This window comes from Nocardia sp. CC213A (assembly GCF_030766805.1).
GTDB classification, from domain to species: Bacteria; Actinomycetota; Actinomycetes; order Mycobacteriales; family Mycobacteriaceae; genus Nocardia; species Nocardia otitidiscaviarum.
On record NZ_JASFXA010000023.1, the window covers coordinates 1 to 115343 of the forward strand.

Here is a 115343-nt window from a genome sequence, read left to right on the forward strand (position 1 = left end):
GGTGCGCGGCGAGCGGCGGGTGGGCGCGGCGACGCGCATCGAGGTGGTCACCTCCGGGCTGCTGGTACGCCGGTTGCAGGGGGATCCCGAGCTGTCCGGGGTGGACGCGGTGGTTCTCGACGAATGCCACGAACGCCATCTCGACGCCGATCTGCTGCTGGCGCTGCTGCTCGACGCGCGGGCCGGACTGCGCCCGGACCTGCGGGTGCTGGCCACCTCCGCCACGGTGGCCGCGGACCGGCTGGCCGCGCTGCTAGGCGAGGACGAGACCGCGGCCCCGGTGCTGGAGGTGCGCGGGCGGACCTATCCGGTGGATGTCGCTTATGTCCCGCCGCTGCCCCGCGAGCGCACCGAGGCGCAGGTCGCCCGGGTCACCCGGACGGCGCTGGCCGCCGCCGACGGCGATGTGCTGGTCTTCCTGCCGGGCGCGGCGGAGATTCGCCGCACCGCCGACCTGCTGTCCGGTGTGGACGCCGATATCGTCCCGCTGCACGGCCGTCTCGCCGCCGCCGCACAGGACACGGCCCTGCGCCCCGGCACCCGGCGGCGGATCGTCCTGTCCACCGCGGTGGCCGAATCCAGTCTCACCGTGCCCGGGGTGCGCGCGGTCGTCGATTCCGGGCTGGCGCGCGTCCCCCGCGTCGACCACCGGCGCGGACTGTCCGGCCTGGCCACCGTCCGGGTCTCGGCGGCGGTGGCCGATCAGCGCGCGGGCCGCGCCGGCCGCGAAGCACCCGGGTGGGCCTGGCGCTGCTGGCCGGAATTCGAGCACACCACCCTGCCCGCCTTTCCGGAGCCGGAGATCCGCACCGCCGATCTGACCCGGCTCGCCCTGGAACTGGCGTCCTGGGGGATTCCGGACGGCCACGGCCTGGCCTGGTGGGACGCCCCGCCGCCGGGCGGCCTGTCCGCCGGACGGGAGGTGCTGCGCGCTCTCGGCGCGGTGGACGCCGACGGTGCCATCACCGCGCGCGGCCGCCGCATGGCCACCGTGGGCCTGCACCCCCGCCTGGCCCGCGCCCTCCTCGACGGCGCCGCCCTCGTCGGCCCCCGCCACGCCGCCGAGGTGGTGGCCCTGCTCGACGACGACACCCTCGCCACCGCCACCGATCTCGCCGCCGCCCTGCGCACCCTGCGCCGCGACCGCCCCACCCGCTGGCAGCGCGAAGTGCACCGCCTCACCCGCCTGCTCGACCACCCCGGCACCCCGACCGACGAGCCCACCTCCCATTCGTCCACCATCGGGACCTCCACCGAACCACCCTCTCCCACAGCGATATCCGACCACGCGAAGGAAGAAACATCGCCCTCGACCGCGCACGAGCCCGCGGCGGACCCGCAAGCACACATGACCCCCGACCTCGCGAGGACAACGGACCAGCGAGAGGACCGGGCGGGCGACCGCGCGAAGACGGTGGCCGATCGCGCGAAGACCGGTGACACACGAGCGTCAAGGCCGCACGGCCACGTGACAACAGCAGATACGCAAGCGCATACGGCAGGCGGTCCCACGAAATCAGCCGACCGGCAGGCTCGAACGGTGGCCGATCGCACGAAAACGGCTGACACACATGCTCGCACGGCGGGCGATCGCGCCAGAGCAGCGGACAGACACGCCGATACGGCGAGCGATCCCGCGAAAGCAGCGGACAGACACGCCGATACGGCGGGAGATCCCGCGAAGACGCCGGATACGCGAGCGCGTGCGGTGGACGATCCGGCGGTGGTGGTGGCGCTCGCGCATCCGGAGCGGCTGGCGCGGCGGCGGAGTGCCGGGTCGGCGACCTATCTGACCGCGGGCGGCACCGCCATGGTGCTGCCGCCAGGGTCGGGGCTGGGGGACGGCGAGTGGCTGGCCGTGGCGGTGGCGACGCGCGATCCGGGCCGGGCGGAGGGGCGAATTCGGTTGGCCGCCACGGCCGATGCCGAACTCGCGGGGCAGGCCGCGCCCGCGCTGCTGGCTACCGCGGACGAGGTGGACTGGGTCGACGGGGAGGTGGTGGCGCGGCGGGTCGAGCGGCTCGGCGCGATCACGCTGTCGGCGCGACCGCTGCGCGATCCCGATCCGGCGCTGCTGGCGGCGGCGCTGCGGCGCGGGTTGCGGGAGCACGGGGTGGGGCTGCTGCGCTGGGATGCGGACGCGCGCACTCTGCGGGCGCGGCTGGATTTCCTGCACCGCACCCTCGGCGCGCCGTGGCCCGCCGTCGACGACGACAGCCTGCTCGACGATATGGATCGCTGGCTGGGTCCCGAACTCGACACCGCGCGCCGCCGCGCCGATCTGGAACGCGTCGACGCCGGGCAGGCACTGCGCCGGCTACTGCCCTGGCCGGAGGCGGGCCGCTTCGACGAGTTGGCCCCCGAACGGCTGGAGGTGCCGTCCGGCAGCGCGATTCGCCTCGACTATTCCGCCGATCCCCCGGTACTGGCGGTGAAGGTCCAGGAGATCTTCGGCTGGACCGAACCACCCCGGCTGGCCGACGGCCGGGTGCCGATCCTGCTGCACCTGCTCTCCCCCGCTCAGCGCCCGGTCGCCGTCACCGCCGACCTGCCGTCCTTCTGGCGCACCGGCTGGCCCCAGGTCCGCGCCGACCTGCGCGGCCGCTACCCCAAACACGCCTGGCCGGAGGACCCCACCACGATGCCCGCGCACCGCGGCACCGCCCGCCGCGCGGCCCGGAGCTGATCACCCCGCGCCGATCCCGAGCAAACGCCACAGTCCGACCGACACCCGGCGACGATGCACGGCAGGGCGGCCGCACTGTACGGCCGGCATCCGGCGGCGGGCCAACGGCGTCCCTCGGCACATCCGCCGAGCACCAGCCCCGGCGACCACCACAGGTCGGCAGCCGCCTGCGGTGGCGCGATCCCGTTCTGCCGCACCGGTGTTCGCGGCCGCACCGGAACCGGGCTGGACCGGCTCGTCCGGAGAGCGCGGCACGCTCAGACCCCGTAGCCGCCGTCCACGTCCAGCTTCTGGCCGCTGATGAAATCGGCGCGGTCGGAGGCGAGGAAGCAGACGGCCTCGGCGATGTCCTCGGCGTCGCCGAAGGTGCGCAGCGGGATGTTGTTCCGGGCCGCGTCCAGGGCGCGGGCATCCAGGTCGCCGCTGTTGATGAGCCGGTCGGCCATGCCGTCGGTGGTCATGCCCGGGCCGACGCAGTTGGCGCGGATGCCGTAGCGCCCCTCTTCGGCGGCGATGGCGCGGATCGCGGCCTCGACCGCGGCCTTGGGTACCGAGGAGAGGGCGTCGCGGATGGGGAAGCGGGCCGTGGCGGCGGTGGTGATGGCGACGATGGTGCCGCGGCTGCTGCGCAGGGCGGGCAGGGCGGCGTGCACCGCGTTGAAGAATCCGGCGACGTCGGCGTCCACCTGGTGTCGAAGGTCCGCGGGCGCGATACCGCTGAGGTGACGCATGGGCACGTGCGGCCCGGCCGCGTAGACGAGGGTGTGCAGACCACCGCATTCCCGCACCACCTCGCCGACCACCGCGGCCACCCGGTCCGCGTCACCGAGGTCGAGTTGCCATGCCCGGGCTGTCCGGCCGCGCTCGGCCGCCTCCCGCAGCACGGGGTCGAGCCGCTCCGGCGATCGGTGGTAGGTCAGCGCGACCGCGCTGCCGCGCTCGAGCAGCATGCGCGCCGTGGCCCGCCCCAATCCGCCGCTGGCGCCCAGTACCAGCGCCACACCATCGCGGTGGCCGAAATCGTCCATGGGTCATTGATAGCCCACCGAACCCAACCAAGCAACTGCTTGGTTCACGAGCGGGCCGCCCGCTGCCGTCGATACGGTTCACGCCCGGGCGGCACCGCGGGCCGCGGCACCCGCGCACCCTTCGGAATCGGAAAGCTGCGCGGCTCGTCGGCCAGCTGGAATCCGGTGCCGTGATGCGTCAACCGCAGCGGGTCCCCCGCCAGCAGGGTGTAGGTGGCGACATGGTCGTGGATCTCCACCGACAGCCGCCGCCCACGCCACACCAGCCGGAACGCGATGCGCTGGAGTTCGTCGGGAAGCGCCGGGGCGAAGGAGATCTCGCCGTCGTGGTCGCGCAGCCCGCCGAAGCCGCCCACGCAGCCCAGCCAGGTGCCCGCCAGCGAGGCGATGTGCAGCCCGCTGCCCACATTGCCGTGCAGATCGTGCAGATCGGTCAGCGCCGCCTCCACGCAGTAGTCGTAGGCCAGCGACAGGTGCCCCACCTCGGCCGCGAGCACCGCCTGCGCGGCGGCCGACAGGGACGAATCCCGGACGGTGAGCGCCTCGTAGTAGTCGAAGTTGCGCCGCTTCTGCTCGGCGGTGAACTCGTCCGGGCACAGATACATGGCGAGCGTCAGATCCGCCTGCTTGATCACCTGTTTGCGGTACAGCGCGAAGTACGGGTAGTTCAGCAGCAGCGGATAGTGCTCCGGCGGCGTGGCGGCGAAATCCCACCGGGCGTAGTGGGTGAAGCCCGCCGACTGCTCGTGCACGCCCAGTTCGTCGTTGTGCGGCACCAGCATTCGCGCGGCGCGGTCGCGCCAGCGCGCGGTCTCGTCGGCGTCGACGCCGAGCGCGCGGGCGATACCGGGGTGACGTGCGCAGGCCGCCGCGGCCGCGTCCAGGTTTCGCCGCGCCATCAGGTTGGTGTACAGGTTGTCGTCGGCCAGGGCGGAGTACTCGTCGGGGCCGGTCACTCCGGCGATGCGGAATCGGCCCGCGCCGTCCTCGTGACCGAGTCCGTCCCACAGACGCGCGGTTTCGACCAGCAGTTCGACACCGAGGTCCCGTTCGAACCGCTCATCGCCGGTGGCCGCGACATAGCGCACCACCGCATGTGCGATATCGGCGTTCACGTGCACGGCGGCGGTTCCCGTCGGCCAGTAGCCCGACCCCTCGGCCCCGTCGATGGTGCGCCACGGGAACATGGCTCCAGGCTGCCCGAGCCGCCGCGCGTGCTCGCGAGCGTGTTCCAGGGTGGAGTGCCGCCAGCGCAGCGCATCGCGAGCCACCACGGGCATGGTGTAGGTGAACACCGGCAGCACGAAGGTCTCGGTGTCCCAGAACGCGTGGCCGTCGTAGCCGGTGCCGGTGAGCCCCTTGGCGGGGATGGCCCGGCTCTCGCCGCGCGCGCCCGCCTGGAGTACGTGGAACAGCGCGAAGCGCACCGCCTGCTGCAATTCCGGATCGCCGTCGATCTCGATGTCGGCGTCGGCCCAGAAGGCGTCGAGGAAGTCGCGCTGGCGCTCGCGCAGCGTCTCCCATCCGGTTTCCATTCCGGCGGCCAGCGCAGCCTCCACCTGGGCGCGCAGGGCCGGGGTGGAGCGGCGGCTGGACCAGCCGTAGGCGAGGTACTTGGTGAGGCGCACCCGGTCACCCCGGGCGAGGTCCACCGCGATGGTCAGCCGCGCCAGATCGTCCTCGGCGTAGATCTCGCAGCGCGGTGTGACCCCCACGGCCAGTTCGTGATTCATGGCGGCCGCCATGCGCAGCCCGGAGCGCCGGGTGTGATGGCAGAGCGTGGCCGAGTAGTCCCGGGCGGTGGCGAAGTCCGCGGCCAGGGGCCGGTCCAGGGCCGCCGCCAGCCGCGGATCGTCGCGCGGGACGCTGATCGGCTCGTTGACCAGCAGGTCCGACTGCACCACCAGTTCGAGGTCCGCGTCCAGCGGTTCGACCTCGTAGTGGACGACCGCCAGGGCCCGCTCGGTGAAGGAGACGAGCCGTTCGGAGTGGATGCGCACCCGCCGCCCGGTGGGCGACTCCCAGTCGGTGGCACGGCGCAGCGTCCCCGAGCGGAAGTCCAGGATCCGTTCGTGCGCAATGGTCTTGCCGTAGCGCAGATCCATGGGCTCATCGTCGACGAGCAGCCGGACGATCTTCCCGTCGGTCACGTTGACCACCGTCTGCCCCTCCTCCGGATAGCCGTATCCGGCCTCGGCGTAGGGCAGGGTGCGTTTCTCGTGGAAGCCGTTGAGGTAGGTGCCCGGGGTGCCCACCGGTTCCCCCTCCTCCAGCGTGCCGCGCAGGCCGATGTGGCCGTTGGAGAGCGCGAAGATGGATTCGGTGCGGTGCAACGCGTCCAGATCGAGTCCTTGCCAGCGCAGGTGCCAGGGCGCGATCTCGAATCCGGGCTGCGGTGCCGTCATACCCCGTCCCCGAGCCGGTCCAGATCCGGCACCACCACATCCGCGCCCGCGTCGCGCAGCGCCTGTTCGTGGCGGCCGTCGCGCATCCGGTCCACGCCGACCACGTACCCGAAGCCGCCGGCACGCCCGGCACGCACGCCCGAGACGGCGTCCTCGAAGACGGCCGCGTGCTCGGGCGCGACGCCCAACGCCGCGGCGGCGGCGAGGAAGGAGTCGGGCGCGGGTTTCCCGCGCAGCGCACGCTGCTTGATGACGGTGCCGTCGACGCGGGCCTGGAACGCCTCGCCCAATCCGGCGGCGGCCAGCACGACCCCGGCATTGGCGGAGGAGGTCACCACCGCCACCGCGAGTCCGGCGGCCCGCACCGCCGCGAGATAGTCGACCGACCCCGGGTACACCCGCACCCCTTCCCGCTCCAGCAGATCCAGCAGCAGGCGGTTCTTGGCCTCCCCGAGCGCCGTGACCGTCCACGCCTCGGGCGGGTCGTCGGGCGCGCCGTCGGGCAGTTCGATATCCCGGGATCGCAGGAACTCACGCACCCCGTCCAGCCGGGGCCGACCGTCGACGTAATCCAGATAGTCGGTGTCGCTGAAGGGCCGAAACCCTTCCCCCACATACTGTTCGAGGAATCCGTCGAAGGTCTGCCGCCAGGCCCGGCGGTGTACCGCGGCGGTATCGGTGAGCACCCCGTCGAGATCGAACAATCCGGCGGCGATGGATTCCGGCAGCCCTTGCACCTCTCGCGTCACCCGCCAGCGATACCCAACGGTCTGTCAGCCAAACGCGAACGTTCTAGCCATTTCCTAACCAAGTGTTAGCCGTACTCGAAATCCGTCCCCGTACCGTCACTCGGGTGTTCGCCCAAGTATCGTGCCCACTGCTCTCCACCGCCCCTCGCGCCGAGCGATAGCTGCGCGTTCGCGGGTTTAGTCTGAGGGCTGTGGTGAGCAATCGCGTGCTGGTGGTCGACGACGACGCCCGGGTGTTGGCGTCGGTGACGCGCGGGCTCCGGCTCTCCGGATTCACCGTCGATACCGCCACCGACGGTGCGGCCGCGCTGCGGCGGATCGCCGCCGTGGCCCCCGACGCGGTGGTGCTGGATCTGAACATGCCCACGCTGGACGGCGTCGGTGTGGTCACCGCGCTGCGCTCACTCGGCAACGAGGTGCCGATCTGCGTACTCAGCGCACGCTCGGCCATCACCGACCGCATCGGCGCGCTGGAGGCCGGGGCCGACGACTACCTCACCAAACCGTTCGACCTGGGCGAGTTGGTGGCCCGGCTGCGCGCGCTGCTGCGCCGGGTCCCCGCCCCGGCCACCCGGACCGCGGACCCGTCACCCATCGTGGTCGGCCCGCTGGTGATCCACCCGGGCAGTCGCCGCGTCTACGCCCACGACATTCCGCTCGACCTGACCAAGCGCGAATTCGACCTGCTCGCCGCCCTGGCCACCGCGCCCGGGCAGGTGTTCAGCCGCGCGCAGCTGCTGCGGCTGGTGTGGCAGTACGACTTCGAGACCCAGACCAAGGTGGTGGACGTCTTCATCTCGTATCTGCGCCGCAAGATCGAGGCCACCGGTTGCCCACGCGTGATACACACCGTGCGCGGGGTCGGATTCAGCCTGCGGGAGGAGCCGTGAGGCGGCCCGTCTCCCTGCGCACGCGCGTCGCACTCGCCAGCGCGCTGTCCGCCGCCCTGGCCATTGTCGCCATGAGCGTGGTGTTCCTGCTCATCGTGCAGACCCGAACCGATGACGAACTCGATGCCGCGCTGCGCTCACTCGAGGTCGTGCGGGTGGACGGGACGGCGTCGGCCGCGGCCTGTGACGGCCGGGTGGTCCGCCTCGAACCGAACGGCGACGGCTGCTGGGAGCTGCCCGCCGACCTGCGCGAGGGCGACCGGGTGGATCTGGGACTCGCGGTACCGCGGGACGTGGTGGCGACGGCGGTGGAGCGCAGGCGATTCCACATCGTCGCCATCGCGCTCTCGGCCATCGCGCTGGCCGCCGCGCTCGGCTGGTTCTTCGCTCACCGCAGTGTGCTGCCGCTGCGCCGGCTCACCGCGGCCACCAAGGATGTGGGCACCCGGCTGTCCCTGGACTTCCCGCGCCGCACGGCCACCACCGAGACCGCCGAGCTGGCCACCGCCATGGACCAGATGCTCGGCCGCATCGAGGAGCAGCGCCGCCACACCGCCGACGCGCTGGCCACCGCCCGCGATTTCGCGGCCACCGCCGCCCATGAGCTGCGTACCCCGCTGACCTCCATGCGCACCGATCTTCAGGTGCTGTCCGGCATGGAGCTGCCCGCGGCGACACGCGCCGAGATCCTCGCCGACGTGCTGGCCGCCCAGGGCTCCCTGGAATCGACCCTGTCCGCCCTGGAACGGCTCGCCCTCGGGGAGCTCACCACCGACGCCGACCGGGAGGAGGTGGATCTCGACGAACTCGTCGACGAGGTGGTCGACGACGCGCGCCGCCGTCACCCCGACGTCACCCTGATATCCACTGTCCCGCAGCCGATCCGGCTGGCGGGCCTGGCCGCGGGCCTGCGCTCGGTGGTGGACAACGCCATCACCAACGCCATCCGCCACGGCGGCGCGGCCCGCGTCGAGGTGGCGGCCCACCGCGATCCGACCGGAACGGTCATCCTCACCGTCGACGACGACGGCACCGGCGTCCCGGCCGCGGAACGCGACCGGATCTTCGACCGCTTCTATCGCGGCGTGGACACCGAAACCCCCGGCAGCGGACTCGGACTCGCCCTCGTCGCCCAGCAGGCGCGACTGCACGGCGGCACCGCGGCGCTGACCGACAGCCCGCTCGGCGGTGCGCGCCTGCGGGTGACGCTGGCCACCGGCGCGCACCGCGATCTTCCCGATTCCTCACCGAACTCCGGCCGCCGCTGAACTTCCGACGCATAACGTGAAAGTCGCCGGTGCGGCCGACAATCACGACAACCGGGCCGCGTCACCCGGGCCGCGACAACCGTTGTGGCGACGGTCACGGCCGCGAAGACCACTGGCCGACCACCTCTCCGGCCAGTGCGCCCGGTCCGCGGCTGCGGACACACGCGGACCGGGCCGACCGCGGTTCGGATCAGCGCACGGTACGCAACGCCTCCGGGGTCAGATCCTTCAGCGTCGGATAGCCGTCCACCGCCATGATCAGATCCGCCTCCGCGAGCAGGGTGCGCAGCACGTGCGCGATGCCGTCGGCCCCGCCCAGCGCCAGACCGTAGGCGTAGGGGCGGCCGATGCCGACGGCCGACGCCCCCAGCGCGAGCGCCTTGACGATATCGGCCCCGGAGCGGACCCCGGAGTCGAACAGCACCGGCACCCCGTCCGCCGCCGCGACCACCTCGGGCAGCACGTCCAGCGCGGGCAATCCCCCATTCGCCTGCCGCCCACCGTGATTGGAGCAGTAGATGCCGTCGACCCCGCCGTCCACCGCGCGGCGGGCGTCGTCAGGGTGGCAGATGCCTTTGACGATGAGCGGCAGCTCGGTGAGCGACCGCAGCCACGGCAGATCGTCCCAGGTGAGCGGATTGCCGAAGAGCTGGATCCAGCGCAGGATGGCGGCCTGCGGGTCCTCCTCGGGGGTGCGGTCCAGTCCGGCGCGGAACACCGGATCGGTGAAGTAGTTGGCTAGGCAGTGCCCGCGCAGTTGCGGGAAGTTGCCGGTGGACAGATCACGCGGCCGCCAGCCGGTGACCCAGGTGTCCAGGGTGACCACGATGCCCCGGAAGCCCGCCTGCTCGGCCCGGCGCACCAGGCTGGCGGCCAGTTCGCGGTCGGTGGGCGTGTACAGCTGGAAGAAGCCGGGCGTGGCGCCGAATTCGGCGGCGACCTGCTCCATCGGGTCGACGGTCAGGGTGGAGGCCACCATCGGAACGCCGGTGCGGGCCGCCGCGCGGGCGGTGGCCAGATCGCCGTGCCCGTCCTGCGCGCACAGTCCGATCACGCCGATCGGAGCCAGGAAAACCGGTGCGGGCCAGGTGGATCCGAACAGCTCGACGGACAGGTCGCGCTCCTTGGCCCCCACGAACATGCGCGGCACGAGCCCCCAGTGATCGAAGGCGGAGACATTGGCGTCCTGGGTGCGCTCATCGCCCGCGCCGCCCGCCACATACGACCACACCGAAGGCGGCATGGCCGCGCGCGCCCGATCCCGCAGCTCCGCGAAACTCACCGGCAGCGGCGGCACCACACCGCGCAACCCGTTGAAGTAGATCTCGTTCTGGTAGTCCCCGAACGCCATGGCCGACTGCCCGCCTTTCCGATGCGAACTCTCTCTGTGCTCGACGAGAGTGCAATACTGGGCTCCCACAGCGGTCCACGTGCAGGAAATCCACGCGAGAACGGTAGTGAATGCAGGATCATTGCGAACCGATCGGTGAGGATGAGCTCGCGCTCATCCACGCCCTGCAATTGCGCCCCCGCGCCTCCTGGACCGAGCTCGGCGCGGTCCTGGGCGTCGACCCGGTCACCGCCGCCCGCCGCTGGAGTCGGCTGCGGGCGCGCGGGGCGGCCTGGGTGACGGTGTCCCCCGGACCGCGCCTGCTGGACCGGATCACCGTTGCCTATGTCGAGATCGATTGCGCCGCAGGCGAAGCCGCCACGGTGGCGGCGCGGTTGGCGACGCATCCGCATATGGTGACCATCGAGCGCACGGCCAGCGCCCAGCGGCTGTTCACCACCGTGGCCGCCGCCGATCTGGCCGCCATGTCGCGCTACACGCTGGACATCCTGCCGACGCTGCCCCACATCAGTGCGGTGCACGCCAGCCTGGTCACCCACATGTTCGCCGAGGGCGGCGACTGGCGCATCGACGCCCTGGATCCCGCGCAGCGCACCCGGCTCACCGCACCGCCCGCCCGGTCACCGGCCGATCGCGACCGCTCCCGGCTCACCGAGGTCGATCGCGCCCTGCTGGGCCTGCTGGCCCGCGACGGCCGCACGCCCTACGCCGAACTGGCCGCCGCCCTCGCGGTCAGCACGTCCACGGTCAAACGCCGGGTCGACGACCTCACCGGACTCGGCCTGTTCCGCTTCCGCTGCGATTTCGCCCGCCCGCTCGGCGGCTGGCCGGTCGCGGTCACCTTCCGCGCCACCGTTCCCGCCGCGGACCTCCCCCGTATCGGTCACGCCGTGGTGGCACTCCCCCAAACCCGCAACTGCGCCGCCACCACCGGCACCCACAACCTGCTCGTCCAGGCGGGCCTGCACACCATGAGCGATGTGCTGCGCTTCGAGAACACGCTCACCGCACTGCATCCCGCCATGACCATCGCCGAACGCGTCATCACCCTGCGCCACGACAAACTCCTGGGCCACCTGCTGGACCGCCACGGCCGCACCGAATCCGTGGTGGCGGCCGACATCTGGTCCGAACCCGGTGCCTGAATCGACGGTCAGCGCGGACGCCGGGCGACGACGGCGAAGTTCAATGGAACGCGCGGCGCGCCCGCGGGCAGCGTCCAGCCTTCCGGGCAGGCGACGAGTTCCGGGAAGGCGTGCCAGTCCATGTACGGCAGTTCGCGCAGCGACTCCAGCACGAGCCCGGCGTCCAGCAGGGCCGTGACGATCTCCTGGAGGTCGTGCCGCCACTCGTGGTTGGTCGCGTGCGCGATCCGCCCCGCCGAACCCGGTGTGTAGCTGCCCGAATCGGTGTAGGTCTGTACGCCGCCGCCGGACAGATAGTCCTCGCTGATCTCCCAGGGTTCGAAGCCGAGCGCCCCGAGCAGCGGATGGTCGTCGCGGATGAGGAACACCCCGCCCGGTTCCAGCAGATCGTGGACGGATTGCGCCCACGCGTCGAGCTCCGGCAGCCACACGATGGTTCCGGCGCTGGTCACGATGGTGCTGAAGCGCCGGTCGAGCAGTGCGGAGGCGAATCGCGCGTCGCCCTCCACCCAGGTGATCTCGCGCCCGTCCGCCGCCGCGATGCGGGCGGCGTGGCGCAGCGAGTTCGGCGACAGATCCAGACCGTGGACGTCGACCGCCCCGAGCCGCGCCCAGGAGACGGTATCTGTGCCGATATGGCATTGCAGGTGCAGCAGCGACCGATCCCGGATGCCGGTCTCCGGGAGGTGCGGGGCCAGGACGGACAGATCGTTGCGCACCACCGTCGAGATGCGGGTCGGATCGTTCAGGAAGCCGTCCACGTCGTACATGCCCGAGCGCGCGTGCACGTCGGCGCGGTCGTCCCAGTTCGCCCGATTGTCGGCTATCGCGGTGTCATCGGCTATGGCGGTGTCATCGGCTGCCGCGGCGGCATCATGCATGCCGTCCGGTCTACTACCGCGGGTGGCCGTCGCACCACTGAATTTCGGCGACCTGGGCGCGCACCTCGTCGACGTGTTCGCCGCAGCCGGCCCACGTCGTCTTGCCACACGTCTCGCACGGCACCGGGTAGCACATGGATTCATCTCCTCACGTCGGCCGAGTCGAGCATACCGGCGGCATACCGGCGGTTCGCCGGCCGCACCTCCGGCTACGAGCGCGGATGCCCGGTTCGCGCACTCTGCTACATTCGCCGGGCCGTGGTGTTCGGGAAACCGGTGTGGAACCGGTGCGGCCCTCGCCACTGTGATCGGGAGCGACGAATCGTTCCGGGCGACACGGTCGTCCGGAGCCACTGGGGCCCGGCCCTGGGAAGGTGGATTCGCCGCGCGACACCCGTCAGCCAGGAGACCGGCCACGGCGCTGCAGTACCCGTTCCACGAGGACCTGGAAGGCGGTCGTCTTGACCACGTTTGTTTCCGCGCGCCTGCGGATCGGCGCGTTGCTCGCCGGTGCCGTCGCGCTCGCCGGGTGTGCGCCCGCGGCCGACACCGCTGTCGGCGACGCCGCTGTCACGCGCGTCAACTGCGGTATCGATATCGGCGTCGATGCGCCGCCGCAGCGCATCTATGCCGCCTATCAGCCGTCCATCGAGATCGCGCACGCCCTCGGGGTCACCGACCGCCTGGTCGGGACGGCCTTCCTGGACGCGGCGGTGCTGCCCGAATACCGGGACGCGCAGGCGAGCGTCCCGTACGTCGAGAAGCTGCCGAGCCGGGACGAATTGCTGTCCCAGCAGCCCGATTTCGTGCTCTCCGGCTACAACGGGGTGTTCGCGAAATCCGCCCAGGCCAGCGTCGGCACCCGCGCCAGCCTGCACGAACTCGGGGTGCGCACCTGGGTGCTGAGTCCGCTGTGTCCGAGCGCCGACGGACTGGCGGACGAGGCCATCGACCCCGCGACGGTGCGATTCGACAACGTGTACGCGGATCTGCGCGATCTCGGCGCGCTGTGGGGTGTGCCCGAACGCGCCGAGCGGGTGGCGACCGATCTGCGCGACCGGATCGAGGCGGTGCGCGCGACGGTCGCGGGAGCCGAACGCCCCCGGGTCGCGGTGGTGACGCCCAAGGACGACGGTTCCTATACCGTCGCGGGCGGCATCGACTTCGTCACCCGGATCATCGAGGCCGCAGGCGGGGTGAACGCCTTCGCCGACCTGACCGCCCGCCGCAATGTGCCGATCGGCGCGGAGGAGATCATCGCCCGCGATCCCGACATCATTCTGACCAGTCTGTGCTGCCGGGCCGACTACACGCGCGCCGACGGGCAGGCGCAGGCCGACACCCTCACCGGCAATCCGGCCTTCGCCAATCTGACCGCGGTGCGCGCGGGTGCGGTGCACCCCTTCCTGTTCGCCGATCGGGCGGCGGGGGTGCGGATCGCCCACGCGACCGAACTGGTCGCCGAGTTGATCCACCCCGATCTGTTCGGGCGGTGAGTCGCGGTCTGCGCGGCGTCGGCATGCCGGTGGCCCTCGCCGCGCTCGCCCTGGTCTGCCTCGCCTCGCTGCGGGTCGGGACGCATCCGCTCACCGTCGATCAGGTGGCGGCGGCGTTCACCGACTTCCGGGGCACCGACGCGGATCGGGTGGTGCGCTACATCCGATTGCCCCGCACGGTGGCCGGACTGCTGGCGGGTATCGCGCTCGCCCTGGCCGGGGCCGTCATGCAGGGGCTGACCCGCAATCCGCTCGCCGGACCCGGACTGCTGGGCATCAATTCGGGTGCGTCGCTGGCCATCGTGATCGCCATGGGCGTGCTCGGTCTGAGCGCGCCGGGCGGGGTCGTGTGGTTCGCCTTCCTCGGTGCGGCCGTCGCGGCGGTATTCGTCTATACGCTCGGGTCGCTCGGCTTCGGCGGTGCCACCCCGGTGAAGCTGGCCCTGGCCGGTGCCGCGTGCGCCGCGCTGTGCGGTTCCATCACCACCGCCGTCACGCTGCTGGACCGCACCACCTTCGACAACTTCCGGTTCTGGGTGGTGGGTTCGCTGACCCGCGCGGATCTCGAATCCGTCTGGGCCATAACGCCGTTCATCGCTGTCGGGACCGTGCTCGCGGTGGCGGTGGCGCGCTCGCTCAACGCGCTCGCCATGGGCGAGGATATGGCGCGCACGCTCGGCACGCGGCTGGTCACGGTGCGCGCCGTCGGCGCGGCGGCCGTGGTGCTGCTGGCGGGTGCCGCGGTGGCCATCGCCGGACCCGTCGCGTTCATCGGCCTGGTGATCCCGCACATCGCGCGGGCCCTGGCCGGACAGGACTACCGCTGGATCCTGGCCTGGTGCGCGGTGCTCGGCCCGACGCTGCTGCTGGCGGCGGATGTGCTCGGGCGCGTGGTCGCGCGCCCGCAGGAGATCCAGGTCGGCATCATCACCGCCTTCGCGGGATCGCCGTTCTTCCTCTATCTCGTCCGCAATCGGAAGGTCGCGACACTGTGACGCCCATCCGATCCGCGACACCGACCCGACCCGCGACACCGACTCGATCCGCGGTGCTGCCGCCGGGCACCGTGCTACTGCGCGCCCCCGGCGGACGAGTAGCCCTGCGCGTACATCGCCGTTCGGCCCTGCTCACCGCGCTGTGCACGGCGGCCGCGCTGGCCGTGGCGGCGTGGTCGCTCACCGTCGGCCACTTTCCGCTCACGGTCGGCGATGTGCTGCGGGTGCTCGGCGGCGGCGGCACCCTCACCGAATACGACGTGGTGGTGCGGGATCGGCTGCCCCGCGTGCTCACCGGGCTCTGTGTCGGGGCCGCCTTCGCGGTCTCCGGCGCGATCCTGCAACGCATCGCGACCAACCCGCTGGTCAGCCCGGAGATCATCGGCATCAACACGGGTGCGTCGCTGGGCGCGCTGGTGGTGAGCGTGGTGCTGGGCGGCTCGGGCGCGGTGCTGGTCGGCGGCGCGCTGGCGGGATCGCTGCTCGCCATGGCGCTCATCGTGGCGGTGGCGACCACCAACGGGCTCGACGGCTATCGGCTCGTCCTGGTCGGCATCGGCGTGACGGCCATGCTGTCGGCCGCCATCTCCTTCGTGCTCACCCGGGCGAACATCTACGAGGCGCACACCGCGGCCCGCTGGCTCACGGGCAGCCTCGCCAATCGCGACTGGAGTCATGTCGTGCTCGGGGTCGCCGCGCTGGCGGTGGTGACACCGCCGCTGCTGGTGCTGGCCCGCAGCCTGCGGCTGCTCGAACTCGGCGACGAGTTGGCGGCCACCCTGTCCGGGCGTCGCGGACCGCATCGCACCACCCTGATCGTCCTCGCCGCGGTGGCGGCGGCGCTGGCCACGGCGGCGGCCGGACCCGTCGCCTTCGTCGCGCTGGTCGCTCCGCAGATCGTGCGGCGGCTGCTCGCCGAGCGCGATGCCGGGCTGGTCCCGGCCGCCGCGGCGGGCGCGCTGCTGGTGGTCGCCGCCGATCTGGCCGCCCGGCGGCTGTTTCCCGCCGAACTCCCGGTCGGGGTGGTGACCGCCGTGCTCGGCGCGCCCGTACTCGTCTATCTCCTGGCCCGCGCAACCCGAATCGGACACGCTGGATGACCGCTCATCTCACCACCTCGGCGCTCACCCTCGCCTACGGCGATACACCGGCCGTCACCGACGCCACCGTGGACTTCCCCGCCGGGGCGCTGACCGTCATCGTCGGCCGCAACGGCTGCGGCAAATCGACCCTGCTGCGCGGATTGGCCCGCCTGATCCCGCCCGCGGCGGGTGCGGTGCTGCTGGACGGCGGCGATATCGGGCGGCTGCCCGCCCGCACCCTGGCCCGGCGTCTGGGGATGCTGCCGCAGCAGCCGACCGCCCCGGACGGCATCACGGTCGCCGACCTGGTGGGCCGCGGCCGCCATCCCCACCAGCGCTGGTTCCGCCAGTGGTCCGAGGCCGACGAGGCCGCGGTGCACCGGGCGATGGCGGCCACCGACACCCTCGAACTCGCCGACCGCAGCCTCGACGAACTCTCCGGCGGGCAGCGCCAGCGGGTGTGGGTCGCCCTGGCGGTGGCGCAGGATCCGGAGGTGCTGCTGCTCGACGAGCCGACCACCTTCCTGGATCTGACCCATCAGCTCGACGTGCTCGATCTGCTGCGAAATCTGTTGCCGCGCACCATCGTCGTGGTGCTGCACGACCTCAATCTGGCCGCCCGCTACGCCGATCACCTGGTCGCGATGCAGGACGGCCGCGTCGTGGCGCAGGGCGCACCGTCCGAGATCGTGCGCCCCGACCTGGTGGCCGAGGTGTTCGACCTCGACTGCACCGTGATCGACGACCCGGCCACCGGCACGCCGCTGGTGGTTCCCGCCGCGCGAAAGGTCCGCACCGCATGAGCCGCCGCCACATCCTGGTCGCCCGCCCCACCCCCGCCGGTGTCGATCTGCCCGCCGTCGCCGCCCTGGCCCGTGCCTGCGGTATGGGCTACGCCCTGCTGGACCAGGGCGAGCCGACCATCCACGAGGTGCTGGACGCGGCCGCCGCCGACGACGTGCCGGTCACCCTCATCCCGCTGGCCGTTCCGCGCGACCGCTATCTGGAGACCTGGATCGCCCGCGCGGTGGCCAACTGGAAGGAGACCCGCGACCTCGACCTCGATCTCCGCATGACCGAGAGTATCGACGGCACAGCGGATTTCGCGGCCCTGATCCGTGCCCGCGCACAGGACGCGGGCACACCGGTGACGGCGAGCCCGCGCGCCTTCCGCAGTCCCGCCTGGTCGGAGATCCCCGAGCACAGCACCCATATCCTGGTCTGCCGCGGCCCCCGCTGCACCGTCTACGGCGCGGCGGAACTCCACCGCATCCTGCGCGACACCCACCCGGATGCCCTCATCACCCCGACCGGCTGTCTGCATCCGTGCAATCTGGGTCCGCTGTACATCACCTACCCCGACGGGCGGTGGCATTCGGGGGCGGCGGTCGAGACCGCCGAGGCGGATCGGGTCGGCTAGCCGATCGTCAGCGGCACCGGCTGCGCTACGGGAAATCCAGCGCGGCTCGGCGGGCAGGCCCGATCAGGACGGCGGCAGCCCAATCAGCACGGCGGGCAGCCCAATCAGCACAGCGGGCAGCCCAATCAGCACAGCGGGCAGCCCAATCAGCACAGCCGCTATCCGAATTCCAGTGCGTCCCAGACCGGTCCGGCGAGCAGGCCGATCAGCACGGACAGCACGGCCGCCGCGTAGGCGGTGACGGCGGCCGCGGCCGGCGGGGACGGTTCGATATCGCCGCCGCCGCGCACGACCGGAACCACCCAGCGCAGGTAGTAGAAGACGCTGGCGACCGTATTGACCAGCGCCAGCACGGCCAACCAGCCCAGCCCGGCGTCGAAGGCCGCGCTGAAGACGGTCAGCTTGCCGACGAACACAGCGGTGGGCGGGGTGCCGATCAGGCCGAACAGGCACACCAGCAACGCCGTTGCGAGCCCGGGTCGACGCCGCAGCAGCCCGGTGTAGTCACCGAGGGCGCGCCGGTCGGGCAGCGCGCACACCACCGCGAAGGCACCGAGATTGGTGACCGCGTAGGCGGCCAGATACAGCAGGATCGCGGGCACGGCCAACTCCGACCCGCGCACGGCGGCGACGCCGACCAGCAGGTATCCGGCCTGGCTGACGGTGGAGTAGGCGAGCAGGCGGCGCACATCGGTCTGGAAGAAGGCGGCGAGGTTGCCCAGGGTCATGGTGGCGGCGGCGATGACCGCGATCAGCACCCCCCAGCGCAGCTCCCCGTCCGCCGACACCACCGTGCCGAATCGTGAGATCGCCACGATGGCACCGAGTTTCGGCACGGTGGTGACCACGGCGGCCACGGCGGGATGGGTGCCCTGGGTGACGTCGGGCACCCAGAAGTGCGCCGGTACCGCCCCGGCCTTGAACAGCAGCGCGCCCAGCAGTGCGACCGCGCCCACCGCCAGGGCGGCGCGCGGGGCCGTCGGCGCGGCCTCGGCCAGCGCAGTATAGGTGGTCGCTCCGCCCGCGCCGAGCACCAGGGCCGCGCCCAGCAGCATGGTGGTGCCGAACAACGCGCCGAGCAGGTAGTACTTGAGGGCGGCCTCCACCCCCGCGGAGTCCTTCTCGAAGGCCGTGAGCGCGTACAGCGGAATACTCGCCAGCAGGTACGCGGTGATCAGCACCAGCAGATCGGCGGCTCCGGCCAGCAACACCGCGCCGAGTCCGGCCAGGGTCAGCAGCACCACGAATTCGGATTCGCGGGCGGCGGCCCGGGTGCCGGGCCACGACAGGGCCAGGATCAGCAGTAGGGAAACGGCCACCGTCAGACGCACGGCGTTGGTGGCGGTGTCGATGTCGTAGGTGGCCTCGAAGATGGTGGCGGGCGGGTTGTTCCAGACCGCGACCGTCGTCACCAGTGTCGTGATCGCGGCGACAGCGGCGAGCAGCCGAACCGGCCACTGCCGGGTGCGCGGCAGGAACGAGCCGAGCAGCAGACCCAGCACCGCGGCGAGGGCCAGCGCCGCCTCCGGGGCGAGCGCCGCCAGATCCGCGCCCATGCCACCGCTCGCGGCGAGCACCGCGACACCTCCGTGGGCCGCGCTGTCGGTCCCCACGTCAGCCCTCCACCAGCAGCCCGAGCACCCGTGCCGACGGTTCGATCACATCCAGCAGGAAGCGTGGAGCCAGCCCGATGACGAGGGATCCGGCGAGCAGCGGGATGATCGACCAGGCCTCGGGCGCGGTGACATCGGTGAACTCGCCGATGCGCTTCGGCCCCAGGAAGATGCTCTGATACGCCCGCAGCAGCAGCGCCGCGGTGATCAGGATGCCGGTGAGCGCGATGGCGGTGAGTACCGGCGCGGGTGCGAAAGAGCCCAGGAATACCTGGAATTCGGCGATGAACCCGGAGAAGCCGGGCAGGCCGAGCGAGGCCATGGACGCGACCGCCGTGGCCGCCGCCAACACCGGGGCCGCGGCGGCGAGACCGCCGAAGGCGTCCAGGTCGTAGGTCTCGCGCCGGGCGTACAGCACGCCCGCGATGAGGAACAGCGCGCCGGTGATGAGCCCGTGGCTGACCATCTGCGTGACCGCGCCCGTAATCGCCAGTGCGCGAGCCTGTTCCGAGTTGCCCGCCAGCAGCCCGGCCGCGCCCAGGGCGAGCAGGATGTAGCCCATGTGATTGACCGAGGTGTAGGCGATCATGCGCTTGAAGTTCCGCTGCGCCAGCGCGACCAGCGCGCCGTAGAGCACGCTCACCACGCCCACGATCACCACGGCCAGGGCGTAGCGCCGCCACGCCTCCGGCAGCAGCGGCATGGCGATGCGCACGAAACCGTAGGTGCCCAGTTTCAGCAGGACACCGGCGAGCACCGCCGAACCGGCGGCCGGTGCCTCGGTGTGCGCGGGCGGCAACCAGGTGTGGAAGGGCACGGTCGGCGTTTTGACCGCCAGTCCGAGCACGATGGCCGCCAGCGCGATCGAGCCGCGCACCGCGTTGTCCGCCAGGGGGTTGGCGGCGGTCAGCTCGACGATGTCGAAGGTGTGCGGGTCGGCGGACAGGTACAGGACGATGAAGCCGAGCAGCAGCGCCAGCGATCCGATGAAGGTGTAGAGGAAGAACTGCAATGCCGCCCGGCGCGCCTGCCCGTGCCCCCACCCGTTGATCACGAAGTACATGCCCACGATCGACAGGTCGAAGAAGACGAAGAACAGCACCAGATCCAGGGAGACGAACACCCCCAGGCAGACGGTCTCCAGGAACAGGAACAGCGCCGCGAACCAGCGCACCCGGCGCGTCTCGCGCAGCGAGTAGACCGCGCAGGCCAGGAACAGCACCGTGGTCATGGCGACCAGCGGCAGGCCGAATCCGTCCAGCCCGACGTGATAGCTGGCGCGCAGGCTCGGAATCCAGGCGATCCGCTCCTCGAAGGCGAACTGGCCGGATGCGGGCGGGGTGCGCCGATACGACCACCACAGCACCGCCACCAGCACGACCTCGGCCGCGCTCACCGCCACCCACACCCAGCGGACGACACGATCGCCCAGCCGGGGTACCGCGGCCAGGATCAGCGCCGCCGCCAGCGGTAGGAACACCAGCACACTGATCATCTCGCACCTCCTCTCGTCTCGGTCACCCGTGCCCGCGTGGGGAACTCATCGCCACGACCGACCCCCGCCCGCCACGCCGCGTCGTCCGTTGTCCCCGCCTGTGGCTCTCGTCCTCACCACTCGTGCCGCCCGAACCCACGCCCCCACACACCGTCCCGAACCCACGCCGCGCCGACCGAACCCGTAAGCCCGGCCCACATCCGCTCATCTCCGCGTTCCGTCGTGCCCGCCTCCCGAACACTGCGATCCGCTGGTCGCACAGCCCGCGCCCCGTTCGCACGGAAGCCGCCGTCCCCCACCGCACAGGCGGCCGGGCACCACAGGCGCCCAACGCTCCCCCTCACGCCAACACCAGCAGCACGGCTGCCAACAGCACCATGAGCACTGTCGCCTGGGCGTAGTACTGATGCACCGCACCGGTTTCCGGACTTCGCGCCCACCTGCCCAACGCGCGTGCGGCCGCAGCGGCGGCCCCGACACCACGATCGATGGCTCGTTCCGGGCCGTGAGCGGTCGCACGGGCCGCCGCCAGCACCGCGGTGGCGACCGCGCGCACCGCTCCCGCCAGCACCCGGTCGTCGAAACCGCCGAGCCTCCTGGCGAATTCGACGGTACCTCGCGCGGCCGAACTGGTCCCGGCGGCGAGCACCCGATCGTCGAATCGGGCCAGTGCGTGGGCCGTGACCAGCACCGGGACCACCACACATCGCCGCACCGCCGATTCCAGGCCCAGCCATCCGGCGAGCGCGCCGGGGGCGGGCAGGTCGCCGCGCCACCGGATCACGGCGGCCACCCCGGCGACCGCGGCGGCCGCCACCGCACCCGACAGCAGCAGTTGCGGGCCGGTGATCGACGGTGCCGAGGTCCCCAACAGGTCGGCGAAACCGGCTCGGACCGCGGGCAGGGCCGCCGCACCGCCCAGCACGGTGGCGGCGGCCAGGAGCGGCAGCGGCAGCGCCTGCGCGGCGTTCACCCGGCGGGATCCGGATTCCTCCCCGTCCCAGTGCTTCTCGGTAGCGGCGACCGGCCGCGACCACACCAGCGTCAGTGCGCGCCCGGCGTACAGCGCACCGAGTACGGCGGCGGCGTACCCGGCGACGAACAACGGTGTCGATATCTCGTGCGCGGCCGCCAGCACTCCCTCCTTGGTCGGCCACAGCGCCAACGGCGGCGCTCCGGCCAGGCTGAGTGCACCGATCGTGAATGTCACGCCGACAACGGGATACGTGCGTGCGGCACCGCGCAGCCCGGTCAGGTTCCTCGTGCCGAGGGCAGTCAGCCACGCGCCCGCGCCGAGGAACAGCAAACTCTTGGTGGCCGCGTGCGCCACCAGATGACCGGCCCCCGCGACCACGCCGCCCATGCCCGCGGCCGCCACCATCAACCCCACCTGGGCGCAGGTCGACGCGGCGAGCAGCTGCTTGAGGTCACTCTGGCACACCGCCACCGCACCCAGCGCCACGGCCGTGGCCAGACCACCCCAGGCGGCGACCGATCCCGCCCAGGACGTGGCAGCCAGGAGTGGTTCCAGGCGCAGCAGCAGGTACGCGCCCGCCGCCACCATGGTGGCCGAATGCAGCAGCGCCGACACCGGGCTTGGGCCCGCCATGGCGCGCGACAGCCAGAAGCTGAACGGCAGCTGCGCCGATTTCCCGAACGCGGCTACCAGGATTCCGGCGGCCGCCGCGTCCCGCCAGCCGCCGCCGATGTCGGGGAGGGTGTCCAGCGCGAGTGTGGACGCGCCCCCGGCCAGCACCGCGCCCGCGGCGAGATACAACCCCAGATCTCCGGCGCGGGTGGTGAGGAAGGCGACCAGACCGGAGGCGGTCCGGTACGGATCGTGTCGGCGAAATCCGATGAGCGCGTACGATGCCGCACCCATGATCTCCCAGGCCAGCAGCAACGTGACCAGGTTCCGCGCGGTCACCGTGACCAGCATGGCGGCGGCGAACAGCAGCATGAGGCCGTGGAAGCGGGCCAGCGCCTCCCCGGGGCCGAGGTCTCCGGCGGCGAAGACCAGCACGGCGGTTACGATGGCCGCCACCGTCACCACCATGACGGCGGAGAGCCCGTCCACGCCCAGCGACAATGGGATACCGGCCAGCAGTGGTACCGAAACCTCGCCCCGCCCAACAGCATTCAACACCGCGAGCACCGTGGTGAGCGCTGCGGCGGCCAGCGCGGCGGCGGGGGCGAGACGGTCGGCGCGGCGGCCGCACAGCAGCAGCGCGGCCCCGGTCAGGGCGGGCAGCGCGATCAGCGACCACAGCACGGCCTCACCCCCTCAGATCCGTCGCATCGTCCACCGTGTCGATATCGCGCGCCCGGAAAACGACGGTGACCACCGCGAATCCGGCCGCCATCTCCACCGCCATGGCCGTCACCGCGACTACCACCAGCACCTGCGCGTCGGCGGTCGGCCAGGCGAAGTACCAGAACGCGGCGGCGGCGACGAGCACCGCGTTGATCATGAGTTCGAGCCCCATCATGATCATCACGATGGATTGCTGGGACAGCACGCCGTAGAGCCCGACGCTGAACAGCGCGGCGGCCAACACCAGGAATTCGGGCAGGTTCACGGCCGCACCCCGCCCTCGACCGGATCGTCGGGAATCCGGCGGTCGAGCCGATCCCCGTAACGGTCGTAGCGCCCCCGGTGCGTGGCCAGTACCACCGTGGCGACCATGGTGGTGAAGAGCACCAGCCCGACGATGATCATCACCAGCATCTTCGAGCCCATCAGCGCCTCGCCCAGCGCACGGGTGGGGTCGGCGGGCGGTGCGTGCTCACGGCGCGGCCAGTCGACGAGCAGTGCGACGGCGCTCAATGCGACGAACACCGTGGCGGAGCTGACGAGCGCACCGATTTTGTTGTGCACCATGCTCATCGGCATGAGTCCGGCCGGATTCATCATGTACATGACCATGAACAGCACCATGATCACCATTTCCATGATCATCATGAGCACCACCAGGACTCCGAGGTAGGCCAGTTCGACCAGGAATACGGTGCCCGCCGCGAACAGGAACGACAGCAGCAGCGCGAAGGTGGCCCGCGCCATCGAATCCACCCGGAACACCGCCACCCCGGCGGCCACGGCTCCCACCGCGCACACCCAGAACAGGATGTGGGACAGCATCTTCCGACCTCCCGTCGCTCAGCGCAGCACCAGGAACGAGACCACCAGGGCCTGCACCAGGGTGAGCGGCAACAACACCAGCCACGCCACCTCCATATAGCGCGACATGCGAATCGTGGGCCAGCGTCGAGCCAGCCAGACCAGCACCGCCAGCACCGCAATGGTTTTCACCAGCGTCCACAGCCAGCCCGGCAGCCACGGCCCCGCACCGCCGCCGAGGAACAGCGGCACCGCCATGGCCGCCGCGGCCACGAACAGCACCCGACGTGCCACCCGCAACAGCAGCCGGTCCGGCCCCGACACCTCAGCGAATACGCCCCCGGCGAGATCGGTGCCCGCCGGGGCATCGAACGGCCGGGTGAACGCCATGGCGGGTACCGACAGCAGATAGACCGCGAAGGCCACCGGCATGATCAATACGAACCACCGGTCCTGTTGTGCCGCGACGATATCCGCGATCCGCAACGAGCCCGCCCCGACAGCGGCGCAGGTCAGCGCGAACATGTGCGGCAGCTCGTAGGCCACCCCCTGCGCCACGAACCGATATCCGCCCACCAGCGCGAACACCCAGTTCGACCCCCACCCCGCCGACCACACCGCCACCCAGGCCACCACCTCGAGCGCATTGAACCAGACCAGACTCACCCCGCCGTCCAACACGACGGCCCCGCCGACCGGCACCAGGGCGGCGGCCAGTATCCCGGCCGTCAGCAGGACGAATCCGGCTGTACGCAACAGGAGTACATCCGCGCCCACGATCCGGCGACGCTGCTGAACCAGCCCCAACACCACCGCTCGCCAGGGTGCACCCACCGCCGCCGCGACGGGCGCGCCCGCCGCACGGGCGCGGAGTACGGCGTCGGCCGTGGCGGTGCCCCAGGCCATGGCCAGCACGCCGGCGGGCAGCAGCACGGTCAGCCACCACGGTGCGAGCTCAACCATGGACGACCTCCCGCGGTGCGTGACACAGTACGTCCGGATCCGGATCGAGACCGGCCACGATCAACCGCGCCTCCGCGAGCGTGACACCGGCGAGAAGCTCCGGCAGCGCCGCCAGGGTCCAGGTCGTGCGGGTGGTTTCCGTCGCGGGGAAATCCGCTGTGCGCCGGGCGATCGCCGCATTCCACTCGACGCTCGCGCGATTCGACAACAGCTGGCCGATCTCCGTGAGCCAGGCGTCGAGGCGATCCGCGGTGTCACCGGCCAGACCCGGCGGCATTCCGGGGCCGTCCGCGATCGTCCCCACCCCGCGCAGTGACCACCGCAGCGTCCGGGACCGCCGGACCCGGCGAATCCACCTGTGCCCCAACGCTTCCTCAGCACCCCCTGGACCGCCGGTCAGGACCCGGTCTCGCAGCAGACGCCCCGCCGCCGCGGCATCCTCCCACCCCGCGACGGACAGCAGGGTGGCCGCCGAATCCACCCGCCGCGCCGCATACCACCGCCGCGCACCGCCGCCCTGCACCGCACCGCCGCCCCCCATCCACGGCCCCAGCCAATACGCCTCGACTCCCTCCGGCCGCGCCAGCGTGGAAACCGTCGCACTGGAGACGATCCCGCCCTGCACACGCGCGGTGACCACCAACCCCGCGGGCCACGACGCCAGCACCGGCCCCAGCACCACGGTCACCTCGTCCAACGCCAACCCGTCTCGATCCGCCCCCCGCTCGGCCATCGCCAATCCCCCCGGCAGCTCCATCCTCCCGTGCTCGTGCCCACCGTGACCCGCATGCCCGCCATGGCCAGCATGCTCGCCGTCACCCACGCGCTCGTCGTCACCCACACGCCCACCAGCACCCGCATGCTCACCGTGGCCCGAATGCTCGCCGTGGCCACCGAGTTCGTGTGGCTCACCCGCCGGGCCCGGCTCGGCAGTACGACCGGGTGCTGCCGGTTCGTCGTCGTCAAGCGACGCGCCCTCCGCGCCGGGAGCGGACTGGTCGCCGCCGGTGGGATCGTCGGTGGGAGGGGCGAGATCACCCTGTGCTGCGGGGTCGGTGCCGGGAGCGATCGCGCGGTGGGCACGTTCGGGTTCCGGCGGGATCGCGCCCTCGGGGTCGGCGCTTGCCTGATCTCCCGGTCCGGAGGTGAGCTGCTCGCTCGCGGCGGCGAGTTCGGCAGCGGCTCGGTCGGGATCGGTGATGTCCACGCGAATCCTGGGTCGTGGCATGGCCGCGTAGACCCGCGCGACGCGGTCCTCGAACTCTCGGTCGCCGTATCCCGCCACGATCAGCAGGTCGGCGGCGGCGGGGCTGTCGGCGAAGCGCCATCCGTTCTCCCGCGCCGTACGTTCGACGGCGATCCGCACGCCCGTCCCGCCCGGCGCGACCGCCAGCAGCGGCACGATCGCCATCCGGCCACGTAGCCATCCGCTCAGGTCCAACGCAGCGCCCCCTCACGCCAGGCGTACAGGACGGCGACCATGAGCACGGCCAGGAATCCGAACATCTCGATCACCGCGCTCAATCCGAGGTCGGCGACCACCACGGCCCACGGATACATGTAGGCCATTTCCATATCGAAGGCCAGGAACAGCATGGTGACCGCATACCACCGCACGTGATACCGCGACACCGCGTGCTCGCGCGGGGCCGCCCCCGACAGGAACGGCATCTGCTCCGCCTGCGGCGCGGGCCGTACGGCGCGGGCTGCCGCGTACAGCACCACCGTGGACACCAGCACGATCCCCACCAGTACGAGCAGATGCGGCACCACCGGCGATCACCTCCCGTCCGTGTACGAGCCGCCGCGTGATCCCGCGACCGCGTACCACCAGCACCCCGGCCAGAGGGCATCTCCGGTGACGGTACCCCGCTGGCACCCGGCCAAACGGCGACCGCCACGCCGCAATATCACGCCAGCGCCCTGCGCACCGCCCGCCCCCGCGACCGATCCGGATTAGCTCCCCCGATGCCGGGTACCCGAGGCACACGACGCACAGCTATGCGTATCCCGACAGCCCCGCATCCGGGGACCGCAGTCGACCACGAGGAGTTGTCAGCAGTCGTGTCCATGGATCCCGCCCCCGAGCGCACCCCCGACCTCGAACCCGGCGGCGGAGTCGCCCCCGGCTCCACCCCGCCCGACACCCCGCAAACCTCCGGCCTCTCCGCCCCGGAGCCCCGCACGCGCCACCACTTCCCACCCACCGGAGTCCTCGCGATCGCCGCGATCCTCCTGATCGTGGCGGTATTCGTGGTGGTCGCCATCGCCATCGCCGTCAACTGAGCGCGGCCGCCGCCGCGACGTCGGGCGGCGCGGTGCCCACCGGGTCGGTACGGCCCGCCGCGACGGACCGGCCACCGTCGTGCGGTGGGCCGACCGCGCTCGCCGTCGGCCCGCGGCCCGACATCGGGATGACCCGGTCAGACGTTGCTGCGCACCTGGTCGTCGGCCGGGGCTACCGCGTCGCGGAACAGCGCGCCCGCCGCGTCCGCGGCCGCGTCGATCAGCCGGGGGTCGTCGTAGAAGTCGATCTGGCCGACCGAGTCCAGCCACAGTTCGGACTTCGGTGATGTCACCGCCGCGTAGCAGGCGCGCGCCCACGGCGGGACCAGCGCGTGCTCGGAGTGCACGAGCAGGAACGGTACGGCCAGTCGGGCGGCGGCTTCCTGTGCGTCGAAAACGGCTGAGTGTTCGAAGGATTCGACGGCGAAGGCATTCGTGTAGTTGGGCACGGCTCCGCGTTCGGTGCCGTAGTACTCGAATGCCTCGCGCAGCGGCATCGCGACATCACCGTTGTCGGCCGCGACCGCCGGAATGCTCTCGACCTCTCCGGTGGCCAGCCGCCGCTCCCGGGCCAGCCGTCCGCGCTCGACCACAGCGGGATCGGGCGGCGCGGCCGCGGTATCCGGGTACACCCCCGCCACCCCGGCGAAGGCGCGGATGCGCGGATCGTCGGCAACCGCCCGCGCCATATACCCGCCCCCGGCGCACACACCCAGCGCGACAATCGGCTTCCCCGCGCACCGCTCGTCCTGCTCCAGAGCCGATACCGCCGCTCCGATATCGGCGGCCTTGCCCAGCGGATCCTCCAATTGCCGCGGCGTCCCCTCGCTCTCCCCGAAGGTGCGGTGATCGAACGCCAGCGCCGCGAACCCCCGCCGCGCCAGCGCCGCCGCGTACACCCCCGCCGCCTGTTCCTTCACCGACGTCAACGGCCCGGTGGTGACCACCACCGCCGTCGGCTCCCCCTCCGGCAGATACAACGTGCCCACCAGCCGATCGCCATCGCGGGTGAACGTGAACGGAACTGTCGTGACTGTCATGTCGGCTCTCCCGATCCGTGTCGAAAACCTCTGTCTTCTCGTCGGATTCGACACTAGGCCCGCACCTGAGACATCGGTAGAAGGCACTTGTGGGTGCCCTTGGAACGCATCCGCGACTCCACCGGAGGCCGGCCTCGGCGGGTATTGCGATGGCCGCGGCTATTGCGATGGCATTGCGTGATTGGCACCATGGCAGCGGTATGTCATTGATTACCGATGCCGCTCGGGACAGTCTCGACGGCTTATCCGTAGGTGATGCGCTGGGCGCGCAATTCTTCGTTCCGGGGCGTTCGGTACCCGAGCTACTCGCCGGTCGTCCACCGGCCGGTCCGTGGCCGTGGACCGACGACACCGAAATGGCCTGCTCGATCTACGCGCAGCTCCGCTCCCGGGACCATATCGACCGCGACGCGTTGGCGGCGGCCTTCGCCGACCGCTGCGAGCCCTACCGCGGCTACAGCGGCGGCACCGTCGTCGTGCTGCACCAGATTCGCGACGGCCGCCCCTGGTCCGACGCCGCCGGCGCGCTGTTCGACGGACGCGGCTCCTGGGGGAACGGAGCGGCGATGCGGGTCGCTCCGCTGGGCGCGCGTTTCGCCGGGGATCCGGACCGTGCGGCGGCCCAGAGCGCACGCTCGGCCGAGGTTACCCACCGGCACCCGGAAGCGATCCTGGCCGCCATGCTCGTCGCCGTCGCGGCGAGCCACGCGGCGGCTACCCGCGGAAAACACTGTCCACCAAGCGAACTGCTGGAAGCGATGGAGCCGTACCTGATCGACGGCCGCACCTCGGACGGCCTTCGCCGCGCCCGACGTCTGCTCGGCCGATCGGTCGCCGAAGCGGCCTATGAGCTCGGCAACGGCGCTCAGGTCAGCGCGCAGGACACGGTGCCGTTCACGCTGTGGGCGGCGGCCACCTTCCTCGACGACTATCCGGCCGCCGTCACCGCGTGCGTCGAGGCCGGGGGCGATGTGGACACCACGGCCGCCATCGTCGGCGGCATCGTGGCGGCCCACACCGGAGTCGGAACCGGGGACGGCGTCCGCGGAGTGCCACCGTCCTGGCTGTCGGCGCGCGAGCCGCTGCCGACCTGGGCGACCGGCGCGGAGCGCTCACAACCCGCGCCCACGTGAAGGCGGGTGCGCCCGATCGAGCAAGATGGTCGGCGAGAATCCCGAGTACAAGGAGACAGCGACAGTGCAACGCATCGGAGTCATCGGTGGCGGAACCATGGGTGCCGGTATCGCGGAGGTGGCGGCACGCGCCGGCGGATCGGTCCTGGTTCTGGAGCGCGACACCGAGGCGGCCGACGCCGCTGTGGCCCGCATCGAGAAGTCCCTGGCGCGGGCGGTCAAGTCGGGCCGGCTCGAGCAGGCCGCCGCCGACGAGGCCCGCGCCCGCATCACCCTCACCACGGCCATCGACGATTTCGCCGACCGCGAGCTGGTCATCGAGGCGGCCCCGGAGATCGAGTCGCTGAAGACGGACTTCTTCACCAAGCTGGACGGCATCGTCTCCCCCGAGACCATCCTGGCCACCAACACCTCCTCGATCCCGGTGATCCGGCTGGCCAACGCCACTGCCAATCCGGACCGCGTGGTGGGCGTGCACTTCTTCAACCCGGTCCCGGTGCTGCCGCTGGTCGAGGTCGTGGTGACGCTCAAGACCGACCGCGAGGTCGCCGACAAGGTGACCGCCTACGCCCGCGACGTCCTGGGCAAGCGCACCATCGAATCCAAGGATCAGGCCGGGTTCATCGTCAACGCCCTGCTGATCCCCTACCTGTGCAGCGCGATCCGCATGTACGAGACCGGTTTCGCCAGCGCCGAGGATATCGACGAGGGCATGGTCAGCGGCTGCGCCCACCCCATGGGGCCGCTGCGCCTGACCGACACCGTCGGCCTCGACGTCACCCTCGCCGTCGCGGAATCCCTGTACGCGGAATTCGGCGAACCGCAGTACGCGCCGCCGGTGCTGCTGCGCCGCATGGTCGACGCTGGTTATCTCGGCCGCAAGACCGGCCGCGGGTTCTACACCTACTGATGGCCGACCGGGGCGGCGGCTCCGAGTTCGCCGCCCCCGCCCAACCGCCCACGGACTCGGCACGTGCCCGGCGGTACCCCGAGTGCTCAGCCTGTGCACCCTCGAGCGCGAGCGTGTCGAGCCGGTTGAGCCGTCCGGTCCGTCGATGTCGGTCGGTATGGGTAGCGTCAGCAGCTGTGGAGACTGGGGAACGCATACAAGAGCTCGCGGACCGCATCATGGTGCTGCGTGATGCCTACTATCAGGGCTCGCCGCTGGTCGCGGACGCCGAGTACGACGCGATCGAGGACGAACTCCGCGATCTGGTCGCGGCGCATCCGGAGCTGACGCCCGATCCGAATCCGCTGGAGCAGGTCGGCGCGCCCACTGTGCTGCACGCCCCGATCCGGCACGCGCGTCCCATGCTGTCGTTGGAGAAGGCGACCACGCCCGAGCAGGTGGAGGCGTTCTTCAACCGCTTCCCCGGCCAGCCGGTGGTGGTGATGCCGAAACTCGACGGCCTGTCGCTGTCGCTGGTGTACGAGGACGGACGGCTGACCCGAGCCGTGACCCGGGGCGACGGCACCACCGGCGACGATGTGACCGTGCTGGTCCGCGCTCTGGTCGACGGCGTGCCCGAGCGGATCGACGTGCCGGGTCGGGTGGAGGTGCGCGGCGAGGCGGTGATGCTGCGCTCGACCTTCGCCGCCTACAACACCGCGCATCCGGACAAACCGCTGATCAACCCGCGCAATGCCGCCGCCGGCACGCTGCGCGCCAAGGATCCGGCCACCGTGGCCGAACGGCGGCTGCGGTTCTTCGGGTTCGACCTGGACACCTCCGAGGGTGGGGCCGCGCTCGACCTGGAGGAGGGCCTGACGGCGCTGGGTATCGCGGGCGCGCGGATGAGCCACTGCACCGATGCCGAGCAGGCGCAGGCCGCCATCGCCGCCATCGAGCAGGGCCGCAACGCATTGGACTACGACCTGGACGGCGCGGTGCTGCGGCTGGCCGACCGCGACGCCTACGCCGCGGCCGGAACCCGTTCGAACTCCCCGCGCGGCGCGCTGGCGTTCAAGTTCGCCGCCGAGGAGAAGACGACGCTACTGGCCGACGTGGTCTGGGATGTGGGCAAGACCGGCAAGATCGTCCCGGTCGCCTGGCTGGAGCCGGTGTTCGTGGGCGGCACCACGGTCACCAAGGCCACCCTGGCCAATCAGGAGGTGATCCGAGCCCGCGATATCAAGATCGGTGACACGGTGCTGGTGCGTCGCGCGGGCGATGTGATCCCGTTCGTGGCGGGCGTGCTCGACGCCGCGAAACGCACGGGCTCCGAACGCGAGATCGTGCCGCCCACCGCCTGCCCCTCCTGCGAGCAGCCGGTGACCGAACAGGGCAACAGCCGAGAACTGTTCTGCACCAACGTGTCCTGTTCGGCGCAGACGGTGCGCAGGCTCATCCACTGGGCCTCGCGGGCGGCCGCCGACATCGACGCCATCGGACCGGTGTGGATCGAGCGGCTGGCCGAGGCGGGCATGCTGACCAACCCCTCGGACTTCTACACGCTCACCAAGGAGCGCCTGCTCGAATTCGACCGCATCGGCGAGGTCTCCGCGCAGCGCATGATCGATTCGATCGACGCCAGCCGCGCGGTCGGCCTGCGCCGCGCCCTGATCGGACTGGCGATCCCGATGGCCTCCGACGGCACCGCCGCCCGCCTGGCTCGCTCCGGATTCGGCTCCCTGGAGGAGGTGGCCGACGCGGGCGAGGAGCGCCTGGTGGCGGTGGAGGACATCGGCGCGAAGGTCGCCGCCTCCCTCGTCACCCACCTCACCCGGCTGCGCCCGGAACTGGAACGGCTGCGCGCGACGGGCGTCTCCCTCGACGTCCGCGAGGAGGACCTGCCTCCGGTCGTGGCGGCGGGCGCTCCCCTGGCGGGCAAGACCGTGGTCATCACCGGCGCGATCAGCGACCCCCGCTCCGGCGAGAAGGTCGCCCGCCCGACCTTCCAGCGCCTGTGCGAGAAGGCCGGGGCCACCGCCGCCTCCTCGGTCTCGGCGAACACCGACCTGCTCATCACCGGAGCGGGCGTCGGCGACGCCAAGCTGACCAAGGCGGAGAAGCTCGGCGTCGAGGTCGTCGACCAGGGCACGATCTGGACCATGCTGATCGAGGCGAACATCGTCTGATCGCCCTGGACCGGGCGGAGATCCGGTACTCCACTCGATCCGTGGCGGCGCGCGGCGCACAGTCACTGTCGTGTCGTACCGGCCTCCGGGCGGGTGAGTGACGTGTCGTCCCCCACCCGCCGGAGGGTGCCCAGCAAGGCGGCCGCGACAACCACCAGGCAGACCGCCCAGGCCGCCACACCGTGCGGAGCGACGCCGTGCCGCCACAGCAGGAAGATCCCGGCGGCGGCCGTCGCCGCACCGACCACGACCGGTACGGGCGCGGTGCGAGCGGCATAGCGTGCGCAGAACGACTCCCAGCGCATGGCCGCGCGAGCCACGCAGAACAGCACGGCCGCACCGGCGATGATCCACAGCGGACGCAACGCCCACCAGGTGCCGGGATCGCTCGGCAACAGGGCCGGGAGCGCGAGCGCCGGGGCGGTCAGCACCGCGATGACCGGGATGTGCCACAGGTAGAGCGGCATCAGCATTTCCGTGACAGCGCGGACTCCCCGACCGACCGGCCCCGCCGGTGTCCGCCCGCGCACGCGCCGGTCCACCAGTGCCAGCACGGCGAGCTGCACCGCCGCCAGCACCGCCATCGCCGCGGTGGGCGGCGACAGATTGGACACCGGCGCGTCCGCCATGCCGAGCGTGGTCGGCGGGTACGGCCCGAGCAACACCATGACCGCGAGCACGGCGGCACCGGCGACGGCGGTGAGAACGAGTCCTCCGCTCGCGATGCGCCGCAATGTCCCTCGGGCGTAGATGATTCCGAGCTGGTGGCAGAACAGCCAGACGAGCAGCAGGTTCCAGTCGGCCCAGCGCCCGTCACCGCCGAACCGTGCCGCGTCGACGGCCAGCGCGCCCAGCAGCAGCGTCACCGGCAGCACCCAGGCCGCCATGTCGTGCACCCAGACGGCGATCGGCGCCACCATCACCGCGACCAGGTAGATCGCGAGAAACCACAGGGGACTGGCCACGATGTCGGCCAGTACGGCGGCGGCCCGTTCGGACACCGAGCCGACTGCCGCACCGAGCGGAACGACGATCGCGAACAGCGCCAGCAACGGCGTCACCAACCGCCGCGCCCGCGCCCCGAGATACGCGCCGTAGCTCTGATGGCGATCCACGATGCGCGCATTGGCGAACCCGCCCGCGAGAAAGAACAGCGGCATCACCTGGATGAACCAACTCAGCACCCAGACCGGCCGCCCGGACAGCGCGGACTCCCCACGCACCGTCCCGTCCACCACGGTGACCCGGATCGAGATCCAGTGCACGACCACCACGACGCCGATCGCGAAGGCCCGCGCGAATTCGATGGTCCAATCCCGCTCGAGCCCGCGTGACATCGCCGCCCCGCGCACCACCCCGCGTCCTTCGACCATGCTTGTGGACTACCCGCACCGCCTGAACACGAGGCGACAACGCGTCGGGCAATGGATGTCGAATACATGATCCGCCCGCCCGCGCCGATCATCGGGGACCTGTCCATCACATCGACCGAGGCGCGATGGATTCAGGAGTCCTACGCGAGCCCACCTCGACAACCATCGCGCCGGAGCCGTGACAACGGACTCCGCCCCGGCGGTCGAGGTGGGCCGCCGCGGATCAGCGCCCGGCACGCACGAGAACGCATGTTCACCTGCCGCATGTCGGCGGGTGATCCGCTTCCGCTGTGGCGCAGCAATATTCGTGACGTCCAGTCCTTTTCGGGCAGAGCCTGGCGGCGTCTGGTAGAACGAGGTGATCGGCCGACCGACCTCGGCCGGGACAGGGAGAGGACGCGGGTGGGACCGATCGACGGTGCCGAAGTGCGCAGCCTGGCCCGTCACTGGCGAAAAGCGCTGTCGGACACCAGCTTCGTACCCAGGTCGGCCGACGAGGTGGAAGACACGCTATCGGAGTGGGTGCGGCAGCTCGCGGCGGCGCTCGACCGGGAGGGCTTCGCTCCCGACACCGGATCCAAGGTCGGAATCGGCCTGGTGGAGATGGGCTACAGCGCACCCGTCGTCGTCACCCGCTCCGCCGCCGTGCTGAACCGACTACCCACCCTGCTGCACCGGTTGCCGGAGTACACCTATCGCGCCCGCCTGACCGAACTCATCGGCGGCCTGGGCACCGGATACGCCGACGCCCTGCGCGAGCGCACCCTCGCCGAGCAGGAGGCGATCATGCGCGGCATCGCCGAGGCCCGGCATGCCACCGCGGAAGCCTTGCAGGCCAGCGAGAAACGCTTCCGCGTCATCTTCGACAACGCTCCCGCCGCCATCGCCGTCGGTGACGTCTTCGGCCGGATCATCGACGCCAACGCCGCACTGTGCGCCATGCTGCGACTGCCGGTGCAACGCCTGCTCGGCACGGCCGTCCTGGACTATCTGCACCCCGACGACCTGCCCGACGTACAGGAGATGATCTACCGGGACCTGGTCACCTCCGGTGCCGGAACCGTCCGCTTCGAGAAGCGATTCCGCACCGCCGACGGCGAATGGCTGTGGGGCGCACTGGCGGTGACCTTCGTGACCGGTATCGGCGACGGCCAGGACTATCTGCTCGCCATCGGCGAGGATGTCACCGAGCGGCGACGCGTGCAGTCGGCGCTGCATCACCAGGCGCGGCACGATCCGCTCACGGGGCTGCCCAACCGGCTGCTGCTGGCCGAGGAGTTCGCCGCCGTCCGAGAACGCACCGCGACCGAACTGGTCGGCCTGTGCCTGCTGGATCTGGACGGCTTCAAACAGGTCAACGACCGCAACGGGCACGGCGTCGGCGACCGGCTGCTGATCGCGGTGGCCGAGCGGCTGCGCGAGCGGGCGGGCTGCCCCGGCCGGTTGCTGGTCCGGCTCGGCGGTGACGAGTTCGTCGTCTTGATCACCCCGCCGACGACCACCCCGGATGTGATCGCCACCGCGCACGCGCTGATCACCGCGCTGGCCGAACCGATCCCGCTCGACGACGAGGCGATCGCTGTCTCCGGCAGCGTGGGAGTCACTGTGCGCCGTACCGACTCCGGTGACCTCGACACCTTGATCGCCGCCGCCGACCGCGGCCTCTACCGCGCCAAATCCCGCCGGCGCGGCACCTGGACCCTCGACACCGATCCGATCACGACGACCGAAAGACGCGTATCCCCATGACCACGCTTCCCGACTGGGCCCCGCCCACCGTCGACCCCACCGTCCCGTGCGCGGCGCGCATCTACGACTACTGCGTCGGCGGCATGCACAATTTCGAGGTCGACCGCGAATTCGTGCGCCGTGGCTCGGTGCTGTGGCCGGAGCTGCCCTCGATCATGCGCGCCAACCGCGCCTTCCTGCGCCGCGCGACCCTGGAGCTGAGCCGTGCCGGGGTGCGGCAGTTCCTCGACATCGGTTCCGGCATCCCCACTTCCGGCAATGTGCACGAGGTCGTCCAGGCGCTCGACCCGGCCGCACGGGTCGCCTATGTGGACATCGACCCGGTCGCGGTGTCGATGAGCCGGTCGCTGCTGACCGACGTGCCGAATACCGTTGCGGTGCACGGCGATTTCCGCAGTATCGACGATATTCTCGCCGACCCGGATATCCGTGGACTGATCGACTTCGACCAGCCCGTGGCCGTACTGCTGGTGGCCATCCTGCATTTCATCCCCGACTCCGCCGACCCCGCCGGTTTGATCGCCCGCATCCGCGACGCCCTGCCGAAGGGCAGCTACCTGGCCCTGTCGCACTTCAGCAGCGACGGACCACCCGAGGCGGTGCGGGGCGTCATCGATATGACCCGCGCCACGCCCACCCCACTCCAGCTGCGCCCCTACGATCGGGTGCGCGCGCTGTTCGACGGATTCGAACTCCTCGAACCCGGTCTGGTGACTCTCGAGCGCTGGCGACCCGACACCGAGGAGCCCGCCGAACCGGCCACCAACCGCTTCCACGACTACGCGGGCGTCGGCATGACCCGGTGACCACGCCGACGTCGATGCCCGCGCACCGAATCGGTCACTCGTAGGCGACCTTCCAGCTCTTGATCGCGTTCAGCCAGCCCGAACGCAGCCGCACGGGTGGGGAGATCTCCCGCAGGTCGGGCATCACGTCGGCAATGGTGTCGAACATCAGGTCGATCTCCAGGCGGGCCAGATTGGCACCGGCGCAGTGATGATTGCCGGAGCCGCCGAAGGCGACGTGCGGATTGCGCTCACGCAGGATGTCGAACCGGAACGGGTCGTCGAACGCGGACTCGTCGAAATTGGCCGAGGCGTAGAACAATCCGATCCGGTCCCCCTTCGCGATGGGCTGGCCGCCGATCTCGGTGTCGCGCAGGGCGGTGCGCTGGATCGCCACCACGGGGGTCGCCCAGCGCACGATCTCGTCGGGCGCGGTGCGTGGACGCCGCGACCGGTAGATCTCCCACTGCTCCGGATGGTCGACGAACGCCTTCATGCCGTGGGTGATGGCATTGCGGGTGGTTTCGTTGCCGCCGACGATGAGCAGCACCACGAACCACGCGAACTCCTCCGAGGTCAGGCCAGCGCCGTCGACATCGGCCCGCAGCAGTGCGGTGGCGATATCGTCGGCCGGGCAGCCGCGCTTGCGCTCGGCGAGGTTCCACGCGTACCCCATGACCCCGGCGGTGGCCATCCGGTGATCACCCTCGTAGTCCGGATCGTCGTATCCCATCATCTGATTGGTCCACTCGAACAGCTGCGCGCGATCGTCCTGCGGTACGCCCAACAGCTCCGCGATAGCCTGCACCGGCAGCTCACTGGCGACCTGCTCGACGAAGTCGCCGCCCCCGGATGCCCTGGCCTCCCGCACGATTCGCTCGGCACGTGCTCGCAGCGCACCCCGCAGCGACTCCACCGCGCGCGGGGTGAATCCCCTGGCGATGATGCGCCGGTACCGAGTGTGCTTGGGCGGGTCCATATTCAGCAGCATCGCGCGCTGGATCTCGATCTCCGCGCGGGTCGCATCGCTGGGCTGCCGGATGACCGCGGTGTTCTCCTCGGCGGAGAACACCTCCGGGTTCCGCGAAATCTCCTTGATGTCCTCGAGTCTGGTGACGACCCAGTAGCCGCCGGTGTCGAATCCGCTGCTGGCGTCGGACTGCGGATTCCAGTACACCGGTGCGGTGCGGCGCAATTCGGCGAACTCCTCGACGGGCAGCCGCTGGGCGAGCAGGTCCGGATCGGTGAAATCGAAACCGGGGGGCAGAGACGGCACGGAACCTCCTGTGACACATGATCATCAGAAGTGAACCACGTCCAGTCCATACTGGCGCGTCGTGGTGTTCCCCGCGCCCAGCCCATGCCCGACGGGCGCGAGGTGGGCGCGGCGCTCCGGAACGTCACACAGATTCGGTACTTCGTCTGTTCAGTACTTCGTGATGGGATCGCCGGTCCCGGTGGTGATCAACTGGGGCAGGCTCTTGGTGATGTAGAAGTTCCAGCCGCCGTAGCAGGCTTCGTAGCACTCCGACGCGGCGTCGAGCCCCACATGGGTGAAGTGGAGGGTGGTGCCCTCCGGGGTGGCGGTGAGGTCGAAGACGACGTCGGTGCCGGTCCATTCGTCCTGGTCGGCGATGAAGGTGAGCACCGAGTCCACGACGTGCCACACCATGCGCTCGCCGGGCACGGCCTCGGTGATGCGGAATCGGCAGTAGCGGATGCCGGTCTTGTCGCGGACGGTCTCACCCGCGTACGCACTGTCGTCGGTGAAGATGAATTCGTCGTGCGGTGCGGCGGTGTCGCCGATGATGTTCTCGTTCCACCAGCCGCGCACGTCGGTGATGGCCGCGTAGACCTCGGCGGGGGTCCGGTCGACGGACATGGTGGCGGTCAGGTGCTGATTGTTCGACATTGTCGTTCCTCTCCATCGGGTGGTTTCGCCCCACCGACGAAGCGCGATGCACGGAATCGACATCGCCGCGAGAATTTTCTCGAGAATCTTGTCGAGACGCCGACGCGCTGGTCAGAGCCCACGCAGGCGGTCGGTGAGGTAGCGGCGCTCGGCATCCGTCGGTGCCAATGTCAACGCTTCCTCGTACGCCGCGGCCGCCGCATCGGCCCGGCCGTGCCGGCGCAGCAGATCGGCTCGGGTCGCGGGCAGCAGGTAGTAGCCCGCCAGACGACCGGACGCGGCGAGGTCGTCGACCAGGGCGAGACCAGCCGGAATGCCCTCGGACATGGCCACCGCCACCGCGCGGTTGAGGTCGACCACGGGCGAGGGAGCCAGACGCGCCAACTCGCCGTAGAGCAGCGCGATCTGCGCCCAGTCCGTGGCCGCGGCATCGGGTGCGGTGGCATGGCAGGCGGCGATCGCGGCCTGCACCTGATACGGCCCCGGACGCCGCAGGGTCAGCGCCTCGTCCAGAATCGCCACGCCTTCCGCGATCAGCCCGCGGTCCCACTGGGACCGATCTTGATCCTCCAACGTGACCAGCATGCCCTCGGCGGTGCGCTGTTCCCGGCGTGCCTCGTGCAGCAGCATCAGCGCCAGCAGGCCGCGCGTCTCGGGCTCGGTGGGCAGCAGTCGAGCCAGCATCCGGGCGAGATGGATACCCTCGGCCGTGAGCCCGCGCCGTCCGTCCTCGTCGCCGTAGCCCTGGTTGAAGATCAGATAGAGCACCGCCAGCACCGCGGGCAGCCGGTGCGGCAGCAGCTCCGCGGGTGGCACCCGATACGGGATACCGGCCTCGACGATCTTGCGTTTGGCGCGCACCAGACGCTGCGCCATGGTGGTCTCGGCGGTCAGCAACGCCCGCGCGATCTCGGCCGTGCTCAGACCCGCCAGCGTCCGCAGGGTGAGTGCGACCCGGGCCGGAAACGGCAGCGCCGGATGACAACACGTGAAGATCAGCCGCAGCCGTTCGTCCGGAATGGCCGCCGTGGACGGCTCGACCGGGTCCCGGATCAGCACGGCGAGCTGGCGCAGCTTCCTGTTCGCGGCCGTATCGCGGCGCAGCCGGTCGGTCGCACGGTTGCGCGCCGTCGTGGTGAGCCAGGCACCCGGGCGCTGCGGCACGCCGTCCCGCTCCCACGCCACCAGCGCCGCCGCGAAAGCGTCCTGCGCGCAGTCCTCGGCCAGCTCCCAATCCCCCGTCGCCCCGATCAGGGTCGCGACCACCTGCCCCCACTCGTCCCGATACGCCGCCGACACGGCGTCCCGAATCTCCTGCGGCGCAGTCATTCCCACACTGGCCGGACTTCGACGCACCCCCGGCTCGCGTACGGGTGCCGCGCCGCGATCTCGATCGCCTCGTCCAGGTCCGCACACTCGATGATGTCGATACCGCCGATGAAGTCCTTGGTCTCCGCGAACGGCCCATCGGACACCAGCGTCTCCCCGCCTCGCACGCGCACCGTCGTAGCATCGGCCACCGGCCGCAACCGCGCACCGCCCAGATTGCCACCGCGCCGCTCGACCTCCGCCGAGTACTCCGCGAACGCCGGATCCGCCGCGATCTCCGCCATGCTCGGCACGATCGTCTCGTCGTCACAGATCAGCAGGACGTACTTCATGGTCCCCACTATGCCGGGTCGGCCGTTCGCGATCCACCGCCCGGCTGTCGGACATCCGCCGCGTTTCCGGGCCGGATGGCCGATCTCGCGCAGCCGGTAGCGGTTCCGTCAGTGCGTGGGCGATCCGACGCCCGATGTCCGTCAGCAGGGTGGCCGTCAGGTCGGGATCCGCGGCGGTATCAGCGGTCGTGTGCTCGGCGAGGGTGTGTACCGCCGCGAAACCGGCTGCGTCCCAGGCGGTTCGAGCCAGTGTGCTGCGCCCGGCCACGGCGACGACGGGAATCGGGCGTGCCCGACGCGCGATCACGGTCGGGAGCTTGCCGTGCGCGGATTGCCCGTCGAGGCTGCCCTCGCCGGTGATCACCAGGTCGCTGTCGGGTAACCGACGGTCGAAGCCGAGCAGGTCGAGAAAGAAGTCGGCGCCCGAGATCAGCTCCGCACCGAGGAGCGCAGCCGCGAATCCGATCCCACCGGCGCTGCCCGCACCGGGCGCGACGGCCGCGGATCGAACCGGCCCGGGCGAGCTGGCGGCGGCCAGCGCTTCGACCATATTTCGCAGTCCCGCGTCGAGGCGACCGATCTCGGTCGCAGTGGCCCCCTTTTGCGGTCCGTAGACCGCCGCCGCTCCGTTCGGACCGGTCAGTGGGTTGGTGACGTCGCAGGCAGCAAGCAATTCGACGCCACCGAGTTCGACCGCGCCACCGACCTCGGCGCGGGCGATGTCGCCCAGCGTGCGCCCGCACGGTCGCAGTGGATGCCCGGCGCGGTCGTACCAGCGCACGCCGAGCGCGGTGAGCAGTCCCATGCCACCGTCGATGCCCGCGCTGCCGCCGAGCGCGAGCACGATACGGCGAGGCCGGTGCCGCAGGGCCTGCCGCAGCGCCTGTCCGAAGCCGAGACTCGAGCTGTCCAGCGGGGCGAGGCGACGGCACGGGAGCGTCGCCAGCCCGCAGGTGCCCGCCACCTCGATGAGCGCCGTGTCACCGCGCAGCGCGATCCGCCCGCGCGTGGGTAACCCGGTGGCCCCGGCCACGGTGATCGGACGCGATCCGAAGCCGGCGGCGAGTGCGGCGTCGACGCTGCCGTCACCACCGTCGGCGAGCGGCAACTCGGTCGCCCGCAGGCCCGCGGCGCGCACCCCGGCCGCCAGGCATCGGCTCACCTCGGCAGCGGACAGGCTGCCCTTGAACTTGTCGGGCGCGACGAGAATATGCACGGCATCCTTTCCAGGGTCAGTGGATGACGCGGATCAGCCAGGCCGCCGAGATCACCGTGGACACCCCGCCGATGCGCGTGGAGATCTGCGCGAACGGCATCAGGTTCATGCGCTGCGAGGCGGACAGAATCGCCACGTCGCCGGTGCCGCCGAGTCCGCTGTGACACACGGTGACCAGTGACGCGTCGATCGGGTACATCGCGATCACGCGCCCGACCAGGAATCCGGTCGCGGCCATGGCCAGCACGACGGCCGCGCACGCGAGCACATAGCCCGGTGACAGCACACCCATGACACTGGCCAGCGGCAGGTACAGCATGCCGAGACCGACCATGGTCGGGTAGATGAAGTAGCGCGAGATGATGCCGTAGACGGCCCGCGCGTCGGTCTCCGCCACCGCGGGGAAGACACCGAACAGCTTGCACAGCACCGACAGGATGATCACCAGCACCGGCGCGGGCAGACGCACCACATGTTCCAGCAGTGTGGCGAAGACGAACAGGCCCGTGATGGTGAGTACGCCGAACGCGTAGTTCGGTTCGCGGTCGCTCACCTCCGGCGGTCGCGTCACCAATGCCGCGTCCGGAGACTTCACCAGCTGCCCACCGCCGTCCAGGGCCGGTCGGCGATCGCCGAGCCGCCGCAGCGCTCCCGCCGTGATGATGGCGACGATATTCCCGATGATCGCGGCCGGAACGAGTTCGGCCACATAGCTTCCCGGTTCACCGCCGAGCGCGGAGGCGTAGGCCGACGACAGCGGGATGACCCCTTCACCGATCCCGCCGCCGATGATCGGCACCACGATGTAGAACAGTGCGCGATGGAAGTCGTAGCCGAACGCCATCGCCGTCCCGAGCCCGGCCGCGACCGCGACCGCGGTACCGGCGATCAGCGGCGGGAAGATGCGCACCAGCCCACCGACCATCAGCTGTCGGCTCATTCCCAGGATGCTGCCGACCACCAGGGTGCTGATCACGAAGTACAGCCAGTTCGCCTGCTTCATCAGCACCGTCACCGCGTCGAGGGTGTTCTGTTCGAAAGCGCCCAGGTACACCAGGATCGACGGCCCCATCAGGCAGACGAGTGCTCCCCCGCCGATTCTGGAGATGATGGGCAGGCGATTGCCGAGCGGCCCGAGCAGGGTGCCGAGGCCCACGATCACCGCCAGTCCGCCGATCATGTTCTCCGGCACCGCGTCGAATACGCCCGCGACGAGTACGAGGGCGGTCAACGCCACCGGAACGAGCAGCGGCACTCCGTCCAGGCGCGGCAGACCGCGCCGCAAGGTCCGGCCGGTCCTTTCCGTCAGGCTCATGTCAACCCGCCGCGTGTTCGAGCTGTGCGCAGATCGCCTTGCCCAGCGATTCGGTGGTTCCGGTGCCACCCATATCCGGCGTCAGTGCGGTATGTCCCTGTGCCAGGACGGATTCCACCGCGGCCAGAACCGCGGCCGCGGCGGCGTGTTCGCCGAAGTGGTCGAGCATCATCGCGCCGCTCCAGATCTGGCCGACCGGGTTGGCGATGCCCAGCCCGGCGATATCGGGCGCGGAACCGTGCACCGGTTCGAACAGGCTGGGAAAACGGTTCTCCGGATTGATATTTCCACTCGGAGCGATACCGATGGTGCCCGTACAGGCCGGAGCCAGATCGGAGAGGATGTCACCGAACAGGTTGCTCGCCACCACCACGTCGAACCAGTCCGGATGCAGCACGAAGTTCGCGGTGAGGATATCGATGTGGAACTTGTCGACCGCGACCTCCGGGAATTCGGCGGCGACAGCGGTGACGCGTTCGTCCCAGTACGGCATCGAGATGGAGATGCCATTGCTCTTGGTCGCCGAGGTCAGGTGCCTTCCCGGTCTGCGCTGGGCGAGTTCGAAGGCATAGCGCAGGATGCGGTCGACTCCGACGCGAGTCATCACGGTCTCCTGGACGACGGTCTCACGATCGGTGCCCTCGAAGATCCGGCCGCCGATGCTGGAGTACTCGCCCTCGGTGTTCTCGCGCACCACGTAGAAGTCGATCTCTCCCGGCACGCGCCCGGCCAGCGGGCTGGTGACGCCCGGCAGCAGGCGCACCGGGCGCAGACTCACGTACTGGTCGAAGTGGCGGCGGAATTGCAGCAGACTGCCCCACAGCGAAATGTGGTCGGGTACCACGTCCGGCCATCCGACCGCACCGAAGAAGATGGCGTCGAACCGCCGAAGTTCGTCGAACCAGCCGTCGGGCAACATTTTCCCGGTGGCCGTGTAATAGTCCGCATTCGCATAGTCGAAGTGCTCGAACTCGAGTCGGAAATCGAACTGGTGCGCCGCGGCACGTAGTACCCGAATTCCCTCCGGAACGACTTCCTTTCCGATGCCGTCACCGGGAATCGCCGCGATACGATAAATGTCACCCATCGTGGTGAATCTCCTTCACGCTGCCCACTTCCTACTATCTGTGGGGTGGATCACAACGGTAGGCTTCGATCTCTCGGCAACGAAAGCGCTGAACGCGCAAAAGACTCTTTCCGAATCGGAAACAAGGGAGGCCCGGTGCGCGGCGGACTCAGTGACGACATCCTGTTCTTCGACATCCTCGCCCGCTGTCGCAGCCTCACCGAGGCCGCGCGCGAGTTCGGCGTCTCGGTGTCCGCGGTGAGCAAACGCCTGGCCCAGATCGAGGCTCGGCTCGGCGTCGCCCTCATCCAACGATCCACCCGCCGACTGACTCTCACCCCCGAGGGCCGCCGCTACGCCGCCGGGGCCGCGGCGATCGCGGCACAGTTGGAAGAACTCGAGGATTCACTCTCCGAACAGCACGACGAATTACACGGACGCGTGCACCTCCGCTCCACCATCGGGCTCGGCCGGGCGCACATCGCCGCGCTGGTCGCCGAATTCGTCGCCGCCCATCCCGGGGTCCAGATCGATCTGGAGCTTTCCTCGGTGCCACTGAATATCGCTGGCACCGGATTCGATATCGATATCCATGTGGGCGCACTACATGATTCCCGGCTCACCGCGACCCGCCTGTGCCGCAATCGCCGCATCGTGTGCGCCGCACCCGACTACATACATCGATACGGCGCACCTGCCGAACTGTCCGAACTCGAGCGCCACAATTGCATAGTCCTGAAGGAGAACGACAGCGACTATGCGCTCTGGCGATTCGAGCCGGACGGGAAGGAGACCGGGATCCGCGTCGCGGGCAATCTCGTCAGCAATGACGGCGATGTCATCACCCGCTGGTGCCTCGAGGGGCGCGGCCTGATCATGCGTTCGCTGTGGCATGTGGCCCCGCTGCTGCGCCAAGGCGTGCTGACCCAGGTCCTGGCCGATATCCCGACACCCAGTGCCGATATCTACGCCGTCTTCGCCGCACCGCCCGCCCTCCCCCGACGCACCCGAGCCGTTATCGACCATCTGAAAAGCGGTCTGCGAGAACGCATCACGCTTCCGTAGCCCGCGGTCGAGGAGCAGGGATCGCCCCACCGGTGCGCGCCGCGAACCGGCAGTCGTCCGGGTCGCAATCACGGTGCAGCGCAACCACCGTCGACTCCTCGTACGGCCGCACGGTCGACGGGTCCAGCCCGCAATCGGCCAGTTCGAGGTTGCGCGGTGCCTCGTAGGTGAAACCCATAGCGGCTCACCTGCGCTCATGCTTGCCGGTAACGCGATGCCTGCCGTGCTCGACCGGCATCAGCACCCGATTGCGCCGCAACCGCCCGCAGCGAACCAGGATGGCCCGCGCCGCCGCCTTCGCCGCGCAGACGGTCACCGGATGCTCCCGGTGCAACGCCCACACCAGCCCGGCCTCCCGTTCGGTCCACCGGTCTTTCCCCGGTGCGGCACAGTCCTCGAACGATCTGTCCTCGACAACCAACATGATCAGCCTTCGCGTCTGGATGGAGGTGGGACCCCCGATGACCGGTACTGCCCGAACCCGAATCCTCTTCCGAGAGGGGCACACTCAGCACGATCCGAGCCGTGTTCGAGGGTTCGGAAGCTGGTCGGCGGGGTTCCCGGCCACCGGGGGTGGCTCCTTCCTACGCCCTCCGAGCGGCGTTTGGAAGATTTCATACTGCCAGTCGCAAGAATTTGTTCCACGATTCCAAAGCGACGCGCAGACTTGTTCCAAACTGCGACCACTTGCATAGTGAGGCTCAGGAAATGACTGGATCAACGGTGCCGCGCAGGATGCTCGGCCGCCAACTGAAGCGGCTGCGAGAGCAGTCCGGCGTATCCCCTTCAGCAGCAGCGAAAGCGATCGAGGTGTCCACACAGACGCTATGGCGCATGGAATCCGGTCAGCCGGGGCCGAAGCTCAAGGAGTTGTACATCGGGGTCCTCTGCCGAATGTACGGAGCGAGCAGCGAAGAGACACAAGCCCTGACCGGGCTGGTAGCCGAGGCGAAGAAGCCCGGGTGGTGGCACTCGTACAGTGACGCCATTCCAGCGCACTTCGACCTGTTCATCGGCATGGAGGAAGCAGCCAAGCGGCTGACAACTTTTCAGCTCACACTCGTGCCCGGGCTGATCCAGACTCCCGCATACCGACGTGCTGTGGCATGGATCGAACTCCCGAATCATCCGACGCCCGAGGTCGACCGACTCGTGGAGGTTCACGAGCGACGGCAGGCGAGGCTCCGGGACGATCGCGACCGGTTCAGCCTGGATGTCCTGCTCGCCGAATCCGCCTTGCACCACGAGGTGGGTGGTGCCGCGGTGATGGCCGGACAGCTTCGGCACCTCGCGGAGATCGGCAAGCTGACCAACGTTTCGGTGCGCGTGATACCCCAATCGGTCGGGAGCCACATCGGACTGATCACCGGATCGTTTGTGTTGCTGGAGTTTCCGCCGCATCCGACATCCCGGCTGACCGAGCCGCCCGTTGCCTACGTCCAGGGTTACACCGGTGCGCTGTACCTGGATCAACAGGCCGAGGTCGGTAAGTATCGTGACGCCGTTGCGCGGCTGGGGCAGGTAGCGTTGGATCGAGACAAGTCCAGGAGCCTGTTACTGGAGATGGCAAGGGAGTACGAGCAGCGTGAACGTTGATCTGTCCGGCGCAGCGTGGTTCAAGAGCACACGATCCGCAACCCAGGACACCTGCGTCGAGGCTGCACACCTGAGCGCTGGGCATGTAGGCGTCCGCGACAGCAAGAATCCCACCGGTCCGGCGCTGATCTTCTCCCCCGACGCATGGGACGTCTTCGTATCCGGTGTGAGGAACGGGGAATTCGATCGGCCCTGAACGGCCGAGACAAGCATCGACTCGACCTACGACGCCCGCCCGAGCGGGTGTGGGACCACCCGCACCACGCCCGAGGGTCTCGGCCGCTGGTTCGGTTCCGAGCCGAGGTCGCGGAGCTGCACCCCGTCGGCCTCCGCCACATCGTCCGGCTCCCGGACGCCTGATCCACTCCACGGTGGCCGACAGTGACCCAATCCCCGGCCGGTAGGCGAGGGCCGCGGCCCACCCGTCCCGGTCACGGGGATCAGCAGCGCCACCATCCCGCCGCAAGCAGGCGGAGGTGGACCGTGCTGGGGTGAACGCCGCGGTATCCGACCGCTCGCCAGCCGAATGGTCGACACCCGCGGTGTAATGCGGGGCCATTGGCGAATCGGCCGCTATCGTCAGCTGCGGCGCCGGGCAGGGGCGCGGGGCAGCTGAGAAGTCGCGCACTCGCCCGGTCACGGTGGACGGCCTGGCCGGTGCCGACGCTCCCGCACAGGATGGAGGCCCGGTTGCCGATATCGACCCGAATTATGGCCGAACGCTCGGCAATGACGACGACGCTGCACCAGCGCCCGACGGTTCCGGCCGAGTGCGAACGGCCACGGCACGACATCCCCACCGCCCTGCTGGCGCTCGCACTCCTCGCGGCGGCGGCGGTGCTGGTGTGGCACGTCTACGCCATTCCGATCGGCAATCCGTACTACGGCCTGTTCAGCAATGACGTCGACCGGTACGTCTACACCGCCGGTGGTGAGGCCATCCGTTACGGCGTGAGTCTCTACGACACGCCGGTTTTCTTCGATATGGAGTTCACCTATACGCCCTTCGCCGCGCTGTTGTTCGTGGTGTTCACACTGACCGCCCCGGCGGTGGCACAGGTGTTGTGGTGGGCAGCCATCATGGTCGCGCTGATCGCACTCGTCGCGGTCTGCCTGCGCGCGCTCGGCTACCGCGACACCGTGCGCACCTGGATTCTCGCGCTCGCGCTGGCGGTGGTGTGCACCGCGTTCGAACCGGTGCGTTCCACCATCTGGCTCGGGCAGATCAATATCTTCCTGGTGCTGCTGATCGTCTGGGATCTGACCCGCCCCGGCGGTGCCCGGCTGCGCGGTGCGGCCGTCGGCGTCGCGGCGGGCATCAAGCTCACCCCCGCGTTCTTCCTGGTATATCTCGCCTGCACCCGGCAGTGGCGCACCTTCTGGACCGCGACGGCCGCCTTCGCCGCGACGATAGCCATCGGGTTCCTGGTCCGGCCCACCGATTCCACCACCTACTGGGGCAGGCAGTTCAACGCACCCGCCCGCGTCGGCCCGGTCGATTCACCGGCCAATCAGTCGGTCAACGGATTCCTCGCGCAACTGCTGCGCTTCTACGATGTCGATCGCTATGCCGTGCACGGCCCCACCTCGACGGTGTACGCCCCGCCGACCTGGATGTGGTTGACCGTGGCCGTTCCGCTGGTCCTGTTCGGACTCTACGCCGCGGTGCGCGCCTACCGATCGGGCCGAATCCTGCTGTCGGTCACCGTGGCCGGAATGACCGCGGCCTGCGCGTCACCGTTCTCCTGGGGACACCACTGGGTCTGGTTCGCCGTCCTGTTCGTGATCGTTCTGCACCATGCCCACACCGGTCGCACCCGCTACCGCTGGCTGCCGTGCGTGACTGTCCTTCTCGCCAGCTTCTGCTGGTGGTGGAACTACCCGGACCGTCCACCGCTCGAGGACGCACCCCACCCCATCGGCATCGGGCTGTTCATGCTGCCCCGCGACGACCTACCCGCCTGGTGGGCCCACATCGCCGTGCCCTTCTACTCGGGCTGCTACCTGCTGCTGTTCCTGGCGACGGCCGTATACGTCATCCGGCACGTTCCCACCCACGCGCGGCGACCGCGGAACTCGCCCGCGGGGGGTTTCGATCACCGACCGCTCCGACCCGAAGGCTCACACTCGCTCGGGTGAACCGGTCAGCATCCATCCCACCGACCGGTCACTCCGAACCCAACCCCCGAACGTCAATCCCGGCCGTCGATGACTGCGGTCGGGGTGTGCTTGTGCGGGACACCCAGGCGGTGGAAGCCACGCAGGTCATAGGTGTGGGTGGCGACAGCCCCCAGGGCCACGCCGATGGCCAGACCCAGGACGGTCATCCAGAAGCCATGGGCCATACCGGATTCCAGCTTGCCGTCGAAGTAGAGCAGGGAGCGGACAGCCAAGAAGATCTGGTGCATGGGTTCGAAGGCGGCCAGATCGGCGATGAAGCGCGGGGTGGCTTCCACCGGCACGGTGCCGGAGGATGAGGGCAGGCCCAGGACCACGAAGACGATCATGTTGAGGACCAGGCCCGCGGTGCCGAAGGCGGCCAGCACCGCCAGCGCCGTCACCGCGACCGCCAGTACGGCGAGAGCGCCGTACAGGAAGATCGGCAACGGACGGTCGACCGGCATGTCCAGTAGCAGCGCCGCGCCGAGCAGTGCCCCGGATGCGAGGGGGGCGGTCAGGGCGGCGAGACCCCATTTGACGAGCAGGATGCGCCAGCGGCTCATCGGTAGCGGGGACCGGTGCAGATACCACGGACCGTACTCGGCCGGTGCGTAACCGTAGTGGGCATCGGTCATGGTGTGGATGATGACCGCGCCGATGAATCCGGCGAGCAGCAGCACCAGGGTGTAGAAGAAGGCCGACAGCCCGTGTCCCGCGCCGTCCGGCAGTGGGCGGTAGTCGGTGAACACCATCTCGATGGGCTGGTCCAGCAGCAGCCGCGAAGCGCCGCTGATCTCGGTCGGCGGTGCGCCCGGCGCAGGCCGCAACTTCTCCCCCACCAGATCGGTGAGCTGGGCGCCGACGGTGGCATTCACCTGGGTCAACGCGCGTTCGGCGATCATATTCGTGATCTGGGCAGCGAACGCGCCCGCGCGCTGGTTCACCAGCACGGTGATGATCGGCCGCTCCACGTCACCCGGCACCACCGCCGCCGCACCGAGGATCGCCAACCGCTTGGTGAAGTCGCTCGGAATGACGATGGCGCCGTAGATCTCCCCGGACCGCAGCTGCAGCTGCGCCTCGTTGATGCCGAGCAACCGCAGGTCGATCTGATCCGCGGGCACCGCGTCGACGATCCCCTCGGTGATCGAGTCGCCGACATTGGTCGGCGTTCCATCGAAGGTATCGCCGACGTCCTGATTCACCAGCGCGAGCGGAAAGTCGTGCAGATGCTTCTCCGGCGCGGAGGTGTAGCCGAGATACATGTAGCCGAACAGCGCCGCCAGCACGGTCACGATGGCGACGGGCGGCAGCAGTCCGCGCCGGGGCGGCGCGCTGTGGGCAGGGGGACGGCTCTGCTCGGCCGCCGAGGTGTCTGCGTCGTTCGTCATGATGGCTGTCAATGTAGGCAGCGACTACAAAGTAGTCAATGTCAACATTGCCGAATGTGTCGGACATCCCGCTCTACCATGTCCATCCGTACCCCCTACCACCGCGCCCACGGCCCGGCCCACCCGCGTCGGCTCGATACCCGGACACGCACGAGCTCCGGGGTCCACGGATGTTCCTCACCCTCCGCGCGCGACTCACCGGACTCCACCTCCCGCGTCACCCGATACCCCCGGGGAAGATCGGCGAGCGACAGCAACACCGACTCCGCGGTCCGCCGATCAGCCTGCGCGCCCGCGTCCTATGCGGGTGCCTGCGGTGTCGAGCAGGCAAGGACTCCTGTCGAGATCGAAACCCCCACGGCCCGCCGCCATGGTCACGCGGTTGAGTGGTTGCGGGCATCCGATGCCACCACTCCACGACACCGACGAGCATGGTCGCCAGCCCGAGCACGAGAAGGGTTAGGCCCCAACGGAATTCGACGTAGCGGTGGGGAAGTCCGAGCAGGTGTTGACGTACCCGGCGGCCCGGCGGCCCGGGCCGGTCGTTGTCCGCTATTCGTTGAGGCCACGAGTCACCCGGATCAACAGCTGTGCCGCAGCCGTGACCTGGTCATCGGACATGGCGAGCTGTCGCGTCTCCGGCCTGTCCCGTGAGTACTGCTGATTGATATCGAGATCGCCGATCCAGTGGCCGATATAGGTTTTGACGCTGAGATGGCCCGTTTCGCGCCTGTCGCTCAGTAGCACCGGTGCGCCGTAGCCGGGTTCCGGGTAGAGCTCGGTGAGATCGACATCGTCGGCCGAGCTGCCGGCCCGCTTCATGCTGACGAAGCCGGACAACTCCGAATCCGATTCGACTCGGCACACGACCAGCGGGGCCCCGTCCTCGGGCAGGGTGCGGTCGAGCGGCCAGTTCGAACGCTCGATACGTACCCCGACCGCTCCCAACCCGGCGAGGAAGTCCCGCACCGGCTCACACAACTCGCGCGAGGTATGCGCCCGCGTGGTGGTCGCCGCAGCCACCGTGCTCGTCGATGGCACCGTGGGCCGACCGATGTCCGGTGAGTCGTTGACTACCCCTGCACCCGTCAGCCCCGGCTCACCCGGGCTAGTCACCGTGGTCCACAATTGGGCCCACAAAACGCGAATGGTCGGAGGCGGGGAACCGCCTCCGACCTGGTCGGGCTGACAGGATTTGAACCTGCGACCACTTGACCCCCAGTCAAGTGCGCTACCAAGCTGCGCCACAGCCCGTCGCACCCGCTTGCGGGTGCTCGACGAGATTACCTCACCACCCCCCTCGGGGACCAAATCGCGAGAACAGCCCGCGTCCGGGGGCGTGGGTCCGGGACGGGCGGTCGGGAAGAAGCCGGGCTTCTTCCCGACAACCGACCAGTGGGTCAGGAGCTGCGGCCACTGTGGCTGTGCTGGCCGCCGCGCTGCTTGGCCTCGGTGGGCTGGGCCCGCGCGCCCTTGCGGCCGGCCTCGTGCGGATCGGCGGCGTTCTTGCCGCCGAAGCTGCCGGTGCTGGCCTGGCCGCCCTTGCGAGCCTGCTCCTCCGTGTCTTTTCGGTTCCCGAACTGGCCGGGATTCTTCGGATCCGCCATCGCAATTCCTTCCGTGCGTCGGTCGTTGCTTCGGGACGGACCGCATCGCGGCCCTGTCGACGCACTACCCGGCTGGCGGTGGAGTAACCCGAGGTCGGCGGAACTTCGTCGGCACGCCCGGTTGGCCTGCGGCAATGGGCGAAAATCACTCCGCCGCAACGTCCAGCGCGCCCGCGAGGGTCCGCCACGCCGGTTCCAGTTGGGCCGCGAAATCCGGCCAGGCGTGCAGACCGGCCGGTGCGTAGTGCACGGTCGCGGGGATCCCCAACTGCGCCAGGCGCTGCGCGAAGCGTTCGGTGCAGCTGCGCGCACCGGCCTCCAGGGCCACACCGCCACCGGCCTTGCTCAGGGCGTCGGCGATATCCGGGGCCTGGGCGAGGGCGATGAGATTCGCGGGGCCGGGTACGCCGCTGGCGACCGACAGGTGGATGGTGGTTCCGCGCAGCGCCTCCGCGCCGAGCAGGCTGTCGTGCGCCAGCCAGTCCGGGGAGTTCGGCGGGCCCCAGAGGTTGTCCACATTGCCGCCGCGGGAGCCCACGGTGATGCGGGTGATGGCGCGACCCAGCTCGTCGGCGGTGGAGTAGCAGCCGCTCAGTCCGGCTACGGCACGATAGCGGCCGGGATGGCGTCCGGCGATCATCATCGCGCCCTGTGCGCCCATGGAGACGCCCGCGATGGCGCGGTGACCGTTGCCGTGCAGGTAATCCTCCACGATGGGCGGCAGCTCCTCGGTCAGGAAGGTCTCCCAGCGGTTGAGTCCGAGCGTCGCGTCGTAGTGGTGCCAGTCGGTGTACATGCTGCCCATGCCGCCGCTGGTGAGCACCACGTCGACCGGCTTGTCGGCGAAGAACTCCCGCGCGCCGCCCTGGGTGATCCAGTCGGACGTGGCCTCGGCCTCCACGCCGTCGAGCAGGTACAGGGTGGGCCGGGGCGCGGTCCCCGCACCGCGCAGCACATCCACCGGCACCACGCGGCGCATGGATTCGGAGACGATATGCAGTCGCTCCCAACGATTTCCGCGCACCTCGGTGTCTACCAGCTCGGTGCGCAGCACGGTGGGATCGGCGACCTCCACCGGGTCCGGCCACACCATCGGCGCCGCGATCACCGGGGCGACCGCCAGGGCCGCCGCCACCATCGCCGTGCCGATACTCGCGCGCACGGCTCAGCCCACCGCCGCCGCGGCCCGGGCCAGCGCCCGGTCGCGCTGTTCCTCGAAGCGGCGGGCCTTCACCTCGAGATCCTCGAGGTAGGCGTGCAGTTCCTCGCGGGCGCGTTCGCCCTCACCCGACAGGTCGCTGCGGTCGAAGACACGCCAGGTGCGCAGCACCGGTCGCAGCACCGAGTCCAGGTGCTGGCGCAGATCGTAGATGCCGTTCTTGGCGAGCAGCACCGCGTTGCGCCGGAAACCCGGCTGGGTCAGGCCGGGCATCTGGAATCGGGTCACCACGTCGGTGATGGCGCGCAACATCTGATCGGGCGTGAGATCCAATGCGGCGGAGCCGATGCGGCGGTAGAAGATCATGTGCAGGTTCTCGTCGGTGGCGATACGGGACAGCATGCGCTCGGCGACCGGTTCGGCGCAAGCGATTCCGGTATTGCGATGACTGATACGGGTCGCCAATTCCTGCAATGTCACGTATGCGACACCGCTGAGGAACTGTGAAATCTGTTCGGGACTGGATATTCCGGTGGTCATATGCGCCATGCGCGCACTCTCCAAGGCGACCGGATCGACGGCCCGGGTGACCACCAGATAGTCGCGCATGACGATGGCGTGCCGATTCTCCTCGGCGGTCCACCGCCCCACCCAGGTACCCCACGCGCCGTCCATCCCGAGGGTGTCCGTGATCTCACGGTGATAGGACGGCAGATTGTCCTCGGTGAGCAGATTCGTCACCATGGCGGCACGGGCCACCTCGGACAGCGAGGATTGTTCCGGCTCCCAGTCGATTCCGCCCATGGCCGCGAAGTTACGGCCCTCGTCCCAGGGTACGTAGTCGTGCGGATTCCAGTTCTCGGCATGCCGCAGATGTTCGTTCAGATGCCGCTCGGCCACGGGCTCCAATTCCAACAGGATTTCACGATCGGTCAGTGCGGTGAACAACACGTACTCCTCAGACGGTGGGAATATTTCGATTCGTCAGCAGGTTCCGGTGGCCGTTTCCCCGCGGAAACGGGCGTCGATCCAGGTCAGCACGTGCGGCAGCCCGAGCACGGCGGCGGTCAGATGGTCGGGGACCGGCACGGTCAGCGATTGCACCGTCACGCCCGCCGCACACCACCGTCGCACGGTATTGTCGATCGCGTCCACCGGCACCAATCCGTCGATGGGCGAATGCCATTCGAAGATCGGCATATTCGGTGTGCCGTCGTAGAGTTCGAGACTGTTCTCCTCCACCACGGCACGCGCCTCGCGGTCATCGATCATGGAGGTACTGGCGGCGAAATCGAGTGCACCACGCCCGGCGCCCGCGGCGAGCAGGTCGTTGGTGCAACTATTGGCGATCTGCTGCCGCACCAGCATGCCGCGATCGTTGAATTGGGAGCTGATCGGGAAGCGGCGCGGGTATTCGCGTTCCAGCCCGAGCCCGGCCGCCAGGGCGAGACCGAAGACCGGATGCGCGCCGAGACCGAGGCTTTCCAGCATCTTCACCAGATTCATGGGCACCCCGCCCGCGGCGGCGCCGTCGATCCGCAATTCGGGCGCATAGGTTTTCGCCAGTGCCGCCGCCCAGGCCGTCGCCATGCCGCCACCGGAGTAGCCCGCCATCACCACCGGACTGCCGGCGAGCCGGAACTGCTCCACCCGCTGGACCGCCCGAATGCCGTCCAACGTGATCAAACCGCCCAGTTTCGCCGCGCCGTAGGCGAAGTTCGGCCCGAGGTGGTCGGGCATGGCGATGCTCCACCCTCGGCGCAGTGCGAAGTTGTAGGCCGGGGCCTCGCGCACCATGAGATTCGGGTCGTCGGTGTAGAGCACCCGCGACACCGAGCACTGCGCGCCGAGGCCGTTGATGATGTGCTGATACGACAGCAGTGGACCGTCGATGTCGCGGTGGTGTGGAGTCAGCACCGTGGTGACCGCAGCGATGGGATCGCCGGCGGAATTCGTGGAACGGAACTTCACCAGGGTGATATCGGTATCCGGAAAGATCGGCAACGCCGGCATGGGTCGTATGTACAGCACATCGCCGGGTGCGTACTCGGCGATATCCACGGGTTGTGCGTAGAACGGATCCGGATCTGGTGCGGGATAAACCGGCCGGGCCTGCGCCGCCGGTGCGAGTACCGCCACCAGCAATCCGGCCGTGAGCGCCACGGCCGCGCGCGACCAACTCCGAACTCTTCCTTTCCGTGCGTGCCGACGCATATCCCGACTGCCCTTCGTCCACCCGCGAACCATGTCGGGAGAGGCTATTCAGTCGAGCGACCGAAAGCAGCAGTCGATCGGAATCTCCTGATATCTCACAAGTTTCGGGCAGTACCGATGGTGATCGGGCTGTGATGTGTCCAGCCCGGGCGTTCTCGCCGAAATCCGCGCGGACGCCGTTGTGAAGTGTCACAGTGGCAGTGTGCCGGGCACCGACAATCCGACAGATCAGCCCGAAACCTACCGCCGACACCGGGGGCATGGTTAGTGTTATCCAGCCGCACAGGTAGTTTGACGCGGAAGGAGTCAGCCATGCCCGTCGACAGCACCGAAAGGCCGGGTCTCACCTTTTCCGGGAGACCGATGTCCTCGCCACTCAAGGACGTCTGGGCGCTATCCCGGCAGATGGTGGGCCACTTCGTCGAGAACGTCGCACCGTGCGGAACCCTGCCCGGGGACGCCATCTACGGCGATGTCACCACCATTACCCGCACCTGCCTGGAAATCGCCGTCAGCATGCTGGACGGTCGAGATATTCCCGCCAAAACCGAGCGGCTGCACGAGGCCGCCGCACAGTGGGCGCGCGAGGGAGTACCCATCGACACCATCCATCACGCCATCCACGAGGGATTCAAGATCGGATTCGATCTGGTGGTCTCCGCCGCCACCGCACGCTATCGCGGCGACGGCGAATTGCGGCTGTCCCCGGGCGATTACGACAACCTCATCGACGGGGCCAAGCTGGTGGTGGAGATGCTGGATCGGATGACCTCCACCGTCTCACTGGCGTACGTACGCGAATTGCGTTCCGTCGTCAGCGAGCACCACACCGCCGTGCACACCCTGACCTCGGCGCTGCTCGGCGGCCATCCCACCTCCACCATGGCGCGCGAATGCGGTATCGAGATCGCCGAGTCGTATTCGGTACTGGCGCTGACGATCCCACCGCATCCCGAGGAATCCGATCCCACCCTGGACGGCAAGGTGGTCGCGCGTCGCAAGCTGCGCCGGGTACAGGCCGAACTCGCCACGCGCTGCGCGGATGCCGCACTGTCGCTGCTCAGCGTCGACGGCGGCACCATCCTCATCCCGGTGACGGCCAAGCGGCCCGAGGAGCTGGACGACCTGGTCACCGATCTCTCGCGCGCCGCGCGGGTGCCGATCACGGCCACCACGGTCAGCGCGACGCCGCCGGAGATTCCCACCGCCGCCGAACAGGCGCACGACCTGCTCGATATGGTGCACCGCCTGCACTGCGTGCGCGGCCTGTACCGCTTCGACGATCTGGCTCTGGAATACCAGCTCACCCGGCCGGGTCCCGGTCGCGAGTATCTCGGCTCGCTGCTCGATCGACTGGACGAACACCCGGAACTGCTGGAAACCCTGCAACGGCATATCGCCAACAACCTCAACCGGCAGCGCACGGCGCGCGTGCTGCATGTGCACACCAATACGGTGGACTACCGGCTCAAGCGCATCGCCCAGCTGACCGGATTCGACCCGACCCAGGCATCGGGCCTGTGGTACCTGCGTTCGGCCCTGGTGGCCCGGAGTTACCGCACCACCGCCTGACTCGCTCGGGAGCTCCCGGGGCAATCCGGGTGCTACCCGTCACTGTGTAACCGCCGCTGTGCGGCAGGCCACTAGAAAGCGCTAGGGCACAGCGCTTTTGCCGCCAACCTTCACTGTCTTGTTACAGCTGTGCACGGTGCCGAAACGTCGGTCGGCGACCGTGGTGAACATGAAGCGAACCGATGTCCTGGCCTGTGAGGTATGCGGACGTCTGCCGCATCCGCACCGCACCCGCCTGGCGCTGGCCAAGCTGGCGGCGGTGTTCCCGGTGGAGCTGGCGCTGCACGCCCTCGTCGTTCACTACCATCTGCCGTATCTCGCAACGGTTCTGGTGCTGACCGTCACCACCACCATCCTGGTCATCTGGGTGGTCGAACCCTCGGCCATGCGCATGCTCGGCTCCTGGCTGCACGGCCCGGAGCTGCGGCACCGCGACCATGTGTGCCGCGCCGACTATCTGTGGCGGATCCGCGTCCGCATCGACGACTCCCCCGGCCGCCTCGAATCGCTGGCCAAACATCTGGCCAACCGCCGCGCCAACATCCTCACCGTGCACGTGCACCATCTGGAGAACGGCGTCCTGGACGAGTTGGTGGTGTCCACTCCCGCCGATGTCACCACCCACACCCTGGAGACGGCCGTGATGCGCGCGGGCGGCACGGTGGTCGGCATCTGGCCCGCACCGGCTCTCGCACTCGTCGACGGCCAGACCAAGGCGCTCACCCTGGCCACCCGGCTCGCCGCCGATCCCGACGAACTCCCGCTGGTGATCGCCGAACTGCTCGGCGCGCAGTACGTCACGGGCACATCCGTATCCCGCACCCCCGGCGTCACCCTGGAGATCGACACCCACCCGGAGCTGCCCATGACCTTCGTCCGCGCCGGTGAGCCGTTCACCCCGGCGGAGATCGCCCGCGCTCACCGCCTCACCGACCTCGCATTACTGGTCACCCACCAGCGCTGATACCGCCAACCATTGACTGATACTGCGCGTAACACTTAACGTGGGGGTGTGGTGCCGCAGGCACCCGTCGGAAAGGAGGACAACGGTGTCCACAATCACCGATGCGCAGTCGGACCCGGTGGCGGATCAGGCCGCCGAGTACGCGCGCGCACTCTTGCTGCTGTCGGAGGGGTCGGTGGACCGGCACTTCGATCCGTTCCACGATATCGATTGGGACAACCCCGATTTCGATCCCGACACCGGTCCCGAACGCTGGACGCTGCCCGCGATCGGCGATCTGCTCGGCGCGCACCCCTGGTATCGGGCGCTGCCGCTGGAGCGGCGCATCGCCATCGGCAAATACCGCCAGGCCAATGTCGCCAAGGTCGGGTTGCAGTTCGAATCGCTGCTGATCAGCGGCATGGTGCAGCACACCTTCTCGCTGCCCAACGGCTCCCCGGAATTCCGGTACTGCTCCCACGAGATGATCGAGGAGCACAATCACACCCTCATGTTCCAGGAGATGGTGAACCGGATCGGCATCGACGTGCCCGGAATGGGGCCGCTGGTGCGACAGGTACGCCATATCGTGGTGCCGATGGCGGTGTTCTTCCCGAACCTGTTCTTCATGGCGGTGCTGGCCGGCGAGGAACCGATCGACCACATCCAGAAGCAGGTGCTGCGGTCCGGGCAGGAGGTGCACCCGATCATGCGCGGCGTCATGGCCATACATGTGGCCGAGGAGGCACGCCATATCTCCTTCGCCCACGAGTTCCTGGAACACCATGTGCCGGAAGCCAATCCGGTGAACAGGTTCGTCTTGTCGCTGGCCATGCCGATCGTCATGCGGATCGCCGGGCGGGCGATCGTCACACCGCCGCGCGCCTTCTTCGACGAGTTCGACATTCCCGACCGCGTGCGCAAGGAGCTGTTCTACGGATCGCCGGAGGCCAAGCAGACCTTCGCCGACTACTTCGTGGACGTACGGGCGCTGGCCAAGCGCATCGGACTGATGAACCCGGTGGCCAAGCGGGTGTGGAAACTCCTCGATATCGACGGCCCCACCAGCCGTTACCGCTCCGAACCGCTGCGCGCGGGCGTGAGCAAGGTGGCCTGACTCACCGGCAGGTCACCGCGAAAGCGGACAGTTCGACCCTCGGATGGTCGGCGGCGAGGCAGCTCACCGCCGCACCGTCCAGGGTGCCGGTGCCGAATTCCATGGCGACACTGCCGATCACACCCGTGTTGCGGGAGTCGATGAGCCTACCCCGCACCCCGGAGACCGAGGTGCGGTCGATGCTCCCGCGCACCACGTCGGTATCGCCGACATTGACGATCGCCAGCCCGTTGGCCGCCGCACCGGTGACCGTCGTGTCCCGGATGTCGAAGGTGAGTTGCGCCGTCGCGGGTTCCGGGCCGGTGGGCGTATAGCTGATGAGCCCGATGCCGTCGGCGCTGCAATCGCCGAACCGCGAGTCGGTGACCTCGAGGTGGGTGCTGCCGGTGCGGCCGAAATTGGTCGTCACCAGGCAACTGCCGAGGTTGGCCGGAATCACCGGATTGAGCACCGCCGCCGGGAAGGTGGAGTGGAAGGCGCTGACATTGTTCAGGGACAGCGACTGCCGCGCCCCTTCGGTGCTGAGGTTGTAGCTCTCGATGATGTCGCCGCGCACATGCTCGAAGGTGCTGTTGCTGACCGTCACCCGACTCTGCGGGGTGCCGTTGGTGGTGACGTACTCCAGACCGTTGGCGGAGAAATTGCCGTGGCCGTCCCGGAACTCGTTGCGGTCCACCGTGACATCCATGACGGCCCGGCCCATGGGGTTGATGAACAGCCCTTCGCTGTCGGCCAGGTGATTGAGCGGCGACGACAGCGGGGCGATGCCGATCTGCTGGTTGCCCACCAGTTCGGCGGTCAGGCGCGCGGTGTCACCGGCCTGAAGCCCGAGGGCGAGGACCGACAGTTTGGCCAAGCCGAGGTTGATATCCCGGATGGCGTTGTCGCGCAACCGGGCGTCGACCACGCTGGTGCCGTGCGCGCGAATGTCGATGCCGTCGCCACAGGCGGTGTCGTGCACGATATTTCCCTCGATCCGGATGGTGCCGGTCGCCGCGGAGAAGTCGGCCATGATGGCCGCCCAGCCGTTGTTGAGGATGATGAACTCCGGCAGCGGGTCCGCCGCCACGCCCACCGCGATGCCGGGCGGCAGGGTGAACGGCCCGATCATGAAGCCGTCGGCGCACCGCCGGTTGGTCCCGGTGACCCGATTACCGCTGATCACGGCGTCCGCGGCATCGTGCCCGTAGATGCCGCCGCGTTGCGCGCCGTCGATGACCAGATTGCGGACCTGGGCCCCCGGGGCCAGCCGCACCGCGTCGCCGTCGTTGTCACCGGTGGTGTTGGTGAGCCGTGGCAGTTCGGCCCCGTCGGGCGCACCGATGACCTCCGCTCCCCCGCCCACCAGCCGCTGCCCGGGCTTGAGCGCGATGCCGCCGTCCAGGGCCGCGGCCGCGGGCTGGATCACGATGGTGTCGCCCGCGCGGGAGGCCGCTGCGGCCCGAGCCAGGCTCTCGAAGGGCGCGCCCGCCTCCCCCGACCCACCGGGCGTGGCTCCCGCGCGCACATACCAGGTCATCGAATCCGGTTGTGCCCGAGCGATTCCCGTCGCGGCGGCGACACAGGCGAGCAGGGCGACCAGCGGAGCCGCCATGCGGGCGGTGCTGCGGCGGGTGTGTTCGTTGCTGATCATGACACTCCGGATTCGGCACAGGAATTGTCCATACCCTGCCAGTTCGGTTCGAAAACCGTCCATCCGGCAATATGCCAGGATTTCTCCGCCGCCGTTGTGCACTCGACAGTAATCCGATCGTTCTACCTCGCCACCCGGACGCCTTCTGCTACACCGGAAAGCACCAATGCGAGAGTAGTTGTGCGTATGAAGATCTCCACAATATCCAGCGTCCTCACCGGAATTCTCCTCGCCCTGTGCACCGCCTCGCCGTACGCCGCGGCCGACACCGGTTCGGCGGGCCCGGCCGTATTCACCGTATCCACCACGGCGGACGCACCGGCGGCGAACCCCTTCGACGGGCAGTGCCGCACGGAGGCAGGGGAATGCACGCTGCGGGCCGCCGTCCAGGCCGCGAATGTGCGGGCGGGCAGCACCATTCACATTCCCGAGGGTCGCTATGTGCTGACCGTGCCGCCGAATCCGTGGAATGTCAACGGCCCGTTCATCGATCCGACCACCGGCGATCTCGATATCACCGCCGACACCACCCTGGTCGGCGCGGGCCGCGACCGCACCGTCATCGATGCCGCGCACATCGACCGGGTCATGCTCACCACCGCCACCGTGTCGATCAGCGATCTGACCGTCACCGGGGGCAGCGCCGCCCAGCACGAGATACCGTTCTTCGAAACCGGCGGCGGCGGTATCGCCAACTCCGGCCGACTGCGCCTGGACCGGGTGCTCGTCACCGGCAATGCCGCCGACTACGGCGGCGGCATCTTCAATATCCCGGTGGCCGATATGCGGATGACCGACAGCATTGTCACCGGCAATGCCGCGGGCGAGGCGGGCGGCGTCCGCTGCGACAACACCTGTGTCTTCACCCGCTCGGCCATTACCGACAATCATGTCGTCAATCCGCATCGCAGCTGGTATCGGATCGGCGGATTCGCCGGGCGCGGCGGCGGTCTCGATATTCGCGGGGTCGGTGAGGTGGTACTCATCGACACCGCGGTGACCGGCAATACCGCGTCCGACGGAGGCGGGGGGATCAATATCGCCCCCGCCTATCTCGACACGCTTCCCTACCAATTCACCGATGCGGTGAATCCCGGAATGGGCAAGCTCATCCTGCGCGGTTCGACCATCGCGTACAACACCGCGGGTATGGGTGAGCAGAATTGCAAGAAGGTCTTCGCCGTCATCATCTCCACGGGTGCCAATCGCAGCAATGACGACTCCTGCGATCTCACCGCGGCGGGCGACGAGGTCCATCCCTGACGAGAACGGAGGGAATCCGCCATGGGTTCGTTCAATGTCGGCGACTGGATGACCGCACTGGGCCAGGGTTTCACCTGGATCGTGTCCATCCTCGTCTCGGGGGCCACGGCGGGCTCATCGTGACGAGCGGACCGGATCGGCGGGTGACGCGCTCCGTGCCTGTTCCCGCGCCAGCGCCCGATCGCGCTGCTCCTCGAATCGGGGGATCTTGACGGTCTCCAGGTCCTCCAGGAAGGCCGCCAGCCGCTCCCGCGCCTGTTCACCGCGCGCACCGAAGTCGTTGCGGTCGAAGATGTTCCACTGCCGCACCACGGGCATGAGCACCTCTTCCAGATGCTGGCGCAGATCGTAGACGCCATGTTTGGCCATGAGGACGCCGTTGCGGCGGAAGTTGGGCATGCCCGCGCCCGGCATGCGGAAGTTCTCGACAATGGTGTCGATGGCCTGCATGGCCTGGTCCGGCACCAGATCCAGGGCCGCGCCGCACATGGTGCGGTAGAAGATCATGTGTAGGTTCTCGTCGGCCGCGATGCGCTGCAGCATGCGGTCGGCGACGGGGTCGTCGCACACCCGCGCGGTATTGCGGTGGCTCACCCGGGTGGCGAGTTCCTGAAAACTGACGTAGGCCACCGAGTGCAGGAACCCCAGGCCGTCGTCGAGGGCGGCGGCCGGGGCGCCGAATCCGTTGGTCATATGCGTCATGCGGTCGTGCTCCAGCGCCACCGGATCGACGCCGCGGGTCACCACCAGATAGTCGCGCAGGACGACGCTGTGCCGCTGTTCCTCCGCGGTCCAGCGCCCCACCCACGTCCCCCAGGCCCCGTCCTGCGAGAAGTTCTCCGCGATCTCGCGGTGGTAGGACGGCAGATTGTCCTCGGTCAGCAGATTGGTGACCAGCGCCGCCTTGGCCACGTCGCTGAGCCGGGATTGCCCCGGCTCCCAGTCCACGCCGTCCAGCATCGCGAAATTGCGGCCCTCGTCCCAGGGCACGTAATCGTGCGGATGCCAGTCCTTGGCCATCTTCAGATGCCGGTTCACGCACTCCCCGGCCACGGGTTCCAACTCGGTCAAGATCTCTCGCTGCGTCAATGCGCGCACACCGCACTCCTCGAACCGGTTCGGGGCCGCGTCGATTCGCGGCCTGAATCGCCCACACCACCACGACGGCCGAGGCGCCGGTAGGGACGAACGTCCCGTCCAAGATCGGCTAATGTCATCACCGCCCCGACGGCTATGCTCGAAGCATCGACACACCGCGAAAACAGCCACGCCAGCGCCGGTCTCGGGAGACCGTGGCGGTGGTGCTGGAGGCCGCCGCGCAGGTGTTCTCCCGGGAGGGGCTGGCGGCGACCACCAATCGCATCGCCGACCGGGCCGGGGTGTCGATCGGCACGGTGTACCAATACTTTCCGAACAAGCACGCCATCCTGCGCGCGCTGGCGCACGCGCACGTCGAGGAGGGCGGACGCCGCCTGGGTGCGGTGTTCCGGCGGCTGCGCGTCGAGCGGCCGTCGTTCCCGGAGACCCTGTACGCCATTCTGGACGCGGTGGCCGACCTGCACCGCGATCGCCCGGCGCTGCACGGCCTGCTGCACCGGCTCGCGCCGCGGCTGCCGGAGGAGGTGACGGCGCTGCGCGCGTTCGAGGACCATCTGGTCGATGAGGTCGCCTACCACCTGGAACGATGCGGGCGCGGTGGCGAGGATGTCGAACTGGCGGCCCGGACGCTGGTGCACGCGGTCGACGCGCATCTGCACCGGGTGCTCACCCGGCACACGATCGATACCGATCAACTGGTGCGCTTCGCCGAACTGTTGGTTCCCGATCCGGTGACGGCCGCGAGCACGGAGCGCAGCGCGCCCGCGAGTTCGGTCAGGCCGGGTTCCTCGATCGGATAGTGGCCGCAGCCGGTGAGCAGCACCGCCTCGGTGGGCGCGGCGATCCGGCGGAGGAAGCGCAGACTCGGTTCCGGCGGCGTCCACCGGTCGGCGGCCGGGTGCACGAGGGTGACCGGCGCGGCCGTATAGCGTTCCGGCGGGGTGTGCGCGAAAGTCAGGAAGCTGGCGAGGAATCCGAGCGGGATGTGGACGCCGCCGCCCCGCGGATCGGTGGCGCACAGCCGCGACAGTTCCGGATTCAGACTCATCGCCCGCATATCGACCAGCCAGCGAATGGGGACGCGCACCCGTCCGAGGAGCGGGTCGAGCGCTCGCAGCACCGGCGCGAGCGCGGCCGTGGCACCGATGCGCGCGGCCGCCCGCCGCGCCGCCGGATCGGCGGGGTCGAGCAGACAGGTGGCGACCACGTGGGCGATCCCCCCGGTGCGCGCCGCGACCTCGTAGGCCAGCATGCCGCCCATACTCGCGCCGAACAGCAGCAGCGGGCGCTCGTCGCGATCCCGTTCGGCGACGACGAGATCACACAGCGACTCCACCCAGTCGCCGTAGCGCACCCCGGCCGGATCGGGTTCGACGGTGTCGCCGTAGAGCGGCAGATCCGGGGACAGCACCTCGATCCCGGCCCTCGCGGCCAGCGCCGTCAGCGGCCACAGCGCGGCCGAGTAGCCGCCCGCGCCGTGGATCACCAGGGCGCGCGCGGGCGATTCGGGCGCGTCCGCCCGGGCGATGTGCACGCGGCGACCGCGCCAGGACCACCAGGTGGAGGTCGGCGGCGGCAGGGGTTCGCGGCGGTAGTCGGCGGGGAGGAAGTGGGCGTATCGCTCGAAGTCCATACCTCCAGCGTCATCGGTGCGACGGCGGGCGACAACTCGCGTTCCGCCGCTGCGTGGGAGCCAGCGAAATCGCGCTGACCTGCGCTTGTTCCATCCTTCCGGACGGGAGGCCGGATGCTGCTCAGTTTTCCGGACGCCGCCGCGTCAAGGGGCCTCGCCACGCCTTGACCGGCGTAGCTTTGCGGCGCAAAGTGAATATATGAACTCTGCATCACAAAGTAATCCCGGTTCCGAGCAGGCCCGGCAACTGGTGGACGATATGGAACACCTCACCCGACGCGGCTGGAAGCTGGCCGCCCCCATGTGGTTCCCCATGCTGTGCATCGCCGTCACCACCCTCGCGTCGGTACCGGCCGCCATCCTGTTCGAGGGTACGAACGCCATGGGCTGGTACTGGATCGTCGTCTCCCTCGCCGCCGCGCTCGCCTGCGGGTGGTACTTCTCCACCCGCCGAGTGCAGCTCCCGGATCTGCGGGGCGGCATCGTCATACTGGCCGCACTGGGTCTGCTGGTATCCACGCAACTGCTCGGCTGGTTCTACCGGGGTGAGTGGGCGCTGGTGGCCCCCTGGCTGGCCGTCGGCATCGGACTCGCCGTCTTCGCGGCGGCACTGCGGTCGCTCACCACGGCCGCGGTCGCCCTGGCCAGCATCGCGGTCGCGGTCATCGTCGGCATCACCGAACCCGAGCACGGGTACGCGCTGCTCGCCCTGGTGGTCGGTGTCACCGCCGCGCTGGCCGCCATGGTGGAACTGGTCCGCACCGACGCCGGTACCGCCGCATGAGCGACCCGCACCCGTCGCTCGACCTCGACGATGTCGTGCACCAGCGCACCCGGCTCGGCATCCTGGCCCTGTTGCGCTCCGGTGTCTCCATGGAATTCGGTGTGCTGCGGGACAATCTGCGCCTCACCGACGGCAATCTGAACCGGCATCTGAAGGTGCTCGAACAGGCCGGGCTGATCACGGGCAACCGGGTCACCGGCCGCGGCCGACCCAAGACCTGGCTCGCCATCACCGCCGCGGGCCGCGACGCCCTGGATGCCGAACTCGCCACCCTGCGCGCCCTCATCGAGGCCACCGAACAGCCGACGCCCGAGCGGGATGCGTCGTAGGCGCGTGGCCGACTGGTCTCCGCCGCACGGCCACAGGCATGATCGGGATATGAAGGTTTTCCAGATCGGTGCGGCCGGGGGTGTCGGACGGCGGCTCGCGCGGCTGCTGACCGACCGCGGCGACGAGGTCAGCGGGATGTATCGCAATCCCGAACAGGTCGAGACCGTGCGGGAATCCGGCGCCGTGCCGGTGCCGGGGGATCTCATCCACGATTCCGTCGACGAATTGGCGAAGAAGCTGGCCGGGCACGATGCCGTGGTGTTCTCGGCGGGGGCGCACGGCACCGGCATGGATCAGACCACCGCCATCGACGGCAAGGGCCTGGAGAAGGCCGCCGATGCCGCGGCGCTGGCCGGGGTGTCGCGATTCGTGCTGGTCTCGGTATTCCCGGAGGCAGGGCGAAACCGGGAAACCACCGAGGGTTTCGAGCACTACATGCGGGTCAAGAAGATCGCCGACGCCTATCTGGCCCGCACCGACCTGAACTGGCTCATCGTCCGCCCGGGCACACTCATCGACTATCCCGGCACCGGCCGGGTCAACGCCGGGCTCGCCATCGAGTACGGCAGCGTGCGTCGCGACGACGTGGCCGCCTTCCTCGCCTCCGCCCTGCACGAACCACGCCTCGACCGGATGCTCGTCGAACTCACCGGCGGACAGACCCCGGTGGACGAGGCCGTGGCCCGTCTGGTGGCCGCGACGTCCTAGGCCACACGACACCCCCTCTCGAATGCCGGGATGGCCCGCGCTCAACGCCGCGACTCGCCAGCGCCGGTTCGGCGGGCATCGCGTCGCGTCGGCGTCGCGACTCGCCAGCGCCGGTTCGGCGGGTGAGCGTCTCAGCACGTCGGCATCGCGATACCCCAGCGCCGTGTGGGTGCTGCCCGGCCGCCGTACGTCATTCTCCGAGCCGGATCGCCTCGCCGGATGCCGCCGCTACGTCCCCGTCCTCCGGCGCGGTCAGCAGGCGCTTGAGCACCTTGCCCGTCTCGCCACGCGGCAGACCGTCGACGAAGGCCACATCGCGCGGTACCGAGACGCGGCCGAGGCGGTGGCGCAGGTAGCGGCGCACCATCTCCGAGTCCAGCCCGGCCCCGGCATTGCGCACCACGAACGCCGCCAGGCGCTGTCCGAAGTCCGGATCGGGCACGCCCACCACCGCGACCTCGTTGACCTGGGGCAGCTGGGCGAGCGCCTCCTCCACCGGACGCGGGAAGACGTTCTCCCCGCCGGAGATGATCATCTCGTCCTCCCGGCCCACGATGAACAGCCGCCCGCTCACATCCAGATAGCCGAGATCGCCCGTATCCAGCAGTCCGTCGTTCTCCTCGGGTGGCACGGCATTGACATAGCCGTCGAACAGCATCTGGTTGCCGACGAAGATGCGGCCGGTGACGCCCACCGGCACCGGCCGCCGATCGTCGCCCAGTACCGCGATCTTCGTGCCCAGCGGCGGTCGCCCCGCCGTCATGGGAGAGATGCGCAGATCCTCCGGCGTGGCGATGGTCGCCCACGACACCTCGGTCGAACCGTAGATGTTGTAGAGGATGTCGCCGAAGGTGTCCAGGAAGCGCAGCACCGTCGAACCCGCCAGCGGCGCACCGCAACTGGCCACGATGCGCAGGCTGGAGGTGTCGTAGCGCGCCCGCACCGCGGTCGGCAGGTCGAGCAGCCGCTGCGCCATGGTCGGCACCACCAGCAGGGTGGTGACCCGGTGCTCGGCGACGAGGCGCAGGGTGTCCTCCGCGTCGAACCGCGCGGGCAGCACCACGGTGGCCCGCAGCGCCGCGCCGAGTTGCAGTCCGGACAGCCCCCAGGTGTGGAACAGCGGGGCCGGTATGAGCATGGTGTCGTTCATCCGCAGCGGAATGCGCGAGAGCAGCGCGGCGAGGGCGCCGAAACCCCGCGCGTTCGGTCGCCGCGCGCCTTTGGGCGCGCCGGTTGTGCCGGAGGTGAGCACCACCAGTCGACCGGGCTGCGGCGGTTTGCGAAACCCCTTCGCCCCCAATTGGATCAGATCATCGATGGTGAGCCGCCCGGCCGTGGGCCGGTCGCCGTCCGTCGTCACCCGGGGGATGCCCTCGTGCAGGTAGCCGACCAGCGATTCCAGCTCACCGTCGACGAACAGGGCCGAGAGCCGGTCGCGCTGCACGATCTCCTCGATCCGCCGCGCCGACAGTCCGGCATTGAGCAGCACCGTGTCCACGCCGAGTTTCCCGGCGGCGACCATGGTTTCGACCATCCCCGCGTGATTGCGCGCGAGCAGGCCGAGCGCGTCGCCGAAGCGCAGCCCGAGCGCGCCCATGGCGTGGGCCAATGCGTCACTGCGCCGGTCGATCTCGGCGTAGGTGCGGCTGCCGTGCCCGTCCACCACGGCGACGCGATGCGGCGCGCGGGCGGCTCCGGCGGCGTAGGCGCCCGCGAGATTGAACCCCCAGCGCGCCAGTCCGCGCAGTTGCCGGACCACCACGTCGGGACGGCTCGGGCCCACCACACCGGTCTCGAGCACCTGCCGGGCCACCCCGACCGCGCGCCGTACCCCTGAGTCCTCGCCATTGACCGCGACCGACGTCGCCTTCCCCCGCACGATATCGGCGGCGCGCTCCAATCCGGTTCGAATCCAGCGCACCACCGCGGATTTCGGCAACTCCGCCAGCCGGGGATGCAGCCGCCCGACGGCGAAGCAGGTCACCGTCACCCGCGTGCGCGCGTCGTCGCCGACCATCCGCACGGTCACGAAGCTGCCGCGGGCCGGACACTGCAGTTCCAGGCTCTCCCCCGCGCGGCCCGCCCGCACCCGCACCTCGAGGATGGCGATTCCGGTGTCCGGGGTGCCGATGCGGAAGAGCACCAGCGGATTTCCCTCGACCACGCCCACCTGTTCGCATGCACCGATCCCGGGGTAGACGCGTGGATAGGTCTCGGGTTCGAGCAGCAGCGCCCACAGCGCATGCCTCGGAATCGCTATCTCAGCGGCCGCATCGAAGACATCGGTCACCACCGCAGCGCCACTCCTTGCCGGGCCCGCGCACACCAATCCGGTCGGGATCGCTCCGTTCTACCGATCCGCGCGGCCGCGGGGATCCGAATGCACCGGTTCCCGGTCTATTCACCAGTCGCGGCCGAATCGCTTATGACCGAGCACAATCGGGTCCGCACGGGGATCACCATCACCGGGACCGCCGCCGCGTCGACCGCCGCGCGCACGGTGCGGGCGTGATCGGGGGCCAGTCGCCGCGACCAGCCCAGGACGACCAGATCGGCCTCCCGCGCCGCCACCTCGACCACATGCTCGCCGGGTTCACCGCTGCACAGGGTGATCTCGGGGTGCGGGTGCGGTACCAGGGGGCGGCAGAACCGCGCCCGGAATTCCGTCTCCCACGCCTCGCGGGCGTGCGCGGATTGGTCCCAGCACGCCGGAACGGTGCGTTCGTCGAACACGTGCAGCAGGACGAGTTCGATTCCGGCGGTGTGGAACAGCCCGGCGGTCTCGGCGACCGCCCGCGCCGCCTCCTCGGTGCCGTCGAGCGGCAGCAGCACGCGTTCGATGGCCCCGGGCGTGCCGCCGGGCCGCGGTGTCACCACGGCGGGGACCAGAACCAGGGGATCGCGCGCATGTTGGAGCAGCCACCAGACGTCGTCGTCGAATCCGACGACGCCCATCAGCACGTCGGGATCGTCCAGGGCGTCGAGGAATTCGGCGTCCGAGGCGTCCTTCGGCGTGTACCGGGTGCCCAGTCGCAGGGATCGGGCCAGGTCGGCCGCGATCACCTCGGTGGTGGGCGCGGGCCGGACCAGGATATCGGTCATGGGGTCTCCTCATCGGTGGGCCACCAGGCCGCGCCGACGACGGGGTGTGCGGCGCGGTCGCCGACCGCCATGGTCACCGGGCCGTCGCTGTGCACGCCGACACCGGTGTGGGTGATGTCGAGCCGGATGCGACGACCCAGGCAGTGGAACGCCAGCCGCAGCCGCGGCCAGCGGTCCGGCAGCACCGGCCGCACCCGCAGCACGCCGTCGCGCACCCGGACCCCGGCGAAGCCGGTCAGCATCGCCTGCCAGACTCCGGCCACGGTGGCCATGTGCAGGCCCACCGCGGTGCTGCCGGTGCGATCGTCGAGATCGAGCCGCAGCGCCGCGCGCAGCATCTCCAGCGCGGCGTCGGCACGTCCGGCGCGTGCCAGCAGCGCGGCCATGGCGGCGGGTGACAGCGAGGAGCCGTGCGCGGTACGCGGACCGTAGAAGTCGAGGTTGACCGGCAGCGAACCGGGCACGGTCTCCTCGGGCACCAGGTGGTGCAGCATCAGCACGTCGGGCTGTTTGATCAACTGCGAGCCCGTCACCCGACGCTGCCCGAGCAGGACGTCCACCGCCACCGGCGGCCGGGCGCCGACGTCGGCCATGGTGAGCGGTTCCAGCTCGAAGTATCCGGCGAACTGCTCGTAGCGGCCGTCCGGGTGCGCCTGGTCCACGATGCGCTCGGCCAGCTCCCGCCAGTGCGCGAATTCCGCTGCCTCCTCGGCGTTCCGGGGATGCAGACGGGCGGCGCGGCGCAGATTCCAGCGAGCCATGACATTGGTGTAGGCGTTGTCGTCGACCGTTTCGTGGTACTCGTCCGGGCCGATCACGCGGTCGATGTGGCCGCGATCGTCCGCGTCCACCCGCACCCGCGCGGCCCAGTAGGCGGCGGTCTCGGTGAGCAGCTCACGCGCGGTGGTGTGCGCGAAATCGGGACGCCCGCACCATTCGGCGAAATGATCCACCGCCCAGGCCACATCGGCGGTGATGTGCTCCTCGAGGTCGCCGGTGAGAATGGGAACCTCGGTGCCGCCGAGGAATCCGCTGCGCGGGGTGACGTCGAAGCCGTCGGCGGCCGACTCCCAGGGGAAGCGCGCACCGACGCGGCCATCGGCGCGCGCGCGGGCACGCGCGCCCGGCAGCCGCCGCAGCCGGTAGGCGATCATGGCCTCGGCGGCGGCGGGATCGATACTCGCCATGGCGGGCAGCACGAAGGCGTCGGCGTCCCAGAACACGTGGCCGCGATAGCCGGAACCGGAGATGCCGCGCGCGCCCACCGCGGATTCGCCGTGCGCGCCCGCGTTGTTCCAAAGTTGGAAGAGCGCGAAGCGCACGCCCAGTTCGACTTCCGGATCGTCGGGCAGTTCGATGCCGACGGCGGACCAGCGCCGCGCCCACACCCGGCGGTGCTGCGCGAGCAGCTCGTCCACCCCCGCCTCCCAGGCGTGGCGCAGCTCGCGCAGGGCGCGGCTCGCGCCGCCGCCGTCCGCGTCGGTGGCGCAGGCGGTGATGCGGTCCAGGCGCGCGGTGCCGTCGGCCGCGGTGAGCCGCTGGGAGGCCGCCGCGGCGATCCCACCGCCGGTGTCATCGGATTCGACTCGCAGACAGCGCGTTTCGGCGCCCGGATGCGGGGAGATCGCGGCGAGTTCGGTATGCCGCACCCCGGGTTCCGGCGGCGGTGGATGCAGCGGTGGGCCGGGGTCCAGCCGCCCGGCGTCCGCCTCGGCGCGCAGCACATGCAGGCCGGGCCGGTCGGCACACGCGAAGCGGAGGCTGTGAAAGTCCTGTCCCCCTCCGGTTTCGCTGTGGTGCAGGACGCCGGCATACAGGTCGAGGTAGCGCCGACCGCCCGCTACCGGAGGATCGACGCCGAGGACCGTCCAGCGCGGCCCCTCCAGCAGATGCTGCTCGGGACCGGTTCCCGCGTACACCCCCTGGGCGAGAATGCCGGGCGCCGCGTCGATATCGGCGTCCTCCGGCGCGCCGCGCGCCGCGATACCGCCCTCGGCGACCGTGAATACCGCCGCATCGGCGACCTCCGGGCGGTTCGCCTGCTGCGGTACCGTCCATCGCCGCGGATCATGGGCGCGCTCGACGGCATCGTCGTCGGGTGTCGCGTCCGGAGCTATGTCGAACAACCCCATTGTCGTTCATCTCCCTCGTCTTTCCTGCCCCGAAGCGGGCCATACCTCTACGATCCGCCACCCGGTCGCCCGGTGCCACCACCTGGTTACGACAGTGCGCGATAGGGGCCGCGGGCGGCCAGCGGGCGGTAGGTGGGCCGATGCGTACGCCGGTCGATGAACGGCGTGGCATCGCAGAACCGCTGCGGGAGTGGCGGGTTGGCAGAGCGCCGCACCACAGCGGGATTGCTGGGCGGTCGCTCCGACACCCCGGCCGGCGGCATGGTATACGGGTATCGCAGCGTGCTGAACTGAAATATCAAGCCGCACAGCGCAATCAGCGCGCCGACCAGCCACGCGGAGGCACCGGAGAAGCCGATCTGCTTGAACCACACCGCAATCCCGGCGGATAGCAGTGCACCGACCGGAGCGGCCGCGCTCCACAACAGCCGGGCGGGCACGGCCCGTGCGGCGAGCACGCAGCCCACTCCCAGCCACCACGGCGGGCAGAGCGCGACCGCGGCCAGGCCCTGCAGCGGGGCGGTGAGCACCTGGAGCGTACCGGGATCCGGATGTCGCAACCAGCCGTCCACCACCGCGTTCGCGATCGAATAGGGTACAGCGACCGACAGTGCGGCGATCGCTGTCCAGCTGGTCCAGACCTTCGAATCCATGGATGCTCCTCTGGCAGGGGGACGCGCCGGGATGAACGCCGACGTCCGCCCCGACCGGCGAGGCAGCCGGGGTGCCGACCGTCTCTTCAGCTCTATCGCCCCCGCCCCCACGAATGTTGCCTCTCGGTAACCAGGCGCCGATGTGTCGTCCACCACCGACCGTGGCGCACCCGCGCCAACCGTTCTCTCCCCCATGGCCCCCGCCCCGCCCCGGGGTTAGTGTCGGACCATGGTGCGCACCGCTCTGGCCGCGGCGGATCCCGACGAACCGGATCACGCCGCGTCCACCACCCGCCCCCACCTGGGCGTCGTCCCCGGCACCCCCGATCCGGGCGATCTGGATGCCGACCGTTTCGCCCACTTGGTCTTCACCGCGGCGGACGCACAGCGCCTGCCCGCCTCCGCCCGCCACCGCATCGCGGCCTACATCCACCTCCAACTGGCCACGCTGGAGGAGTTCGGCGATACCGCCGAATCCGCCGAGCACTGACCCGAAACCGTTACCGCGACCGGCGACTCGTTCCGCACAGCACGGACGCGGTAGCGACACCCGCTTGCCGCCGGACCGGGCGGCATCGAACGCGTCCTGGATGCTCTACGGGGCGCGGATCACAAATCGGTTGGTGCGCGGCACCCGAGTTGTTACGGTGTGCGACGTGAATTCCCCGGAGGCGTCCAGACGATAGCCGACCGGCCCACGGGTCGGTCGGCGTGGCGAGCGCAGGTCCGCCGGTCCGTGAGCGACCGGTGGTCAGGCTGCGTCGCGACGCCGGATGTGTTGTTCCACAACCATCTCGGGCGCGTCGACACGACCGCGCCTCGAATACGGGGAGTCTGCTCTCATGCCCTTCGTGGTGTACGTTCTCGCCGCCGCGGTCTTCGCGCAGGGAACGTCGGAGTTCATGCTGTCGGGGCTGCTGCCCCGCATCGCGCCGGATCTCGGGGTCTCGCTCGGCACCGCCGGGTTGCTCACCTCGCTGTTCGCCGCGGGAATGGTGCTCGGTGCGCCCACCATGGCCATGGTGGCGAGTCGCCTGCCGGTCGGGATCGCGGTCACCGCATTCCTCGGCCTGTTCGGCGCCGTCCACGTGATCGGCGCTACGACAACGGATTTCGGAGTACTGCTGGCGACACGGGTGTTCGCCGCGATCGCGAACGCCGGATTCCTGGCGATCGTGCTGGCCGCGCTGCCACGCTGGGTCGGTCCGGCGCTGGTGGGTCGTGGGACCGCGGTCGTGGTCTCGGGGGTGACGGTGGCCTGCATTGTCGGGGTGCCCGCGGGGACGCTGCTCGGACAGCTGTGGGGATGGCGGTCCGCCTTCTGGGCCGTCGCGGCCGTCAGCACGCTGCTGCTGGTGCCGGTGTGGGCGCTCGTTCCGCGCGGCGGCGACGAATCGGCCGCACCGCGAACGGCGGTGCGACGCGAGTGGGCGGTGGTCGCCGACCGCCGGGTGGTCCGTGCCGGGCTGATCGCGATCCTGGTCAATGCCGCGACGTTCGCCGCCTTCACCTATCTCGGCACCATCACCGCCGGTCTCGGTGTGGATCCGTACTGGGTGCCGGTGGTGCTGGCGTTGTTCGGCATCGGCTCCTTCGCCGGGGTGACGGTCGCGGGGCGGTACAGCGACCGGTACCGCGACCGGATCGTCACCGGCGGCACCGGCGCGCTCATCGCGGTCTGGGCTGTCACCGCCCTGACCGCGCATACGCTCGTCGGGCTGACGGTCACGGCGGCGGTGGCGGGCGCGCTCGCCTTCGGCGTCGGATCGACGCTGATCGCCACGATCGTGGGGACGGCCGCACCGGCCGCGCCCCGTATCGCGGGTGCGTTGGCGACCACCGCCTTCAATCTCGGTGCGGTACTCGGTCCGGTGGCCGCCGGAATGCTCGTGGACGCCACGCGGCGACCGGTGGCGGCGCTGTGGTGCGGCGCGCTGCTCGTCACCGTCGCCGCGGGCGTGCTCGTACTCGGTCGCCGCGGTACCTCGGCGCAGGTGTCCACCGCGCCGCGCTGAGGGGCCGCTGCCCGTCGACGTCCGACCGTGCCGGTCCGTATCACCCAGATGTCGACGGCACGGAGGCATTGCCGGTTCGCCCTCTCGCGACACCGCGGAGTCATCGACTGCTTCGGGGAGCCGCTGGTTCGGGGCACCAGCGGCTCCGGAAGTCGGCAGCTCCGGACATCAGCAGCTTCGCGCGTCATTGGCTGGGCGCGTCAATGGCTGGGCGCGTCAATGGCTCGGCACGTCAATGGCTCGGCACGCCAATGGCTCGGCGGTCGACGCAGCCGCGCGTCGACGCAGCCGGCTGTCAAGCGTCCGGGCGTCGACGCATCCGCTTATCCACCGCATCCGATCATCGACGTCTCCGAGCGTCAACGCCTCGGTCCCGCAAGGTCTTTCAGGTAGGCGCGCACGGTCGCTTCGATGCGTGCGGCATCGGTGGGGGTGACGAGTTCGTGCAGGGCGATGCCGTCGATGTACGCGTGCAGGCGGGCGGCCTCGGTGTCGGGGTCGCGGGTGGCGTGCAGGTGGCCGGTCTCGGCGAGGTGGTGGCACAGCTGGCGGCAGAGGGTGGCGATGGCGCGCTGGGATCGCTCGGCGAGTTCGGCGAGTCGCGGATGGGCCGGGGATTCGGCGATGAGCGCGACATTGACGCGCATCTCGGTGCGGCGCGTGTCGTCGGCGGGCAGCAGTTCGAGCAGCATGGCGGTGACCATGTCCACGGGATCGGTCACGCCCGCGTGGCCGCGCACCCGCCGCTCGGCGTTGGTGTGGACCAACTCCATCGAGTAGGCGAGCAGATCGGCCTTGGTGGGGAAGCTGTGCCGCAGCGATCCGAGCACGATGCCCGCCTCCGCGGCGACCGTGCGCAGGGATACGGCACTGACGCCGCTGTCCACGATGAGCCGCCAGACGGCGGCGGCCACCTCGGCTCTGCGCTGGTTCTGGTCGATGGTCTTCGGCACGGATTCCATATTAGCTCAACTGTGCTAGATTGAAGTCCTGTTCTAGCACGGTTGAGCTAATACGAGGGGTCGCGCGATGTTCGAACTACTGGGGGAACACCCCATCGCCGGAGTCATCCTGGGCTGCGAGGTCGGCCTGTGGGTGCTGCTCGGGCTGGGCTTGGCACTGCGTTATCTCGCGCGCCTGCGGCGGCTGAGTACCGCTGTGCTGCTGGGCATTCCGCTGCTGGATGTGGTGCTGGTGGTCGCCACCGCCATCGATCTGCATCGCGGCGCGGTCGCCGATGCCACCCACGGGCTGGCCGGTGTCTACCTCGGCTTCTCGGTGGCCTTCGGTCCGACGCTGGTGCGCTGGGCCGACGCCCGCTTCGCCCACCGCTTCGCGGGCGGCCCGCCGCCGGTGCGGGCACCGAAATCCGGCCCGGCTCGCCGCCGATACCTCTGGCAGGAGTGGCTGCGGGTGGTGAACGCCGCGACCATCAGCTCCGCGACCCTGGGGCTCCTCGTCCTGTTCATCGCCTCGCCGGAGCAGGATCAGACCCTCATCTGGTGGATCGGCCGCGTCTGGGTGGTCGCCGGGCTGTGGTTCGTCTTCGGACCACTGTGGGAATCCGGGCGCGGACACCGGGAACCGACCGATCGAGATCGGGTCGGCAGCAACGCCTGAACCCGCGCGACACCGTCAGCGTTCGTGTAGATCGTGCCAGAACTCGCCCAGCGAACGGGAGTCGCGGCGCAGGTGCTCGTCGAAGCGGGTGATGAAGCGGAGTTCGGCCTCGATGAGTTCCAGGCGGTAGTCGCACTCGATGAGAAAGATGGGATCGACGCCCTCGGCCGCCCGCACGGTCGTTCGCAGTTCGGCGGCCGCGTCGTTCAGCGCGCGACGGCGACGGTCGAGGAGGTCGGGGAGTTCGTCCGGCGGCAGCACGACGATCAGCGAGAGCGCGGCCTGGAAATGCGAATACTCCTTGGCGGGCAAGGCCACCAGCTCCCGCATCCGCTCCCGCAGTGCGACCCGCCCGGCCTCGGTGTGCCGGTAGACGGTGCGTTCGGGCCGCTGGCCCTGCCGTTCGGTGCGCTGGGCTTCGACATAGCCGACGCGAACCAGCTGTTCGACGACCATGTACACCGAAGCGTGCTTGTAGTCCATACTGCGGGCGGCATTGCGATCCTTCAGCAGTTTGCCCAATTCATAAGGATGCATGGGCCTTTCGAGGAGGTACGCGAGCACGGTCAGGGCGAGCCAGTTACGCAGCGGATCCCGGTTCGCCACCCGGTACCTCCTCTCGCCCGTCCTAGATGTCGAGCACGATGCGCTGCCCGTGCGCTCGCGATACGCAGGGGTAGATGATATCGGTGCGCTGGCGTTCGCCCGGGCCCAGCACATCGTCGCGATGGTCCGGCCGTCCGGCCAGCACCCGGGTGACGCAGCTGCCGCAGACGCCGTCCTCACACGACAGGTCGACCGCCGGATCGACATCCCGCAGGACCGAGAGCAGCGTCCGATCCTCCGGCACCCGCACCACCACCCCCGTGCGGCGCAGTTCGGCGTCGAAGGCCGTGTTCTCGACGCCGGCGCGCGCACTGGCCGCGAAGCGCTCCAGGTGGAGTGAGCCGTGCGGGCAGGCCGCCGCCATGGTCGCGGTGACGGCGTCGAGCAGTTCGGTGGGGCCGCAGCAGTACACCGCGACGCCGGGCGCGGTGTCCCGCAGCAGTGCCGCGATATCCGGGCGAGCCCGGGTGTCGGCGGGCAGCAGCGTCACCCGCTCCGGGTACCGGTGCCGCAACTCCGGCGCGAAGGCCATGGTCGCCAGGGATCGACCGCGATACACCAGTCGCCAGTCCGCGCCCCGGGCCTGCAGGCGCCGGATCATGGGCAGGAAGGGGGCGATCCCGATCCCACCCGCGACGAACAGATAGGACGGAGCGTCGACGAGCGGAAAGTTGTTGCGCGGTCCACGGATTCCGACGCGGTCGCCGACACGCAGTTGGTGGATCTCGAGCGAACCGCCCCGGCCTCGCGGTTCCTTCAGCACCGCGATGCGGTAGCACCCGGTGTCGGCGGGGTCGCCGTGCAGCGAGAACTGCCGCACCCGCCCCGACGGCAGCACCACGTCGATATGCGCGCCGGGCTCCCAGGGCGGCAGGCCATCGTCATCCGCGGCGCGCAGCGTGAGGTCGACAGTGCCGTCCGCGACCATCCGGGTACCGGCCACCACGGCCGCGTGCACAGGCTGCCGAACTCGCTTGCCCGTCACCGACTTTCGACCCCATGGCGTGGTGCCGCCCGGCTTGTACAGCGACAGCAGCACCGCGCCGATCAGACTCACGGCCGACGCGGCGAACCCCCACAGCGCCACATCGGCCGCCGCGGTGAGATCCGCCGGGGTGCCGCCGGTATCGGCCAGCACCGCGGCCTGCGCCGCCGCGGTCTCCAGGGCGTTGTGCAGGAATCCGAACGCCATCACCAGGATCGCGACCGCGATCACGAGCTTGGCCGCCAGCCAGTAGTACCGGATCACACCCCACGGCGTGGTGATCCCCAGGGCGAGACCGGTGAGGAAGGTGGCGAAATTACACCAGGGCAGCAGGGTGATGTCGAAGGCGGCCATCAATTCGTAGGCCACCCGGCTGGTTTCGATATCGGCCGCCGTCAGCGCGACGAAGGCCATGGCCGAGATCGCCACCGCGACACCGACCCAGCACGCCGCGGCAACCACGTGCGCGGCCACCAGCGCTTTCCGGGTGCGCGGGCGCACCCGCCCCGCCAGCAGCGCCAGCGCGGGCACCACCAGCCAGGTACCGAACATGGCGATCAGATCGCCCACCGCGAATGCCTGCGCCAGCGCGAGAACCACCAGCGACCAGCCGAGCGCGAGCGTCACCGGCCGCGACGGCGCGGGCCGCACGGTGAGCCACAGCGCCAGCCCGGCGCTCAGCACGGCGAGCACCACCCACAGCGGGCGGTGCACCATCGGCAGGTAGGGCGGGAATACCGGCGGCACCACCAGCGCGAGCAGGGCGGCGCAGCAGAAGGCGATCAGCAGCGCACGGGCGGGCCGCGCTGCGGCCGCGGTGCGGGGCTCGGCGGATTTTCCGACCGACATCGGGTACCTCGTTCCTGGATCAGTCGATATCGACTATTCGAGTGTGCGAGCGACGCCCGCGCGACACATCCGGGATCACCCCGACTTCGCACCCCCACCCTTATGGCTATCAATCCGGAATAGCCATGAGCTATCGGGGCTCGAGATCGTTTACGGCTCGGCGAATGGCTACGGATCGGCAACCCTCGACCGTCCCGGCCTGCGAAGAAAGCGGGTGAGTGCGCACGGCTGGGCAACCTGTGGTCTGATATGTCCCCGAATGCCCCCAGAATCGATGTCTTCCCGGTCACTCACGGCCGGGTCCGTCGGTATCTACACACCACGGGCTCGACGCGAGAGGATTGCAGTACTCGAATGGACAGGGTTCGTCGCACCGTTCGAGAACGCAGCCGCCGCCGGTCCAGCAGCCCGCTGTTCGTACAGCTGCTCACCAGCGCGATCGAGAGCGCGTCGGATTCCATTGCCATCAGCTATGATCCGACCGGGGAGGTCGGCGCGCGGCGGGAGATCAGCTATCAGGAGCTGGACGCGTCGTCGTCGCGGCTGGCACGGGAGCTGATCGCCCGGGGCGTCGGGCCGGGCGACGTGGTCGCCATCGGGTTCACCCGCTCGGTCGAATCGGTGCTGGCGGTCTGGGCCGTCGCCAAGACCGGCGCCGCGTACGTGCCGGTCGATCCGACGCTGCCGCCGGAGCGCGCCGCGTTCATCGTGGCGGACTCGGGTGCGGTGCTCGGGGTGACCGGGACGCTGCCGACCGGACTCGATACCGCGATCGACTGGCTCGAACTGGATGATCCGGCGCAGCGGGAGCGGATCGCACGGCAGCCCGCACATCCGGTCTCCTATGTGGACCGGGTGCGCACCCTGACCGAACGGCATCCGGCCTACGTCATCTACACCTCGGGCTCCACCGGTCGCCCGAAGGGCGTCGTGGTGACCCACACCGGTCTCGCGCCACTGGTGGCGGCCGCGCGGGAACGCTATCGCGTGGACGCCCACGCCCGGGTGCTGCACGTCTGCTCCCCGAACTTCGATGTCTCCGTACTGGAATTGCTGCTCGCGTTCAGCACCGGCGCGACCCTGGTGATCGCGCCCCCGACCGCCTTCGGCGGCGACGATCTCGCCCGGCTGCTGCGGAGCGCGCGGGTGACCCATATGCTCATCACCCCGGCGGCGCTGGAGACGGTCGATCCGGCCGGACTGGACGAGCTGCGGGTCGTGGTGGTGGCCGGTGACGCGTTCGGACCGACCCTGGTACGCCGGTGGGCGGCCGGGCGGTCGTTCTGCAACGGCTACGGCCCCACCGAGGCGACGGTGCTCGCGACCAGCAGCGCGGCGCTCACCGCGGACGAGCCCGTCACCATCGGCACGGCGCTCCCGGGTATCGGTGCGGCGGTGCTGGATTCGCGGCTGCGTCCGGTACCCGACGACGTTGTCGGTGAGCTCTACCTGTCCGGCCCCGCACTGGCGCAGGGGTATCTCGGACGGCCGGGGCTGACGGCCGAGCGGTTCGTGGCCGGACCGTTCGCCGGGGCGGGCGCACGGATGTACCGCACCGGAGATCTGGTGCGCCGCCGCGCGGACGGCGCGCTCGAGTACGTGGGCCGCTCGGATTTCCAGGTGAAGATCCGCGGTTTCCGGGTCGAACTGGGCGAGATCGACGCCGCGCTCACCGCGCACCCCGATATCGACTTCGCGACCACGATGGGCACCCGCGCCCCGTCCGGGGCGACGGTGCTGGTGTCGTATGTGCTGCCGCGCGCGGGCGTCGCCGTGGACACGGGCGAGCTCACCGCCTTCGCGGGCGCGTCGCTGCCGGGCCACATGGTGCCGTCGGCCGTCATCACGCTCGACTCGATTCCGCTGACCCCCAACGGCAAATTGGACCGGCGGGCGCTGCCGGAACCGGTGTTCGAGACGACGGTGTCCCGAGATCCGGTGGGGCCGTTGGAGACCAGCATCGCCGAACTGTTCACCCAGGTGCTCGGGGTGCGGGTCGGCGCGGAGGACTCGTTCTTCGCCGTGGGCGGTGACAGTATCCTCTCGATCCAGCTGGTGTCGCGGGCACGCGCGGCCGGTATCGTCTTCACGCCGCGCGATGTGTTCGAACATCGCACCGTCGCCGCGTTGGCGCGGGTCGCGGTGGTGGGCGCGGACGCGGTGCCGGCACTCGCGGAACTGCCCGGCGGCGGTGTCGGCGACATGCCGCTGACCCCGGTGCTCGCGGCGCATCTGGCCGACGGCCGCTCATACGGCCGGTTCACCCAGCAACTGGTGCTCGCCCTGCCCGAACGGGTGGACCGGGCCGGACTGGTCGCCGTGCTGACCGCGGTCCTGGACCACCACGACATGTTGCGTGCCCGGGTGCGGTGCGTGGACGGCCGCTGGGAACTGCGCGCCCTGCCGCCCGGTGCGATGGCTGCGGGCGACCTGCTCACCCGCGTGGACGCCCCCGCCGACCGCACGGTCGACGAGTTGAGCGAGATCGCCGGTGCCGCACTGGACTCCGCGCTGGACACCCTCGACCCGGCCACCGGTCGGATGATCGCCTGCGTCTGGCTGTCCCGCCCGGACGGCCCCGACGCACTCGTGCTCGCCGCCAATCACTATGTGATCGACGGTGTTTCGTGGCGCATCCTGATATCGGACCTGGTCACCGCCTGGGCGCAGCACACGGCGGGCCGGACGATCGCCCTGCCCCCGGTCGGCACCTCCTTCCGGCGTTGGGCGCACGGCCTGGCCGAGGTCGCGGCCACCCGCGCCGACGAACTCGATCACTGGCTGCGAACCCTGGCGATCGCCGATCCCCCGCTCGGCACCCGGCCGCTGGACCCGCGCGTCGACACCGCGGCGACCGTCCGGCAGTTCAGTGTCGAACTGCCGCCCGCCGTCACCCACGCGGTGCTGACCGACCTGCGCACCCGCTACCGGGGCGGCGTCGACGACGGTCTGCTGGCGGCACTGGCGCTGGCGGTGCGCACGTGGCGCGCCCGGCGTGGAATCGACAGCGCGGCAACGCGTATCCGACTCGAGGGACACGGCCGCGAGGAGCAGGTAGTGCCCGGCGCCGACCTGACGCGCACGGTCGGCTGGTTCACGAGCATGTATCCGGTGGCGCTGGATCTGTCCGGCATCGACACCGAGGCCGCGTGGCAGGGTGGAACCGCGACCGCGGCGCTGCTGAAGGCGGTCAAGGAGCAGCTCACCGCGGTGCCCGACCACGGCATCGGCTTCGGCATCCTGCGGTATCTGCACCCGGACGCCGGGACGCGACTCGCCGGTGACCTGGGGCAGGTCGGCTTCAACTATCTCGGCCGCGTTTCGGCGGGCGATATCCCCGATGCCCTGGCCGACGGCGGTTGGCTACCCACCGCCGACTGGGGTGAGCCCCGCGCGCAACAGGATCCGACCATGCCCGCACCCGCGGTGGTGGATGTCAACGCGGTGGTGGCCGAGGGTGAGACCGGTGCGCGGCTGTCCGCGTCGTTCGCCTACGCCGCCGAGATCCTCGACGAGGGGGCCGTGCGCGAGCTGGCCGCGGACTGGGTGGCGGCGCTGACCGTCCTCGCCGATCACGCGCACGATCCGACGGCCGGTGGCCTGACCCCGTCCGATGTCCCGCTGGTGCGGGTCCGCCAGGGCGAGCTCGAGCACTGGCAGACCGCCTATCCGGGGCTGGTGGACGTGCTGCCGCTGTCCCCGCTCCAGCTCGGACTGCTGTTCCTCACCCAGGTGTCGGAGGCCGAGGCCGATCCGTATCTGCTCCAGTGGGCCATGGAACTGTCCGGCGCGGTCGATCTGGAGCGGCTGCGGCGGGCCGCGCAGGGCATGCTCGACCGGCACGCGGTGCTGCGCACGGCCTTCGTCACCACCGCCGACGGCACCCCGGTGCAACTGGTGGCCGAGGGCGTGGCGGTGCCGTGGTGCGTGCTCGACGGTCCCGACACCGATCCGGCGGCGCTGCTGTCCGCCGAGCAGCGGCGCGGATTCGATCTCACGGTTCCCCCGCTGCTGCGGTTCACGGTGTACCGCACCGATTCCGGGCGCACCCATCTGGTGTTGACCGCGCACCATCTGCTGCTGGACGGCTGGTCCATGCCACTGCTCATGAAGGAACTACTGCTTTCCTATGCCGCGCACGGTGATTCGACGGTGCTGCCGCCGGTGCGCCCGTATCGCGACTATCTCGCGTGGCTGGCGCGCCGCGATCGGGACGCCGCCACCCAGGCGTGGCGCAGCGCGCTGGAAGGCGTGTCGCCGACCCGGGTGAGCACGGTCCTCACCGGACCCGCGGAACCGGATGCCGGACACGGGGTGTGTACCGCCGATCTGACCGAAACCGACACCGCCGCCCTGCTCGACGCGGCCGCGGCCGCCGAGGTCACCGTGAACACGGTGGTGCAGGCGGCCTGGGGGCTGGTGCTGGCGAGCTGTGTGGGACGCGACGACGTGGTCTTCGGCGCGGTGGTGTCCGGACGGCCGCCCCAACTCGACGGCGTCGACGATATGGTCGGCCTGTTCGCGAACACCATTCCGGTGCGGGTGCGCTTCGACGCCGACGAACCGGTACGGCATCTGCTGACCAGACTCCAGCACGAACAGGTCGCACTGCTCGACGCACATCACATGGGCCTCAACGAGATTCAGCGCACCGCGGGTGCGGGCGAGCTGTTCGACTCGCTGCTGGCCTTCGAGTCCTATCCGGTGGACGCGGACGGACTGCGGCAGGCGTACGGCACCATCGACGGCCTGGAGATCGACGGCCTCCGGGCGGTGAACTTCACGCACTATCCGGTGGCCGTCGAGGTCGAGGTGGGAGCGCGGGTGCGCATCGCGGTGCAGTACCGCCGCGATACCGTCACGGCCGCGTGCGCGCAGGCGCTGGCGGACCGATTGCGGTCACTGGTCGGGGAATTCGTGGCGGCACCCGAGCGCACGCCCGCACAGCTGGCGGCGCGGCTCGACGCCGGCGGCGATATGATCGCCCACGCCCGCTACTGGCGGTCGGCGCTCGCCGAGCCGCCCGAGGAGTTGAATCTGCCGGTGGATCGGCCGCGCACCGCCGCGGGCACCACCGCCGCCGCACGGCTGGAGATCGACCTCGACGCCGAAATACGGCAGCTGCTCCCGGATTTCGCGCGGTCCCGAGACACCACCGTATTCACCGTCGCGCACGCCGCCTTCGCGGTGCTGCTCGCCCGGCTGTCGGGCGCTACCGATATCGCCATCGGCGCTCCGAGCGCCGTGAATTCGGACGATATCGTGTTGCTGCGGACCGCCGTTCCCGGTGACGACGGTTTCGAACGGCTCGTCGCCCACGCCGACGACAGTGCCCGGCAAGCCTTCGCGCACGCGGACCTGCCCTTCGACGGTCCCGTGCGGACCATGGTGTCCGCCGGACCCGCGCTCCCCGACCGCTCCTGCGAGTTGACGCTGCGGCTGCCCGAGCGCGGCAGCACCGTCGAATTCGGTTATGCGCCGGAGCTGTTCGACCGGCCCACCGTCGAGGTGTTCGCGCGTCGCTTCCGACGCCTGCTCCGCGCCGCCCTCCGGGAGCCGTCGCGACCGGTCGGCGATCTGCCGCTGCTGGCGGCCGACGAACTGGCCCTGCTGACCGCGGTGGCCCCCGACGCCGTCATGGCCACCGGTCTGCTGCCGGACCTGCTCACCCGCGGGCTGGCGCTGGGCGCGGACCGGGTGGCGGTGCGCTACCGGGGCCGCTCCCTCGATTACGGCGAACTCGACTCCGCCAGTTCGCGATTGGCGCGCCTGCTGATCGACCGCGGCGTCGGCCCGGAGCAGTTGGTCGCCGTGGCGCTGCCGCGCTCCTCCGAGATGGTGCTCGCCGTGCTCGCCGTCGCCAAGGCCGGTGGCGCGCACGTCCCGATCGACCCGGCCCATCCGGTCGAGCGCATGCGGCACATGGTGACCGATTCCGGTGCGGCACTGGGCATTACCACCACCGAGTACGCCGACCGGCTGCCCGGTGACATCCCCTGGCTGCTGCTCGACGATCCGGACATCGAGCGGGACCGCGCGGCGCGGTCCGGCGACGCGGTCTCCGACGCCGATCGCCGTGCGCCACTGCGCATGCACAATCCCGCCTACGTCATCTACACCTCGGGTTCGACGGGCCTGCCCAAGGGCGTCACCGTCACCCATACGGGTCTGGGCGGTCTGCTCGACGAGGCGGTGCGGCGCTACGAGCTGGAACCGCACCACCGCTTCCTGCACATCTGCTCACCGAGCTTCGATCCGTCGGTCCTGGAGTGGCTGTGCGCGCTGTCGGTGGGCGCGACGCTGGTCATCACGCCGCCGGAGATCATCGGTGGCACCGAGCTGGCCGAGCTGCTGCGCACCGAGGCGGTCACCCACGCCATCATCACCCCCGCCGTCCTGGGCACCGTCGATCCGGCCGGACTGGACGCGCTGGCGGTGCTGTCGGTGGGCGGCGATGTGACGACCCCAGAACTGCTGGCCCGCTGGCAGCCGGGGCGGCGCTACCTGAACGGTTACGGCCCGACCGAGACCACCATCATCTCCTCCTACGCGGAACTGGAACCGGGACAGCGCATTACGATCGGCGAGCCGGTGCGCGGCATGTCCGCGCTGGTGCTCGACGCCCGCCTGCGGCCCGTTCCGCCGGGCGTCGCGGGTGAGCTGTATCTGGCGGGCGGCGGTCTGGCCCGTGGCTATCGCAACCGGCCCGGGGCGACCGCCGCCCGCTTCCTCGCCGATCCGTGGGGCGAACCGGGCGCGCGCATGTACCGCACCGGTGACGTGGTGCGCTGGTACGCCGCGCCGCACGAACGCGCCGGGAATGTCGCCGATCCCGCGGTGCGCTGGCTGCTCGACTACGTCGGCCGCACCGACACCCAGGTCAAGGTGCGCGGCTTCCGGGTGGAACTCGGTGAGATCGACGCGGTGCTCACCGCGCACGCCGATATCGACTTCGCGGTCACCCTGGGCCGGACGCTGCCGTCGGGAGCCACCGCACTGGTGTCGTATGTCCGCGCGGCACCGGGCCGCACGGTCGACACCGCCGCCCTCACCACCCATGCCGCGGCTGTGCTGCCCGCGCATATGGTGCCCGCCGCGGTGCTGGTGATCGACGAGGTGCCGCTGACCGCCCACGGCAAACTCGATCACCGCGCCCTGCCGGAACCGGTGTTCGCGACGGCGGTGACGCGCGCGCCCCGGGGACCGGTCGAGACCCGGCTGGCCGAATTGTTCGCCCAGGTGCTCGGTGTCGCGTCGGTCGGCGTGGACGAGTCCTTCTTCGCCATCGGCGGCGACAGCATCATGTCCATCCAGCTGGTGTCGCGGGCCAAGGCTGCGGGCATCGTCTTCACCGCCCGGGACGTATTCGAACAGCGCACCGTGGCCGCCCTGGCCCGGGTGGCGAGCGTGGGATGCGATGCGGCACCACCGGCACTGGCGGAGCTACCCGGCGGGGGCGTGGGTGAGATCCCGCTGACCCCGGTGCTCGCGGAATTCCTGGCCACCGGTTCCGCCGACCGATTCGCGCAGACCATGGTGCTGGCGCTGCCGGAGGGCATCGACCGCGCCGGACTGGTCGCCACGCTGGACGCGGTGCTGGACCGACACGAGATCCTGCGCTCCCGGGTATGGCGGGACGCGGACCGCTGGCGGTTCGAGACGCTGCCCCGCCCCGCCGTCGACGCCGAAACGCTGATCACGGACACGGCGGTGCCCCCGGGCGTCGACCGCGCGGAACTCGCCCGGATCGGCGGTGCCGCGGTCGATTCCGCCCTGGCGGCGCTGGCCCCCGCCACCGGCCGGATGCTCGCCTGCGTGTGGCTGCGCCGCCCCGACGCCGCCGACGTGCTCGTCATCGCCGCGCACCACTATGTGATCGACGGCGTGTCGTGGCGCATCCTCATTCCGGACCTGGCCACGGCCTGGGCGCAGTATGCGGCCGGGCGGCCGATCGCGCTGCCGCCGACCGGTACGTCCTTCCGTCGCTGGGCGCACGGCCTGGTGGACGCGGCCCGCGACCGCATCGGCGAAATCGACTACTGGCTGGGGGTGCTGGCCACCCCGGACCCGCCGCTGGGCGCGCGGGCACTCGATCCCACCGTCGACACGCAGGCCACGCTGCGGTCGGTCACGGTGCCGGTACCGGCGGAGATCACCGAGTCGATCCTGACCACCCTGCCCGCCCGCTATCGCGGCGGCGTCAATGACGGGCTGCTGGCGGCGCTGGCCATGGCGGTGCGCGCCTGGCGATCCCGGCGCGGCATCGCGGCCCCGGTCACCCGAATCCGGCTGGAGGGCCACGGGCGCGAGGAAACCGTGGTGCCGGGCGCGGACCTGAACCGCACCCTGGGCTGGTTCACCAGCGTGCATCCGGTGGCGATCGACCTGACCGGGCTGCCGGACACCGATCCGGGAGCGGTGATCAAATCCGTCAAGGAACAGCTGCTCGCGGTGCCCGACAAAGGGATGGGCTTCGGCCTGCTGCGTCACCTCGAACGCACCGCCGCCGACCGGCTCACCGGGGATATCGGCCAGCTCGGCTTCAACTATCTGGGCCGCACGGGCGTATCCGCCGACGCCGTCGCGCACGACTGGATGCCGACCGCCGCGCTGGGCGACCTCGAGGTCGACTACGACCCCGCCGTGCCGCTGGGCACCGTCGTCGACATCAACGCGATCACCGCAGAGACACCCGACGGTCCCCGGCTCGAACTCGGATTCGGTTATGCGGGCGGCATTCTCGACGAGGCCGCGGTGACCGAACTGGCCGCCGACTTCGTCGCCGCGCTCACCACGCTGGCCGAGCATGCGCGCGACCGCGCGGCCGGTGGGCTCACCCCGTCCGACGTCCCGCTGGTACGGGTGTCCCAGGCCGAGCTGGACCGCTGGCACGCCGACCATCCGGGCCTGTCGGACGTGCTGCCGCTGGCGCCGCTGCAGGATTCGCTGCGGGTGCTCATGGAATTGCTCGACGGCTCCGTCGACGCCTACATCATCCAGCTCGCCGTGCGCCTCACCGGAGATCTGGACACTCCCCGGCTGCGCCGCGCCGCGCGCGCCATGCTGGACCGGCATGCGAATCTGCGTTCCGCCTTCGTCGCCGCCGCGGACGGCACCCCGGTGCAGGTGGTGGTGGACGACCTGGAGGTGCCGCTGCGGGTCGTCGAGGGCGTCACCGCGGCCGAACTGCCGGAGCTGATCGCCGCCGAGCAGCGCCGCAGTTTCGATCCCGCGGTCGCGCCCCTGCTGCGATTCACGGTGTACGCCACCGATTCCGGGGCGCGCCACCTCGTGCTCACCGGCCATCACATCCTGCTCGACGGCTGGTCCATGCCACTGCTCATGCGGGAGCTGCTGGTGCTGTACGCGACCGGCGGCGACACCGCGGCGCTGCCGCCGGTCCGGCCGTATCGCGACTATCTGCGCTGGCTCGCCCAGCAGGATCGCCCGGTCGCGGCGCGCGCCTGGTCCGAGGCGCTGACCGGCGCCTCACCCACCCTGCTCGCCCCCGAGCTGACCTGGCCCGCCGCGACCGGAACCGGTTTCGGGCGCTGTGATGTCGAGCTGTCGAACGAACAGACCGCCGCGCTCACCGCCTACGCCGCCGCGGCCGAGGTGACCGCCAATACGGTGCTCCAGACGGCGTGGGGGCTGACCATCGCGGGCAGCACCGGTCGGGAGGACGTACTCTTCGGGGCCACCATCTCCGGCAGGCCCGCGCAGCTCGACGGCATCGGCGAGATGATCGGCCTGTTCGTGGACGCCATTCCGGTGCGCGTCCGCTTCGACGCGGGGACCACCGCACGGTCGCTGATGGATGGTGTGCAGGCCGAGCAGGCCGCCCTGCTGGACCATCACCACCTGGGGCTCGGTGCCATTCAGCGCGCGGTCGGACGCGGTGAATTGTTCGACACCATGCTGGTTTTCGAGTCCTACCCGGTGGATGTGGCGGGGCTGCGGCGGGCCGGTGCGGCCATCGACGGGCTGCGGATCGAGGACATCGAGGCCGAGGACTTCACGCACTATCCGATCACGGTGCTGGTCTTCCTGGAACAGCGCACGCTGATGCGGGTGAAGTACCGGCGCGACCTGGTCGCCGACGCGACGGCGCGGGCCGTCGCAGACCGCCTGCACCGGGTGCTGACCGGGCTGCTCGCGGACCCGGACCGCACGGCCGCCGCCTTCGCCCGGGAACTCGACCGCGAATCCGGCGATACGATCTCGCGCTCCCGCTACTGGCGTACCGCGCTGGCCGGACTGCCCGAGCGACCGGAACTGCCGGTGCACCGGGCCGCTGGCCCGAATTCCCGTGGGCGCGTGACCTTCTCGGTCCCCGCCCCGGTCCGGGAGGGCCTGCACCGGCTCGCGGACCGCACCGGGGTGGCCTGGACCACGGTGGTACGCACGGCCGTGGCGGCGGCGATCGGGCGGCTGGCGGGTGTCGACGATATCGCGCTGGGCGCCCCGCGGCCGGGCGGTGACCGCGCCGCACTGGTACTGCGGACGCGGGTGGACAACGCCGCCCCCTTCCGAGACCTGCTTCCCCGGGCGCACCGCGACGCGGTGGCGGCGTTCGAGCACGCCGATATCGGGCTCGACGAGGTCGCCGCGCTGATCGCCGCCCGGCAGCCGCTGTTCCGGGTGGCGCTGTCCTTCCAGCGTCCACCGGACCCGCATGCCGATGTGGCGCTGAGCATGTCGTCCGACGGCCAGGGTGAGCTGGCGTTCGCCGCCCGGGTCTTCGACACCGACGGCGCGGCCGTCTTCGCCCGGCGGGTGGTCCGGATGCTCGCGGCGGTCGCCGAGCGGCCCGACACCCGGGTGGCGGATCTGCCCCTGCTCGTCGACGACGAGTACGAGCGCCTCACCCGCATGGGCGGCGGGGTGCCGACCGCCGTGGGCGCGCTGCCCGATCTGCTCACTCGGGGAACCGAATTCGGCCGAGATCGCGTCGCCGTACGCGCGGGCGGTCGCTCGTACACCTACGGAGAACTGGACGATCACTCCTCCCGGCTGGCGCGGGTGCTGATCGAGCGCGGCGTGGGGCCCGACACCGTGGTGGCGCTGGCATTGCGGCGCTCCTACCGCATGGTGGCGGCCATCTGGGCGGTCGCCAAGGCCGGTGGCGCATATCTGCCGCTGGACCCCACCCATCCGGTGGAGCGCATCCGGCTCATGCTGACCGATTCCGAAGCCGCCCTGGGGATCACGCTCACCGAACAGCTGCCCGCACTGCCCGACGCCGTGGACTGGCTGACGCTCGACGATCCCGCCGTGTGCGCGGATCGGTCCCCGGCGGCGGTGACCGACGCGGATCGCCGGGCGCCGCTGCGTCCCTCCCACGCGGCGTACGTGATCTACACCTCCGGATCGACGGGCCGCCCCAAGGGCGTCACCGTCACCCACGCCGGGCTCGGCGCACTCGTCGGCCATTCCGCCGAACTGCTGCGGCTCGACCCCGATTCCCGCATGCTGCACGTCTGTTCGCCCTGCTTCGACCAATCGCTCGAGGAGATCGCCACCGCCTGCTACAGCGGCGCCACCCTGGTGCTCGCCCCGGCGGATACGGTCGGCGGCGCCGAACTGCACGAGCTGCTGCGCACCGAGCGGGTGACGCACACCATCATCACGCCCGCCCTGCTCGACACCGTCGACCCGACCGGGCTCGACGATCTCGCGGTGGTGTCCGCGGGCGGCGAGGCCACCACCGGGGACCTGCTGGCCCGCTGGCAGCCGGGGCGGCGCTTCCTCAACGGCTACGGCCCCACCGAGGCCACCATCGGCGCGACCTACACCACGCTGCGGGCGGGCGAACCGGTGTCGATCGGCCGTCCGATACCCGCCGGCTGGGCCGCGGTGCTCGACGACCGGCTGCGGCCGGTGCCACCGGGTGTGGTGGGCGAACTGTATCTGGCCGGTCCGGGCCTGGCGCGCGGCTATCACAACCGCCGCGCCACCACCGCCGAGCGATTCGTCGCGCACCCCTGGGGTGTGCCGGGCGAGCGCATGTACCGCACCGGCGATCTGGTGCGCTGGGTCGGCGTTCCGGCCGCCGGAGCGGTCGGCGGCACGCTGGAATACGTGGGCCGCACCGACTTCCAGGTCAAGATTCGCGGATACCGCATCGAACTCGGCGAGATCGACGCGGTGCTCACCGCGCATCCGGAGGTGCGCGCCGCGGCGACCATCGGACGCGAGCAGGGCGACGGCGCGGCGTCCCTGGTGTCCTATGTGGTGGGCCACGCCGTCGATACGGCGGAGCTGACCCGCTGGGCGGCGGATCGCCTGCCGTCGTACATGGTGCCCGCTGCCATTGTCGCGCTGGATGCGCTTCCCCTGACCGCCGTCGGCAAGCTCGACCGAAAGGCGTTGCCCGAACCGAGTTTCCACCCGCGCGCGTACCGAGCGCCCGCGACCGTGCCCGAGCGGACCGTCGCGGAGGTGTTCGCCGAGGTGCTCGGGCTCGAGCGAGTCGGCGCGGACGACGACTTCTTCGCATTGGGCGGCAACTCGCTGCTCGCCACCCGGGTCAGCGCCCGGCTCGGCGCGGCGGCCGGTGCGCCGGTGCCGGTGCGGCTGGTGTTCACCGCGCCGACCGTCGCGGGCCTGGCGTCCGAACTGGCGGCGATCGGCGGCGCTCCGGCACGTCCCGCACTGGTGTCGGGTCCACGGCCGGAACGGATTCCGCTGTCTCCCGCGCAGCGGCGGATGTGGTTCCTCAACCGGTTCGACGCCGAATCCGCCGCCTACAACATCCCGGTCGCGCTGCGCATCAGCGGCGCGGTGGATATCGAGGCCATGCGGCGGGCGTTCACCGATCTGGTGCTGCGCCACGAGATTCTGCGCACCGTCTACCCGCACCACGACGATGGCCCGGTGCAGGTCGTGCTGCCGCCCGAGGACGGCGGCGTACCCCGGCTCGAGGTGGGCGCGCTGCCCGCCGCCGAGGTCGCCGCGGCAGTCGCCGACCTGGCGGCGACCGCATTCGACGTGACAGCGCGGGTGCCGCTGCGGGCGGCGCTGTGGCGAGTGGACACCGACGAATTCGTGCTGGCCCTGGTCGTCCACCACATCAGCGGTGACGGCTACTCGGGCGGGCCGCTCACCCGGGATCTGGTGGCGGCCTACGCGGCTCGCGCCGCGGGCCGGGCACCGGAATGGAACCCGCTGCCCGTGCAGTACGCCGATTACGCGCTGTGGCAGCGCGACCTGCTCGGCAGCGAGGCGGATCCGGACTCACCGGCGGCCCGGCAGATCGCCTACTGGCGCGACGCACTCGCCGGATTGCCGGATCAGCTGGACCTGCCCGCGGACCGTCCGCGCCCGGCGGTGCGGTCGTACGCCGGTGGACGGGTCGAACTCGGTATCGACGCGAGCACCCATGCGGCACTGGTGGAGATGGGGCGCACGCGGGGCGCGACACTGTTCATGGTGGTGCACACCGCGTTCGCGCTCCTGCTGTCCCGGCTGTCGGGCAGCGACGACATCGCCGTCGGCACCCCCATCGCCGGGCGCGGTGCGGCCGAACTGGACGATCTCATCGGCATGTTCGTCAACACCCTGGTCTTCCGCACCCGGGTGGAGGCGGATCTGGATTTCACCGAACTGCTGGATCGGCAGCGCGACACCGACATCCAAGCGTTCGCACACGCCGATGTGCCGTTCGAGCGGCTGGTCGAGGTGCTGAATCCGGCCCGGTCCACCGCCCGGCATCCGCTGTTCCAGGTGGGCCTGTCCTTCCAGAATCTGGCCCCGGTGACGATGGAGCTGCCCGGCCTGCGGGTGACCGCGCTGTCGGCGGATCGGCAGCTGTCCCAATTCGATCTGCACCTGATCCTGGCCGACGTCTACGACGCGCACGGCGCGCCCGCGGGCATCGGCGGCGCGCTCACCTATGCCGCGGATCTGTTCGACGAATCGACCGCACGGGGTTTCGCGGACCGCTTCCTGCGGGTGCTCGACGCGGTGGTGGCCGATCCGCGCGTGCGGCTCGACGCCATCGATGTGCTGCTGCCCGCGGAACGGGCGCGGATGCGCTCGGCGTGCGACACCGCGCATCCGACGGATGCGACCGAGACGCTGGTGTCGCTGCTCGACGCCGCGGTCGCGGCCACCCCCGACGCGGTCGCCGTGGTGGCCGCCGACGGTGAGCGCTGGACCTACCGCGATCTCGACGCCCGGGTGAACCGGCTGGCGCGACACCTGATCTCGCTCGGCGTCGGACCGGAATCACGGGTCGCGCTGGCCATGCGGCGCTCCGTGCGACTGGTGGTCGCGATGTACGCGGTCAGCCGCGCCGGTGGCGCGTACGTACCCGTGGATCCCGATCAGCCCGCCACCCGCACCGACTACATCCTGACCACGGCGGCACCGGTGTGCGTGCTGACCGATGCCGCAACCGGTTTCGCCACCGCCGCCGCACCGGTGGTCACCGTGGACGCGCTCGACGGCGATACGGCGAGCGCGGACCCGATCACGGCCGCCGAGCGGCGCGCGCCCGTGCGACCCGGCCATGCGGCCTATGTCATCTTCACCTCGGGTTCCACCGGCCGTCCCAAGGGCGTGGTGGTGACCCACGGCGCGATCGTCAACCAGTTGCGCTGGAAGACAGCGGAATTCGGGATGACCGCGGCGGACGCGGTGCTGGTGAAGACGGCGGCGACCTTCGACCTGTCGGTGTGGGAGTTCTGGTCCGCCGCCGCCTGTGGTGGCCGTCTGGTGCTCGCCGCGCCGGACGGGCACCGCGACCCGGCCCACCTCACCGCCCTCATGGCCCGCGAGGGCGTCACCACCCTGCATGCGGTGCCGTCCATGCTGGAGGCGCTGCTGACCGGGCGGCTACCCGGCTCCCTGCGCCGCATTCTGGCCATCGGCGAGACGCTGCCCGCCGCACTCGCGCACCGCTGCGTCGCCGCCGCACCGCAGTCGACCCTGGCCAACCTCTACGGTCCCACCGAGACGGCGGTGTCGATCACCAGCCATCGCGTCACCGCGGCCGATACCGTGTCGGTTCCGATCGGCGCCCCGGTGTGGAACAGCCGGGTGTACGTGCTGGACGCACGGCTGCGCCCGGTGCCGGTCGGTGTCCCCGGCGAGCTGTATCTGGCCGGGGCGCAGCTGGCGCGCGGCTATGTCGACCGGGCGCGACTGACGGCCGAGCGCTTCGTCGCCGATCCGTTCCGGCCGGGTGCACGCATGTACCGCACCGGCGATGTGGTGGCGTGGACGGCGGCCGGTGAACTCGACCATAGGGGCCGCACCGACTTCCAGGTCAAGATCAACGGCTTCCGCATCGAACTCGGCGAGATCGATGCCGTACTGGCCGCACATCCGGAGGTCGACTCCGCGGTCACGGTGGGTCGGGAAACCCCGGCCGGGGCAACCGTTCTGGTGTCGTATGTGGTCGGAGTCCGAGACGGCGCGACGGACTCGGCGCGGCTGCTCGCCTGGGCCGCGGCGGCGCTGCCCGCGCATATGGTGCCCGCCGCCGTCGTGGTGCTCGATCGGCTGCCGCTGACCTCGGTCGGCAAACTCGACCGAAACGCGCTGCCCGCACCGGAATTCGCGTCCCGCACCCACCGCGCCCCGGTGACGGCCCTGGAGACCGCGGTCTGCGAGACCTTCGCCGATGTGCTGGGCCGCGATCGCATCGGCCTGGACGACAACTTCTTCGAGCTCGGCGGCAACTCCCTGCTCGCCACCGACCTGGTGGCCCGGCTGAGTACCGCCGTGGCCGAGGTGGTTCCGGTGCTGTGGATGTTCACCACGCCCACCCCGTCCGGCATCGTCGCGCAGTTGCGCAACCGGGGCTCCGACTGTGCCGGTGCCGAGGCCGCCTTCGATATCCTGCTGCCGCTGCACGGTGGCGACCCCAGCCGTGAACCGCTGTTCTGCGTCCATCCCATCGCCGGCGTCGCCTGGTCGTTCGCGGGCCTGGCGGCCCACACCGACCGACCGATCTACGGTCTGCAATCACCCGCACTCAGTTCGACCGCGCCCCTGCCCGATTCGATCGAGGATTGGGCGCGGCTGTACGTCAAACAGCTGCGCGCCGTGCAGCCCGACGGGCCCTATCATCTGCTGGGCTGGTCGCTCGGCGGTGTACTCGCCCACGCCATGGCGGTCCAGCTCCAGGACGAGGGCGAGCAGGTCGCGCTGCTCGCGGTCATGGACAGCCACCTGCACCACACGCCAGCCGAAACACCCGGCGAACCGTCCCGCGCCGAAACACCCGGCGAACCGTCCCGCGCCGAAACACCCGGCACTGAAACACTCAGTGCCGCAAGGACGTCCGTCACCGTGGCGGACCTGCTCGGCGGGCTGTTGGGCGAGCGCGCCGCCGACCTGGAGCCGGGCGACGATCCGGACCCGGCCCGGCTGGCCGAGCTCATGCGCACGCTCCCGGAACCGTTCGGCTCCTTCGGCACCGACCGCATCGAACGCGTCGTCACCGCCGCCTTCGACTCGGCGGCCCTGGTCGCGGCCTATCGTCCGCGCCCCTTCGCCGGTGATGTCGTCTACTTCACCGCCGCGCTGGACGATCCGACCGGAACCAGCGGCGCGGCGACGTGGCGGGCGGCGGTCACCGGGGCGATCCACAACCTCCCGGTGTCCACCACGCACTGGCGGATGACCACCGACGCCGCTCTCCGCCGCATCGCCGCGGCGCTCGACGCCCGGTCCCGCTAGTCGATCACCGCCAGGGCAGACATCCCGCGGCGCGCAGCCGCGCCACCAGCCCGGAGTCGACCGTCGCGCTCGACCCCTGCCCGGCGGCGAGGGCCAGCGCCAGGTCCGTACCCAGACCGGCGCCGATGGAGCAGCCGAGCAGGGTGATGTCGACGGATATCGTCTCGTCGCCACCTCCGGGCGCGGGTTCGTCGGCTCCCGCCGTACCGGTCGCGGTCATGGTGGCCGCGGCGAGCGCCGCGGCGATTACGCCAGCTTTGATCGTTCGCACGGCAGTGCAGAGTAGCCGACGTCACCGTACCCTCGCTTGCCACATACCCCCACGGGGTATACATTTCCGGTCTCGCGACGACCACCCGAGAGGAGACCGCCATGTGCGAGTGCCGATGTCCCCATGCCCGCGAACCGCCACCCCAGCCCACTCCCAGGAAGTGCCCCGATGCGTACCACGCCTTCGACCGCCACCCTGTTCGCCCATCACGACTATCTCCGACTCTTCGTCGCGCAGCTGTCCGCGCTGTTCGGCACCGGACTGACCACCGTCGCACTGGGATTGCTCGCCTACGAGTTCGCCGGTGGTGACGCCGCCGCCGTACTCGGCACCGCACTGACCATCAAGATGCTCGTCTACGTGACGGTCGCGCCGATCGTCGCCGCCTATGCCGACCGGTTCCCGCGCCGCGCGTTCCTGGTGTCGCTCAACGCCGTTCGCGCCGCGGTGGTGCTGGCCCTGCCGTTCATCGATCAGGTCTGGCAGATCTACGCGCTGATCGCGGTGCTCCACACCGCTTCGGCCGCCTTCACTCCGACCTATCAGGCGATCATTCCCGACATCCTGCCCGACGAGCGCGAGTACACCCGCGCACTGTCCGCCGCCCAGTTGGCCGCCACCATGGAGACGCTGCTGAGCCCCGCACTCGCCGCCGCGGCCCTGGCCGTGATCAGCTACCACTGGCTGTTCGTCGGCACCGCCATCGGTTTCGCCGTCTCGGCCGCCCTGGTGCTCGGCACCCGCGTTCCGAACGCCACCGGGGCGACCTCGGGCGGCTTCGCCGACCGGATCGCGGTCGGGATGCGGATATTCGCCGCGACGCCCCGGCTGCGCGGGCTACTCGGCCTGAATCTGGTGGTGGCCGCCGCCGGGTCGATGATCATGATCAATACCGTCAACTACGTGCGCGACACCCTCGGCGGCGCCCAGTCCGGCGTGGCACTGCTGCTGGCCGCCAATGGTTTCGGCACCATGCTCGTCGCACTGGCACTGCCGCGCGTACTCGACCGCCTCGGCGCACGGCCGGTCATGCTGACCGGCGCCGCCACCCTGGCCACGGCGCTCGCCGCCGCCGTCGCGCTTTCCCTGGCGGGCACGGGCGGATGGCGCTGGACCGCGGCCGCCATGATCTGGGCCGTCGTCGGCGCGGGCACCGCCGCCGTTCTGACCCCCACCGGTCAGGTCCTGCGGCGCTCCTCGCGACCGGCGGACCGCCCCGCCCTCTTCGCCGCCCAGTTCTCGCTCTCGCACCTGGCCTGGCTGATCACATACCCCATCGCCGGATGGCTCACCACCGCCGCCGGTTTCACCCCCACCTGGACCGCCCTCGGCGTCCTCGCGCTCGCGGGCATCGCGGTGGCCGCGCGGATGTGGCCGCGCCACGACCCGGAGGTGATCACCCACCTGCACGAGGTCGGCAGCATCGACCCGGCCCGCCTCGCCGACGCCGTGCGCGTGAGCGATCGGCACTACCGGCACACCCACCCCTATGTCATCGACGCCGACCATCCCCGATGGCCCACGGCGGCGGACCGCACACCGCGGCCGGCGCTGGCGGCCTGACCACGTCGAATACCGCGGGCGCCCGGCATATCCGGGCGCCCGCCCACTCACAGCAAATCGCGGGCGGGTGAGCCGGGCGTATCCGTGCCTGGCGGGGACACATCGGTACCATCCGGGGTGAACAGACCGGGAATGCCGAGTTCGGTGGCGGCTTCCAGGGAATCCCACCCTGCGGCAACGGCATTGGAGAACAGTTCCAGACGATCCTGCCCCGCGGCGGCGTACTCGTGGACGGCCGCGGTGTATCTGGCTCTGGCGGCGCGCAGCGCCTCTCGTGTCACGTTCACCTTGACCACACTATCGGCAAACTTTCAGCAACGGAACCCCGTGCATGCTGGTCTCGCCGCGCGGACGCCAGATTGGTCCAGGCGCTCACCAGCAGCAACACCACCACGTAGGCGGGAAGTACCAGGTCGGAGGTGGCGGTCATCTGCTCGAAGAACGGTGTGGTGCCGCCGAATACGGCGACGGTGATGCCATAGGGCAACGCCTGGCCGAGCGCGCGGTGCCGGGCGGGGAACAGCGCCGACATGCTGGCGGGCAGGGTGGCGCACAGGCAGGCCAGCAGCACGGTGGCGATGAGGATGACCGCCCAGTAGGTCACCGGGGTGGCGTGCTCCAGCAGCAGGTGCAGCGGAATAGTCGCGGCGGCCATGGCGAGGGTGCCGCCGAAGAGCGTGCGCCGCACGCCGATCCGGTCGCCGAGCAGACCGAACGCGGGCAGGGCCAGCGCGAAGACCACGGTCGCGCCGACACCGGCCCACAGCACCCCGTCGTCGTCCAGGCCCAGCACGGTCAGGGCGTAGGCGGTGGGCGCGGCGGTCCACAGGTAGTACGCGGAGGTGACGCCGACCGTCAGCCCCGCCACCACGGCCATCGGGCCCAGCAGCGCACGCCGATCGCGCACCGGCCGGGGCTCGGGTTCCCACGCCGCCCGGGTGTCCGGGAGCCGCAGCCGCAGCAGGAAGAACGCGGTGGCCGCGATCCCGCCCAGCAGGAACGGCAACCGCCACCAGCCGTCCAGCAGCGCCTGCCTGCCCAGAACCGATACCAGCACGGCCGCGAGCACACTCGCGGCCAGCTTGCCCGCGGCGGCGAAGACGTAGAACATGCTGGTGAACAGGCCGGTCCGGGCGGGCGGCGCGCACTCGTAGAGATAGGTCTGCGCCACCGGCAGTTCACCGCCCTGGGTCAGCCCGAGCAGCAGCCGCCACACCAGCACCAGCACGGGTGCGGCGGGACCGATCACCGCCGTCCCGGGTGTCAGCGCCATGCCGTACGCGGCCGTCCCGGCGCCCGCGACGCAGACCAGCATGGCGATCCGCCGCCCGCGACGATCCGCCAACCGGCCCAGCAGCACACCGCCGAGCGGGCGCGCCACGAATCCAGCGGCGAACACACCGAATCCGAAGAGCAGCGACCGCCGCAGGTCACCGGCGAAGAAGACCGGCGCGAAGTAGGCCACCAGCAGTGCGTACAGCACCCAGTCGTAGCTTTCCAGCGCGATACCGGCGTAGATGACACCCAGGCGGGGTGTGCGAACACGGGCCATGGTGCCTCCCCGTCGATTCGGGACTACGGCGGTGGGATCACCCGCAGCGCAGTCGATTCGGGCAGTCCGGGCAACAGTATCGAGGGTCCGGCGGGTGCGGATGCCTCGCCGCGCACCACCGCCGCGGGCAGGAAATCCGCTGGGGCGGTGAGCCAGGCCCGCACCCGCCCCGAGGCGGTGTGCACCAGCGCGGGGCGGGCGTCCGCCGCCACCGCCGCCAGCACGTCGGCGCTCAACAGCTCCGCCGGTGTGGGCGGTTGGTCCGGCAACTCCTGGCTGATTCCGTGCAGCAGCAGCCGTCCCTCCCGATGAGCACCGCGAAAGGCATACCGCACTTTCATGATTCGGCCGTCCGGTCGACGCATGAGCCACTCCCCCGTTCCGGTGGCATCGGCGGCCGCGGTATCGATGGCGGCCAGCGCCCCGGCGATCTCGGGCAGCCCGATCAGGGTGGACAGCACCTCGGTGATGGACGGTTCGCTCGCGTCCGGGAATCCGTAGAACGCCGCCGTGCCGGGATGGGGCACCGCCCGCGGTCGGCCGGGGTCGGTCACATCCCAGGTCCAGCCGAGCGCACCGGGCGGCGGTGGCGGGTTCTCATCGCGGCTGCCCAGCCACACCATGACCGCGTGCACCTGGCGACCGGGGCCGAGAATCGGCCGGGCGTAGGCGAGCCGGGTACCGGGGGTCAGATCGACCAGCGTCTGTGAATCCTTGAGATTGTCGACCACGACGCCCACCAGTTTGTGCACCATGGCCAGCGAGCTGCCCCGGAACACATTGCTCAGCGGCCGCCATTTGCGCGCACGCGAACCAGCGGCAACCACTGTCGGGGCATCCGACAGTGTCTCGATGACCAGCCACTCACCATCACCCACCGCGATACCCCCGGCCCTCCATGGTTGCCGATGGTAACGAACATGCGCAGGGTCCGCAGTCCAGAGATCAGCCAGCAAACTCACCTCGGATCCCGCCCGAGCCCACCGGATCCCCGGCCGTCGCGGTGCCGAACCAGAAGGCGAGCGCGGCGGCGAAACCGGGGCGCAGCGCACCGCCGGTATCGCGGACACCGTCGCCGGACCAGGCGACATAGCCGTCCGGGCGGATGAGCACGACCGGCGGTATGCCCTCCGGCAACCGGTCCACCGCGACCACGTCGACGAGCGGGTGGATCGGCACGGCGCGGTCGACGGCCGGTTCGGCGGTCAGCAGCACCGCGCGTCCGGCCGTGAGCAGATCGCCGATGGTGCGCGCGCCCGCGCCCGGCACCTCGACGGTGAGGTTCGGGAAGAACTCACCCGCCCACGCGCCGTCGTCGGGCGCTCCCGGATAGCTCACCGATTCACCGTTGACGGTGTCGGCGAGCCGGTCGTGGGCGTCCGGATTGCTGAGCAGTTCCCGCACGAATCCGCGCAGCGGATCATGGTCGGGTGCGGGATTCATGAGCATCGCCTGCACGCGCGTGTTCTCCACCAGCCGCGCCGCCACCGGCTGCCGTTCGGTCGAATAGCTGTCCAGCATCGCGGGATTCGCGCCGCCACGCAGTACCGAGACCAGCTTCCAGCCCAGATTCACCGCATCCTGCAAACCGGTGTTGAGCCCTTGCCCACCCAGCGGGTAGTGCACATGGGCGGCATCTCCGGCCACGAACAGCCGCCCGTCCCGGTAGTCGGTGACCAGGCGGGTGAAGTCGCTGAATCTGCTGGTGTACTCCAGATCCCGCAATTCCACCGGCCGACCGGTGATGCGCTCGACCGCCGCCGCGAACTCCGCCGCCGTGATCGGCCGCCGCCGATCGGGTTCCGGCCCGTCGAATTCGAAGGTGATGATGCGGCTGGAACCGAATCGATTCAGGTTCAACAGTGTCCACCCGCGCGGGGTGGGCTGCCAGCCCGGCCGCAGCTGCTCCGGATGGGGCAGCCGCGCCATGCCGAGCATGGCGCGCAGGGTGGGCGGATACTCCACCGTGGGGAAGTCCCCGGATTCCCGGACGATACCGCGTGGGCCGTCGCAGCCGATCGCGTAATCCGCTGTGAGCGTGTAGCTCTCCGTCCCCTCACGAACGGAGAGCGTGGCGCGGCCGGAATCCTGCCGGACCGCGGTGACGGTGTGACCGCGCCGGATGAGCGCGCCCAGATTCGCCGCGCGCTCGCCCAGCGCCCGCTCCAGGTCGGCCTGGGCGAGCCCGATCATGACCGGGCCCTCGATGGCCCGGGTGCGCAGCGTGAGCCACGGATATCCGGCGAACTGGAAGGGCTCCCGCACGATGTCCCGGTAGTCGGCGTCCACTCGCGGGAAGCGCAGGATGCCGCGCCGCGCCAGGGTCTGAATGGCCCGCGCGTGATAGGTGCCCGCCTTGGGCTGCTCGCTCACCTCGGTGCGGGTCTCCAGCACCACGACCGAAACACCGTGCAGCGCGAGCTCCCCGGCCACCAGCATGCCCACCGGGCCGCCGCCGACCACGGCCACCTCACAGTGCTGCGTCATCCTCGGCTCCTTCCTGTCGGTCACATCCGTCACGTCGATCGGCTACCGGGGCCGGATCGGCAGGGCCGCGGGCCGCCGCAGTCCGATCCCGAAATCCCACGGCACCGCCGCGGGATCGACGGCGAGTTCGGCATCGGGACAGCGCCGGAACAGCTCGGTCAGCACCGCGATCAGTTCCATTTGCGACAGCGCCGACCCCATGCAGCGGTGCATGCCGTACCCGTATTGCAGGTGCTGGCGCGCGGGTCGCTCCAGGTCGATGACCAGCGGGTCGGGGAACACCTCCGGGTCACGGTTGGCGGCCGTGACCCACGGGTAGACGATGCTGCCCGCCGGCAGCGCGCCCGTGGCGGTGACCAGCGGATTGGTCAGCATGCGCGGGAACGCGCCCGGGGTGCCGAGCGGCATCAGGCGCAGGATCTCGTCCACCAGGCGCGGCACGTAACGCACCGGATCGGCGGCGACCCGCCGGTACAGCGGCGGATGCGCCAACGCGGCGTAGGCGGTCTTGGCGAGCATGGTGGCGATATTGTTGTCGCCGCCCAGCACGATGCCCATCACCGTGCCCTGCAACAGCCCGGTGTCCACGGCGGCGAACTCCGGTTCGGCCGCGCGGCGCTTGTAGACGGCCAGCAGGCCGGTGTCGTCGTGCAGGCTGTCGTCGGCGAGCAGGCGACCGACCCAGCTCCACAGTTCGATCCACGCCGTCTCGATACCGGCGATATCGTCGCGATCGGCGTACTGCACGATGCGACCGCGCTCGTTCATCCAGGCGGCGTGTTCGAGCGGAACGCCGAGCAGCGCCAGGGCGGTCTGCGCCGGAACGACGCGGAACACATCGCGGACCAGGTCGGGATCGGCCGCGGCGGTGAGTCGGTCGAAGGCCGCGGCGGTGAACCTGGCCACCGTCGGTTCCCAGGCGGACAGCGCGCGGGCGCTGAATTCGTGCGAGACGAAGCGACGCACCACCCCGTGCACGGGTGCGTCCAGATTGATCAGCACCTCCGGAGCCCAGTTGGTCGGCATGAAGGACGGACCGCCGTCCACATTGCACAGTTCGCGGCTGGATGTGCTGTCCAGCAACAGGGTTCGCACATCGTGGTAGCCGCTCAGGCAGACGGCGGTGTGGCCGCTGGGCAGTTCGATGCGGTCGAAGCCGTCCGGTTCGTCCGGCAGTCGCCGCACGAACGGCTCGGGGGTGTCCAGGTGGGGGATGTCGGTGACGCGGATGCGGGTGTCGGGCAGGCTGAGAGTCATCGCGGGTCCTCGGATTCGGGTCGCAGCAGCACCGCGACCAGTAGGACGAACAGCAGGGAGAGCGCCGCCAGCACCCACAGCACGGGGTGGATGGCGCCGTTGTAGGCCGAGGCCAGCACGGCGGTGTCCACGGCGGGATCGACGGCGGACAGATCGCCGGCGGCGGTGGCGGCGGCGGCCTGGTCGACGACCGCCGGACCGAGTGTGTCGGGCAGCAGTTCACGCACCCGGCCGCCGACCACGGTGGCCAGCACCGAGCCGTACACGGCCACCACCACGGCCTCGCTGCCGAGCCGCACCGTGGAGACCAGACCCGACACCATGCCCGCCCGGGCGGGCGGCACCGAACCGATGGCCTGGCCGTCGACGAGGCCCACCCCCAGCCCGAATCCCGCACCGAGCAGCACCAGCGGGCCGACGATGAGCGCGATGTTCCGATCCACGCCGACCACGGTCAGCCAGGCCGCGCCCAGCACGTACAGCGCGACACTCACCGTCAGGATCACCCGTGGTGAAACGCCCTGGTGGGCAAGGCGTCCGGCGATGATCGGGGCGACGACCACCGGCACCGTCATAATCAGCATGACCGCGCCGACGGTGGTGGTCGGCATATCCCAGACCACGGTCAGGAAGGTCGGGAAGTAGGTCAGCAGCGCCACGAAACCGACCGCACCCGCCACCGGCACCAGCAGCAGTCCGACCAGGGTGGGGTTGCGCAGCAGGGACAGATCCAGCAGCGGATTGGCCGTACGCCGTTGCGCCGCGGCGAATCCCGCCAGCACGAGCGCACCGGCGACCAGCAGCGCGAGGGTGCCCGGCCCGGCCCAGCCCCAGGTGTTGGACTGCACGATGCCCGCGATCACCAGCGCCAGACCGGAGGCGAACAGCGCCGCACCCAGATAGTCGATGCGCGGCCGCTCGGCGTGCGCCACGTCGCGAATGCCGCAGACCGCCGCCAACCCGAAGGCCAGCAGGATCAGCAGCGCGTTCACCGCGAACATGCCCGGCCAACCGACCAGCCCGATGGCCGCCGCGGAAATCGACGGCCCGAAGCCGAGCCCCACCCCGGCCACCGTGCCGAACAGGGCGAACACCCGGGTCCGCTCCGCTCCGTCGAATGTCGACGACAGCAGCGCGCCGCCGCAGGCGAAGATGGTGGCCGCGCCGACCCCGGCCAGCGCGCGGGCGATATCGAGCACCAGGATGGTCGGGGCCACCGCGCTCACCACCGAGGCCAGGAAGAACAGGGCCGAGCCGACCAGAAAACCGCGGCGCAGGCCGAGATGGTCGGCGAGCGATCCGGCCACCAGGCTGAAGGCCGCGAAGGTGAGATTGAAACCGTTCACCACCCACTGCAACTGGGCGGGGGCATTGCCGAGATCCTCGGCGATGCGGGGCAGCGCGACACCGGTGCCGGAGACTCCGGTGGGCACCACCAGCACGGCCACCAACACCGCGGCCAGCAGCAGGCCCCGCCGCTCCACCGGAAGGCGCTGCGCGACATCTGGTTTCACCATCGACTCGGTCATGCCCGCTCCCCCGTGACCGCGGCGGACAGCGGCGACCGCTCATCGAGCCGGGCGTTCAGCTCCGCGATCGCCTGCGCCGCGTCGACGAAGCGCACGGCGCGCCAGCCCGCCACGATGGCGGCGGCGCAGTTCTCGGCGAGATCGTCCACCAGCACGCACTCGTCGGCGGGCATCCCGGCGCGTTCCCGCGCGAGGTCGAAGATGGCGGGATCCGGTTTGCGCACCCCGACCCGGCACGAGTCCACGATGTGGTCGACCGCGTCGTCGAGATCGACCATGCGCCGCCAGACCGGCTCCCACTCGACCACGTTGTTGGTGAGGATGCCGACCCGGTGACCACGCGCACGCAGGTCGAACACCAGTTGCCGCACAAGCGGATTCACCTCGTGCCCGGCGAACCACTGCGCGCCGAACTCGCGTTCGCTGCGGGAGAGGTCGATAGCGGGATCGCGCTCGCGCAGGGCGGCGTGCAGCCGATCCACCCACTCGGTCTCCGGCAGCATGGCCAGTTCGATCGGGGCCAGCGGCGCCACGCCCAGGTCGGCGGCCACGCGAGCCATGGCCCATCGCAGCGCCGCCGGGGCGATGCCGGTCTTGCGTTCGTACGCCTCGAACAGCTCCGCGATGGGCGGCGAGAGCACGCCCCCGAAGTCGAGATACACCATGCTCATGCGCGCACCCCCGGCATCGGCACGCGGCCCGGCCGCCGCAGCGCCACCAACCCCTCGGTGATCACGGCATCGCCCTGCACCATCTCGATGCTGAACTCCACGGTGTGATCGCCGGTGACCGGCAACGGTTGCGCGCGGGTGCGGGTGGCCAGTTCGAGCTCGCCGAAGCGCAGGAAGGTGGCGCGCACGGTGGTGAGCACCAGGCGCTGCGGGGAGAGGCCGAAGAGTTCGTGCGCGGCCACCACCGCGGTCTGCCGGAACGCCTCGAAGATCACCGCGCCCGGAATGTGGTCCAGCGGATGGTCGAACAGGCTCGGATGGTGTTGGTCCACCACGATTTCCGCGTCCAGCACCGAGGTGTCGGCGGTGAAACCGCCGAGGACCACATTGTCGATACTGCGCCGCCCCACCAGTTCCGGTGCGACCCGGCGTTCCAGCGGGTAGGGGCGGGCGGCGGTCAGGTCCAGCGCCGCCCGCCCGCGGGTGCGCACCTTGTCCCAGGCCGCGCCCGGCATCCACTGGATCGCCATCTCCATGGCGGCGACCGAGGTGCCGTCGAGTTGGATGTCGATGGCCAGCGTGATGCCGATGACGACGTCGTCGCGCTGCTTCTCCTCGACGATGGTGGCGTCGAGGATGCCGTACCCGGGATGCGGTCGCACCACCAGCCCGGCCAGGTGGGAAATGCGCAGATTGCCGGTATTGAAGATGAACTTCTGGTCCATGCCCGCGCCCACGTAGCGGTGCGCGATCAGGATCGACGCCTGCCGGGAGCATTCCAGCAGCAGCAGTGGATCGTAGGTCGCCGCCTCCGCCATGTGCTCGCTGTAGTAGCTGTGCTGGCGCGGCAATTGAATCCCCAGTCGGAACCGGGGGTACTTCTCGCAGATGATGTCGGTCAGGAACACCTCGCTGATGGCGCTGCGATGCACATGCTCGCGAGGTACGACGGTGGAATACGACAGTTGTGGCTCGATCACACGGGACATGGGTGCTCCGAGGTGGTTTCACGGTGTCGCACCGGCCAACGGCCCCATTGCCGGGCAGCAGCGAACATCCAGCCGAAACAGCGGAAAACCAACCAACGGCCTCGGGCATGGAGGGCAGGAGAAGGGCCGTCCAGCGACTCGCGATCGGTGTTCTTCACGCTACCGCACCCGCGGCGGTGTTCAAGTTGTGCTCATGTGACGTACAACTCTGGACAGCGTGCGTATCATGTGCGGCGTCGCACCGTCGGCTCGGCGCGTTCCACTCTTCGGGCCTTTCGGCACTTTTCCAGCATCCACCGGCATGCCACTGTGATCGCGACACGGCAGGACACGGACAGCAAGGAAGTCAGCCATGATGGTCGCGCTCTGGGTGTGGCTACCCTGCGCCGCCGCGCTCTCATTCGTCATCGGCCATGTCTGGCGCTATCGCCACGACGGCTTCCGCTCCCACCTCTACGGCCCGCGTCTGGACCGCGCCCAGCGCTTCGGTATGCGCGCCTTCCGCATCGGCGTCCCCCTGCTGTTCGCGGTACGAGTCGCCGAAGCCCTTGCCGCCGGGCCACATTCACGCCCGCAGGGCTCCCTCGGCGTCATCCTCCTGTCCCTGCAACTGGTGGCCGTCCCGCTGGCGCTGGCCGGCGCGGGCCTGCTCCTGGTCCCGCCTCTGATCTCCGCCGACATCCGCTCCCGCGTCACCCCGGTGGACCGCATCACCCTGCCGGTCCTGGTCGCCACCATGACCACGGGCATCCTGGTCACCTTCGACACCGGATCCACCGACCACCGATACCGCACCGCCGAAACCCTGTTCACCTGGGCACGTTCCCTGGCCACACTGCACCCCACCCCCGAGGTCATGCACCACGCCCCCGCCGTCTACCAGGCCCGCGCACTGGTCATCATGATCCTGATCGCGATCTGGCCATACACCCGGCTCGCCGGGATCTTCACCATCCCGGCCCTGCGCCTGGCCGGTCGCCTCGCCGCCGCGCGACGCCCTCGGATCACCGCCTCCCGGCGTCGAGGTGACGCAGCACCGCCAGCACGCGTCGGTGATCGTCGGGCCCCGGCGGGAGAGCCAACTTGGTGAAGATCGCGCCGACGTGCGTCTCCACCGTGCGCTCGCCGAGGAACAGCGCCGCGGCGATACCGCGGTTGGATTTGCCTTCGGCCATGAGCGCCAACACTTCTCGTTCCCTGGGGGACAGATCGTCGATGGGCAGGCGGCGGTGGTGCGGGCGGGCCATCATGCGGCTGATGAGGCCGGGGTCGATGGCGCTGCCACCCGCCGCGACCCGGCGCAGCGCCTCCAGGAACTCGTCGATGTGGGAGACGCGCTCCTTCAGCAAATAGCCCAGACCGGCGGCGCTGTCGGCGAACAGATCCATGACGTGCTCGGTTTCCACGTAGTGCGACAGCAGCAGGACCGCGGTGGCCGGGTAGCGGGTGCGGATCGCCCGGGCGGCGTGCACGCCCTCCAGGGTGTGCGTCGGAGGGAGGCGGATATCCACCACCGCCACCGCCGGATGTTCGGTGGCCACGATGCGCAGCAATGCCGTGGCGTCCGCAGCCGTACCCACCACCTCGAGCCCCTCCTCGCGGAGCAGGAGCGCGATACCACGGCGCAGCAGGGCCGAATCGTCGGCGACGGCGACGGTGAGGGTCATGCCGTCACGCTCCGCAGGGGGAAGGTCGCGGTCAGCATGGTTCCCGCGCCGGGCGGGCTGTGCACCTCGAAGGTCCCGCCGAGCGCCGCCACCCGATCGGCCAGCCCGTCGAGCCCGCCGCCGGGTGACACCACCGCCCCGCCGCACCCGTCGTCTACGACGCACAGGTGAAGCTCGTCTTCATCTGTCTGGCAACGGATCTGGATGGTTCTGGCGTCCGCGTACCTGGTGGCGTTGGTGACCGCCTCGGCGGCGACGAAGTACGCGGCGGCCTCGATAACGGCCGGTGGGCGGGACGCGGGCTCGCCCGTGATGCGCACCGGCAGGACGGCCCGCTGCGCGAGCGAGTCCAGCGCCGCGGGCAGGCCCCGGGCGGCGAGCATCGGCGGGAAGACGCCACGCGCGAACTCCCGCAATTCCGCCAGCGCGGTGTCCAGCTCGCCGACGCCCTCGGCGAGCAACCTGTCGCGGGTCGTGATGTCGCCCGCGCGCCGAGCCCGACCGAGCAGAATCGCGGCGGCCACCAGACGCTGCTGCGCACCGTCGTGCAGGTCGCGTTCGACGCGACGGCGCGCGGTATCGGCGGCGGTCGCGAGCCGCTCCCGGGAGCGGCGCACCTCACCCAGCTGCTCCTGGAGGTCGGCGCGCAATCGGTCGTGCTCGAGCGCCAAGGCCGCGGCGGCGCGGACGGCGGCCAGCAACTCCGGATCGGCGGCCGGCAGTGCGGTGTCGAAGACCAAGGCCCCCACCGGAACTCCACCGCGTTCGAGCACCGTGGCCGATTGCGGGCCACCCGGGACGGGCAGCGCGCGCCGCCGCCCCTCGGCGTCCACGAAGCACTCGTGCTCCGCTGCGTAGGTCCACAGCGCCAGGGTGGGGTCGCGGACCGCGCGCCGCAGGGCCGTCACGAAGGCCCCGGCGGGCGGCGCGGAGCCGATGGCGGTGACGGCGCTGCCGACCGCCACCCGCGCCAGCTGATAGCGGATCACCCCGAACGCCACAGCGACCGGCAGCACCGCCGAGGTCGGATAGCGCAGATCCAGCAACCAGGCATTCTGCGATCCGGGAAAGCGCACGGCGGAGGCCAGGATGCCGACGGTGACCACGATCGCCACCAATCCGGCCGCGCCCAAGGGCAGGAAGGCCGACCGGTAGGCAGGTGATCCGACGCGCCAACGCCGGGCGATCACCACCGTCACCACCAGACCGCAGACCGCGGCCAGCCCGCCGACGGTCAGCTGGACGACCGTGGCGATCGTCGGATCATGGTGCACCAGCAGCAGATTCACCGATGTCGACGGATGCGTCGTCGCCACCGCACGCGGATCGAAGAACATCCATTCCACCGTCACCCCGACGGTGGCCAGAACCCAGCACGCACCCACGAACCAGCGCTCCCAGCGATATCGCAGCCGACCGGTCGGAAAACCGAGCAGCACCTGAATCAATACCGGCAAATACAGGTTCGTCACCACGGCCGCGATCGTGAACAGCGCCGGATCACTGGATCGCCGCAGTCCCCCGAGCAGCCACAGCAGTCCCGCGACGATGATCAGCGGACCCGTCCACTCCCGCGGCCGCGCCCGCCACGCGATGAAGCCCGCCGCCACGAACGCCGTTCCGGCACCCAGGAACAGCACCAACTCCCACACCCCGAACACCGGCGGGTACGGCCCCCGCGCCGCCACGAACGACTCCCGCGGACCCAGCAGCAATGTCCGCGCCGGATCGCGCATGGCCGCTGTCGACCAGTCCATCGCGACGACGACCGCGACGACCACCAGCGCGGTCGCCGACACCACGGCGAAGCCCGCCCGACAATTCACCGCACACCCCGCAGCGCCATCCCGACCGCTCACAGCATGCGCCGTCCACCGCCCCGAAACCAGGGCCGGTGGTCATGCACCGCGGTCCGGTGCGCGACCGGGAGCCGGTTCTCCGACCGGCCCCCGGCAACCCCTGCGCACCCGTGGCGGGCGGATGCGGGCCCGAATCACCCGTGGGATCTCGTCAGCGAGCCCGGTCAGCCCACGAATCCGCTGGGAAACGCGATGCCGTCGCCCCCCAGGCACACCCCGTTCACCGACCCCGGTGCCAGAAACGGCACAGCGGGTCCGCCGACACCGCCGCCCGGTGTGGTGGCGACACCGACGCCGGGCAGCCCGTACAGCAGACAGGTGGACGATTGATCCAGCGGATCGGTGGTGGTGACGATCCCCTGCGCTCCCGGTGTGACCAGGTCCGGATGGATATACGGGAAGGCCGAGGCGACCCCGCACCCGAGAACGGTCATCAACGCGACGGCGGCCGCGGTCCACAGTGCTCGAATTTTCATAATTCCCTCCGATTATTGTGCACCGCAGCATATTTCGCCGACTCGGTGCGAATTGTGAGCCGATGCCGATCCGTCCTTCCCGGTCGGCGACCGCCCATCTCGAAGGTATGCCTTCCCCACCGCCTCCCGCCTCCGTGCTCACCCGGAGACGGCTCCGTGCCAACGCGGTCCGATCGGTGACCGAGGTCCGGGCCACCAGCTCACCGGGACGCGCGCTAGCCGGTCGGTCGGGAACCCGCGCCGCGGCGGAGTCGGGCGGCCAGCCAGAGCACCACGCCGTAGCCGAAGGCGGCGTCGGCGGCGGAAACCAAGGCGGAGCTGGGGAAGACGATGGCGTGGCGCAGGCCCGCGTCGGCCAGGGCGCGCAGCCGGTTCAGGATGTCGCCGGGGGTGCCGATGACCAGCCATTGGTGCAGGACCTCGTCGGGCACCTCGGCAATGGCCGCGCGCACGTCGGTCGCGGTGAGGTGGTGTGGCATCAGGTCGATCAGGCCGCGGAAGTCCGGTCCGAAGGGGTGTTTCGCGCCGCAGCGGGTCCAGACCGCCGCCGGGGCGAACAGGCCCAGGTAGCGGACGGCCGGGGCGCGCAGGATGCGGCGCAGGCCCGCGGGTGTGCGGGCGGTGAGCATGGTGATCATCGCGGCGGGCACGATGGCCTCGGGATCGCGACCGGCCGCGCGGGCGGCGTCGTGCACCAGCGCGAGCCGCCGCTGATACTCGTCCGGGGACATGGACTCCCATGGATACCAGCCGTCGCCGTAGCGCCCGGTCAGCGCCAGCATGCGCGGGCCGTGCGCGCCGATCCAGAGGCGCGGCAGCCGGTCGGCGGGAACGGTGAGATCCATCGGGGCGCGGTCCAGGCGGTAGTAGCGGCCGGTGAAGGTCATGGGTTCGGTCGCGGTCAGGGCGGCGCGCAGCACCCGCAATGCCTCCTCGAACCGATCCACCGGCCGGTCCCACTCGAATCCGTAGGGTTCGAGGTTCTCCCGCTCACCGCATCCGATGCCGAGAATGGGCGCGCGCTCGGTCATATGCGCCAGGGTGAGGAAGGTCTGCGCCAGCAGCACCGGATGGCGGCGGTGCGGGTCGGTGGCGCCGACACCCAGCTGCACCCGCCCCGCGCTCGCGGCCAGATGCGCGAGCAGCGGGGCGAAGTCGAACTGCTCATCCGGGCTGCGCACGGTCTTCGCCTGCGGCGTGAAGTCGGCATCCCAGGCGGCCCTGGGGAACACGCTGATCAGATGATCGGTCGCCAGTACCGAATCCAACCGCCCGAGCCGTGCCATGCGCACCACGAATCGTGCCGCCCCCAGCGGCGGGTTGATCCCGGTGAGCGTACCGACGGCGAAGGACTTCCGCGCATCCGACATCACAGTTCTCCTGGCGATCATGGTGTGCCACAGCGCTGTTCGCGCGCTATCGATAGCGGGGATTGGTGTTGTGCCACTCGAACGAGCCGCCGATCCAATCGCGGACCCCGCGCAGGAACAGCTGCAATTCCGGCGACGGGATAGCCCGCAGCGCGCGATGTTCGGCCTCGAACGCCCGCACCGTGCGGTTGTGCAGGTCGACGGTGATCTCGGTGGCCTCGGCCAGCGAGCAGCCGCGATCGGCCGCGATCTGCAACACCATATTGCAGACCGGATTCGCGTCGGCGGCGTCCTTCTTCACCGAGAGCAGATCATTGACGAGCACACACGCGGTGCCCGCTCGGAACGCGGCCCGGCGCACCCGTTCGTCGTAGAACAGATTCGCGGGTACCTCGTAACTCGCCACCGGGTCGATCAGCGTCATCGAGGTGTAGAACGAATCATGTTGGCGGGCGGCGAGATACTCCCACGCGGACGGCGCCTGCCCGGTGTGCCGCCAGGCCGCGTACGCGGTCCAGGACACGAACATGGAGAAGGTCGCGTAGCAGGCGCGCTGCACCTGATCCGGGGTCGCGTGGCGGCGCAGATTCGAGACGGCGGAATCGAAGGCGCGCAGTACCTTGTCGGTGCGCAGCGTCTCCGCCAGCGGCACACTGAATTCGCCCGCGTCGGGTACCGGGTCCAGTGCGGCCATGGCCATGGTCAGGCGCTGCGGCAGCCGGGTCGGATCCGCGCCCAGCGCCGAATCGTCGGCGTAGTAGTCGTCGGCCATCCACCACGCGGTGTTCATCTGGGCGGCGATCAGCAGGCGGTCGGGATCGTCGGAATCGGTGTGGGTCAACATGACCAGCCGCCCGTAGCCGGTCTCGCGCAGCTTGTCGAGTTCGTCGTCGGTGCAGCCGATGGATTCGGCCCACACCACCAGGCGGTCGTCGATCGCCGCGGCCAGATTGTCGTCGACGCGGGCGGCGGGCGGACAGTAGACCGGCGACGCGGAGCCGTCGCCCCATTCGAATTCGCGATAGGGCTCGGCATCGGCGAGCCGCCGAACCGGTATCCGAAACGCGCTCTCGCCCAACCGTTCCGCGAGATGTGCGGGGTTCAGCACGGCGGTGGCGATCGAGTCCCGCCCGGCGGGCGCGCATCGGTCCGTCCCATCCGGTTCCGGTAGAGCCGGTGTCACGTCCGGCCGCGTGGTGGAGAAGATCCTGGCGAGTTCGGTTCCCAGTCCGCGGGGCCCACCGAGTACCGGGGACCGCACCGCGCCGAGTGCACCCGCGCCGAGTGCACCGCTGTCGTTGTCGATTGTTGTCATCGTGCTGCTCCTGCCACGAGGGGTCATCAGGTGGAGGCAATGCGTAGATGGAGAACACCATCGACTATCCGGCCTCGCGGCCGACGCCGCAGACGATTGCGTGATTCTCTGCGGAACCCGGATGACCGCCCAGCGACATCGAATCGTCGTTCCGGGCCGCAGGACGGGACCAAAGTCCCTGGTGCGTGCCGTCCCGCCGGGTAGCGTCGACGATCATGAAGGCTGTTGCGCAGCACCTGCTCTGGTTCCTGCCGATGCTCTGGCTCGGCATGGTGCTGGCGATCTCGTTCCTGGAGGCCCCGCTGAAGTTCCGTGCGCCGGGCATCACCATCCCGCTCGGCCTGGGTATCGGCCGCATCGTCTTCCGGGCGCTGAACACAGCCGAAGCGATGATCGCGGCGCTGCTGCTCGCCGCCGCCGGGGCGGTGGGCCCGGCCCCGGCCACCTGGTGGTGGCTCGGCGGCGCGATCGCCGTCCTGCTCGGTCAACTCGTCGTCGTGCGGCCGGTGCTCACCCGCCGCTCCGACCGCGTGCTGGCGGGCGAGACGCTCCCCCGCTCCGGGGCGCACTACTGGTACGTCGGCCTGGAGGCCGGGAAGGTGGTCACGCTCATCGGGCTGGCCATCGCCGCGGCCCCCTGAGCCGCCCCGAAACGGACGAGGTCCGGCACACCGCTCGCGCGGCGTGCCGGACCCGTCGGTGCGTGGTCAGGCGGACAGACCGGCCTCGATGGCCTCGATAATGCGCGGCCGCAGTTCGGCGGCACGGATGATGGCGTCCACCGAGCCGACGTCGACGGCGCGCTGGATGTCGTGCACACCGTCGAATTCCGCGGCCACCTCGCCGAGCTTCTCCGCGCGGACCGAGGCCCGCAGCTCGTCGAGTTCCGCCGTCAGCGCCGCGCGATCGGCGCCGATGGCATTGGCGGCCCGCTCCTGGAGCTCCCGCACCCGCGCATCGCCTGCCGTGCGGGCGTTCACCTCACCGGAGAACACCACCGCCGCGGCGGGCGCGCCGCCCAGCACCGAGGCGTAGGAGCCCTCGATGGCGAGTACGGTCATATTCGGGTTGAGCGCCTTGGAGAACACCACGAACGCACCGCCGTGATACCGCGAGATGACGCAGAACACGATCGGCCCGTCGAAATTCACGATCGCCCGGCCGATCTCGGCGCCGTACTCGAGCTGCAACTTGCGCATGGACTCCGGGGAGCCGTCGAAGCCCGACAGATTCGCCAGCACCACCAGCGGCCGGTTCCCGCTGGCGGTGTTGATCGCCCGCGCAGCCTTCTTCGACGAGCGCGGGAACAGCGTTCCCGCCGTGTAGGTGTCGGGTCCGTCGGTGGCGGGGAAGCCCCGGCGCGGCACCCCGCGGGACTCGATACCGAGCAGGCACACCGGAATTCCACCCAGGTGCGCGTCCTGCACCACCGCGGTCTCGGCGTCGGCCATCCCGGCCCAGCGCTCCAGGACCGGGTGGTCCTGGTCGGCCAGCGCCCGCATGACGGTCCGAATGTCGAAGGGCTTCTTGCGATCCGGATTGGCGGTGGCGGAGAAGATCTCACCCACGGTGGTGAAGTCGCTGCCCGCCAGCGTGTGCGGGAAGGAGGAGACGTCGCGGTCGACCGGATCGGTGGTCCGTGCCCGGCGCGGCGCCTGCTCGCCCGGGGCCACGTAGGTGTGCTCGTAGTGCGACATGAGCACGTCGCGGGCCGCGGTCAGGTTCGGCACCCAGTACTGCGCCTGCCCGTTCGGACCCATCACGCGGTCGTAACCGCCGATGCCGAAGTTGTCCTCGGCCGAGACGCCGCCGGAGAAGTCGAGGGACTGCTTGCCGGTGAGCACCATGGCCGAATCCGGCGTCATCACCAGAATGCCCTTGGTGTGCATGAGCATGGTGGCCTCGGCGTTCCAGTACGGCTGCGCGCCGACATTGATGCCCGCGACCACGATATTGATCTCACCGCCGTCCTGGGTGAACTCGACGATGCGCTTGAGCGCGGCCGCCACCCAGTCCATGTTCTCGGTACCCGACTCCATGGAGATGCGCGCGCCCGAGGACAGCGCGTACCACTCCAGCGGCACCCGCATCCGCTCCGCCAGATCCAGTGCCGCGATCACCCGGCGGCATTCCGGTTCCGACAGCGCGCCGAGGGATTTCGTCGGATCACCGAGCAGCACCACGCGGGTGACGCCCTGCGGGTGCAGTTCGGTCGGGGTGGTGACCACACCGGCGACCATGGCCGCGGTATTGCGCCCCTTGGCCCGATCCACCGGCACCAGGGCGTGGTCGGCGTCGAGGTCGTATTCGGTGAATTCCCCGAGCAGACCGGTGAGCTCGTACGGGTAGACGGTATTGCGGCTGCTGGCGCGCAACACCTTCTGCCGGTAGGCGTCGATCGGCTCGACCGCCTCGTCGGTGCGCTCGCCCACGCTCACCTGCGGGGTGCCGGTGGCGTCGAAGGAGATGCGGACCGCGACCTTGGTCAGCTCACCGCTGCGCGGATCGCGCTGCCGGGCGATGAGCAGGATCTCCTCGAGGTTCGCGCCCACCGTCATCGGCAGCACGTGCCCGCCGATCACCGTCTCCAACTCCTCGCGGGTGACATCCACCGGAGGCCAGATGTACATGACGATGCGGTTGGTGTTGAAGCGCTTGGCCGATGGCCGCTGGGCCTGCGCCCGGCGAATCGAGTCCAGGCAGGTGGCCACGGCGATCTCGGCCGTCGGCAGCGCCAGCAGGCGGCCGTCGTGCTCGCGCAGCGCGGCCAGGTCGCGCACCTGCGCGAAGGCGATGAGCCGTTCGTCGGAGGGGTTCTCCTTGGCGACCGCGCGGAACAGGTACACCTCGTCGTTGTCCGAGGACGGCAGTCGGGTCAGGTCGAACTTGCGCAGCCGCTTCATCTGCATGCGCTGCGCGATGAACGGATGCAGACCGCGGATGAGCCGCTCCTCCGCCATCCCGGTCGCCGACGGTCGGAAGGTGAAGTGATGGTGCATGACCGCGCCGCCGCTGCCCGCGACGGTGGTGGTGATGCGATGCACCTGATTCGGAAGCGATTGCGCGGCAAGCTTTTCCTGCAACGCCGCGGCCATGGCCTCGAAATCCTCGGGCTGGTTCTCCCAGCTGAGATAGATGTCGGCCTCGATGGATGCCGCGCCGCCGGACAGCTCGGCCAGCCCGCGCAGCGCGGTGTCGAGCGCGTCGAAGCGCACCGCCGCCGACACCAGGGTCAAACCGCGGCGTTCGGCGACGACGTAGCGGCAGCCGCCGACCTCCTCGGCGCGCACCCCGATGAGGTCCTTGTTGCCGTAGTAGCGGCGGGTCAGCACCTCGAGCATGACGGTGTTGTCCACGCTGCCGCGCACCAGACGCTGGCCGAGCAGCTTCACCAGCGGCTCGGTGCTGCGCACCATCTCCGCGATGCGGTCGGCGCGATCCGGGGTGTCCGGATGCGCGTCGAGGTAGCTGAGCTGTTTGCGCACATTGGTGTACACGCGGGCGCGGTTGCGCCGCAGCAGCGGCAGACCGAACCAGGCGTACACCACGCCGCGCGCCAGATCCGCGATCACCGGGAAGCGCACCTGGGTGGCGACCACCAGTCGCTCCAGCACCAGCCCGACCGGTTCGCGCAGCGCCTGATCCGGCACCGGCTCCCGCAGCCATTCGCGCAACAGGGTGGTGATGACGGTGACGGTGTCGGACGGGCGCTGCTGGGCCAGGAAGACGCGGAACACCGCGCCCTCGAGGTCGGGCGTCCGGTCCAACTCGGTGACGCCGTAATGGCTCAGCGCCTGGGACAGCTTGGCGCGGTAGGAATCCGGCAGACCCGCCCGCTCCGCGTCCAGGCTCTGCAGATAGGTGTGGAAGTACTCGCGGGCACTGTGCACGTGCCCGTGGCCACCGTCCTCGTCACCGGAGCGGTTGTGGCTCAGCTCGGCGAGATCGGCGAAGACCTCCAGCAGTTCCAGTTCCTCGGCGAGCGGGCGGCGGTTGTCCGCGATTGCGGCCCGGCGCGCGGTGAGGTAGTCCTCGACCACCCGGCGCTCATCGTGCGGGTCGACGTCGAAACCGAGCAGCAGGCTGCGCAGATCCTGCATGCCGCGCGCCAGCCGCTCGTGCGGCAGCACCGGCGCGGCCTCGCCGGGCAGGTCCAGGTCGACCGCGGCGGCGGTACCGGTCTCGGCCTCCTCGCCGTCCTCGACCAGCGGCTC

Annotated in this window: 89 protein-coding genes, 1 tRNA gene and 1 riboswitch (1 of these 91 running past the window's edge); of the genes, 34 read left to right on the plus strand and 56 right to left on the minus strand. The window is 70.3% G+C overall.

Annotated features, from left to right (window positions below):
* Position 1 precedes the first annotated feature (1 nt).
* The gene (locus QJS31_RS31400) at positions 2-2686 is read left to right on the plus strand and encodes an ATP-dependent RNA helicase (protein WP_306358420.1); all 2685 of its coding nucleotides are present in this window, start codon (positions 2-4) and stop codon (positions 2684-2686) included.
* 257 nt (positions 2687-2943) lie between these two features.
* On the opposite strand, the gene QJS31_RS31405 is transcribed toward QJS31_RS31400, so the two are convergent.
* The 3 genes from QJS31_RS31405 to QJS31_RS31415 are packed head-to-tail and all read right to left on the minus strand — an operon-like array spanning position 2944 to position 6868.
* Positions 2944-3714: an SDR family NAD(P)-dependent oxidoreductase gene (locus QJS31_RS31405; RefSeq protein WP_306358421.1), complete on the minus strand. Its 771-nt coding sequence runs from the start codon at positions 3712-3714 to the stop codon at positions 2944-2946.
* Between the two features lie 44 nt (positions 3715-3758).
* Positions 3759-6119: a glycoside hydrolase family 65 protein gene (locus QJS31_RS31410; RefSeq protein WP_282785314.1), complete on the minus strand. Its 2361-nt coding sequence runs from the start codon at positions 6117-6119 to the stop codon at positions 3759-3761.
* Positions 6116-6868 (minus strand): HAD family hydrolase, encoded by a 753-nt coding sequence (locus QJS31_RS31415; protein WP_372341710.1) that lies wholly within the window; start codon positions 6866-6868, stop codon positions 6116-6118. Before QJS31_RS31415 ends, QJS31_RS31410 begins: the two co-directional genes overlap by 4 nt.
* Positions 6869-7050: 182 nt before the next feature.
* Between QJS31_RS31415 and QJS31_RS31420 the strand changes: the two genes are divergently transcribed.
* Both QJS31_RS31420 and QJS31_RS31425 read left to right on the plus strand, forming a co-directional pair.
* Entirely contained in the window at positions 7051-7758 is a 708-nt protein-coding gene (locus tag QJS31_RS31420) for a response regulator transcription factor (protein ID WP_306358473.1), read from the plus strand.
* Positions 7755-9026 (plus strand): sensor histidine kinase KdpD, encoded by a 1272-nt coding sequence (locus QJS31_RS31425; RefSeq protein WP_282785312.1) that lies wholly within the window; start codon positions 7755-7757, stop codon positions 9024-9026. Before QJS31_RS31420 ends, QJS31_RS31425 begins: the two co-directional genes overlap by 4 nt.
* Before the next feature lie 190 nt (positions 9027-9216).
* On the opposite strand, the gene QJS31_RS31430 is transcribed toward QJS31_RS31425, so the two are convergent.
* The gene (locus QJS31_RS31430) at positions 9217-10377 is read right to left on the minus strand and encodes a lactate 2-monooxygenase (RefSeq protein WP_306358422.1); all 1161 of its coding nucleotides are present in this window, start codon (positions 10375-10377) and stop codon (positions 9217-9219) included.
* Between the two features lie 110 nt (positions 10378-10487).
* Between QJS31_RS31430 and QJS31_RS31435 the strand changes: the two genes are divergently transcribed.
* The gene (locus QJS31_RS31435; protein WP_282785635.1) at positions 10488-11522 is read left to right on the plus strand and encodes an Lrp/AsnC family transcriptional regulator; all 1035 of its coding nucleotides are present in this window, start codon (positions 10488-10490) and stop codon (positions 11520-11522) included.
* Between the two features lie 8 nt (positions 11523-11530).
* Here QJS31_RS31435 and QJS31_RS31440 read toward each other — a convergent pair whose 3' ends face one another.
* Positions 11531-12403: a bifunctional 2-polyprenyl-6-hydroxyphenol methylase/3-demethylubiquinol 3-O-methyltransferase UbiG gene (locus tag QJS31_RS31440; RefSeq protein ID WP_282785634.1), complete on the minus strand. Its 873-nt coding sequence runs from the start codon at positions 12401-12403 to the stop codon at positions 11531-11533.
* A gap of 242 nt (positions 12404-12645) precedes the next feature.
* Positions 12646-12836: riboswitch (cobalamin riboswitch) on the plus strand.
* A 28-nt stretch (positions 12837-12864) separates the two neighbouring features.
* Here QJS31_RS31440 and QJS31_RS31445 point away from each other — a divergent pair.
* The 5 genes from QJS31_RS31445 to QJS31_RS31465 are packed head-to-tail and all read left to right on the plus strand — an operon-like array spanning position 12865 to position 17396.
* A complete protein-coding gene (locus QJS31_RS31445; protein WP_282785633.1) occupies positions 12865-13899 on the plus strand; it encodes an ABC transporter substrate-binding protein in 1035 nt (344 codons plus the stop codon).
* On the plus strand, positions 13896-14894 hold the full coding sequence (locus tag QJS31_RS31450; protein ID WP_282785632.1) for an iron ABC transporter permease: 999 nt from the start codon (positions 13896-13898) through the stop codon (positions 14892-14894). Before QJS31_RS31445 ends, QJS31_RS31450 begins: the two co-directional genes overlap by 4 nt.
* Positions 14891-15994, plus strand: coding sequence for an iron chelate uptake ABC transporter family permease subunit (locus QJS31_RS31455; RefSeq protein ID WP_306358423.1), 1104 nt, complete (start codon positions 14891-14893; stop codon positions 15992-15994). The genes QJS31_RS31450 and QJS31_RS31455 overlap by 4 nt, the downstream gene beginning before the upstream one ends.
* Positions 15991-16779, plus strand: coding sequence for an ABC transporter ATP-binding protein (locus tag QJS31_RS31460; RefSeq protein ID WP_306358424.1), 789 nt, complete (start codon positions 15991-15993; stop codon positions 16777-16779). Before QJS31_RS31455 ends, QJS31_RS31460 begins: the two co-directional genes overlap by 4 nt.
* A complete protein-coding gene (locus QJS31_RS31465) occupies positions 16776-17396 on the plus strand; it encodes a (2Fe-2S) ferredoxin domain-containing protein (protein WP_306358425.1) in 621 nt (206 codons plus the stop codon). Before QJS31_RS31460 ends, QJS31_RS31465 begins: the two co-directional genes overlap by 4 nt.
* Positions 17397-17554: 158 nt before the next feature.
* Here the strand turns inward: QJS31_RS31465 and QJS31_RS31470 are convergent, their stop codons facing one another.
* The 8 genes from QJS31_RS31470 to QJS31_RS31505 form a co-directional block, all read right to left on the minus strand.
* On the minus strand, positions 17555-19009 hold the full coding sequence (locus QJS31_RS31470; protein WP_306358426.1) for an NADH-quinone oxidoreductase subunit N: 1455 nt from the start codon (positions 19007-19009) through the stop codon (positions 17555-17557).
* Position 19010: 1 nt separating this feature from the next.
* On the minus strand, positions 19011-20504 hold the full coding sequence (locus QJS31_RS31475) for a NuoM family protein (RefSeq protein WP_306358427.1): 1494 nt from the start codon (positions 20502-20504) through the stop codon (positions 19011-19013).
* A 340-nt stretch (positions 20505-20844) separates the two neighbouring features.
* Positions 20845-22776 carry a proton-conducting transporter membrane subunit gene (locus tag QJS31_RS31480; protein ID WP_306358428.1) on the minus strand — a complete coding sequence of 644 codons (1932 nt, stop codon included), beginning with the start codon at positions 22774-22776 and terminating at the stop codon, positions 20845-20847.
* A 4-nt stretch (positions 22777-22780) separates the two neighbouring features.
* Positions 22781-23083 (minus strand): NADH-quinone oxidoreductase subunit NuoK, encoded by a 303-nt coding sequence (gene nuoK / locus QJS31_RS31485; RefSeq protein ID WP_306358429.1) that lies wholly within the window; start codon positions 23081-23083, stop codon positions 22781-22783.
* Entirely contained in the window at positions 23080-23643 is a 564-nt protein-coding gene (locus QJS31_RS31490) for an NADH-quinone oxidoreductase subunit J (protein ID WP_306358430.1), read from the minus strand. The genes nuoK and QJS31_RS31490 overlap by 4 nt, the downstream gene beginning before the upstream one ends.
* 18 nt (positions 23644-23661) lie before the next feature.
* Complete coding sequence (locus QJS31_RS31495; protein ID WP_306358431.1) at positions 23662-24585, minus strand: complex I subunit 1 family protein; 924 nt, start codon at positions 24583-24585, stop codon at positions 23662-23664.
* Complete coding sequence (locus tag QJS31_RS31500; protein ID WP_306358432.1) at positions 24578-25996, minus strand: hypothetical protein; 1419 nt, start codon at positions 25994-25996, stop codon at positions 24578-24580. The genes QJS31_RS31495 and QJS31_RS31500 overlap by 8 nt, the downstream gene beginning before the upstream one ends.
* Positions 25997-26016: 20 nt before the next feature.
* Entirely contained in the window at positions 26017-26310 is a 294-nt protein-coding gene (locus tag QJS31_RS31505) for an NADH-quinone oxidoreductase subunit A (RefSeq protein WP_282778009.1), read from the minus strand.
* A gap of 345 nt (positions 26311-26655) precedes the next feature.
* Here QJS31_RS31505 and QJS31_RS31510 point away from each other — a divergent pair, with 345 nt between their 5' ends.
* Positions 26656-26871 (plus strand): DUF6480 family protein, encoded by a 216-nt coding sequence (locus QJS31_RS31510; protein WP_280358011.1) that lies wholly within the window; start codon positions 26656-26658, stop codon positions 26869-26871.
* 137 nt (positions 26872-27008) lie between these two features.
* Here QJS31_RS31510 and QJS31_RS31515 read toward each other — a convergent pair whose 3' ends face one another.
* A complete protein-coding gene (locus QJS31_RS31515) occupies positions 27009-27911 on the minus strand; it encodes an alpha/beta hydrolase (RefSeq protein ID WP_306358433.1) in 903 nt (300 codons plus the stop codon).
* 200 nt (positions 27912-28111) lie between these two features.
* Between QJS31_RS31515 and QJS31_RS31520 the strand changes: the two genes are divergently transcribed.
* From QJS31_RS31520 to ligA, 3 genes are all read left to right on the plus strand, one after another.
* Positions 28112-29044 (plus strand): ADP-ribosylglycohydrolase family protein, encoded by a 933-nt coding sequence (locus QJS31_RS31520; protein ID WP_282777970.1) that lies wholly within the window; start codon positions 28112-28114, stop codon positions 29042-29044.
* Positions 29045-29108: 64 nt separating this feature from the next.
* Positions 29109-29954 (plus strand): 3-hydroxybutyryl-CoA dehydrogenase, encoded by an 846-nt coding sequence (locus tag QJS31_RS31525; protein WP_306358434.1) that lies wholly within the window; start codon positions 29109-29111, stop codon positions 29952-29954.
* Between the two features lie 176 nt (positions 29955-30130).
* A complete protein-coding gene (ligA, locus tag QJS31_RS31530) occupies positions 30131-32122 on the plus strand; it encodes an NAD-dependent DNA ligase LigA (protein WP_306358435.1) in 1992 nt (663 codons plus the stop codon).
* A 62-nt stretch (positions 32123-32184) separates the two neighbouring features.
* On the opposite strand, the gene QJS31_RS31535 is transcribed toward ligA, so the two are convergent.
* Entirely contained in the window at positions 32185-33495 is a 1311-nt protein-coding gene (locus QJS31_RS31535) for an acyltransferase (protein WP_306358436.1), read from the minus strand.
* A gap of 402 nt (positions 33496-33897) precedes the next feature.
* On the opposite strand from QJS31_RS31535, the gene QJS31_RS31540 reads away from it, so the two are divergent.
* Both QJS31_RS31540 and QJS31_RS31545 read left to right on the plus strand, forming a co-directional pair.
* Positions 33898-35244, plus strand: a complete 1347-nt coding sequence (locus QJS31_RS31540) for a diguanylate cyclase domain-containing protein (RefSeq protein WP_282777979.1) — start codon at positions 33898-33900, stop codon at positions 35242-35244.
* Positions 35241-36050 (plus strand): SAM-dependent methyltransferase, encoded by an 810-nt coding sequence (locus QJS31_RS31545; protein ID WP_282777981.1) that lies wholly within the window; start codon positions 35241-35243, stop codon positions 36048-36050. The genes QJS31_RS31540 and QJS31_RS31545 overlap by 4 nt, the downstream gene beginning before the upstream one ends.
* A 34-nt stretch (positions 36051-36084) precedes the next feature.
* Here the strand turns inward: QJS31_RS31545 and QJS31_RS31550 are convergent, their stop codons facing one another.
* The 7 genes from QJS31_RS31550 to QJS31_RS31580 form a co-directional block, all read right to left on the minus strand.
* Entirely contained in the window at positions 36085-37305 is a 1221-nt protein-coding gene (locus tag QJS31_RS31550; protein WP_282777983.1) for a cytochrome P450, read from the minus strand.
* Between the two features lie 150 nt (positions 37306-37455).
* On the minus strand, positions 37456-37941 hold the full coding sequence (locus tag QJS31_RS31555; RefSeq protein WP_282777985.1) for an SRPBCC domain-containing protein: 486 nt from the start codon (positions 37939-37941) through the stop codon (positions 37456-37458).
* 111 nt (positions 37942-38052) lie between these two features.
* Positions 38053-39270, minus strand: a complete 1218-nt coding sequence (locus tag QJS31_RS31560) for an RNA polymerase sigma factor (RefSeq protein WP_306358437.1) — start codon at positions 39268-39270, stop codon at positions 38053-38055.
* Positions 39267-39602 (minus strand): YciI family protein, encoded by a 336-nt coding sequence (locus tag QJS31_RS31565; protein ID WP_282777988.1) that lies wholly within the window; start codon positions 39600-39602, stop codon positions 39267-39269. The genes QJS31_RS31560 and QJS31_RS31565 overlap by 4 nt, the downstream gene beginning before the upstream one ends.
* A complete protein-coding gene (locus tag QJS31_RS31570) occupies positions 39577-40818 on the minus strand; it encodes a glycerate kinase (RefSeq protein WP_282777990.1) in 1242 nt (413 codons plus the stop codon). The genes QJS31_RS31565 and QJS31_RS31570 overlap by 26 nt, the downstream gene beginning before the upstream one ends.
* A 16-nt stretch (positions 40819-40834) precedes the next feature.
* Entirely contained in the window at positions 40835-42133 is a 1299-nt protein-coding gene (locus QJS31_RS31575) for a 2-hydroxycarboxylate transporter family protein (RefSeq protein WP_282777992.1), read from the minus strand.
* Between the two features lies 1 nt (position 42134).
* Positions 42135-43220, minus strand: a complete 1086-nt coding sequence (locus tag QJS31_RS31580; RefSeq protein WP_306358438.1) for a tartrate dehydrogenase — start codon at positions 43218-43220, stop codon at positions 42135-42137.
* Between the two features lie 135 nt (positions 43221-43355).
* Between QJS31_RS31580 and QJS31_RS31585 the strand changes: the two genes are divergently transcribed.
* Positions 43356-44264, plus strand: coding sequence for a LysR family transcriptional regulator (locus tag QJS31_RS31585; protein ID WP_282777996.1), 909 nt, complete (start codon positions 43356-43358; stop codon positions 44262-44264).
* Here the strand turns inward: QJS31_RS31585 and QJS31_RS31590 are convergent.
* Together QJS31_RS31590 and QJS31_RS31595 are read right to left on the minus strand one after the other, a co-directional pair.
* Positions 44251-44442 carry a hypothetical protein gene (locus QJS31_RS31590; protein WP_306358439.1) on the minus strand — a complete coding sequence of 64 codons (192 nt, stop codon included), beginning with the start codon at positions 44440-44442 and terminating at the stop codon, positions 44251-44253. The two genes, QJS31_RS31585 and QJS31_RS31590, sit on opposite strands and share 14 nt — an antisense overlap.
* A gap of 6 nt (positions 44443-44448) precedes the next feature.
* Entirely contained in the window at positions 44449-44688 is a 240-nt protein-coding gene (locus tag QJS31_RS31595; protein WP_039818700.1) for a hypothetical protein, read from the minus strand.
* A gap of 284 nt (positions 44689-44972) precedes the next feature.
* Between QJS31_RS31595 and QJS31_RS31600 the strand changes: the two genes are divergently transcribed.
* The 3 genes from QJS31_RS31600 (at position 44973) to QJS31_RS31610 (ending at position 47999) form a co-directional block, all read left to right on the plus strand.
* Positions 44973-45860 carry a helix-turn-helix transcriptional regulator gene (locus QJS31_RS31600; RefSeq protein ID WP_282778000.1) on the plus strand — a complete coding sequence of 296 codons (888 nt, stop codon included), beginning with the start codon at positions 44973-44975 and terminating at the stop codon, positions 45858-45860.
* Entirely contained in the window at positions 45850-46056 is a 207-nt protein-coding gene (locus QJS31_RS31605) for a DUF397 domain-containing protein (protein ID WP_306358440.1), read from the plus strand. The genes QJS31_RS31600 and QJS31_RS31605 overlap by 11 nt, the downstream gene beginning before the upstream one ends.
* Before the next feature lie 533 nt (positions 46057-46589).
* The gene (locus tag QJS31_RS31610) at positions 46590-47999 is read left to right on the plus strand and encodes a glycosyltransferase 87 family protein (RefSeq protein WP_306358441.1); all 1410 of its coding nucleotides are present in this window, start codon (positions 46590-46592) and stop codon (positions 47997-47999) included.
* 53 nt (positions 48000-48052) lie between these two features.
* Here QJS31_RS31610 and QJS31_RS31615 read toward each other — a convergent pair whose 3' ends face one another.
* From QJS31_RS31615 to QJS31_RS31645, 7 genes are all read right to left on the minus strand, one after another.
* Complete coding sequence (locus QJS31_RS31615) at positions 48053-49411, minus strand: YhgE/Pip domain-containing protein (RefSeq protein ID WP_306358442.1); 1359 nt, start codon at positions 49409-49411, stop codon at positions 48053-48055.
* Between the two features lie 552 nt (positions 49412-49963).
* Positions 49964-50434, minus strand: coding sequence for a hypothetical protein (locus QJS31_RS31620; RefSeq protein ID WP_306358443.1), 471 nt, complete (start codon positions 50432-50434; stop codon positions 49964-49966).
* 154 nt (positions 50435-50588) lie between these two features.
* Positions 50589-50665: transfer RNA gene (locus QJS31_RS31625), tRNA-Pro, on the minus strand.
* A gap of 146 nt (positions 50666-50811) precedes the next feature.
* Entirely contained in the window at positions 50812-51018 is a 207-nt protein-coding gene (locus QJS31_RS31630) for a hypothetical protein (protein ID WP_306358444.1), read from the minus strand.
* A gap of 145 nt (positions 51019-51163) precedes the next feature.
* Positions 51164-52180, minus strand: coding sequence for an alpha/beta hydrolase family protein (locus tag QJS31_RS31635; RefSeq protein ID WP_282782966.1), 1017 nt, complete (start codon positions 52178-52180; stop codon positions 51164-51166).
* A 3-nt stretch (positions 52181-52183) separates the two neighbouring features.
* The gene (locus QJS31_RS31640; protein WP_282782980.1) at positions 52184-53125 is read right to left on the minus strand and encodes an acyl-ACP desaturase; all 942 of its coding nucleotides are present in this window, start codon (positions 53123-53125) and stop codon (positions 52184-52186) included.
* A 36-nt stretch (positions 53126-53161) separates the two neighbouring features.
* On the minus strand, positions 53162-54391 hold the full coding sequence (locus QJS31_RS31645; RefSeq protein ID WP_306358474.1) for a lipase family protein: 1230 nt from the start codon (positions 54389-54391) through the stop codon (positions 53162-53164).
* A gap of 363 nt (positions 54392-54754) precedes the next feature.
* On the opposite strand from QJS31_RS31645, the gene QJS31_RS31650 reads away from it, so the two are divergent.
* The 3 genes from QJS31_RS31650 to QJS31_RS31660 all read left to right on the plus strand — a co-directional run bounded on the left by QJS31_RS31650 (position 54755) and on the right by QJS31_RS31660 (position 58023).
* Positions 54755-55963: a CdaR family transcriptional regulator gene (locus QJS31_RS31650; protein WP_228807673.1), complete on the plus strand. Its 1209-nt coding sequence runs from the start codon at positions 54755-54757 to the stop codon at positions 55961-55963.
* A 169-nt stretch (positions 55964-56132) separates the two neighbouring features.
* Positions 56133-56927, plus strand: a complete 795-nt coding sequence (locus QJS31_RS31655) for an amino acid-binding protein (RefSeq protein WP_282782969.1) — start codon at positions 56133-56135, stop codon at positions 56925-56927.
* Between the two features lie 85 nt (positions 56928-57012).
* Positions 57013-58023: a diiron oxygenase gene (locus QJS31_RS31660; RefSeq protein WP_372341709.1), complete on the plus strand. Its 1011-nt coding sequence runs from the start codon at positions 57013-57015 to the stop codon at positions 58021-58023.
* 1 nt (position 58024) lies between these two features.
* Here QJS31_RS31660 and QJS31_RS31665 read toward each other — a convergent pair whose 3' ends face one another.
* Positions 58025-59656 carry a hypothetical protein gene (locus tag QJS31_RS31665; RefSeq protein ID WP_282782971.1) on the minus strand — a complete coding sequence of 544 codons (1632 nt, stop codon included), beginning with the start codon at positions 59654-59656 and terminating at the stop codon, positions 58025-58027.
* A gap of 186 nt (positions 59657-59842) precedes the next feature.
* On the opposite strand from QJS31_RS31665, the gene QJS31_RS31670 reads away from it, so the two are divergent.
* Positions 59843-60919, plus strand: a complete 1077-nt coding sequence (locus tag QJS31_RS31670; protein WP_282782973.1) for a CSLREA domain-containing protein — start codon at positions 59843-59845, stop codon at positions 60917-60919.
* A 114-nt stretch (positions 60920-61033) separates the two neighbouring features.
* On the opposite strand, the gene QJS31_RS31675 is transcribed toward QJS31_RS31670, so the two are convergent.
* Positions 61034-62017, minus strand: a complete 984-nt coding sequence (locus QJS31_RS31675; RefSeq protein ID WP_282782975.1) for an acyl-ACP desaturase — start codon at positions 62015-62017, stop codon at positions 61034-61036.
* Between the two features lie 194 nt (positions 62018-62211).
* Between QJS31_RS31675 and QJS31_RS31680 the strand changes: the two genes are divergently transcribed.
* Positions 62212-62817 carry a TetR/AcrR family transcriptional regulator gene (locus QJS31_RS31680; RefSeq protein ID WP_282782977.1) on the plus strand — a complete coding sequence of 202 codons (606 nt, stop codon included), beginning with the start codon at positions 62212-62214 and terminating at the stop codon, positions 62815-62817.
* Here the strand turns inward: QJS31_RS31680 and QJS31_RS31685 are convergent.
* On the minus strand, positions 62709-63650 hold the full coding sequence (locus QJS31_RS31685) for an alpha/beta hydrolase (protein WP_306358445.1): 942 nt from the start codon (positions 63648-63650) through the stop codon (positions 62709-62711). The two genes, QJS31_RS31680 and QJS31_RS31685, sit on opposite strands and share 109 nt — an antisense overlap.
* Before the next feature lie 199 nt (positions 63651-63849).
* Between QJS31_RS31685 and QJS31_RS31690 the strand changes: the two genes are divergently transcribed.
* From QJS31_RS31690 to QJS31_RS31700, 3 genes are read left to right on the plus strand one after another with little or no spacing between them, the layout of a single operon-like run.
* Positions 63850-64434 carry a hypothetical protein gene (locus QJS31_RS31690; RefSeq protein WP_282785623.1) on the plus strand — a complete coding sequence of 195 codons (585 nt, stop codon included), beginning with the start codon at positions 63850-63852 and terminating at the stop codon, positions 64432-64434.
* A complete protein-coding gene (locus QJS31_RS31695) occupies positions 64431-64763 on the plus strand; it encodes a transcriptional regulator (RefSeq protein ID WP_282785622.1) in 333 nt (110 codons plus the stop codon). The genes QJS31_RS31690 and QJS31_RS31695 overlap by 4 nt, the downstream gene beginning before the upstream one ends.
* 49 nt (positions 64764-64812) lie before the next feature.
* A complete protein-coding gene (locus QJS31_RS31700) occupies positions 64813-65472 on the plus strand; it encodes an NAD(P)H-binding protein (protein ID WP_282785621.1) in 660 nt (219 codons plus the stop codon).
* Positions 65473-65662: 190 nt separating this feature from the next.
* On the opposite strand, the gene QJS31_RS31705 is transcribed toward QJS31_RS31700, so the two are convergent.
* The 4 genes from QJS31_RS31705 to QJS31_RS31720 form a co-directional block, all read right to left on the minus strand.
* On the minus strand, positions 65663-67765 hold the full coding sequence (locus QJS31_RS31705; protein ID WP_282785620.1) for an AMP-binding protein: 2103 nt from the start codon (positions 67763-67765) through the stop codon (positions 65663-65665).
* 104 nt (positions 67766-67869) lie between these two features.
* Complete coding sequence (locus QJS31_RS31710) at positions 67870-68574, minus strand: universal stress protein (RefSeq protein WP_282785619.1); 705 nt, start codon at positions 68572-68574, stop codon at positions 67870-67872.
* Positions 68571-70706, minus strand: a complete 2136-nt coding sequence (locus QJS31_RS31715) for a glycosyl hydrolase family 65 protein (protein ID WP_306358446.1) — start codon at positions 70704-70706, stop codon at positions 68571-68573. The genes QJS31_RS31710 and QJS31_RS31715 overlap by 4 nt, the downstream gene beginning before the upstream one ends.
* A gap of 86 nt (positions 70707-70792) precedes the next feature.
* Positions 70793-71359 carry a hypothetical protein gene (locus QJS31_RS31720; protein WP_282785399.1) on the minus strand — a complete coding sequence of 189 codons (567 nt, stop codon included), beginning with the start codon at positions 71357-71359 and terminating at the stop codon, positions 70793-70795.
* A 229-nt stretch (positions 71360-71588) separates the two neighbouring features.
* On the opposite strand from QJS31_RS31720, the gene QJS31_RS31725 reads away from it, so the two are divergent.
* Both QJS31_RS31725 and QJS31_RS31730 read left to right on the plus strand, forming a co-directional pair.
* The gene (locus QJS31_RS31725; protein ID WP_282785398.1) at positions 71589-71849 is read left to right on the plus strand and encodes a hypothetical protein; all 261 of its coding nucleotides are present in this window, start codon (positions 71589-71591) and stop codon (positions 71847-71849) included.
* A gap of 352 nt (positions 71850-72201) precedes the next feature.
* The gene (locus QJS31_RS31730) at positions 72202-73374 is read left to right on the plus strand and encodes a Cmx/CmrA family chloramphenicol efflux MFS transporter (protein ID WP_306358447.1); all 1173 of its coding nucleotides are present in this window, start codon (positions 72202-72204) and stop codon (positions 73372-73374) included.
* Between the two features lie 359 nt (positions 73375-73733).
* Here the strand turns inward: QJS31_RS31730 and QJS31_RS31735 are convergent, their stop codons facing one another.
* Complete coding sequence (locus tag QJS31_RS31735; RefSeq protein WP_282785396.1) at positions 73734-74327, minus strand: TetR/AcrR family transcriptional regulator; 594 nt, start codon at positions 74325-74327, stop codon at positions 73734-73736.
* A 76-nt stretch (positions 74328-74403) separates the two neighbouring features.
* Here QJS31_RS31735 and QJS31_RS31740 point away from each other — a divergent pair, with 76 nt between their 5' ends.
* Entirely contained in the window at positions 74404-74994 is a 591-nt protein-coding gene (locus QJS31_RS31740; RefSeq protein WP_282785395.1) for a hypothetical protein, read from the plus strand.
* Positions 74995-75009: 15 nt separating this feature from the next.
* On the opposite strand, the gene QJS31_RS31745 is transcribed toward QJS31_RS31740, so the two are convergent.
* Positions 75010-75600: a PadR family transcriptional regulator gene (locus QJS31_RS31745; RefSeq protein WP_282785394.1), complete on the minus strand. Its 591-nt coding sequence runs from the start codon at positions 75598-75600 to the stop codon at positions 75010-75012.
* A gap of 22 nt (positions 75601-75622) precedes the next feature.
* Positions 75623-77434 carry a 2Fe-2S iron-sulfur cluster-binding protein gene (locus QJS31_RS31750; RefSeq protein ID WP_306358448.1) on the minus strand — a complete coding sequence of 604 codons (1812 nt, stop codon included), beginning with the start codon at positions 77432-77434 and terminating at the stop codon, positions 75623-75625.
* 354 nt (positions 77435-77788) lie between these two features.
* Between QJS31_RS31750 and QJS31_RS31755 the strand changes: the two genes are divergently transcribed.
* A complete protein-coding gene (locus QJS31_RS31755) occupies positions 77789-94123 on the plus strand; it encodes a non-ribosomal peptide synthetase (protein WP_306358449.1) in 16335 nt (5444 codons plus the stop codon).
* Positions 94124-94127: 4 nt separating this feature from the next.
* Here QJS31_RS31755 and QJS31_RS31760 read toward each other — a convergent pair whose 3' ends face one another.
* Positions 94128-94394, minus strand: coding sequence for a hypothetical protein (locus QJS31_RS31760; protein WP_029932128.1), 267 nt, complete (start codon positions 94392-94394; stop codon positions 94128-94130).
* 168 nt (positions 94395-94562) lie between these two features.
* Between QJS31_RS31760 and QJS31_RS31765 the strand changes: the two genes are divergently transcribed.
* On the plus strand, positions 94563-95957 hold the full coding sequence (locus QJS31_RS31765) for an MFS transporter (protein ID WP_306358450.1): 1395 nt from the start codon (positions 94563-94565) through the stop codon (positions 95955-95957).
* Between the two features lie 47 nt (positions 95958-96004).
* On the opposite strand, the gene QJS31_RS31770 is transcribed toward QJS31_RS31765, so the two are convergent.
* From QJS31_RS31770 to QJS31_RS31805, 8 genes are all read right to left on the minus strand, one after another.
* Complete coding sequence (locus tag QJS31_RS31770) at positions 96005-96244, minus strand: hypothetical protein (protein ID WP_282778614.1); 240 nt, start codon at positions 96242-96244, stop codon at positions 96005-96007.
* Positions 96241-97509 carry an MFS transporter gene (locus QJS31_RS31775; protein ID WP_306358451.1) on the minus strand — a complete coding sequence of 423 codons (1269 nt, stop codon included), beginning with the start codon at positions 97507-97509 and terminating at the stop codon, positions 96241-96243. The genes QJS31_RS31770 and QJS31_RS31775 overlap by 4 nt, the downstream gene beginning before the upstream one ends.
* A 23-nt stretch (positions 97510-97532) precedes the next feature.
* Positions 97533-98387: a GAF domain-containing protein gene (locus tag QJS31_RS31780; protein WP_282778617.1), complete on the minus strand. Its 855-nt coding sequence runs from the start codon at positions 98385-98387 to the stop codon at positions 97533-97535.
* A 67-nt stretch (positions 98388-98454) separates the two neighbouring features.
* The gene (locus QJS31_RS31785; RefSeq protein WP_282778619.1) at positions 98455-99996 is read right to left on the minus strand and encodes an FAD-dependent monooxygenase; all 1542 of its coding nucleotides are present in this window, start codon (positions 99994-99996) and stop codon (positions 98455-98457) included.
* A 42-nt stretch (positions 99997-100038) separates the two neighbouring features.
* Positions 100039-101253 carry a cytochrome P450 gene (locus tag QJS31_RS31790; RefSeq protein WP_282778621.1) on the minus strand — a complete coding sequence of 405 codons (1215 nt, stop codon included), beginning with the start codon at positions 101251-101253 and terminating at the stop codon, positions 100039-100041.
* The gene (locus QJS31_RS31795; protein WP_306358452.1) at positions 101250-102782 is read right to left on the minus strand and encodes an MFS transporter; all 1533 of its coding nucleotides are present in this window, start codon (positions 102780-102782) and stop codon (positions 101250-101252) included. Before QJS31_RS31795 ends, QJS31_RS31790 begins: the two co-directional genes overlap by 4 nt.
* Positions 102779-103453: an HAD family phosphatase gene (locus QJS31_RS31800; RefSeq protein ID WP_306358453.1), complete on the minus strand. Its 675-nt coding sequence runs from the start codon at positions 103451-103453 to the stop codon at positions 102779-102781. Before QJS31_RS31800 ends, QJS31_RS31795 begins: the two co-directional genes overlap by 4 nt.
* Complete coding sequence (locus tag QJS31_RS31805) at positions 103450-104442, minus strand: ScbA/BarX family gamma-butyrolactone biosynthesis protein (RefSeq protein WP_306358454.1); 993 nt, start codon at positions 104440-104442, stop codon at positions 103450-103452. Before QJS31_RS31805 ends, QJS31_RS31800 begins: the two co-directional genes overlap by 4 nt.
* Before the next feature lie 352 nt (positions 104443-104794).
* Here QJS31_RS31805 and QJS31_RS31810 point away from each other — a divergent pair, with 352 nt between their 5' ends.
* Positions 104795-105532 carry a respiratory nitrate reductase subunit gamma gene (locus tag QJS31_RS31810; RefSeq protein ID WP_282785133.1) on the plus strand — a complete coding sequence of 246 codons (738 nt, stop codon included), beginning with the start codon at positions 104795-104797 and terminating at the stop codon, positions 105530-105532.
* Here QJS31_RS31810 and QJS31_RS31815 read toward each other — a convergent pair.
* The 5 genes from QJS31_RS31815 to QJS31_RS31835 form a co-directional block, all read right to left on the minus strand.
* On the minus strand, positions 105447-106109 hold the full coding sequence (locus QJS31_RS31815) for a response regulator transcription factor (protein WP_282785134.1): 663 nt from the start codon (positions 106107-106109) through the stop codon (positions 105447-105449). The two genes, QJS31_RS31810 and QJS31_RS31815, sit on opposite strands and share 86 nt — an antisense overlap.
* Positions 106106-107935 (minus strand): ATP-binding protein, encoded by a 1830-nt coding sequence (locus QJS31_RS31820; protein ID WP_306358455.1) that lies wholly within the window; start codon positions 107933-107935, stop codon positions 106106-106108. The genes QJS31_RS31815 and QJS31_RS31820 overlap by 4 nt, the downstream gene beginning before the upstream one ends.
* 197 nt (positions 107936-108132) lie before the next feature.
* On the minus strand, positions 108133-108444 hold the full coding sequence (locus QJS31_RS31825) for a hypothetical protein (protein WP_282785136.1): 312 nt from the start codon (positions 108442-108444) through the stop codon (positions 108133-108135).
* Positions 108445-108659: 215 nt separating this feature from the next.
* Positions 108660-109814: an LLM class flavin-dependent oxidoreductase gene (locus tag QJS31_RS31830; protein WP_306358456.1), complete on the minus strand. Its 1155-nt coding sequence runs from the start codon at positions 109812-109814 to the stop codon at positions 108660-108662.
* Positions 109815-109860: 46 nt separating this feature from the next.
* Positions 109861-111129: a family 2 encapsulin nanocompartment cargo protein terpene cyclase gene (locus QJS31_RS31835; RefSeq protein WP_306358457.1), complete on the minus strand. Its 1269-nt coding sequence runs from the start codon at positions 111127-111129 to the stop codon at positions 109861-109863.
* Between the two features lie 215 nt (positions 111130-111344).
* Between QJS31_RS31835 and QJS31_RS31840 the strand changes: the two genes are divergently transcribed.
* Complete coding sequence (locus tag QJS31_RS31840; RefSeq protein WP_306358458.1) at positions 111345-111770, plus strand: hypothetical protein; 426 nt, start codon at positions 111345-111347, stop codon at positions 111768-111770.
* A 66-nt stretch (positions 111771-111836) separates the two neighbouring features.
* On the opposite strand, the gene QJS31_RS31845 is transcribed toward QJS31_RS31840, so the two are convergent.
* Positions 111837-115343, minus strand: the 3' portion of a protein-coding gene (locus QJS31_RS31845; protein WP_306358459.1) for a carboxyl transferase domain-containing protein. The gene runs 1962 nt beyond the window's last position; 3507 of the gene's 5469 nt are visible here — the last part of the coding sequence; its start codon lies beyond the right edge, outside the window; its stop codon occupies positions 111837-111839.

Excerpts from the sequence above, each read along its gene's own strand:
- QJS31_RS31405 (WP_306358421.1), bottom strand. The coding sequence starts at position 3,714 with ATGGACGATTTCGGCCACCGCGATGGTGTGGCGCTGGTACTGGGCGCC.
- QJS31_RS31410 (WP_282785314.1), bottom strand. The coding sequence starts at position 6,119 with ATGACGGCACCGCAGCCCGGATTCGAGATCGCGCCCTGGCACCTGCGC.
- QJS31_RS31430 (WP_306358422.1), bottom strand. The coding sequence starts at position 10,377 with ATGGCGTTCGGGGACTACCAGAACGAGATCTACTTCAACGGGTTGCGC.
- QJS31_RS31435 (WP_282785635.1), top strand. The coding sequence starts at position 10,488 with ATGCAGGATCATTGCGAACCGATCGGTGAGGATGAGCTCGCGCTCATC.
- QJS31_RS31440 (WP_282785634.1), bottom strand. The coding sequence starts at position 12,403 with ATGCATGATGCCGCCGCGGCAGCCGATGACACCGCCATAGCCGATGAC.
- QJS31_RS31460 (WP_306358424.1), top strand. The coding sequence starts at position 15,991 with ATGACCGCTCATCTCACCACCTCGGCGCTCACCCTCGCCTACGGCGAT.
- QJS31_RS31465 (WP_306358425.1), top strand. The coding sequence starts at position 16,776 with ATGAGCCGCCGCCACATCCTGGTCGCCCGCCCCACCCCCGCCGGTGTC.
- QJS31_RS31475 (WP_306358427.1), bottom strand. The coding sequence starts at position 20,504 with ATGATCAGTGTGCTGGTGTTCCTACCGCTGGCGGCGGCGCTGATCCTG.
- QJS31_RS31490 (WP_306358430.1), bottom strand. The coding sequence starts at position 23,643 with ATGCTGTCCCACATCCTGTTCTGGGTGTGCGCGGTGGGAGCCGTGGCC.
- QJS31_RS31495 (WP_306358431.1), bottom strand. The coding sequence starts at position 24,585 with ATGGTTGAGCTCGCACCGTGGTGGCTGACCGTGCTGCTGCCCGCCGGC.
- QJS31_RS31500 (WP_306358432.1), bottom strand. The coding sequence starts at position 25,996 with ATGGCGATCGTGCCGCTGCTGGCGGTCGCGCCGGGCGGGACGGGCGTG.
- QJS31_RS31510 (WP_280358011.1), top strand. The coding sequence starts at position 26,656 with ATGGATCCCGCCCCCGAGCGCACCCCCGACCTCGAACCCGGCGGCGGA.
- QJS31_RS31515 (WP_306358433.1), bottom strand. The coding sequence starts at position 27,911 with ATGACAGTCACGACAGTTCCGTTCACGTTCACCCGCGATGGCGATCGG.
- QJS31_RS31520 (WP_282777970.1), top strand. The coding sequence starts at position 28,112 with ATGTCATTGATTACCGATGCCGCTCGGGACAGTCTCGACGGCTTATCC.
- QJS31_RS31535 (WP_306358436.1), bottom strand. The coding sequence starts at position 33,495 with ATGGTCGAAGGACGCGGGGTGGTGCGCGGGGCGGCGATGTCACGCGGG.
- QJS31_RS31545 (WP_282777981.1), top strand. The coding sequence starts at position 35,241 with ATGACCACGCTTCCCGACTGGGCCCCGCCCACCGTCGACCCCACCGTC.
- QJS31_RS31555 (WP_282777985.1), bottom strand. The coding sequence starts at position 37,941 with ATGTCGAACAATCAGCACCTGACCGCCACCATGTCCGTCGACCGGACC.
- QJS31_RS31560 (WP_306358437.1), bottom strand. The coding sequence starts at position 39,270 with ATGACTGCGCCGCAGGAGATTCGGGACGCCGTGTCGGCGGCGTATCGG.
- QJS31_RS31565 (WP_282777988.1), bottom strand. The coding sequence starts at position 39,602 with ATGAAGTACGTCCTGCTGATCTGTGACGACGAGACGATCGTGCCGAGC.
- QJS31_RS31575 (WP_282777992.1), bottom strand. The coding sequence starts at position 42,133 with ATGAGCCTGACGGAAAGGACCGGCCGGACCTTGCGGCGCGGTCTGCCG.
- QJS31_RS31580 (WP_306358438.1), bottom strand. The coding sequence starts at position 43,220 with ATGGGTGACATTTATCGTATCGCGGCGATTCCCGGTGACGGCATCGGA.
- QJS31_RS31590 (WP_306358439.1), bottom strand. The coding sequence starts at position 44,442 with ATGGGTTTCACCTACGAGGCACCGCGCAACCTCGAACTGGCCGATTGC.
- QJS31_RS31595 (WP_039818700.1), bottom strand. The coding sequence starts at position 44,688 with ATGTTGGTTGTCGAGGACAGATCGTTCGAGGACTGTGCCGCACCGGGG.
- QJS31_RS31600 (WP_282778000.1), top strand. The coding sequence starts at position 44,973 with ATGACTGGATCAACGGTGCCGCGCAGGATGCTCGGCCGCCAACTGAAG.
- QJS31_RS31610 (WP_306358441.1), top strand. The coding sequence starts at position 46,590 with ATGACGACGACGCTGCACCAGCGCCCGACGGTTCCGGCCGAGTGCGAA.
- QJS31_RS31615 (WP_306358442.1), bottom strand. The coding sequence starts at position 49,411 with ATGACGAACGACGCAGACACCTCGGCGGCCGAGCAGAGCCGTCCCCCT.
- QJS31_RS31630 (WP_306358444.1), bottom strand. The coding sequence starts at position 51,018 with ATGGCGGATCCGAAGAATCCCGGCCAGTTCGGGAACCGAAAAGACACG.
- QJS31_RS31645 (WP_306358474.1), bottom strand. The coding sequence starts at position 54,391 with ATGCGTCGGCACGCACGGAAAGGAAGAGTTCGGAGTTGGTCGCGCGCG.
- QJS31_RS31650 (WP_228807673.1), top strand. The coding sequence starts at position 54,755 with ATGTCCTCGCCACTCAAGGACGTCTGGGCGCTATCCCGGCAGATGGTG.
- QJS31_RS31655 (WP_282782969.1), top strand. The coding sequence starts at position 56,133 with ATGAAGCGAACCGATGTCCTGGCCTGTGAGGTATGCGGACGTCTGCCG.
- QJS31_RS31665 (WP_282782971.1), bottom strand. The coding sequence starts at position 59,656 with ATGATCAGCAACGAACACACCCGCCGCAGCACCGCCCGCATGGCGGCT.
- QJS31_RS31670 (WP_282782973.1), top strand. The coding sequence starts at position 59,843 with ATGAAGATCTCCACAATATCCAGCGTCCTCACCGGAATTCTCCTCGCC.
- QJS31_RS31685 (WP_306358445.1), bottom strand. The coding sequence starts at position 63,650 with ATGGACTTCGAGCGATACGCCCACTTCCTCCCCGCCGACTACCGCCGC.
- QJS31_RS31690 (WP_282785623.1), top strand. The coding sequence starts at position 63,850 with ATGAACTCTGCATCACAAAGTAATCCCGGTTCCGAGCAGGCCCGGCAA.
- QJS31_RS31695 (WP_282785622.1), top strand. The coding sequence starts at position 64,431 with ATGAGCGACCCGCACCCGTCGCTCGACCTCGACGATGTCGTGCACCAG.
- QJS31_RS31700 (WP_282785621.1), top strand. The coding sequence starts at position 64,813 with ATGAAGGTTTTCCAGATCGGTGCGGCCGGGGGTGTCGGACGGCGGCTC.
- QJS31_RS31710 (WP_282785619.1), bottom strand. The coding sequence starts at position 68,574 with ATGACCGATATCCTGGTCCGGCCCGCGCCCACCACCGAGGTGATCGCG.
- QJS31_RS31715 (WP_306358446.1), bottom strand. The coding sequence starts at position 70,706 with ATGGGGTTGTTCGACATAGCTCCGGACGCGACACCCGACGACGATGCC.
- QJS31_RS31720 (WP_282785399.1), bottom strand. The coding sequence starts at position 71,359 with ATGGATTCGAAGGTCTGGACCAGCTGGACAGCGATCGCCGCACTGTCG.
- QJS31_RS31725 (WP_282785398.1), top strand. The coding sequence starts at position 71,589 with ATGGTGCGCACCGCTCTGGCCGCGGCGGATCCCGACGAACCGGATCAC.
- QJS31_RS31730 (WP_306358447.1), top strand. The coding sequence starts at position 72,202 with ATGCCCTTCGTGGTGTACGTTCTCGCCGCCGCGGTCTTCGCGCAGGGA.
- QJS31_RS31740 (WP_282785395.1), top strand. The coding sequence starts at position 74,404 with ATGTTCGAACTACTGGGGGAACACCCCATCGCCGGAGTCATCCTGGGC.
- QJS31_RS31750 (WP_306358448.1), bottom strand. The coding sequence starts at position 77,434 with ATGTCGGTCGGAAAATCCGCCGAGCCCCGCACCGCGGCCGCAGCGCGG.
- QJS31_RS31755 (WP_306358449.1), top strand. The coding sequence starts at position 77,789 with ATGGACAGGGTTCGTCGCACCGTTCGAGAACGCAGCCGCCGCCGGTCC.
- QJS31_RS31765 (WP_306358450.1), top strand. The coding sequence starts at position 94,563 with ATGCGTACCACGCCTTCGACCGCCACCCTGTTCGCCCATCACGACTAT.
- QJS31_RS31775 (WP_306358451.1), bottom strand. The coding sequence starts at position 97,509 with ATGGCCCGTGTTCGCACACCCCGCCTGGGTGTCATCTACGCCGGTATC.
- QJS31_RS31785 (WP_282778619.1), bottom strand. The coding sequence starts at position 99,996 with ATGACGCAGCACTGTGAGGTGGCCGTGGTCGGCGGCGGCCCGGTGGGC.
- QJS31_RS31790 (WP_282778621.1), bottom strand. The coding sequence starts at position 101,253 with ATGACTCTCAGCCTGCCCGACACCCGCATCCGCGTCACCGACATCCCC.
- QJS31_RS31795 (WP_306358452.1), bottom strand. The coding sequence starts at position 102,782 with ATGACCGAGTCGATGGTGAAACCAGATGTCGCGCAGCGCCTTCCGGTG.
- QJS31_RS31800 (WP_306358453.1), bottom strand. The coding sequence starts at position 103,453 with ATGAGCATGGTGTATCTCGACTTCGGGGGCGTGCTCTCGCCGCCCATC.
- QJS31_RS31805 (WP_306358454.1), bottom strand. The coding sequence starts at position 104,442 with ATGTCCCGTGTGATCGAGCCACAACTGTCGTATTCCACCGTCGTACCT.
- QJS31_RS31810 (WP_282785133.1), top strand. The coding sequence starts at position 104,795 with ATGATGGTCGCGCTCTGGGTGTGGCTACCCTGCGCCGCCGCGCTCTCA.
- QJS31_RS31815 (WP_282785134.1), bottom strand. The coding sequence starts at position 106,109 with ATGACCCTCACCGTCGCCGTCGCCGACGATTCGGCCCTGCTGCGCCGT.
- QJS31_RS31825 (WP_282785136.1), bottom strand. The coding sequence starts at position 108,444 with ATGAAAATTCGAGCACTGTGGACCGCGGCCGCCGTCGCGTTGATGACC.
- QJS31_RS31830 (WP_306358456.1), bottom strand. The coding sequence starts at position 109,814 with ATGTCGGATGCGCGGAAGTCCTTCGCCGTCGGTACGCTCACCGGGATC.
- QJS31_RS31835 (WP_306358457.1), bottom strand. The coding sequence starts at position 111,129 with ATGACAACAATCGACAACGACAGCGGTGCACTCGGCGCGGGTGCACTC.
- QJS31_RS31840 (WP_306358458.1), top strand. The coding sequence starts at position 111,345 with ATGAAGGCTGTTGCGCAGCACCTGCTCTGGTTCCTGCCGATGCTCTGG.